Origin of the sequence: uncultured Paracoccus sp. (assembly GCF_947487305.1) — a bacterium.
Lineage (GTDB): Bacteria > Pseudomonadota > Alphaproteobacteria > Rhodobacterales > Rhodobacteraceae > Paracoccus.
The window spans coordinates 109,201-219,956 of sequence record NZ_CANKWH010000007.1 but is presented as its reverse complement, the minus strand read 5'-3'; the positions used below and the strand labels follow the sequence as shown (position 1 = coordinate 219,956).

Sequence of the window (110,756 nt, the reverse complement as noted above, 5' to 3'; positions counted from 1 at the left end):
GGTCAGCACAGCCTGGGCCCGTGCGCGCGACAGGTCGGCGTTGAAGCCTTCCGAGCCCTGCGAATCGGTGTGGCCGCCCAATTCGATCTGGAAATCGGCGCAGTCGGTCATGATCTCGGCCAGCCGGGCCAGCGTTTCGGTGGGATTGCCGGCGATGATCGACTTGTTCGGCTCGAAGCCGATGGCGGATTCCGACATGACGGTATTCAGCCCGGCCACGCATTCCTCGCCCGTGGGCAGGCCCAGAAGCGGGTCCAGCCGCTCGTCATACCGCACCGCCAGCTCATAGGCCGCGCCCGCGCCAAGCCGCTGCGACAGGGTCGCCGCCGCCTTGCCCGAGGCATGTTTGTCGCCCGAGGTGCCGGTGATGCGCACCAGATCCGGCGTCACCGTGACCGAGCCGTTCTTCAGCGAGGCCATCGCCTCCAGCGCCGCGATCACCCGCACTGTCCAGCCGCCCGGCACGGCGTCATCGGTGCGCAGCGTGCTTTCCACATCCTTGAACCGGGCGCTGGCAAAGCTGTCCACCGCCTCGCGCATGCGTTCATCGGTGATGCGCCCGCGCATGTAGAGGGTCTGTTCGGGCGAGACACTGGCCAGAAACTCTGCCGGACCCGCATCGGCCTCGACCGGCTGTTCACGCTCGGCCTGCAGCGAGAAGACGGCGGGCAGCGCCTGTTCCAACCGGCCGGCGGCGTCGTCGAATTTTTCCCGGTCCACCGTTGCCGGCGCAAACAGGGACACGTCGGCATCCGACAGCGCGACGGAGCCCTGGCCGATCTCCGCCACGGCGGCGATGGCCTGTGTGGCGGCATCGGCCCATTGCGGCGAGGGTGTGCCAAGGCCGATGGTGCAGCCGGCAGCACCGGCCACGCCGGCCTTGTGGGCGGCATCCAGAATGCGGTTGCGGGCGGCATCGTCATCGGCGGCGCAGGCATCCAGCCGCGCGCCCTCGTCGTCGATGACGAAGCGCAGGGTAAAGGGGGCGATGACCGGGCGGGGGGCCGAAATCTCGCTGACCAACACCACCTCTTCGGGCTTGGCGCGGCGCAGGTCGGTTTCCAGGCGGGCTTTTTCGGCCGGGCTGTCGGTGATGGCGCTGACCCGGACCAGACCAGGGGCGACCGAGATCTTGGCGCGGCGGGCCAGTTGCGCCGCGTCGAGGCCGAAATCCAGCGCCATGGCCCAGCCCTCGGGCACGGGGAACTCAGCGGCCTCCAGAAGGTCCGTCACCTGCGGCGCGGCGGTCTCGCTTTGCAGCAGGCGCACCACCGCCAGACGGTCGGTCTCGGCCGGGACCAGACCGATCAGCGAGATGCCCTCGTCATTGCGCAACAGCTCGACCGAGAATTTCGGCGCCTCGATGGCTTCGGCCTGCGCCACCTGCATTGCATCGACGATGCGGCTGGGGTCGACGACCGAGGCCACCTGAGTCATCGCCCGGAACCGCTGCACCTCGCTTGGCGCGGTGCCTTCCAACTGCACCTGCAGGCCGTTCGTCGTCACATTCGCCCAGGCATAGCCGCCGGTCTGCAGCGCGAGGCTGACATCCTGCAGAGAGCGTTGTTCGATGAAGCGGGCGGTGGCGGTGGCGGCCATCCAGCACAGCCCACCCGCCCCGGCAAGAACCACGATGGTGGCAAGGGCGGTCGAGGGTCGGTGCCGGGCATCGGTCATGTGCAAGCCTTCAAGCTGCTGCAGGGATTGCCTGATCTAGCCACGCGCTTCACTTTTCGCAATCAGACGAGTCCCGCCACGGCAAGAAACAGCGCAAGGATCAGCCCGGCGTCGCGGTTCGATCTGAACAGCCTTGTGCAGCCGGAATTGTCTTTCGGATCAAAGCGCGACCATTGCCACAGAAGATGTGCGGCAAATCCGGCAAGTCCGATCAACCCGATCACCAGCCCATCACCCGTCAGCACGATCGCGAGAGCCAGCAGCACCACCGCCAGCCCGGCGAAACCCAGCAGAATCATCGGGCTGTTCTCGCCGAACAGCAGCGCCGTGGATTTGACCCCGATCAGTGCGTCATCCTCGGCATCCTGATGGGCATAGATGGTGTCATAGTAGATGGTCCAGGCAATGCCACCCAGCCAGGCGACCACCGGCGCGGCATCGACCCGCCCGGTATGGGCGGCATAGGCGAGGATGACGCCCCAGTTGAAGGCGAAGCCCAGAAACAGCTGCGGCCACCAGGTAAATCGTTTTGCAAAGGGATAGATCGCCACCAGCGCCAGCGAGGCCACGCCCAGCAGGATCGCCGCGCGTCCAAGGGTCAGCAGGATCACGAAGCCCAGCAGCGCCTGCAGCACCATCCAGACATGCGCGCCCTTCAGTGTCACCTGGCCTGAGGGGATCGGGCGCGACCGGGTGCGGGCGACGCTGCCATCGATGTCGCGGTCGGTGATGTCGTTCCAGGTGCAGCCGGCGCCGCGCATCACGAAAGCGCCCAAGGCGCAGGCAATGGCGATCCACAGGTCGAACCAGCGCGGCCCGGTGGCCATCATCCCCAGCCCGATGCCCCACCAGCAGGGCAGCAGCAGCAGCCAGGTGCCGATGGGCCGGTCGGCGCGCGACAGCCGCAGCCAGGGCCGCCAGCCCGGCGGGGCATAGCGGTCGACCCAATTGCCCGCCGGGGCATCGGCCACCGCTTGTGCAACCGTGGTCGGGACTGGCGTTTCCGTCTGGCTTTGCATAGCGTCGGCCCGTCATGGCGAAGGTTCGACTGTTCATAGATCACCCGCTGGCTGCGGGACAAGCCGTCCCCTTGGAGGCGGATCAGGCCCATTACCTCTCGGGGGTGATGCGGCTTGGCGCGGGTGACGAGATTCTGGTCTTCAATGGCCGTGACGGGGAATGGCGCTGCCGCGTCGCCGATATCAGGAAGCGCGGCGGTATTCTCGAGGCCGTGGAGCAGACGGCACCGCAGCGCGATCCGCCCGATCTCTGGCTGATCTTCGCCCCGATCAAGAAGGCGCGGACCGATTTCATCGTCGAGAAGGCGGCCGAGATGGGCGCCGCGCGCATCCTGCCGGTGCAGACCGATTTCACCAATTCCGAGCGTATCCGCCAGGACCGGCTGCAGGCCCATGCGGTCGAGGCGGCCGAGCAATGCGGCGGCACCTTCGTCCCGCCGGTCGAGAATCTCGTGTCGCTCGCGAAGTTGCTGGATGGCTGGGATCCCTCGCGTCGCCTGCTCTGGGCCGACGAGGCGGCCGCGGGCGAAGTTGCACCGCTGTCGGACCTGCCCGGCGGGCCCTGGGCGATTCTGATCGGACCGGAGGGTGGTTTCTCCGAGGGTGAGCGGCAACGGCTGAGGGCCTTGCCCTTCGTCCACCGCATCAGCCTTGGCCCGCGCATCCTGCGGGCGGATACGGCGGCGGTCGCGGCGCTGACGTTGTGGCAATCAGCTTTGGGCGACTGGCAGCGACGGGATTCGTGACCCGGCGTCACTTCGGGACTCCTGCTATGCGTTAGCGATAATGCTGCATTGCAGAAAATGTAAATCGTTCAATATCAGTAATTTACGAGGTGTTCGTGAGCTCTGATGTGATGAGCGCCTGTCTGGAATTGTGCAGGTGCAGCATCTATCTTTGATCCTGTGAGACGACCCGGATGGTCCGGGTGGAACACGAGAAGGACCAAAGATATGACCGCCATGGTTTCCCATTACGCCGAAGCAGTGACCGAAAGCCCCGTTGCTGCTCTGATCGCCCGCTTCAACGCCTGGAACGCCCGCCGCGTGACCCGCAACGAACTGAACAGCCTGTCCGAGCGCCTGCTGGAAGATATCGGCCTTGTCCGTGCCGACATCGACGGCATCGTGAGCAAGATCTGAGATGCGACCGCAACCGCAAGTGTCTCAACCAGACCGAACCCCCATCGACCGTTAAGGCGATGGGGGTTTTTCTTTTCCCTTTTGGACCGCCTCACCAATCGCCGCGCAGATGAAGCCGAAACTCTCGGCCGCGCGCCGGCTCAAATGCCGCGCCCTCAGATAGCCATGAACCAGCTGCGGCTCGTTGCGCAGCACGGCGCTTCCCCCCGCAGCGACCAGCTTTTCCGCATAGACCGCCCCGTCATCCCGCACCGGGTCCAGATCGGCGGTCACGATCACCGCCGACGGCAGGTCTGAAAAATCCGTAGCAACCAGTGGTGACAGATCCGCGCGCGTGCGGATCAGCGACAGATCGGCGCCGGTGATGAGGGCGGCAAACATCTGGCAATCCGCCGTGGTCAGCATCGGCGCGTCGCGGTTCTCGACATAAGACGCCAGCGGCTCGTCGCCCCCGAGCCAGGGATAGATCAGCACCTGCGCCAGCGGCATCGCCCCGCCCTGATCGCGCTGGCAGATGCACAGCCCCGCCGCCAGATTGGCCCCGGCGCTGTCGCCCACGATCACCCCCTGCCGTCCCTCGGTCGTCAGCGCCTGCCAGACTGCCCGCGTGTCATCCTGCTGCGCCGGATAGAGATGCTCGGGCGCCAGCCGGTAATCGGCGGAGAATACGTCAGCGCCGGTCGAGGCCGCGATCTCGGCGCAGACATCGTCATGGCTGTCGAGACCACCCAGGACGAAACCGCCGCCATGCAGGTAAAGGACGAAGGGCCGCTCCCCAGCAGGATGCCCCGGATCGTAGTGCCGCACCGCCACGTCAGCGATCACGCGGTCCTCGACGGTCACGCCCTCTGGGCGTGGCGCGCGGAAGACCTTGCACATCGCATCGTAATAGGCGCGGCTTTCTGCCACCCCGACTCTGGAGGCCTCGGGCGGATAGGCGGCATCGGTTCGGGCGATGAAGGCCAGAACCTCGGGATCGGTCAGCGGCGTCATTCGCCGCCCGCCTCCATCCGCCGATGCGCGATCACATCCTCGAGCCAGCCGAGCCGCATCTCGGGGACCGAACTCAGCAGAAGATCGGTGTAATCATCGAAGGGCGGCGACAGGACATCGCTTTTCGGCCCATAGCGGACCACCTTGCCCCGATGCATGACGGCGATGGAATCGGCGATGGCGCGGACTGTGGCGAGGTCATGGGTGATGAACAGATAGGCGACCTCGGCCTCTTTCTGCAGGTTCAGCAGCAGCTTCAGGATGCCGTCGGCCACCAGCGGGTCCAGCGCACTGGTCACCTCGTCGCAGATGATGACCTTGGGATCGGCGGCCAGCGCCCGTGCGATGCAGACCCGCTGCTTCTGCCCGCCCGACAGTTCCGCCGGATAGCGGTCGAGGAACTTGGCCCCCATTTCGATCTGGTCGAGCAGCGCCACCACCCGCTTCCTCCGCTCAGCCCCCTTCAACCCGAAATAGAATTCCAGCGGCCGGCCGATGATCGTCTCGACCGTCTGGCGCGGGTTCATCGCCACATCGGCCATCTGATAGATCATCTGCAACTGCCGCAGATCCTCGCGCGGGCGGGATCGCTGGTCGGGCGTCAGGTCATGGCCGTCGAACGTCACCCGGCCCTTGTAGGGCGGCAGAAGTCCGGTGATGACCCGCGCCAGCGTCGATTTGCCCGAGCCGCTTTCGCCGACGATGGCCAGCGTCTGGCCGGGCGACAGGTCGACATTGATCCCCGACAGCACATCGCGGTCCATGCCGCGATATTGCGCGCTGACCCCCTGCACCGACAGGACCGGCGGCGGGGCGGGCGGCTGTTCCTGATGGTCGATCTCGCGGACCGAGACCAGCGCCTTGGTGTAATCCTCGCGCGGGGTGTTGATGATCTGGTCGGTGCTGCCGTATTCGACCGTTTTCCCGTGGCGCAGCACCATGATGTCATCGGCGATCTGCGCCACGACGGCGAGGTCATGGGTGATATAGATCGCCGCCACCCCGGTCAGCGCGATCACGTCCTTGATCGCCTTCAAGACGTCGATCTGGGTGGTCACATCGAGGGCCGTGGTCGGCTCGTCGAAGATGACCAGATCGGGCTGGGGGCACAAGGCCAGCGCCGTCATGCAGCGCTGCAACTGCCCGCCCGAGACCTGATGCGGATAGCGCTGACCGATATTCTCGGGATCGGGCAGGCCCAGCTTGCGGAACAGGTCCACCGCCCTTGCCTCGGCCTCGCGACGGCTGAACTTGCCATGCAGCACGGCGGCCTCGGTTACCTGCGCCAGGATGCGCCTGGCCGGGTTGAACGAGGCGGCGGCGGATTGCGAGACATAGGTGACCTCGGCCCCACGCAGCTTCCTGAGGCCCCCTTCGCGCAGCCTCAGAATGTCTCGGCCATTGACGAAGACCTCGCCCCCGGTGATCCGCACCCCGCCGCGGCCATAGGCCATGGCCGAGAGGCCGATGGTAGATTTGCCGGCACCGGATTCGCCGATCAACCCCAGCACCTTGCCGCGGGCGAGGTCGAAATCGACGCCCTTGACGATCTCGACATCCTGCGACGGCTCGCCTGGCGGATGGATGGTCGCGCCGATCTTCAGACCGCGGACGCGGACAAGCGGGTCACTCATCCCCGGCCCCCTTTCAGGCTGGTGGTGCGGTTCAGCACCCAGTCGGCGACGAGGTTCACGCTGATCGCCAGCGCGGCGATGGCGATAGCCGGCCACAGGGCCGCGCCGATGCCATAGACGATGCCGTCCTTGTTCTCTTTCACGATCCCGCCCCAGTCGGCATCGGGCGGCTGCACCCCCAGACCGAGGAAGGAGAGGGTCGAGACGAAGAGCACGGCGAAGATGAAGCGCAGGCCCATCTCGGCCACAAGGGGTGACAGGGCATTGGGCAGGATCTCGCGGAACATGATCCAGAAGCGGCCCTCGCCACGCAGGCGCGCGGCCTCGACATAATCCATCACTTCGATATCGACCGCGACGGAACGGGACAGGCGATAGACGCGAGTCGAGTCCAGAAGCCCCATCACCACGATCAGCACCGGCATGGTCACGGGCATGACCGACAGCACCACGAGGGCAAAGATCAGCGTCGGAATGGCCATGACGACATCGACAAAGCGCGACAGAAGCTGATCGAACCAGCCGCCGATGACTGCGGCGGAAAGCCCAAGAAACGCGCCGGTGATGAAGCTGATGGCGGTGGCGGCGGTGGCCACGAAGATCGTCGTGCGCCCGCCATAGATCATCCGGCTGAGAAGATCGCGGCCGATATTGTCGGTGCCCAGAAGATGCTCGGCCGAGGGCGGGTCCCAGACCCCGCCCACCACCTCGGCCACGCCATAGGGGGCGATCAGCGGGGCGAAGATCGCGGTCAGGAAGAACAGTGCGGTGATGAAAAGCCCGATCAGCGCGGACAGGGGAATGCGCCTCATTTCGGATGCCTCAGCCGCGGATTGGCCATGATCGAGACGATATCGGCGATCATGTTCAACAGGATATAGACCGAGGCAAAGATCAGCCCGCAGGCCTGCACCACCGGCACGTCACGCTTGGCGACGTGATCGACGAGGAATTGCCCCATGCCGGGATAGACAAAGACCACCTCGACCACGACCACGCCGACCACCAGATATGCGAGGTTCAGCATCACCACATTGACCACCGGCGCGATGGCGTTCGGGAAAGCGTGCTTGCGGATGATGCGGAACATGCCGAGGCCCTTCAGCTCGGCCGTCTCGATATAGGGCGATTGCATCACGTTCAGGATCGCGGCGCGGGTCATGCGCATCATATGCGCCAACACCACCAGCACCAGAACGGCGACCGGCAGGGCGATGGCGTGAAGGCGGGCGAAGAACGGCATTCCTTCGGTCACCATCGAGACCGAGGGCGCCCAGCCCAATTGCACGCCGATATAAAACATCAGGATATAGCCGATCAGGAACTCGGGCACCGAGATCGAGGCCAGCGCGATGATCGAGATCAGCTTGTCGGGCCAGCGGTTGCGATAGAGCACCGAGATCAGCCCCAGAAGGATCGCCAGCGGCACCGCGATCAGCGCCGCGCAGGAGGCGAGAAACAGCGTATTGCCGAAGCGCTGGCCGATCGCCTCGCCAATGTCGCGGCCATTGGTCAGCGAGGTGCCAAGATCACCCTGCAACAGCCCGCCGAGCCATTGGACATAGCGCAGATAGGCGGGCTGGTTCAGACCCAGCTCCTCGCGCAGGTTGGCCAGCGCCTGCGGCGTGGCCGACTGGCCGAGGATCGACTGCGCCACGTCGCCGGGCAGGATCTGGGTGCCGACGAAGATCAGTACCGAGACCATGAGCAGCATGACAAGGCTCAGCGCAATGCGCTGAGCCACGATTTTCAGGATGAGGGCGTTCACCGCGCCGGCCCGTCAGGCAAACCAGCACTTGCTGGGGGCAAGGCCGTTCATCACCTCCCACATGCCGTTCTGCTCCCAGCCCTGGACCTTGTCGCTGACGCCCTCGACGAAGTCGTTGAACATCGGCAGGATCAGGCCGCCATCCTCGCGCAGGATATCGGCCATCTGGCGGTAAAGCTGCTTGCGCTTGTCCTGGTCCAGCTCGCCCCGGGCTTCGAGCAGCAGCGCGTCGAACTGTTCGTTCTTGAAGCGGGTGTCGTTCCAGTCGGCGGTGGACAGGTAGCCGGTGGCATACATCTGGTCCTGCACCGGACGCCCGCCCCAGTAAGAGGCGCAGAACGGGGCCTTGTTCCAGACCTCGGACCAGTAGCCGTCGCCGGGCGAGCGCTCGATCTCGAGCGGGATGCCGGCAGCGGCGGCGCTTTGCTGGAACAGCTGGGCGGCGTCGATGGCACCGGGGAAGGCCACTTCCGAGACCTTCAGCACGATCGGGCTGCCGTCATGGCCGGATTTCTTGTAGAACTCGGCGGCGGCGGCCGGGTCATAGGTCCGCTGCGGAATACTGTCGTCGAACAGCGGGTAGGCCTTGTTGATCGGGATGTCATTCCCGACCGTGCCATAGCCCATCAGGATCTTCTCCAGCATCTCCTCGCGGTTGATCGCCAGTTTCAGCGCCATGCGCAGGTCGTGATTGTCGAAGGGCGCGGTGTCGCAATGCATGACGAAGACGTAATGCCCGCGGCCCGAGACGTTCTTGATCTGCAGCCCCGGCGCCCGCGCCAGAAGGCCCGCGACCTTGGGATCGACCTGGTTGATGATCTGCACCTGACCCGATTGCAGCGCGGCGTTGCGTGCGGTGGAATCGTTGATCACGCTCATCTCGATGCCGTCGAAATGGCCGCGCGAGCTGTCCCAGTAATTGGCGAACTTCTCGAAGGTATAGCGCACGCCGGGCTCGTTCGCTGTGACCTTGTAGGCGCCGGTGCCGATGCCCGCCGCCGGGTCATCCATCCCGCCATTCGGCTGGATCACCAGCTGATAGGTCGACATCAGATAGGCAAGGTCGGCATTGGGCGTGGTGGTTTCGACGATGAAATTGTCGCCGTCCACGCGCATGTCGGCGAGGCCCTGCATGACGCCGAGCGCTCCGGATTTGGTGTTCTCGTCCGAATGCCGCTTCATCGTCGCCAGCACGTCATCCGGCGTCACGGTCTTGCCGTTGTGGAACTCGACCCCCTTGCGGATCTTGAAGGTCCAGGTCTTGGCGTCGGGGCTGGCCTCGACCGCCTCCGCGATGCGGAAATCGAGGCTGCCATCGGGGTTCACATCCACCAGCGTCTCGCCCAGGGCGCGGCTGGTGTGGAAGGGCACCTGGCTCAGGGCTGCCGCCGGATCGAGCGAGTTGGTGCTTTCGCCCCCGCCCAGACCCATCTGCAGCACGCCGCCCTTGACCGGCTGCGCGGACGCCTTGCCGGCCAGAAGGGTACCAGCCATGGCGGCGCTGACGCCAAGCGCCGAGGCCCGGCCCAGAAAATCGCGTCGGGACATGGCGCCGATGCGGGTGAGGCTGGCAAGTGCCTCGAGTTCCTTGGTCATTTTTCGTTGTCTCCCCGTTGTTCTGCCTTTTGCGGCATTATGATCTAAATTCCGGTTCGGTCGAGAACCTTATCTGGCCTGCCCGACGAATCGTCCGACACCCTCGGGCTGCGGCAGCCCGGCCTGCGCGGCGGCATGGCGCGCCAGCGCTTCGGCCACGGCAGGTTCGGGCAGGCAGGTCTTGCGGGTGCCAAGATCAACATGCAGCAGGAGCGTCTCGACCGTCGCCACTTCCGTTCCGTCACTCGTGACCAGGCTGTGGAACAGGTGCATCCGCTTGCCCGCGCCATCCAGCAGCCGGGTCCGGCAGGTCAGCCGGTCGCCGGCATGGGCCTCGGCCAGGTAGCGGACATGGCTTTCGGCGGTGAAATAGCTTTTGCCGGCGGCGATGTAATCCGCATCCGCGCCGATCATCCGCATGAACTGGTCGGTCGCCTCGGCCCCGGCCTCGAGATAGCGTGCCTCGTTCATGTGGCCGTTATAATCCGCCCAGCCCTGCGGCACCTGTCGGTCCAGCGTGATCGGCAGCCCGTCCGTTTCGGGCAGCGGCAGGGCGGTTTCGTGCGCCTGCACCACGCCGCCCGCACCGCTGCCGGAATGTTTCAGCGCGCGGATGATGCCGACCAGGTTGTCGTCGCGCAGGCGTTCCAGTTCGCGGATGGTCCGGTGGCCGGATTGCGCGTCGGATTGCCCGGCGATCTGGTCCACCAGCGCCTCGTTGAACTCGGGCACGTCCATCAGCTTGGTCCAGGGCCAGGCCAGCGCCGGGCCGAACTGCTGCATGAAATGCCGCATCCCGGCCTCGCCGCCAGCGATGCGATAGGTCTCGAACAGACCCATCTGCGCCCAACGCAGGCCAAAGCCCATACGAATCGCCTCGTCGATTTCCTCGGTGGTGGCGATGCCGTCGCTGACCAACCACAGGCTTTCGCGCCAGACCGCCTCGAGCAGCCGGTCGGCGATATGGGCGTCGATTTCCTTTCGCACGATCAGGGGATACATGCCGATGCCGCGCAGGGTTTCGGCCGCCGCATCGGCGCCTTCACCCACCAGCTCGACCAGCGGCAGCAGGTAGACCGGGTTGAAGGGATGCGCGACCAGCGCGCGCGATCCCTCTGCCGTCAGTTCCGACGGCTTGAAGCCCGAGGTCGAGGAACCGATGACCGCATGGGCCGGCGCAGCAGCGTCGATCGCGGCCAGAACCCGGTGCTTCAGGTCCAGCCGCTCGGGCACGCTTTCCTGCACCCAGTCGGCATCGGCCACGGCCTCGGCCAGATCAAGGTGAAAGCTCAGATTGCCCTCGGCGGGCAGGGGCCGGTCGTAGAGCGCGGGCAGGCTGCGCCGGGCATTCGAGATCACCTCGTTGATCTTGCGCTCGGATTCTGGATCGGGATCGAAGACCGCCACGTTCCAGCCGTTTAGCAGGAAGCGCGCGGCCCAACCGCCGCCGATGACCCCGCCACCGATGATTGCCGCCTTGCAGATCATTTCGGCGCCCTCTTCACCAACCCCAGCTTGTCGCGCACCGCCTGCGGCCCGATGATCCGACCCCCCATGCCCTCGATGATCGTCACGGCGCGCTCGACCAGCTGCGCATTCGTGGCCAGCTGGCCCTTGCCAAGGAACAGGTTATCCTCGAGGCCCACGCGGACATTGCCCCCCGCCAGCACCGCCGCCGCCACATAGGGCATCTGCTCGCGGCCAAGGCTGAAGGCCGACCAGGTCCAGTCGGCGGGCACCGCGTTCACCATCGCAAGGAAGGTGTTCAGATCGTTCGGCGCGCCCCAGGGCACGCCCATGCAAAGCTGCACCAGGGCGGGTGAGGTCAGCGTGCCTTCCTCGACCAGTTGCTTGGCGAACCACAGATGGCCGGTGTCAAAGGCCTCGATCTCGGGTCTCACCCCCAGCTCGGTCATCATCCCGCCCATCGCGCGCAACATGCCGGGCGTGTTGGTCATGACGTAATCGGCCTCGGCAAAGTTCATCGTGCCGCAATCCAGCGTGCAGATCTCGGGCAGGCAGTCGGCCACATGCGCCATGCGCTCGGTCGCGCCGACCATGTCGGTGCCTTGCTGGTTCACCGGAAAGGGCGCCTCGACCCCGCCAAAGACGATATCGCCGCCCATGCCGGCGGTCAGGTTCAGCACCACGTCCACCTCGGCATCGCGAATCCGCTCGGTCACTTCGCGGTAGAGATCCCGCCGGCGCGAGGGTGCGCCGGTATCGGGATCGCGGACATGGCAATGGACCACGGCGGCACCGGCGCGGGCTGCGGCAATGGCGCTGTCGGCGATTTCCTTGGGCGAGCGGGGGACATGCGGGCTGCGATCCTGCGTGCCACCCGATCCGGTGACGGCGCAGGTGATGAAGACATCGCGATTCATGGCAAGGGGCATTCAGGCGTGGTCCGTATCTGATCCTGTTTCGGCGAAGACTAGCCTGCGGTCCGAATCCATGATTATCTGTTCCGGCCAGATTCTTGTCTTATCCTGCCAATGAGCCCGCTGACCGTTTCCGTCCTGATCCATGATGGCTTCTCCAACATGGTGCTGGCCTGCCTGCTGGAGCCTTTGCGTGCCCTTCGGGACCAGATGGCTCATCCGCTGTCATGGCAGGTGTTCAGTCCCGATGGCGCTGCGGTGGAAAGTTCCAGCGGGCTGAGGGTCAGCCCCGACGGCCCGGCGGCGCGGATCGAAGCGTGCGACCTTCTGGTGGTGATCTCGGGCTATGGCTTTCGCGCCCATGCCGAGGGGCCGGTGCGGCGGGTGCTGGCGCAGGCCGTGCGTCGCGCGCGGATGATCGTGGGCGCCGATACCGCCGCCTGGCTGTTGGCCGATCTGGGGCTGCTCGATGGCGCGCGGGCGACGATCCACTGGCAGGTGCTGGGCGATCTGGCGCAAGATTTCCCGCAGATCCGCGTCAGCCATGACCGTTTCGTCGCCGATGGCACGGTCTGGACCTGCGGCGGCGCCTCGACCGCGCTGGACCTGATCCTGCATTTCATCCAGAGCCGCTATGGCCCGACGGCGGCGTTTGACGTCTCAACCATGTTCCTGCATGACGCCTCGCGCCAGCGCGAGATGCAGCGCGGCCCGGCGCTGCTGGGCGGTCGCGGCTCGGACGCGCTGCGGGCCGTTCTGAATCTGATGGCGGGGCATGTGGAAAGCCCGCTGCCGCTGGATCGCCTCGCGCGTCAGGCCGGTCTGTCGGAACGCAGCCTCAACCGCCTCTTCCGCCACGAATTGCAGATGGCCCCTGGCCGCTACTACCGGCTCTTGCGCCTCAGCCGCGCCCGCGATCTCGCGGTCGAAACCGATCTGAGCCTGCAGGAGATCGCGCTGCGCGCCGGGTTCGAGACCGTGCCGAGCCTGTGCCGCGCCTTCAAGCAGGCCTTCGGCTACAGCATCGGCAAGGTGCGCGCGGGGTCGGTGGAGTAATCTGCCGGCACGGCAGTTGATCCAAGGACTGTTGCGCTATTGGCAGAATTTGCTAGGGCGAGGGCCTGACCATGAGGAACGACATGAGCCGGATCGACGACGAAGCCCGCCATCTTGAGACACTGGACCGTGACCTTGGCCGGTTCTCGACCCTGGAGAATGCGGCTGCCTATGCGGCGCGGCCGATGGTGGCGCCGGGCATCGCGCTGGTCTTCATCCTGCTGGCCGGGCTGATCGCCGGGCTGACCATCGGCCTGTCGGGCAATTCGCTGATCGTCATCATCGCGGCGGTGTTCGGGGCCTATATGGCGCTGAACATCGGCGCCAATGACGTGGCCAACAACATGGGTCCGGCAGTCGGTGCCAATGCCCTGACCATGGGCGGGGCCATCGCCATCGCTGCGATCTTCGAAAGCGCCGGCGCGCTGATTGCCGGGGGCGACGTGGTCTCGACCATCGCCAAGGGCATCGTCGCACCCGACGCCATGGCCACGCCGGAAACCTTCATGTGGGCGATGATGGCGGCGCTGCTGTCTTCGGCGCTGTGGGTGAACCTTGCGACCTGGATCGGCGCGCCGGTGTCGACCACGCATTCGGTCGTGGGCGGCGTGATGGGGGCGGGCATCGCCTCGGCCGGGCTTGGGGTGGTGAACTGGTCGATGATGACCACGATCGCCGCCAGCTGGGTGATATCGCCGCTGCTGGGCGGCCTGATCGCCGTAGCCTTCCTGTGGTTCATCAAGGCGCGGATCATCTATCAGCCCGACAAGATCGCCGCGGCGCGGGTCTGGGTGCCGGTGCTGGTCGGCATCATGGCCGGGGTGTTCTCGGCCTATCTCGTGCTGAAGGGGCTAAAACAACTGATCCATGTCTCGATGGGCGTCTCGCTGCTGTCCGGGCTGGTTATCGGCGTCGTGACCTGGGCGGTGATGATCCCGGTGATCCGCCGCCAGTCCGCCGGATTGGAGAACCGCAACAAGTCGCTGAAAGTGCTGTTCGGTATCCCGCTGATCGTCTCGGCGGCGCTCTTGAGCTTTGCCCACGGTGCCAATGACGTGGCGAATGCCGTGGGTCCGCTGGCGGCCATCGTTGCCACCGCGCAATCGGGCGCGCTGACCGATGCGGTGGGCATCCCGACCTGGGTGATGCTGATCGGCGCATTCGGCATCAGCTTTGGCCTGTTCCTTTTCGGGCCCAAGCTGATCCGCATGGTGGGCAACCAGATCACCAAGCTCAATCCGATGCGCGCCTATTGTGTGGCGCTGTCGGCGGCGTTGACGGTGATCGTCGCCAGTTGGCTGGGCCTGCCGGTCAGTTCGACGCATATTGCCGTGGGCGGGGTCTTTGGCGTCGGCTTCTTCCGCGAATGGGATACCGAGCGGCGATTGCGCCAAGCCCGCGAAGCGATGCCCGACAATCCGCCGCTGCCGCCCGAGGAACGCCGCCGCCGCAAGCTGGTGCGTCGCTCGCATTTCCTGACCATCATTGCGGCCTGGGTCATCACGGTGCCCGCAGCCGCGCTGCTGTCTGCGCTGCTGTTCCTGATCATCGATTTCATTGCGGGATGAGGCGTTTGGCCGGGCATCGGGACCGCACAGACCGGGCGTGCATTCCGGTCCGTGCCGTGCCATGAAAGATTCACTGATGAACGGACGAGCTTGATGCAGATTGAAAAAACCGCGATTCCCGAGGTGCTGATCCTGACGCCGGCCCGTCATGGCGATACGCGCGGCTTCTTCTCCGAAAGCTGGAACCGCAAGACGCTGCGCGAGGCCGGGGTTGAGCTACCGGATTTCGTGCAGGACAATCACTCGCTGTCCCGTCAGCAGGGTACGCTGCGGGGCCTGCACTATCAGTCGCCGCCCCGTCCCCAGGGCAAGCTGGTCCGCTGTGGCCGGGGCAGTCTGTTCGACGTGGCCGTCGATGCAAGGCGGGGAAGCCCGACCTATGGGAACTGGGTCGGCGTCGAATTGAGCTTCCAGAATGCCCGCCAGCTCTGGGTGCCCGCGGGCTTCCTGCATGGCTTTGTCACCCGCGCGCCGGATACCGAGGTCGTCTATAAATGCACCGATCACTATGACCGGGCCAGCGACGGCGCGGTGCGCTGGGACAGTCTCGGCATCGACTGGGGCGTGACTGATCCAGTGCTGTCTGACAAGGACCGGATGGCCCCCGGTTTTGCCGATTGGTCGTCACCCTTTGCCTATGGAGAGTTCTGATGAAGATTCTCGTCACCGGCGGGGCCGGGTTCATTGGTTCCGCGGTGGTGCGGCTGGCCGTTGCACGCGGCCATGAGGTCGTCAATCTGGACGCGCTGACTTATGCGGCGAACCTCGAAAATGTCGCGCCGGTCGCCGACAGCAATCTCTACAGCTTCGAAGAGGCCGATATCCGCGACCGCGCCGCGCTCGATCGCATCCTTGCGACGCATAATCCCGACGTGATCATGCATCTGGCCGCCGAAAGCCATGTCGATCGCTCGATCGACGGGCCGGGGGCCTTTATCGAAACCAACATCCTCGGCACCTATAACCTCTTGGAAGCGGCTCGGGCCAACTGGATCGCCCGGGGTCGCCCCGAAGGTTTCCGCTTTCACCATATCTCGACCGACGAGGTCTTTGGCAGTCTGGGCGAGACCGGCCAGTTCACCGAAGACACGCCCTATGACCCGCGCAGCCCCTATTCGGCCAGCAAGGCGGGGTCCGACCACCTGGTCCGTGCCTGGCACGAGACCTATGGCCTGCCGGTGGTCCTGACCAATTGCTCGAACAATTACGGCCCCTATCATTTCCCCGAGAAGCTGGTGCCGGTGGTGATCCTCAAGGCTTTGGCCGGCGAGCCGATCCCGGTTTACGGCGACGGCGGCAATGTCCGGGACTGGCTGTATGTCGAGGATCACGCCGATGCGCTGCTGCTGGTCGCCGAGAAGGGCGAGCTTGGCCGCAGCTACAATATCGGCGGCGAGAACGAGGCGAAGAACATCGATCTGGTGCGCACCATCTGCACCCATATGGACGAGATGAACCCCGCAGGCGCACCGCATGAGCGGCTGATCACCTTCGTCACCGACCGCCCCGGCCATGACCGCCGCTATGCCATCGACCCGACCCGCATCCGCGACGAGTTGGGCTGGCGCCCCTCGGTCACGGTCGAGGAGGGATTGCGCCGCACCGTCGCCTGGTATCTCGAGAACCGCGACTGGTGGGAGCCGCTGCTGACCCGTTCCGGTGTGGGCCAGCGTCTGGGAAAAGCCGGATGAGCGGCGGGCTTCTGGTCTTTGGCCGCAGCGGGCAGGTGGCGCGGGAATTGCAGCGCCGCGCGCCCGAGGCGATGTTCCTGGGCCGAGAAGCCGTTGACCTGAGCGACCCCGCCGCCTGCGCCGCCGCCATTGCGCAAAGCGATTGCGGCGCCGTCATCAATGCCGCCGCCTATACCGCCGTCGACCGCGCCGAGAGCGACATTGAAACCGCCCGGCTGGTCAATGCCGAGGCCCCCGGTGCCATGGCCCGCGCGGCTGCGGCCAAGGGCGTGCCCTTCCTGCATGTCTCGACCGACTACGTCTTCGACGGCACGGGCGAGGCCGCGCGCGACGAGACCGCGCCGACGGCGCCGCTGGGGGTCTATGGCGCCACCAAGCGCGCGGGCGAAGAGGCGATTGCGGCGACGGGCGGGCAGTGGGCGGTGATGCGCACCTCCTGGGTGTTTTCCGCCCATGGCGCGAATTTCGTCAAGACCATGCTGCGGCTCGGGGCCGAGCGCGACCGGCTGACCATTGTCGCCGACCAGATCGGAGGCCCGACGCCGGCGGGCGACATCGCCGCCGCGCTGCTGGCGATGGCCGGGCAAATGGTCACGGACCCGCAGAAGGGCGGGCTCTACCATTTCGCCGGCGCGCCCGATGCCAGCTGGGCCGATTTCGCCCGCGCGATCTTCCGGCTCTCGGGCCTGACGCCCGATGTCGTCGACATTCCCAGCAGCGACTATCCCACGCCCGCGCGCCGACCGCTGAACTCGCGGCTCGACTGCCACCGCATCACCACCGATTTCGGCATCGCGCGGCCCGACTGGCAGGCCGGTCTGGCGCAGGTGCTGGCCGAATTGAAGGAACACCCATGACCAACCGCAAGGGCATCATTCTGGCCGGTGGCTCGGGCACGCGGCTTTATCCGATCACCATGGGCGTGTCGAAGCAGTTGCTGCCGATCTATGACAAGCCGATGATCTATTACCCGATCTCGGTGCTGATGCTGGCCGGCATCCGCGAGATCGCCATCATCACCACGCCGGACGACCAGAGCCAGTTCCAGCGCCTGCTGGGGGATGGCAGTCAATGGGGTCTGCATTTCGAATGGATCATTCAGCCCTCGCCCGACGGGCTCGCGCAGGCCTATCTTCTGACCCGCGATTTCCTCGCGGGCGCGCCCTCGGCGATGGTGCTGGGGGACAATATCTTCTTCGGTCACGGGCTCAGCGAGGCGCTGGTGAATGCCGATGCCCGCGAGACTGGCGGCACTGTATTCGGTTACCAGGTGGTCGATCCCGAGCGTTATGGCGTGGTCACTTTCGATGCCGAGTGGAAAGCCACATCGATCATCGAAAAGCCGAAGGTTCCGCCATCGAACTATGCCGTCACCGGGCTCTATTTCCTCGACGGCACCGCGCCCGATCGCGCTGCCCTGATCAAACCCTCGGAGCGCAACGAGCTGGAGATCACCACGCTGCTGGAGACCTATCTCGCCGATGGCCTCCTGTCGGTCGAGCGGATGGGGCGCGGCTATGCCTGGCTCGATACCGGCACCCATGAAAGCCTGCTCGATGCCGGCAATTTCGTCCGCACGCTGGAGCGGCGGCAGGGTTTGCAGACCGGCTGTCCCGAGGAGATTGCCTTCGAAAAGGGCTGGATCGATGCCGATCAACTGGCCGAGCGCGCGAAACTGTTCGCCAAGAACGACTATGGCGCCTATCTGCTGCGCCTCTTGCCCGAGAAGCGCGACTGATCGGGCTCAGTCCGGGCGCCGCAAGCGCCCGGTCACGGCGGCAAGTCGCAACGCGACATCGCCACTGCCGGTCTGGCGATAAAGACCGAGCCGGCTGATCTCGCGCAGGGCGAGGGGACCGGACAGGGTCAACATGCGATTGAATCCGGCCAGCACGCGGCTGTTCTCGGGCGTCAGCAGATCAGGCACTGCGGCAAGCGCATCGACATTGGCCGCAAGCCACGACCCAAAGTCGCCTTGCATCAGCATGGTCAGCCGCCGCCAGCGCCCCGAGGCGGTATCGTTCCGGCCCATGACATTGGACGCGTGCTGGCGATAGAGCAGCGAGGGTTCAGGATCAAAGATCACCTCGCCCCCGGCACCGCTGACCACCTGATAGGCCCACCAGTCATGCGCCTCGACGCGGTTCTGGATGGCGGCCACCGCACTGCACTTCAGTAGCGCCGCCGCAGCCGGGGTAAAGACGCTGCTGTTCCCTGGCGTGCAGGCCTGGACCAGCGCGTTGCGGAAGCCGTGCGGCCTCGTGAAATGGCGCGAGGGGGTGCGGTTCTGCAGGTTGGCGTCGCAGATCATGGTGCGGGCGCAATAGAGGGCCGGACCCTCTCGCCCCGCCAGATGCGCGGCGGCGCGGGCCATCTTCTGCGGCAGCCAGACATCGTCCTGATCGGAAAAGGCCAGCGGCACACCCGCCGGGGCAGCCTCGATCAGGTGCAGGAAATTGCGCGTCGCGCCGCCCCCCGGCCCATCGATCAGCCGCACCCGCTCGGCCCCGTAGCGCGTCTGGAATCCCGCGCAGATGGCCCGGCTGTCATCTGTTGAGCCGTCATCCGAGATGATCAACCGCCAGTCGCCGCGCTCCTGCGCAGCGAAGCTGTCCAGCTGTTCCGACAGGTGCAGCCCGCCATTATAGACGGCCAGAAGGATGGTGACGGGTGGCTGATCGGGCATGGCTGACGACAGGAAATGACCCCTGTCCCTAGCGTGTTCGCACCGCCAATTGCAATCGCGGGTTCTGCTGCGTGAGGTCTGGTCAGTTTCCGGCGAGACCGAGATCCTCGATCAGCACCGCATGGGCCGCAGAGCCGCCAGCCTCGCGTGCGGCCCTGACCAGAGCCTCGCGCAGCCGCTCTAGCTTGGGCGTGTCGGTGTAATTGCCGCTGAAGCCGCCAGTATTGGCGTGAATGATCAGGACGCGCAGCAGAGCGTCGCGCAGTCGATGCTCTATTTTCTCGATTTCGGGCAGCTCGGCCTCCGTGGTTTCAACGGTCAGCGTCAGGACCATCATGCCATTGATTTCTCCGCGCTGGACCAGCGGCACGAAGAACTGGTTGGGAAAGCTGAACCAGGCCGGGGTCTTCTCGGGGTCGACTTCGCCGCTCTCGCCGCCTTCCCCAGATCCGCCCTCGCCGGATCCCTTTTCGACGCCGGCCTCCGCCGCCTCGCCGTCCGGGGCGCCCCGCTCGCCGCCGGCTTCCACCGCGTCCCCAGCAACAATCTTTGCATCCTCGGCCCCGTCCTCGCCCCGGGCCTTGCCCTCGACTGACCCCTCGCCCGCGCCTGCCGCAGTTAGATCGCCCCCGGTTGCGGCCTCGCCGGTTTCAGGCGCTGGCTTTGGCGCCAAAAGATCGCCGACGGCGGTACCGCCAATCAGCGCGAGAAGCGGGATGACCAGCACGATTACTTTCTTCAGCATCGTGTCAGGACCTCAATAGGGCAGCAGGATATCGGCGACCTGCTGGCCATAGCGCGGCTGCTGCACGTCGCTGATCTGGCCCCGCCCGCCATAGGAGATCCGCGCCCCGGCGATCCGGTCATAGGCGATCTCGTTGCGGCTGCTGATATCGGCGGGGCGGACGAAGCCGCTGACGGTCAGCTCGCGCAGTTCAAAGTTCACCCGCACTTCCTGGCTACCCTCGATTTGCAGCACGCCATTCGGCAGCGTGTCGAGCACCGTCGCCGCCACCCGGAGGGTCAGCTTCTCGCGGCGCGAGACATTGCCCTCGCCGGCATAGGTAGAGCTGGATTTCGCATCGACCAGGTCTTCCATTCTGGCGCCATCGGGCAGCTTGGCGTCGATCCGTTGCGGCAGACCCGCCAGCGCGGGGATATTGACCTTGTCGCCGGCCTTGCGCGAACGCTGCGAACTGTTCGAGATCTCAGCCTTGTCGTCGATCTGGATCACCACGGTCAGGATGTCGCCACGCATGGTGGCACGGCGGTCGGCGACCAGCGAGGCCGGCTGCGCGGTCCAGAGTGAGGCCGCCGCCTCGGGCCGGCCGGTGCTGGGCGGCAGCAGCAGCGGCGGCTCGGTCATGGCCATGAATTCGGTCGATTGCCGGGGTGGCGTGATGTCGGGTGCCTGTCCCATGTTGGCGACGCGGCTGCAGGCCGACAGGGACAGGAACAGAAGGAAAAGCGGCAGGGCTTTCATCGGTTGTCTTTCCTCAGCGAGAGATCTGCAGACTGCCATCGGGGGCGATCAGCGCGCTGACGGTCTGGTGCGTGTCGAGCGTCATCACCGCGATCACCTCGCCGGCGCTGCCTTCGGACAGCGCGCGCCCGCTGGTCTCGATCAGCAGTGCGCCGCTGCGATAGACCAGCGGCGCGATCTGGTTGCGGGCAATCAGCCGCGGCATCTGCAATTGCGCCGGCGTGACCGGCCGGCCGGCATAGAGGATGAAGCGGGTCTGCAAGCCGATCAGCGCCTCGGTCTCGGCGGCATCGCCGCCGGGCGCGGGCAGCAGGTCGCCCGGACCGATCACCGTGCCGGCGGGCAGGGTGCGGGCGGCGGTGACGCCCTCGGCATTGGCGGCCAGCGGGGCAAGCAGCGCGGTCAGAACCATCAGCCGTCGCATCAGCGCACCTGCACGGTTGCGCCCAGCATCTGGTCGGCGGCGGTGATGACCTTGGCATTCAACTCGTACCCGCGCTGCGCCTTGATCAGCTCGGTGATCTCGCGCACCGCATCGACCGAGCTTTCCTCGAGATAGCCCTGGCGCAGGGTGCCAAGGCCGCTTTGCCCGGGCGTCGCCACCATCGGCGCGCCCGAGGCGCCGGTTTCCAGGAACAGGTTCGAGCCGATCGCTTCCAGACCCTTCTCGTTCGAGAAGCTGGCGAGCGTCAGTTGGCCCAGCATGGTCGGCTGGACCTGATCCGCGAAATAGGCCCAGACCTCGCCCGCCGCGTTGATGCTGATCTTGCGGGCATCGTCGGGGATGGTGATCTCGGGGGTCACGGCATAGCCGTCCGAGGTGACGATCAGCCCCTCGGGCGATCGCTTCAGCCCGCCGTCGCGAGTATATCCCGAGGTTCCCGAGGGCAGCCGCACCTCGAGATAGCCGTCCCCGTCGATGGCCAGATCCAGATCGCCATTGGTTTCGGTCAGCGATCCCTGCTGCAGGTTGACGCTGACAGCGGTGGGCCGCACGCCGAGGCCCAGCTGCACCCCCGCCGGAATGACGGTGCCGTCCGAAGCGGTGATGCTGCCGGGCCGCGTCGCCTGCTGGTAATGCAGGTCGGCAAACTCGGCGCGGCGGGCGTTGTAGCCGGTGGTCGACATGTTCGCGAGGTTGTTCGAGATGACCTCGACGCGGGTCTGCTGGGCGCTCATGCCGGTGGCGGCGATCTGCAATGCTCTCATGGTCTGGCCTTTCAGCGGCTGAGGGCGGTGATGGTCGAGCGGATGCGCTGGTCCTCGCGGTCGAGGAAGGACTGGCCCAGCTCATAGGCGCGCTGGACCTCGATCATGCGGCTGATCTCGAAGACCGGATCGACGTTCGACTCCTCGAGGAATCCCTGCCGGATGCCGGTTGCCTCGGCGGGCAGAGCCGCGCCGTCAAAGGCGAACAGCGTCCCGCCCTGGTGGGTCAGCTGGGTATCGTCTGCGGTGAACAGGCCGACCTTGCCGACGGGCTGGCCATTGGCCGAGATGGTGCCATCGGCGCCGACGGCGATCTGGCCGGCACCGGGGGGAATGGTGATCGGCGCCTCGCCCTCGTCCAGCAGGCGATGGCCATCGGCATTCATCAACTCGCCCTCGGGCGACGGCATGAAGGCCCCGGCGCGGGTCAGGCGGTTGCCCTCGGGGGTCGAGACCATGAAGAAGCCTTCGCCCTCGATCCCCAGATCGAAGGTGCCCTTGGTCTGGCCGAGGACCGACTGCCGCAGGTCGACCAGCCGGCCACGCGCATCGGCCATGGACAGGCCCTCGCCCCGGCGGTCGAGCCGGGAGAGGTGTTCGGCAAAGACCACACCCTCGCGGCGAAAGCCGGTGGTGTTGGCATTGGCGATGTTGTTGGCGACCACGCGCATCTCGCGCATCAGCCCGGATTGCCGCGTCAGGGCGGCATAGATGCCGTTCTCCATTGCTCAGCTTCCGGCGATCAGCGGGATGATCTGCCCGGTGTAGAAATCGGACAGGGCGGTGGTCATGAAGCTCATGGTGACCCAGAAGACCGTCAGCATCAGCCCGACCTTGGGCACGAAGGTGATGGTCATCTCCTGCACCGAGGTCAGCGCCTGGAAAAGGCCGATGGCCACCCCCACCACCAGCGCCACCGCCAGCATCGGGGCCGAGATGCGCACGGCGAGCAGCAGCGCCTGGCGCATCATGTCAAAGAGGATCAACTCGTCCATGGCAGCGACTCAGACCGGCATCCGCAGGATTTCCTGATAGGCCTCGACCACCTTGTCGCGGATCGCCACCACGGTCTGCAGCGCCAGTTCGGCCTCGGCCAGCGACTGCACCAGCTGATGCGTGGGCGCCGTGCCGGTCATGGTGCCGGTCGCGGCGCTGTCAGCGCGGTCCATGACGCGGGTGAAGTCCTGTGCCATGGCGGCGAAATCGGGGCCGGAAGGCGCGGGTGCAGCCTTGGCGGTGCCGGTGATGGCGCTGCGCGCGGCGGAATAGGCCTGGCCGGCCTGTGCGGCGGTGATCATCTGAAATCCTTTCAGCGACGGAGAAGGTCGAGCAGCGACGCGCTCATCTGTCGGCTCTGCTCGAACATGCGAAGATTGGCCTCGTAGCTGCGGCTGGCCTCGCGCGAGTCGGCGATCTCGACCACCAGGTCGACATTTGAGCCATCGTAATAGCCCGCTTCGTCGGCCAGCGGATTGGCGGGGTCGAAGATGCGCGGCAGCGCGGTCTGGTCCAGCATCGCCCGCGAGGCCTCGACCTCGCCGGTGGGCCGGCCAAAGGCGACCGTTTCGTCAAAGCTGACCAGCTTGCGGCGATAGCCCGGCGTATCGGCATTGGCGATGTTTTCCGAGATATGGCGCAGCCGGTCGGCCTGCGCCTGCATCCCGGACGCCGCAAGGCGCAGGGCAGAGACGGGTTCGGTCATGATGCGTTTCAGCCCCGCCGGCCAATGCTGGTACGAAGCATGTCGAGCGCCGAGCGATAGACGCCAAGCGACAGATCGTATTCGCTGCGGAGTTCCGCCGTCTTCACCATCTCGGCTTCCAGCGAGACCGAGTTGCCATTGGGCGAGATCTCGCCCTCATCCGCCACGGTGCGGGCAATCGCGGCGCCCGTGAAAGGGTCGGTGAGATGGCGAGGGTTGGTGCCGCGCAGCGGGCCCGCCGTCACGGCGCGATAGCTGGCCGCGAAGGGCGCCAGATCGCGCGCCAGGTATCCGGGCGTGTCGGCATTGGCGATGTTGCGGGCCACGACGGTCTGCCGCTGTGCTGCGTGATCGGTCATGGCGCGGCTCATGCTGATCAGTTCGATTCGGTCAAACACCGAGGTTTCTCCTCTGTTCCGATAACCCGGTCTTAACCCCAAGAGGTTTAGAAACCGTTTCGGCAGGCCCGGACCGGGCGCGCGCGGAGCAACGGAAAATGGATAAAATTGCAGCAATCGTCGAGCGGATGCGGCAGGCGAGCTTTGTCACCCGCTATGGCCGTGTCACCGGCATCCGCGCCGGGATCATCGGTATCGCCGGGCTGGACGGGCTGGCCTCGGTCGGCGACCGGGTGTCGCTGGCACTGGGTGCACGGCACATCACCGGCGAGGTTGTGGCGCTGGGGTCCGGGCTGACCACCATCCTGCCCGAGGGCAGCATCGAGGGCCTGTCGATCGGGGTCGAGGCGCGGTTGATCGGCGCCCCGGTTATCGCACCCTCGGACGCCTGGATCGGGCGGATCGTCGATCCGCTGGGGAAGCCGCTGGATGGTCGCCCGCTGCCGCAGGGTCTGTTTGCGCGTACCTATCGCGCGCTTGCCCCCGCCGCCACCGAGCGCCGAAGGCTGGGGCCTCGGCTGGCGACCGGGCTTGCGGTGTTTGACACGCTGCTGCCGCTGGTGCGCGGGCAGCGGATGGGGCTTTTCGCCGGCTCTGGCGTGGGCAAGTCGACGCTGCTCTCGTCGCTGGCGCGCGGGGTCGAGGCTGATGTGGTGGTCATCGCCATGATTGGCGAGCGAGGCCGCGAACTGCGCGAATTCGTCGAGGAGACGCTGGGGGCCGAGGGCATGAGGCGGGCGGTGATCGTCACCGCGACCTCGGACCAGTCGCCGCTGATGCGGCGGCGCTGTGCCTGGGCGGCGATGTCGGTGGCCGAGCATTTCCGAGACCAGGGCAGGCACGTGCTGTTCCTGGCCGATTCGATCACCCGCTTTGCCGAGGCCCATCGCGAGATCGCGCTGTCGGCGGGCGAGCGGGCCAGTGATCGCGGCTTTCCGCCCTCGACGGCGAACATGATCATGTCGCTGGCCGAACGCGCCGGGCCGGGCGTCGAGGGGACGGGCGACATCACCGGCATCTTCAGCGTGCTGGTCGCCGGCTCGGACATGGAGGAGCCGATTGCCGATATCCTGCGCGGGGTGCTGGACGGGCATGTGGTGCTGGACCGCGCCATTGCCGAGCGCGGGCGCTTTCCGGCCATCGACGTGGTGCGCTCGGTCTCGCGCTCGCTGCCGGCAGCGGCGAGCCTGTCCGAGAACCGCCAGATCGCCCATGCCCGTGCGGCGCTTGGCGCCTATGCCGAATCCGAACTGATGATCCGCGCCGGGCTATATGCTCCCGGTTCTGACGCCAAGCTGGACGAGGCGGTGAAACTTTATCCCCGTCTCGACAGTTTCATTTCCCTGAGGCGCGACAGCGTCGCCGACAGTTTCGTGGCATTGGCCGAGGCCCTGCGCCTGCCAGCCCGAGTCGGGGTGACGCAGCGTTCGGGTTGAGTGACTGCAACCGATTTCGCGCTGTGTGCTTAATCATTGTTAGTTGTTTGGAAGCGGCCATTGCACCGGCCAGAACGATTTGCAACTGTCCGCGCGGTCCAGCAAACGAGGAGCGGAATGGCTATAACCGAGTATTTCATCCGCTATCTTCAACGGCGTGATGAGATTGGCGAAAAAGACCTGGAGCGGCTTCGGTCGATGAAGACGGAGCATGTCAGCTTTCGCCCCGGTGAGGTCATTGTGCCGGTCGACCGGATCGCCAATCGCAGCTGCATGATGCTGCAGGGAATGTCGGCGCGCTCTCACCAGCTGTCGGGCCGGCCGGACGAGCGGGTCATCACGGCCGTCCATGTTCCCGGTGATTTCGTCGATCTGCATGGCTTTGTGCTGGCCGGGCTCGAGCATTCGGTCATTTCGCTGGGGCCGACCGAGATCGAATTCGTCGATCACGAGGAACTGGTCGAGATCACCGAAAGCTATCCGCATCTGACGCGGCTTTTGTGGATGTCGACGCTGATCGATGCTGCCGTGCACCGGCAATGGCTGGTCGCCGCGGCCTCGCTGCGGTCAAGCGCGCATCTGGCGCATCTTCTGTGCGAGATCTACACGCGGCTGAGCGCGGTTGGCGCCGCCGATAACTATCGCTTCACCCTGCCGCTTCTGCAGCGGGAACTGGCGGATATCCTTGGTTACTCGCCCATCCACATCAACCGCGCCGTGCGTGATCTGCGGGATCGCGGGTTGCTGCGCTGGAACGGAAACGAGGTCGAGATCCTGGACTGGGCCGGGCTGGTCAAGCTGGCGCGCTTCGATCCGACCTATCTCGACATGGAAAAGCACCGGCGCTGAGCGGCCTCTGCTATTGGCAGAGCCGCCAGCCGCCGTTCCGGGCGGCGATGTCCAGATGCAGGTGGTCGTTGTGGCTGGCGTTGCTGCCGGGACCAAGCACGGTGGTGAATTCAAGGCAGGCCGCGCCACGCACGGCGCGTTGGAAGGATTCCACCAGGTCGCCGCTGTCCTGACGCGGTTCGACCGGCAGGGACGAGCCATCGTGGAAAGTGAAGGCGCTGATGTCGATGGCGTTGCCGAAGGCATGTTCAGAAAGCTTGGCCTCGGCCTCGTCCCCGACACGGCCGCGGCAGTCATAGGTGGTGCCGAGCTGCAACCCTGAGAGGCGCGGCGCATCGGGCAGTCGGGCAACGGCGGGGCGGACGAAATCGCGCATCCAGAAACCGAGCGACCGCGCCGTGTCGCAGCGCATCGCCGCGCCCCCTTGCAGCGCGATGCCCGGCAGGATCGCAGTCACCCGGACCGGTCGGGCGATGCCGCAATCGCGCTGATCGGGCTGACTGATCTCGGCAATCTCCTCGTAGACTGTGCCCAGATCATGCAGCGCCAGCAGGCAGGCGGCGTAATCGAAATCGCTTTCGCGCAACGTCTCGCGGACGGGCGGGCCTTTCGGCTCTGCGGGCGGTTCAGGCGCGGCGGTTTCCTCGGGCGGGATCAGCCGGCCGACGGGCTTCTGCGCGTCGGAGCCCGGGTTTCCGGTCTCGGGCTCCGGCTCGGCCTCGGCTTCGGAACTGTCGGCAGAAGGCTCTGCGGGCGTGGAGTCGGGCCGTGCGAGGGGCGGGGTGGCATCGACGGCATCATCTGCGGGCTGCTCCGCCGCCTCAGCCGGTTTCTCCGGTGGCGCGGGTGCGGGTTGGACCGCCTCGGCTTGCACCGGCTTTTCGGGCGGGCGTTCGGCACCGCCAGGGTCGGGAACGGCTTGAGCCACCGCCATGCCGGCCATCAGCGCCAGAGCCAGTCCCGCGCCTGCCGCTCGTCCCGTCACTGGCCCTCGGCCTCGGTCGGCGGCGTGACGGTGCCCTCGGCCAGCGCCTTGGCCAGCGCCGCGCTCAGCGCGTCGGTGTCCAGCAGGTCATGATCCTCGTCCTCGACCGCTGCCCCCTCGATCTCGGTCGTGTCCTCACGCACGCGTTCGGGCTGGGGCGCGGTCGCCGCCTCAGGCAGCGGCACGGTCGCCTGATCGGGCAGGGTCGTCGTGGTGACTGCCGGGGTCGTGGTGGTGGTGGTGGCGGTTGCGGGGGCCTCGGTCGGCAGGGTCAGCGGCGCGGTGGTTGCGGTCGTCGCTGCCGGATCGGTGGTTGTCGCAGGCGTCGGTGTCGTGGTCGGAGCGGTCGCCGCAACCGACGTCGTCGGGGCGACATAGCCTGTGACATCGGCGATGGTCACGCCCGGCTCGAGGAATTCCACCTTGGTGACGCCGCCCTTGACCATCCCGGCCAGTTCGCGCGCATCCCAGTTCGTAAGCCGCACGCAGCCATTCGACTGGTTGACGAACAGCTTCGAGGGCGTCGGCGTACCATGGATGCCATAGGTGGGCTTCGACAGGTCAATCCAGACATTGCCGACCGGCCCGTTCGGCCCCGGCGGCACGATCAGCACCTTGTCATTGTTGCCCTGCTTGAAGTTGATCTTCGGGTTGTAGGTATAGGTCGGGTTCAGCGCGACCGAGAGCACGGTATGATTGCCGGCGGGAGAGGGCGTCGCGTCCGAGCCCACCGTGGCCGGGTAATCCACCACCATCTTGCCCTGCGCGTCATAGGCGGCGACGCGGCGGGTGGCCTTGTCGACGATGATGCGGGTGACTTGCTTCTTGATCGGCTGCGCCGTCACCATGACCTTGATGGTCGAGCCGGGCACCAGCGCCACACCGGGATTGAGGAAGCTGATAAACTTCTCGTCCATGTGGAAACGTTCGCCCAGCTTCTCGGCGATGCTGGTATAGCCCATGGCCGACATGGCCGCCTTCTCGGCGTAATCGGTGGGGATCGCGTCGACCAGGCCCTCGGCATCGCTCTGGGTGATGGTATAGTTCATCGTCATGCCCTGCGTGGCATAGGGCTGCAACAGGTCCCAGACCTGCTGGTCCAGCACGCCGTCGATCACCAGCCCCTCGCGCCGCTCGAAAGCCTTGATCGCGCTTTCGCTCATCCCGCCCTTGAAGCCGTCGATGACCCCGGGCGAGGTGCCCGAACGGTCGAGCAGGATCTGCACCTTGGCAGTCAGGGGCGTGCGTCCGCGCGCAAGGTCCGCACCGGTGAAGGTCGCCATCTCGATATCGGCGGCGCTGAAGGGCTTGTCGGCCGGTTGCGCCATCGCGATGACCGGCAGTGCGCCGGCGACGAGGGTTGCGAGCAGGGAAACAGGGCGCATGGTCATCAGGCTCTCCGAAGTGGCGGTCCGGGCAATGTCCCTTGTTCGGCAGGATTTTGCCAGTGGTGCGGGCCGTCAAATTTTGGTCATGTCGTCGCGGTGACACGCGGAATCCCTGCGGGTCGCCCGGTCTTGAACCCGTGCATCCCTGTCGATACCCCTGATGCCGGGAACAGGCGAGGGAGAGGGAACAGCCATGCAGGACGGCATCATCCGCGACGAGACCGGCGCGCAGACGCTGATCGGCTATGTGCTGGACGTGGGGCAGGGCGATGGTCGGGCGCGCTGCCATCTCGAGATCGGGCCGCAGCATCTGAACCGGCAGAATGGTCTGCATGGCGGCATCGCCATGTCGGTGCTGGACAATGCGCTCGGCGCCACCGCCAGCCTGTCGGTCGATGACACTGGCCGCCAGCCCTTCACCACTCTTTCGCTGACAGTCAGCTTTCTGGCGCCGGGTCGTCCGGGCCGTGCCGTGGCCGAAGGCTGGATCACCGGGGGTGGCCGCAAGACCCTGTTCCTTGAAGGTACTCTGACCCACGAGGATGGCACTGTCATCGCCCGGGCGCAGGGCGTGTTCAAGAAAAGCGAGAAAGGTCCGAAGTGACGGGCCGCAGGCTCAGCCCGCCATGCGCTCAGCGGTCATAGACCAGCCGATGGCCGGGCGGGAAGGATTGGCGCGAAAAGGCGACGGGGGTGCTGTCGGACCAGTCGGTCCGCTCGATCGTCAGGACCGGGGTGCCGAGACGCAGGTTCATCGTCTCGGCGCTGCCGTCCTCGATCGGCAGGGCCATGATGGTGATACGGCCGTGGTTGGGATGGATGGCATGCTCCAGCCATTCCTCGGCCGAGCCCTCGGACAAATCGACGCCATCGAGATCGGGCAGGGCGGCGATGTTCAGCCACGTGACCTGACAGCAATAGGGCACCAGATCGGCCAGGAAAGCGGCGTTGACATATTGCACCGGGTCGCCGCTGGCGATCTGCAGGTGCCGGGCAATGCCCGAGGGCGCACCGATCCGTTCGCTGTGCAAGAGGCGATAGCTGAAGGTCGCGCCAAGCGCCTGGATATCGCTGCGGATGGCCGAGATCTCGCGGCTGGCCTTGAGGCTGGGCGAGGCTGCAACGCGGGTGCCGACCTTGCGCCGACGCTCGACGATGCCGTTCTCGGCGAGGTCGCGCAGCGCCCGGTTCACCGTCGCCCGGGCACAGCCCCATTCGGTCGCCAGTTGCTTCTCGGTGGGAATCAGCTTGCCGGCGGACCATTCCTGAGACCGGATTCGCGCCAGAACCTCGTTGCGAACCGCCTGCCAAGTCGTAGTGCTGCGTCCCGCGAGTTCGGGGCTGACACCGCGCAGGCCCGTGGCGGCCTCTGCTGGTAACCGACTCATGCTTGAACTGCTTTTCTTCATAGGCGGATGGAACCCATTGTCCTAAAACCGAACTCGGCTTGGAAGCTATCTAAAAGACTATCCGAACTGAACTGAATTGTTCGGAAAAATCGACGATTTCACGGATCGGCAGTTTGCTGCCGAATTGCAATGTTCAAGCAGGGGCGCGGCTGGTAGTAGAATTGCACAATACGCAAGTTTTTATGGACGGATTGCTCCCATGGCGATGACCCGGCAGCAAACAGGCGCTCCGGCGCAGGCAACGGCGTGGCTGGTGCTGTGGTCGATCAGCATTTGCCACATGATCAACGATGTCATGCAGTCGATGTTGTCATCGATTTATCCGCTGCTGCAGGCCGAGTTCTCGCTGGATTACACCCAGATCGGGCTGCTGACGGCGGGCTTCCAGATCACCGCCTCGCTGCTGCAACCGGTGGTCGGTTCTGTCACCGACCGCCATCCGCAGCCGCGCTCGCTGCCGCTTGGCATGGCGTCAACCTTTGTGGGCGTGATCCTGCTGGCGACGGCGCATCAGTATTCCATGCTGCTGGCGGGGGCGATGCTGATCGGCATCGGCTCGGCGGTGTTCCACCCCGAAAGCTCTCGGGTGGCGCGCATCGCCTCGGGCGGGCGATTCGGCACGGCACAATCGCTGTTCCAGCTGGGCGGCAATTTCGGCCAGTCACTGGGGCCGCTCTTGGCCGCCTTCGTGGTGGTGCCGCTGGGTCGTCCCTCGGTCGCCTGGTTCGCGGTGGCCGCGGCACTTGGCGCGGCAGTCCTGTGGCGGGTCGGTGACTGGGCCGAGGGCCGCCGCCGCGCCGCCAAGGTCATGCCCGCACCGGCGCTGACGCTGCCGCGCGCGGTGGTGATCCGGGCGATCGTCGTTCTGGCCATTCTCGTCTTCACCAAGAACATCTATACCGCTGCCATGAACAGCTATCTGACCTTCTTCGTCATCGACCGCTTTGGCCTTGGCACGCAGGGCGCGCAGATCGTGCTGTTCCTGTTCCTCGCCGGCATGGCTGCTGGCGTGATGCTGGGCGGCATCGTTGGCGACCGGATCGGGGCGCTGAAGGTGATCTGGTTCTCGATCCTCGGCGTCTTGCCCTTCACCTTGCTGCTGCCGCATGTCGGACTGGTGGCGACGGGCATCCTCTGCGTGGTGATCGGCCTGATTCTGGCCTCGGCCTTCCCGGCCATCGTGGTCTTCGCGCAGGAGCTGGTTCCGGGCCGCACCGGCACGATTGCAGGGCTGTTCTTCGGTTTCGCCTTCGGCATGGGCGGCATCGCCGCCGCCATGCTGGGCGTGCTGGCCGATGCGACCAGCATCCGTTTCGTCTTCCTGCTTTGCTCGGTGCTGCCGGTGTTGGGGGTGCTGACGATCTTCCTGCCCCGCCTCAGCCGGCTTGAACCCGGGGCGGCATGACGCCTGACGGTCCGCAATTCCTGCATATCAGTCCCGACTGGTGCGGAGAGGAGCGGCTGGCGCAGATCTTCCGCCGGAACGGGCTATCGGTGCTGCACCACGATGGGGGCGCGCTGGCCGAGACGCTGATGATGGCGCGGGCGAAGGGCCAGAAGCCCCCGCGGCCCTTGCGTGATGCGAACCTGCTGACCGGGCTGCACCGCGTCAACAACCCGGCCCGCCCGCCGCTCGAGGCGTGGCGGGCGCTGGATTATCTCGTGCAGTCGTTTCCGAAGGCGTACTTCATCCTGACCACCCGCGACCCGGATGGCTGGATCCTCGACCGGCTGACGCGGGACGCTGGTGTGATCGCCCGCTGCTATGCCCATCATCTTGACCTGCCCGAGGAGGCTTTGCCCGATCGCTGGCGACGGGACTGGCAGGAACACCTGGCTGCGATCGACGCGCTTTTCGGCGACGATCCGCGGCTGATCCGGGTCGATATGGAGCAGGAAACGCCGACTGCCTTCGGTCGAAGGCTTGGGTCGCTGCTTGCGTTGCCGTTCGACCAGTTGCCGGATGGCGACAGCTGGCAGCCCGAAGACCGGACTCCGCTGGACCAGCGCCTCGCCGCGTCGATGGATCGCCCGCGCCCCGGCCCCGAACGGGAAGATCCCGAACTGGTCGAGGACCTGGCGCGGTTCTGCCTGAAGGGGCTGGGCCCCGGCGGTGCCGGGATTGGCGATGTCTCGGGCATCTATGTCGATTGGGACGGTCGGGACGGGGTGCGCGACCGGAAAGGTGCGCCCTTGCCCTTTGCGATCGGCAAGGGCGCAGGCGGCGGCACGCCGATCATGATGACCGCGCGTGGCCATGAACGAAAATGGGCGCGGCCTGAGGGGGTCATGAACGACGTCCTGCGGCTTGGCCGCACCGATGCGCTGCGCATCGACATGCAGGACGCCCGCCGCTTCAACGAGGATTCGGGCGGCCCGCCCGGCCTGCCGATCCTCGCCTATAACCGCCGCGCAGGTGCGCGGAACATCGCGCTCTGGCCGCTGCCGGGCCAGCATGAAATCGCCGCCTCCGGCCAGCCCTGCGCCGAATCCCCGGACCGCACTCCGTTCGACGAGAAAGAGGACCGCCTGGTCTGGCGCGGTCATATCTCGGGCAGTGCCGTGCCGCGCGATGGCCTGCCCCGCCGGCCGGTGCATCAGCTTTTGAGCCAGTTGCGCGCCGTAGGCGAGAATCGCGATCAGCAAGCCGAGACATTCGCGCGCCTCTGCGATGTGCCGCGTCTGGCGTTCCTGCGCCGCTGGATCGATCATCCGGACTTTGACATCGGCATGGTCCTCGCCTGGCGCTTCCGCGATCTGGCAAGCCATCCGCTGCTGGCCCCCTATGCCCGCCCGCGTGCCGGTGGAAGTTTTTTCCAACGCTTTCGCTACCAGCTGACGCTTGCAGGCTATGACCATGGCTCGAACTTCATCGGTGCGATCAATTCCAACTCGGTGCTGCTGAAGGAGGAAGATGGCTGGGAGGTCTATTATTCCGGGCGTTTCACGCCATGGGTTCACTACATCCCGGTCAGCCTGAATTGCGTGGATCTCGAGGAAAAGTTGGCCTGGGCGCGGGCAAACCCCGCGCGCTGCAAGGAAATGTCGGCGGCCGCCCGGACCGAGGTGGCGCGGCTGGCCAATCCCGCCGCCCGCCGGCAATTCCTGACCCGCATTCTGGACGGCCTCGCCGCCCTTCGCTGAGAGGAAACCGATGACCACGATCACCGCCACGCCCATCACCGCCGAGGCCTTCGCCCCCTATGGCGAGCTTCTGACCGCCCGCCCGGCGCCCGACCGGTTCATCAATGCCGGGCGCTGCGAGCGTCATCACGCGCTGGCCACGGTCGAGCGCGGAGAGGGCGAGGCGATCATTTCCATCTTCCGCTCCGAGCCGGTCAGCCTGCCCTATGACTGCGCGCTCTTGGAGCGGCATCCGCTGGGGTCGCAGGCCTTCATGCCGCTTGGCCCCGATGCCTGGCTGTCGGTCGTGGCCCCGGACGAAGGCGGCAAGCCCGGCGCGCCGCTGGCCTTCATCGTGCCCGCCGGCATGGGGGTGAACCTGCGCGCGGGCGTCTGGCATGGCGTGCTGACGCCGCTGGACCGCGCCGCCGATTTCCTGGTGGTGGACCGCGAGGGCGGCGGGGTGAACCTTGAAGAGGTGGTGATCGCCCCGGTGACGATCACCGCATGAGCGCCCCGGATTTCAGCTTTGAGGCCGCGGCGCTGGACCGCGGGGCGCGGCGCGTCGCCGGGGTGGATGAGGTCGGGCGCGGGCCGCTGGCCGGGCCGGTGACGGCCTGCGCGGTGGTTCTGGACCCCGGTAACATTCCTGAGGGGCTGAACGACTCGAAAAAGCTGACGGCGGCACGGCGCGAGGCGCTGGCAGAATGGGTGATGCAGAACTGCGACTGGTCCGCCGCCCATGTCAGCGTCGAGGCGATCGACCGGCTGAACATCCTTCAGGCCTCGCATCTGGCGATGGTTCGGGCGGTCGCGGGACTGGCGACGGCGCCCTGCCATGTGCTGGTCGATGGCAATCGCCTGCCGCGCGATCTGACCCTGCCCGCGGAGGCAGTGGTCAAGGGCGATGCCCGATGCCTGACCATCGCCGCTGCCTCGATCGTGGCCAAGGTGTTGCGCGACCGCATCATGGAGGATTTGGCGCAACAATATCCCGGCTATGGCTGGGAGGTGAATGCAGGCTATCCCACGCCGACGCATAAACGCGCGCTCCTAGATATGGGCGTTACCCCTCATCATAGACGGTCGTTCAAGCCGGTGCACAATATCTTGTGTCGAGATGAAATCGCAACCCATTGATTCAATAAAGAAATTGACGCCGAATCGCCTCTGACTCATGATCTGAACCACACAGACCGGCACCAAATGTCGGCATTGAAGGGCAGAGCGATGACGACGACCAAAGACAAGCGCGCGGTTTCCGTGCGGCCACTTCCGCTGAACCAGATTCTGGCTGGAGACTGCATCGAGATCATGAACAGCCTGCCCGAGGGCAGCGTTGACCTGATCTTTGCCGATCCGCCCTACAACCTGCAGCTGAAGGGCGATCTGCACCGCCCCGACAATTCCAAGGTCGATGCCGTCGACGATCACTGGGACCAGTTCTCCAACTTTGCCGTCTATGACACGTTCACCCGCGACTGGCTGGCTGCCGCACGCCGGCTGTTGAAGCCGAACGGGGCGATCTGGGTCATCGGCAGCTATCACAACATCTTCCGCGTCGGCGCCGAGCTGCAGAACCAGGGCTACTGGATCATGAACGACGTGATCTGGCGCAAGTCGAACCCGATGCCGAACTTCCGTGGCAAGCGGCTGACCAATGCCCATGAGACGATGATCTGGGCCAGCAAGTCCGAGGACAGCAAGTACACCTTCAACTACGAGGCGCTGAAATCGCTGAATGAAGGCGTGCAGATGCGCTCGGACTGGGTGATCCCGATCTGCAATGGCGGCGAGCGGCTGAAGGATGCGCAGGGCGACAAGGCCCACCCGACCCAGAAGCCCGAGGCGCTGCTGCATCGCGTGCTGGTCGGCACCACCAATCCGGGCGATGTCGTGCTGGACCCGTTCTTCGGCACCGGCACCACCGGCGCGGTCGCCAAGATGCTGGGCCGCGATTTCATCGGCATCGAGCGCGAGGAAGCCTACCGCGAAGTAGCCGAGAAACGCCTGTCGCGCATCCGCAAGTTCGACAGCGAGGCCATCGCCACCATCAAGCCCAAACGCGCCGAACCGCGCGTGCCCTTCGGCCAGGTGATCGAACGCGGGATGCTGCGTCCGGGCGAGGAACTGTATTCGATCGGCAACCGTCACAAGGCCAAGGTCCGCGCCGATGGCAGCCTGATCGGCAATGACGTGAAGGGCTCGATCCACCAGGTCGGCGCCGCGCTGGAAGGCGCGCCCAGCTGCAACGGCTGGACCTATTGGCACTATCGCCGCGAGGGCAAGATGATCCCCATCGACATCTTGCGCCAGCAGATCCGGGCCGAGATGGAGGTCGACGAGACCCGTCCGCACTGACCCGTTCCACAGTTTCGCCAGCGTTCCGCCCGCATAGCCGCAGGGCCGGAACGACCTTGCCCCGCCGTCGCAAGATGGCGGGGTTTTTTCGTGGTACTGCTTGCCTATTGGTAAAGGTGCCTGGCCGCTTCATGATCCCGTAAGGGTTCGGGGCGATAGGGCCGGATCTCGCCCAGATGCGAGACCGCAGCGGCGTTCAGCCGCTGGAGGACCGACGGATGCAGGGTCGCGGTTGGTGGAACGCTTCGCGCCGCGACCGGCCAGCGGCGGCTGATCGGGCCGATGCGGAAGGCAAAGGTCTCTTCATGCTGCATCCCCAGCGGGTCCGGCGTGCGATACAGCATCGCGTCGTTGATCTGCACTCCGGGCACGCAGTCGCGCAATTCGTCGATCATCCAGGACAGGGCAATATCGCTGAGCCGCGATTCCGGTTCGGGATAGCTGCCGCCGATATCGCTGTGACAGCCGGCGAACCAGACCTGCTTCAGCCAACAGGGGCTGCGCCCGGCGGTCTTCAGCGCCTCGGCGGCCATGCCCCATTCGACGCGCGGAAAGGTCTTGCGCCGCTCGTCGATGGACAGGGCGTGGCGGGCATGGCCGACATCGGAGTCGAGCCAGCGGTCATAGTTCTGCAGGTTCCAGGTGGCGTAATGGCCGTATCGCCAGATTTGCGGCCAGTCGCCAATCCGGCGGATGCTCAGCGGGTGGTTCTCGTCAGGTGAAAAATACTTCCATTGCGACCATTTCAGCCGGACATACCAGATCGCGATCACGGCCAGAACGGTGATGAGCGGCGCGCCCACGAGCCAGTTCCAGTTCGACAGGATCAGCGCCGCCACCATCACCAGCAGCAGGAAGACGACGATCCCCACGGCCAGCGCCACCATCGGCACGCCAAGGGCGGCGACCGTGTCGAAGACGCCGATGAATGTGGGCTGAACATTGCCCTGCACATCTTCGGCGGCATCGGGATCGAAGCTACCATATTTGCGCCGGAAGCGGCGGCCCAGTTCCTCGCGCTGGCTCAGAAAAGGCTGCTGTCCGCGCGGGCGGCCATTGCCGTGGTTATAGACCTTGTTCACCGCCTCGCCGGCGATCTGGCGCAGGGCCGGACCAAAGCGCGGAATCGGCCCGCCATCCGGCATCCGGGTCGGAATGCCGCAGACATTCATCACGTTGGCGGTGGCACGGACGGTATAGGCGCCGCGCGAGAAGCCGATCAGCAGCACCCTGTCTCCCGGCTCGTACCAGGACAGGATGGCGGCATAGCAGTCGGTTACGTTCTCATCGATCCCGGTGCCGAAGGCAGCGGCAAGGATGTTCTTCAGCCGCCGCAGCGTGAAGCCTTCGGCCTCGCCCGAACCAAGCCCCGGCTCGTAGAAGCAGACCTGATCGTGCGGGCTGATCGGCGAGGACGGGTCGGGGCGCATCGCCCGGTACATCTTGTAGATATTCGACAGGCGCTGATCGGGCTTCAGCCCGCCAAGCTGCCCGGTTCCGTCGGCGAAGATCAGGATATTCTTCGGCATCGCGCGCCCCGCGTTTACCTCGCGCGGCCATTCTCGCAGGGCGCGAGTAAACGTCAATCGAACTTTTCGGTTCAAATACGCAATCCCCGGCTGTTCCGATGCCCTGACAGCCGCCGTTGTTTTGCGACCTACAGTGCCCCCCGGGGCATCGGCAATTCGCCCCGGTTATACGGCCCCCAATCCGTAACCTCGGGATAGAACTGCCGCCGCCAGGCCCGCACCCGCGGGTTCATCTGCCGCCGCCAGAGGGGCGGGATCAGCGCCATCAGCCCCATGATCGGATAGCCGATCGGCAGCTGCGGCGCCTCGTCCGGGCCATAGGTCTGCAGCAGGGGAAAGCGGCGGTCGGGCTTGTAATGGTGGTCCGAATGGCGCTGCAGGTTGATCAAGAGCCAGTTGGTCGCGCTTTGCGCGGCGTTCCAGGAATGGCGCGGCTTGATATGCTCATATCGGCCATCACCCAGATGTTTGCGGGTCAGGCCGTAATGCTCGACATAGTTGGTCAGTTCCAGCTGCCAGATCGCGATCAGCGCCTGCCAAATAAAGAGGACCAGCCCCAGCCACCCGCCGAGCGCCAACGCCAGCAGCAGCATCGCCCCCTGCAGCACAGCATAGCGCCAGAACGGATTGCGCCGGTCGGTCACGGGACGACCGGCGCGGGCCAGCAGGTTCCGCTCGGCCCGCCAGGCGCTGCCCGGGGCATCGCGCAGCACCCGGTAGAAAAAGCGGTGGAACCCCTCGTTATAGCGTGCCGAGACCGCGTCGCGGGGCGTGCCGACCCAGGCGTGGTGGACAAGCATGTGTTCGCTGCGGAAATGGGAATAGAGCGTCGAGGCCAGTAGCAGATCGCCCAGCCAGCGCTCGGTTCGGTTCCTTTGGTGCATCAGCTCATGGGCATAGACGATGCCGATGCTGCCCGACATGATGCCGATGCCGAAGAACAGGCCCGCCAGCTCCCAGCCCGACAGATCGCCGCGATGGGTCACATACCAGATCGCTCCGAAAATGGTCAGAAACTGCAGCGGGAACCAGATCAGCGTGATCGCGCGATGCCAGAACAGAGCGGATTCAGCGGTGCCGGTGTCGGGGTTGCGCTCGTTCTGGCCCAGCACCGCGTCAAGCCCGGTGGTCAGATACCACGCATAGCCCGGCAGCAAGGCCCACCACCAGCCGCCCCATGCCGTCGCCAGCGCCGCCAGCGGCACTAGCCCCAGCGACATCCAGAAGGGCAGGGCAGCGGGCAGGGACGGGGTGGTCGTCATGGTCATGCCGCCATTCTAATCCCCGCCCGGCACCTGCACCATATCCCAGACCTTGCGCATCAGCCCCGGCAGGTCCGAGGGGCGGAAATGCCGCAGCTCCGTCAGATCGCCGCGTTCGGGCGGCCCGGCCAGATCGCCCGTCATTACGGTCAGGATCAGGTTGAAATGGGTGAACACATGCCGCACCTCGCCGGCCTCGCGCCAGTTAGCGGGACCAGGGGGCGGCACGTCACTGCCATCCCACCCCGTCGAGGGAAAGGCCAGCGTGCCACCCAGAAGCCCCTTGGCGGCACGACGTTCGAGCAGCAGGCGTGGGCCGTCGCGCCCGACCCAGGCAATGCCGGTGCGCGTGGGCTTCTCGGATTTCGGTGCGCGGCGCGGCAGGTCGGCGGCGATGCCCTGTGCGCGGGCGGCGCAATGGTCGATCAGCGGGCAGATGCCGCAGGCGGGGCTGCGCGGGGTGCAGATGGTTGCGCCGAGATCCATCATCGCCTGCGCGAAATCGCCCGGCCGCCGCGCCGGCGTCAGCGTCGCCGCCAGATCGCGCAGGCGCGGCTTCACCCCCGGCATCGGCTCGGCGACGGCGAAAAGCCGGGCCACCACCCGCTCGACATTCCCGTCCACCACCGTCTCCGGCAGGTCATAGGCGATGGCCGAGATGGCGGCGGCGGTATAGGGGCCGATCCCCGGCAGGGCCTGCAGCCCCTCGCGCGTCGTCGGAAAACCCCCGGCAGCCGTCACCGCCCGCGCGCAGGCCAGCAGGTTGCGGGCGCGGGCGTAATAGCCTAGCCCCGCCCATTCGCCCATCACCTGCGCGTCATCGGCAGCCGCCAGTGCCCCGACCGTCGGCCAAAGCGCGGTGAAGCGTTCGAAATAGGCCTTCACCGCCGCCACCGTGGTCTGCTGCAGCATGATCTCTGACAGCCAGACGCGATAGGGATCGGCCACGCCCGCGCCCGGCGGCACGCGCCAGGGCAGCACCCGGGCATGGCGGTCATACCAGGCCAGAAGCAGCGGCGCGATCACCGGGACGTCACGCATAATTCAGAGATGTTTCAAGCCGCAACGCTTTCATCCGTTCGGGACCGCCCTTAAGACTGACAGGGTGATAACCAATCAGGCGGCCATGGCCCATAGGAAAGACATCGCCAAGACGCCCCGGCGCCGGATGCGCGGGTTCGAGCCGGCGGCCAAGCTGGTCGAGGCCCCGGTGCAAAGCGCATCAGAAGGGCGCGGCTTCGCGGTGACGCGGCTTCTGACCCATTGGCCCGAGGTCGCCGGCGAGCAACTGGCGGCGGTGACACGGCCGGTGAAGATCAGCCATTCGCGCGGCGGCTTTGGCGCCACGCTGACCGTGCTGACCATGGGGCCGGTCGCGCCGATGGTCGAGATGCAGCTGCCGCAGCTGAAGGACCGGGTGAATGCCTGCTATGGCTATAACGCCGTGCAACGCATTCTGTTGACCCAGACCGCGCCCGAGGGCTTTGCCGAGGGCCAGGCGCGTTTTCTCGCCAAGCCCGTGGCGGCACCGGAACCCAGTCCCGCCATGCTGAGGCAGGCGGAAGAGGTTGCAGAACGTTTTACCGATGAGGGACTGGCTGCGGCGATGCAGCTTCTGGCCCTCAACCACGCCCATCGCAAGACAAGACAGAACCGAGAGGATTTCGCATGACCCTTCGACCGACCCTGACCGCGCTGGCACTGCTGCTGGCGCTGCCGGCCTATGCCCAGACCGACAGCACCACCACGCCCGAGGCCGAGGCGACCACCGAGGCCGCCCCCGCTGACGCCGCCAAATCCACGGAGGCCCCGGCGACGGCTGAGGCTGCAACCGCCGACGCGACCTCCGAGGCCGCCCCGGCCGAGGGTGCCGCTGCCGAAACCCTGCCCGACATCGCGCTGGGGGCCGAGGATGCGCCGCTGACCATCTATGAATATGCCAGCTTTACCTGCGGCCATTGCGCCAATTTCCACGACGAGAACTGGCCGAAGCTGAAGGCCGAATATGTCGATACCGGCAAGGTCCGCTTCGTCCAACGCGACATCTACTTCGACGCCGTGGGCCTCTGGGCCGGGATCCTTGCCCGCTGCGGCGGCGATGACAAATATTACGCCGTCTCGGACATGCTGTTCGACGAGCAGAAGAAATGGCTGGCGGGCGACTCGGGCGATGCGATCGCCGCAAATTTGCGCAAGATCGGCCTGAAGGCCGGCATGTCCGAAGAACAGATGACCGCCTGCTGGAACGACACCGCCAAGGTCGAGCAGCTGGTCGCCACCTTCCAGACCAATGCCGGTGCTGACGAGATCGATGCGACGCCGACCTTCATCATCGGTGACGAGAAGGTGCAGAACCAGCCCTGGGAAGACCTGAAGAAGATCATCGACGACAAGCTGGCGGCGGCCGAGTAATCCGGCCAACAAAGCGGGCCGGCCGGCCTTCGGGCCGGCCGACTACCCCGTCCTGAGCGAGGCGACCAGCTCATGGAAGCGGTCGCCCTGAATGCGGACATGGGCGTTCATCACCTCGGCGGCGCCAGTGGCATCGCCCGCCTCGATCCGCGCGACGATGGTCGCATGTTCCTGCAGCGAGCGCATCATCCGTCCCCTGACGGTCAGCTGACGCCGGCGATAGGGTTGCAACATGGTCTGCAGCCGCTGCGCCTCGGCCTCGAGGAACCGGTTTCCCGACGCCGCATAGATGGCCAGATGGAAGGCCCGGTTCTCGTGGTAATAGGCATCGCTGTCGCCGGTGCGCGCGGCCTCGTCACAGGCGGCCTGTGCCGCATGGATGCGCGCCAGCTCCGGACCCGAGGCGCGGGTGGCGGCCAGCCGCGCGCACATCGCCTCCAACTCCGCCATCACCTCGAACCGCTCGGTCAGCTCGACTACATCCAGCTCGGTGACGAAGGTCCCGCGCTTCGGTTCGACCTTGACCAGCCCTGAGGCTTCCAACGCCTGCAGCGCCTCGCGGATCGGCGTGCGCGAACAGGCGAATTCCACCGCCAAGGCCTCGAGGTCCAGCTTTTCCCCCGGCACGAATCGGCCATCGACGATGGCGTTTTCCAGCACCTGCCGGATCTGCTGCACGGTCGGTTTGGCGGGGCTGGTCACGGCGTCATCCATCAAGCGATTGCAAAGGCACCACAAAATTACGCCATCCCGCTGAAGTGTCCAACAACAATCTTGTTATATACAACACGTATTTAGTTATGTATAACGATGGGGAGGAGGACACGTCATGGCAAGACCGAAACTGGCATTTCTGAACGATCTGGTGCAGGCGATCACCGGCAACGAGCGTCGCGGCAAGCGCGCGCCGATCACCGAGGAAGCCGCCGCCCGCAACGCCCTCTCGCGCCCTGCCTCCGAGCGTCTGACCGCCGCCTGTGACGTGCTGATGGGCCGGATCGGCGATGCCGCCCGCGTCGCCGTGGCCGAGCAGGCGCTGGCCGCCTATGCCCAACTGACCAAGCCCGAGCGTCACGACTTCTTCGTCATGCTGCGCGACCGCTTCAACTCCTCGCCCGAGGCCATCCGCGCCGCCTTCGCCGCCTATGACGCCGATCCTTCGGCCCGGACGCTGGTGCCACTGTTCAATGCCGTCGAGCCGCCGCGCCAGACCCTGCTGCGCCGGCTGAACACCGCGCCGGGGGCCACGCTGAAACTGGTCCATATGCGCGCCGACCTGCTGAAGGCCATCGCGGATGATCCCAAACTGGCGCCGCTCGACAGCGATTTCGGCCATCTCTTTGCCTCGTGGTTCAATCGCGGCTTTCTGACCATCCAGCGCATCGACTGGTCGACACCGGCCAATGTGCTGGAAAAGATCATGGGCTATGAGACGGTGCACCCGATGAAGGGCTGGCAGGATCTGCGCCGCCGTCTCGATCCCGCCGATCGCCGCTTCTATGCCTTCTTCCACCCGGCGACCGGCGACGAGCCGCTGATCTTCGTTGAGGTGGCGCTGATGCACGACACGCCCGCCGAGATCGCGCCGATCCTGAACGCCCCCGCGCTCGATCTGGCCGAGGATGCCGATACCGCCGTCTTTTACTCGATAAACAACACGCTGGCCGGGCTGAAGGGCGTGTCCTTCGGCAATTTCCTGATCAAGCAGGTGGTCGCGGAACTGGCCGCCGAACTGCCCTCGCTGACGACCTATGTTACGCTGTCACCCGCGCCGGGCTTTGCCGGCTGGTTGAGTGGAGTGAAAGAACCGGAAGCGGTGAAGCTGGCCGAGGAACTGGATCAGGGCGCGTGGCTGATGGATGCCGCCGAGGCCGAGCGGCTGAAACCACAGGTCGAGACGCTGGCCGCGCGCTATTTCACCGAAGCCCGGTCGAAATCCGGTGCGCCGCGCGATCCGGTGGCGCGTTTCCATCTGGGCAATGGTGCCGCCGCATGGCGCGTCAACTGGCCCGGCGACCGCTCGGACGGGGCGGTGAAGCGCGCCCATGGGCTGATGATCAACTATCTCTACGAACCCGCCGCGATCGAGGCCCAGCACGAGGCCTTTGTCCGCGACGGCACCATCGCCACCGGCGCGCCACTGGCCGCCATCCTGTCACGCTGACTGCATCCGGGGAGGGGACCATGCAGACCATTCATCAAAGCTTCATCGCCTCGGCCGAGGCCCGACCCGGCAAGGCGCTGTTCGAGCGTCCGGGTCAACCCGACATCACCTATGCCGAGGCCCGCGTGCTGGTCGAGCGTTTCGCCGCCGTGCTGACCGAGATCGGCGTCCGGCCCGGCGACCGGGTGGCGGTGCAGACCGACAAGAGCCCCGAGGCGATCTGCCTCTATCTCGCCACGCTGCAATTGGGCGGGGTCTACCTGCCGCTGAACACCGCCTATACCGGGGCCGAGATCGATTATTTTCTCGGCGATGCCGCGCCGCGCCTTTTTGTCTGCACACCGGCGACGCTGGCCGATCACAAGGCGCGCGAGACGGCGGGCCTGCGCGTCGAAAGCCTCGGCGCCAAGGGCGACGGCTCGCTGATGGCGCTGGCCGAGGCGGCAACGCCGCGCGCCGATCGCGTTGAGCGTGTCATGAGCGATCCGGCCGCGATCCTTTACACCTCGGGCACCACCGGGCGCTCGAAGGGTGCGGTGCTGACCCATGGCAACCTCGCCTCGAACACCGCCGCGCTGCTGAACAGCTGGCGCTATACCGCCGAGGACCGGCTGATCCATGCACTGCCGATCTTTCACACCCATGGCCTGTTCGTGGCGGCGAACATGTCCATCGTCGCCGGCGCGACGATGATCTGGCTGACCAAGTTCGATGGCGAAGAGGCGATCGACCTGATGGCCGATGCGACCGTGCTGATGGGCGTGCCGACCTTCTACACCCGGCTGCTGAAATCCGACCGGCTGAACCGCGACACCACCGCGAAGATGCGGCTTTTCGTATCCGGTTCCGCCCCGCTGCTGGCCGAAGATCACCGCGCCTTCGAGGAGCGCACCGGCCATCCGATCCTCGAACGCTATGGCATGACCGAAACCTGCATGATCACAACGAACCCCTATGACGGCGCCCGCAAGCCCGGCGCGGTCGGCATGGCCCTGCCGGGGATCGAGATCCGCATCACCGACCGCGAGAGCGGCGCGACCCTGCCCGATGGCGAGATCGGTGCGATCGAGGTGCGGGGTCCGAACGTCTTCGAGGGCTATTGGCAGATGCCGGAAAAGACCGCCTCCGAGTTCCGCGACGACGGCTTCTTCATCACCGGCGATCTGGGGCAGATCGGTGACGACGGCTACCTGCGCATCGTCGGGCGCGACAAGGATCTGGTCATCTCGGGCGGCTACAACGTCTATCCGAAGGAAATCGAGGGGCTGATCGACGACATTCCCGGCGTGCTGGAAAGCGCCGTGATCGGCCTGTCGCATCCCGATCTGGGCGAGGGCGTGACCGCCGTGGTCGTGCCGCAGGGCGGGGCGAGCCTCGACGAGACCGGGATCATCGCCGCCATCGGAGACAAGCTGGCGCGCTACAAGCAGCCGAAGAAGGTCCTGTTCGTCAAGGAATTGCCGCGCAACGTCATGGGCAAGGTCCAGAAGGCCGAGCTGCGCAAGACCTATGCCGATCTTTACAAGTGATTGACCGGCGCGCCGCGGGCCAGGAGGGGTCCCGCGCGCGCCGAACCTCAGGGAGGAGGGACGAATGATTATCTATGGAGTCGCCGTTCTGGCTGGCTGCCTTCTGGCGGGTATGGTCGTGGGCGATGCGCTTGGCGCGCTGCTGAACGTGGAATCGAATGTCGGCGGCGTGGGCTTTGCCATGCTGCTTCTGATCGTGCTGACCGACCGGATGCGCCGCAGCGGCCATTTCCCCCAGCACAGCGCCGAGGGCGTGCTGTTCTGGAGCGCCATGTATATCCCCATCGTCGTCGCCATGGCCTCGACCCAGAACGTCGTCTCGGCGGTCAAGGGCGGTCCCGTGGCGCTGCTGGCTGGTGTTGGCGCCACCGTCGTCTGCTGGGCCTTGGTGCCGGTGCTGGCGCGGATCGGCGGGGCCGAAGCGCCGCTGCCCCCGGTCGATGAAGCCGAGGAGGTCTGAACCATGGAACTGATTGCAAATGTGCTGATCAAGAACGGGCTGCTCTTCGCCTTCCTGATCGTCGGTGCGGTGATGTGGCTCAGCTATTACGCCTCGCATCACCTGACCCGTGGCCGGCTGCACGGCTCGGCCGTGGCGATCATCGTCGGGCTGCTGCTGGCCTATATCGGCGGCCATTTTACCGGCGGCAGCAAGGGCCTCTCCGATGTGCCGCTGTTTGCGGGGCTGGGGGTGATGGGCGGGGCGATGCTGCGCGATTTCGCCATCGTTTCGACCGCTTACGGCGTTGATCTGGGCGAGATCCGGCGTTCGGGGCTCGTTGGTGTTCTGTCGCTGGCGCTGGGGATCTTCCTCTCCTTCATCGTCGGTGCGGCTGTTGCGCTGATGTTCGGCTATAGCGATGCGGTCAGCATGACGACGCTTGGCGCGGGGGCTGCGACCTATATCGTCGGCCCGGTCACCGGCTCGGCCCTTGGCGCCTCGAGCGAGGTCATCGCGCTGTCGGTCGCTGCCGGGCTGATCAAATCGGTGCTGGTCATGGTCGGCACGCCCTTCATCGCGCCGCTGATCGGGCTGAACAATCCCAAGGCGGCGATGGCCTATGGCGGGCTGATGGGCACGACCAGCGGTGTCGCGGGTGGCTTGGCCGCGACCGACAAGCGGCTGGTGCCCTATGGCGCGATGACCGCGACCTTCTACACGGGGCTTGGATGCCTGCTCGGGCCTTCGCTGATCTACTTCCTGATCCGCGGGGTGATGGGCGGCTGAGCCCCGACGATCCGAAAAAGAATGCGCGGCGGCCCATGGGACCGCCGCGCGTTTGTCATTTAGTCGTTTCGGGAATGGGTGGCTGGTTCCAGCCGCGCTGGACCGCCGGGCGCGCCTCGAACCGGTCGACCCAGGCGGTGACATTGGTGAAATCGGCCAGCCCCACCTCCTTGTCGGCCTCGTAGAACCGCGTCAGCGTCCGCACCCAAGGTGCCGTGGCGATATCTGCCACCGAATAGTCCCCGGTGATCCAGTCGCGCCCCTGCAACTGCCGGTCGAGCACGCCCAGAAGCCGCCGGGCCTCGTTATAGTAACGTTCGCGCGGGCGCGGGTCCTCGATCTCTTTCCCCTTGTAGCGGTGGAAAAAGCCGACCTGCCCGAACATCGGGCCGATGCCGCCCATCTGGAAGAACAGCCATTGCAGCGTGTGCCAGCGCGCCGCCCCGGATTGCGGCAGGAAGCGGCCGTACTTGTCGCCCAGATAGGTCAGGATCGCGCCCGATTCCCACAACCCGATAGGCGCGCCATCCGGGCCGTTCGGGTCGATCAGGGCAGGGATCTTGTTGTTCGGGTTCAGGCTGAGAAATTCGGGTGTCAGCTGATCGGCCGGGTCGCCGATGCTGACCCGATGCACGTCATACTCGACGCCCAGTTCCTCGAGCATGATCGAGACCTTGACCCCGTTCGGCGTCCCCAGCGAATAGAGCTGGATCACGTCTTCGCGCCGTGGCGGCCAGCGATGGGTGATGGGGAAATCTGCCAATTTCGACATGTTCGCACCTTACTATTTGTTGCGGGGCATGAGTTTGTGGTAAACGCCCCGTTAGCGCGCAACAAAGCGCGGCGTTTTAGCGAGGTAAAGACGTGATCAAAGAATTCAAGGAGTTTATCGCCCGCGGCAATGTCATGGACATGGCGGTCGGTATCATCATCGGTGCGGCCTTTACGGCCATCGTCACCTCTCTGGTGGGGGACCTGATCAACCCGATCATCGGCATCATCACCGGCGGGACCGACTTCAGCAGCAAGTATTTCGTGCTGTCGGGCACCGCGCCCGAAGGCGCTGGCCTGCAGGCTGCGCGCGATGCTGGCGCGAACGTTTTTGCCTATGGTTCCTTCCTGTCCGCCGTGATCAACTTCCTGATCATCGCCTTCGTCGTGTTCCTGCTGGTCAAGGGCGTGAACCGCATCAAGGACGCGACCACCGCCAAGGCGGAAGTCGTGGAAGAAGCCCCCGCCGGCCCGACCCAGGAAGAGCTGCTGGCCCAGATCCGCGATCTGCTGGCCACCCGCGCGGCCTGATCCGACCCGAGCGAGATGCGTTGAGGGCGTGCCAGACCGGCACGCCCTTTTTGCATGGCGCAACAGCTGCGTGCGCTGCTGCGGTGAAGATCGCAACAGGTGTAGGGTTCGGTCAGCAAATGCTGGGTTTGGAGCCGCACTGGGCGCGCACAGCGGGTGCACAGGGTTTGCACAGGCCGTGCACCGGGGAGGCGCTGTTGCGGGGTGGGGCAGCTGTTTCCTCTGGCCGTCCGCATGACCGGTTCTTGCGCAGGGCTGAGCAAAGGCGGATGCTGCCGTCATGTCGACAGAGATCGAGTTCGCTTTCAAAGACTTGACGGAGACGGCGCGACGCCACATCCGGGTGTTTCAGATCCACCAGTTTTTCGACCGTTTTGCCATGGGCCTCACCGTCGCCGTGGTGGCGCTGGCGCTGACGGATCGTGGCATGGACCTGTTCCAGATTTCGCTGCTCTTCGGGGTCTACTCGCTGACGACCATGGCGATGGAACTGCCCTTCGGCGGTTTGGCCGACAATATCGGTCGCAAGCCGGTTTTCCTCGCGGCGGTGATTGCCAGCCTGATTTCGCTGGCACTGTTTCTGTCATCCAGCGACTTCGGGGTGCTGGCGCTTTCCTTCGCCTTCATTGGCTTTGGACGCGCGCTGCGGTCGGGCACGCTTGATGCGTGGTTTGTCGAAACCTTTAAAGCCGCTGCGCCAAATGTGGATGTCCAACCCGCTCTGGCGAAAGCGCAATGGGCCAATGCGATGGGCCTGGCTGTCGGTGCGGTTCTGGGGGGTCTGCTGCCAGATGCGTTCGGCGCGATGACCTTCCAGCATGGGGTCAGCATCTATGATGTGTCCTACGCCGCAAGCTTCGTCGTGATGGTCGGCGTGCTGGTTTACACCCTGCTCGCCATCGCGGACGAGCCACGCCCGCTGAACCCCAAGGCACTCGGACAAGGCTTCGCAAGGGTCCCGTCGGTGATCGCCGAGGCTGGCGTTCTGGCGTTGAGACATCCGACGCTGTCCCTGCTTCTGGTCGCGCTGGCGCTGTTCCTGATGGCGACCAATCCGGTCGAGGTGATCTGGCCGACCTATGCCAAGCCAATGCTGGACGACGGTTACGCCAACACCGCCATCGGTGCGCTGACGGCGGGATATTTCTTCGCCATCGCTTTCGGTGCGTGGCTGTCGCCCCATATCAGCCGGATGTTCAGGCGTCGCAACGCCGTCACGCTTGCGGCTATCTTTGCCTGTCTGGCGCTCGTTCAACTGGCCTTGGCCATGGTGGGCGGCATTGCCGGGTTTGTCGGCGTCTTTGTGCTCTATTCCATCCTTCTCGGAGCAAGCGAGACGCCTGCGAGCAGCATCCTGCATCGCTGCGTGGAGGATCGGCAGAGGTCCACCATGCTGTCGCTTCGATCGCTGATCCAGCAACTCGGGGCAGCGATCGGGCTGGTCATGGCCGGAGCCCTGGCCGAGATCTATTCGACGCCCCTTGCCTGGAGTGTCGGTGCCGTCTTTCTGCTGACGGCCATGATCCTGAGTCTGGTATTAGCCAGACGACTGGCGGCCGGAGCCGAATAGCGTTTGCCCGGAGCGCCGGGCAAACGCTCGTCGCGTGATGCCCCTTACGCCGCCAGCACCTGTTCCGGTGTCACTGCGTCCAGATGCAGCGCCTCGCCCACGGGCAGCGAGGTCAGCCTGCCCTGATGGGTCGAGAGGCCGGCGCGCAGGTGCGGATCGTCCAGCACGGCCTGCCGCCAGCCCTTGTCGGCGAGGGCGAGAAGGAAGGGCATGGTGGCATTGCCAAGCGCGATGGTCGAGGTGCGCGCCACCGCGCCGGGCATGTTCGCCACGCAGTAATGCATAATGCCGTCGACCTCGTAGATCGGGTCCTGATGGGTGGTGGCGTGGCTGGTCTCGAAACAGCCGCCCTGATCGATGGCGACATCGACCAGAACCGCGCCGGGCTTCATGGTTGAGAGCTGCGCGCGCGAGATCAGCTTGGGCGCGGCGGCGCCGGGGATCAGCACCGCGCCGACGACCATATCGGCCAGGGCGATCTGTTCGGCGATATTGGCGCCGCTGGCGAACTGGGTCTTGAAGCTGTCACCGAAGGTATCGTCGAGATAGCGCATGCGGGGCAGCGAGCGGTCCATGACCACCACATCCGCGCCCATGCCCGCCGCGACCCGCGCCGCATGGGTGCCAACGACGCCGCCGCCGATCACCACCACGCGGGCCGGCCCGACGCCCGGCACCCCGCCCATCAGCACGCCGCGCCCGCCATTGGCCTTCTGCAGCGTCCAGGCGCCGACCTGCGGCGCCAGCTTGCCGGCCACCTCGGACATCGGCGCCAGAAGCGGCAGCCCGCCGGCGCGGTCGGTCACGGTTTCATAGGCGATGGCGGTGACGCCCGAATTCAGGAGGTCGCGGGTTTGCTCGGGATCGGGGGCGAGATGCAGATAGGTGAACAGCACCTGCCCCTCGCGCAGCATGGCACGTTCGACCGCCTGCGGCTCTTTCACCTTCACGATCATCTCGGCGGCATCGAAGACGGCCCGCGCATCCGGGGCGATCTCGGCCCCGGCGGCCAGATAGTCGGCATCGGTGAAGCCCGAGCCGATGCCGGCCCCGGTCTGGACCAGCAGCCGGTGGCCATGGGCCACGGCCTCGGCCGCGGCGGCGGGGGTGACGCCGACGCGGAATTCCTGGGGTTTGATCTCTTTCGGGCAGCCGATCAGCATGGGGTCCTCCGCTGGGTGTCGTTTTGAGCGGATTCTCTCATGGAAACAGTGAAATGTGTGACGAAAGGACAGGATCGGCGCAGGCCGGTATGGTGGATTCTGTCTTGAAATTGACACAATTTGGAAGAAACTGCGGCCATGGACGATATTGACGCAATAGACCGCCGCATCCTCGACCTGCTTCAGCGGGACGGGCGAATCAGCAATGCAGACCTTGCCGCCAAGGTGAACCTCTCGGCCAGCGCCTGTCATCGCCGGGTGCGGCGGCTGGAGGAGGAGGGGTTCATCCGCGATTACGTGGCGCTGCTGGACCGCCGCAAGGTCGGGCGGCAGACCATGGTTTTCGTCGAGATCACCCTGTCGGGGCAGGCCGATGAGGTGCTGGAGGCCTTTGAGCGCGCGGTGCGCGAGATCCCCGATGTGCTGGAATGCCACCTGATGTCGGGGGCGGCGGATTACCTGCTGAAGGTGGTCGCCAATGACACCGAGGATTTCGCCCGCATTCACCGCCAGCATCTGGCGAAGCTGCCGGGCGTCCAGCAGATGCATTCCTCTTTCGCGCTGCGCACGGTGTTTCGCACGACGGCGCTGCCGATCTAGGCTGCGCCGATCCGCTGAACCCGGGCGATGAGGTCGGTGCAGAGCGCGAGAGAGCGGGCCGTGGCCTGCAACATGCGCGGCAAAGCCAGCCATTCCAGCACCCAGGCCGCGCCCGAGCGTTCCTGTTCGTGCAGCAATGCCTGATGCATCAGTGAGAGTTGCCCGGCATTGTCGCGGGCCAGCGTCACCAGCGTTTCGGCGCCGACCGGATTCTGCTTGTGCGGCATGGCTGAACTGGTGCCGCCGCCCGAAAGGCCGATCTCGCCCATCTGCGCCATCAGCGCGATGTCCTGTCCGATCTTGCCGGTGGCCCCCGTGACCAGCGACAGCCAGCCGGCATATTCGGCGATCCCGTCCCTTGCGCTGTGCCATGGCGAGGGCGCGCGGTGCAGCCCCAGCCGGTCGGCCAGTGCATTGGCGATGGCATCGCCCTCGGCACGTTTTTCCGGCCCGCCGCGCAGACCGACGGGGCCGCCATATTGCACCAGTTCCAGACGGGGCCGCAGCTGGGCCAGACGCTCAAGGTGCCGGGGCAGGGGCGCGCGCCATGCGGCCAGACGGTCGCCGGCGGTGATCGGCAGTGCCGCCTGCATCCGGGTGCGGCCCATCAGCGGTTCTGTCCCTTGCCGCGCCGAGAGGTCGTCGAGCGCGGCGATCAGGGCGGTGATCTCGGGGCCGAAGCGGTCGTTCAGCCCCCTGAGGACCAGAACCGTCGCGGTGTCGAGAATGTCCTGACTGGTGGCGCCGACATGCAAAGCCGGGCGCAGGGCCGGGGCGGCGGCGGCTTTCAGTTGTCGCACATAGTCGGGCACCGGCAGGCCGTCCTGAACCATGGCGGCGCGAAGGGCCTCCATGTCGGGCTGGAAGCCGTCGATGAAGGCTGCCGCCTGTTGGGCGAGATCGGTCGAAACCACGCCCGCATCGCCTGCGGCCAGCGACAGCGCCGCCTCGACCTGCCCGATCCGGGCCAGCCAGGCCGCGTCGGTGAAGAGCGCCGCGATGGCGGCATCGCCGGTCAGCAGGGTCATCAGGTCGGGTTCGGGCATGGCGGTCTCCCTTCGGTCGTCCTGTTGTGCGGCGCGGGGCAGGCCGGCGCAACCCGGTTTACCCTCGCCCGAGGCTTGGATAACGTGGCTGCCGGGGCGGTGGTGAAAATGAAGTGGGGTTGCCTTACCGATGGTTGATGTTCTGGATCTGGGCCATGTGCGCCTGCATGTCGCCGATGAAGGCCCGCGCGATGCGCCGGCGGTGATCTTTGCCAATTCGCTCGGCACCGATTTCCGGCTCTGGGACGCCATCCTGCCGCATCTGCCGCCGGGGCTGCGGATCGTGCGCGCCGACAAGCGCGGGCACGGGCTGTCGCAGACCACCGGGCCGGTCAGCATCGACGATCTGGCCGATGACGTGGCGGGCATCATCGCGGCGCTGGAGCTGGATCGGCCGGTCTATGTCGGTCTGTCCATCGGCGGGCTGATCGGGCAGTCGCTGGCGCTGCGCCACGGCGATGCCATCGGCGGGTTGGTTCTGTCGAACACCGCCGCCAAGATCGGCGAAAGCGCGATCTGGACCGACCGCATCGCCGCCATCGAGGCCGGGGGCATCGGTGTCATTGCCGAGCCGACCATGGAACGCTGGTTCTCGCCCGCCTTCCGCGCCACGCCCGACTGCGGGGCGTGGCGGCTGATGCTGGAACGGCAGGATCAGGCGGGCTATCTGGCGTGCTGCCGCGCCATCGCCGAGGCCGATTTCCGCGAGAAGCTGGCCGGGGTTCAGGGACCGGTCCTCTGTATCGGAGGCAGTCTCGACGGCTCGACCCCGCCCGAGGCGATGCGCGACCTCACCGACCGCATCAGCGGTGCGCGGCTGGAGATCATCGAGGGGGTGGGCCATCTGCCCTGCGTCGAGGCACCGGCCCTCTATGCCGACCTGCTGGCCGGGCACCTGCGCGATATCGGGCATATCTGAGCGAGAGGGGTGGGGTTATCCGGCCCCGTCCACCAGCCAGCGGCCATGCACCCAACCCTTGCGGCGGGGCTGGCCATAGGTGATGCCGATCCAGTCGCCGCTGCGGGCGCAGGTTCGCACCAGATCGCCGTTGTGCAACTCGTCGATGCGGGTGAAATCGGTGCCCGGCCCGGAACGCACGGCCAGGAAGCCGTCGCCCTTCGGATCAAGCCCGGCGACGATGCTGCCGGCGCAGCCCGCCGCCTGTCCGTCCTCGAAGACCTTGAACTCCACATCCAGTTGCTGCGCCATGGACGCGCTTGCAAGCAGCGATAGAAGCAGCGCGAGACCCTTGATCGACATGCTGTGATCCCCTCCGCCGCCGGCGAGTCGGCCAGACCGAGGATACAGCAGTTGCTGTGATGGTCATACGAAAGTTGAACCGGGGCCGCAGGATGCTGCGCCCCCGGTCATGTCGTCAGACCGGGCAGGCCGCGCCAGTGTCGATCCAGGCGCGGGTCAGCGCACCGAAGATCTCCTGATTGCCCGGCGCGGGGGTGCGGCCCTCGCCCGGCTGCCAGGCCCAGCCCACCAGACCGTCCTCGGCCATATGCTCGTGCAGCGCCTCGAGATCGCGGCCGCCATTCCTTTCGGGGTCCTTGATCTGGGTGCAGATATCGGCCAGCGACTGCCCGGCCCAGCCCATGCTTTCCGGCGCGAGCTGCCAGGGCGAATGGCCCGGGATCGAGCCGCTTTCGACCGAATAGGCGACATTCTCGGACCCATGGCAGGTGGTGCAGGCGAGGCCGTCCGGGCCGAAATCGGCTGAACCGCGCACCATCGGCGGGCTGTGCGGGTGCATGTCATCGCCCTGCGTCGGGCCACCAGTGACGGGATGGCAGTTCAGGCAGCGCGGATGGGTGATGACCTTGCCCATTTCCTCGAAGAGCGCCACCGAGCGGGCGGCGTCATCCGCCCCCTCGATCGCCTCGGGCGATTGCAGGCCGGCGGCTTCGGCGGGTGCGGCTTCGGCCGGAGCGGCTTCGGCAGGTGCTTCTGCCGCCGGTGCCTCAGCCGCAGGGGCCTCAGCCGCCGGGGCTTCGGTCGTTGCAGCCTCCTGCGCCCAAGCCGGCGCAGCCATCATCAGCGCCAGCGCCGAGGCGGCGGCGGTCAGTGTCAGTCGCGTCATGGTTACACCACCCCTCGTTGAACCATCGGAAGTTTGCGTGTCTGGGTTCCGGTCAGCGCCCGCCAGGCATTGGCGACCGCCGGTCCGATCGGCGGCACCCCCGGCTCGCCGATGCCGGTGGGATCGGCGGTGCTGGCGATGATCTCGACCTGCACATCCGGCATCTCGCCGATCCTGAGCATCCGGTAGCTGTCGTAATTGCTTTCCTGCACACGACCGCCGGCGCCGAAGGTGATCTGGCTGAACAGCGCGGCGCTGAGGCCGAAGCCAATGCCACCCTCGACCTGCGCGCGGATGATGTTGGGGTTCACCGCCACGCCGCAATCGACCGCGCACCAGACGCGGGTGACATGGGGCGCGCCGTCCCGATCCTCGACCTCGGCGATCTGGGCGACATAGGTGCCGAAGCTTTTCGCATAGGCCATGCCATAGCCCTTGCCCTCGGTCCCGCTCGGACCTTTCCAGCCGGCCATCTCGGCCACCTTCTCGATCACCGCGCGCGGGCGCGGGTCCTCGGGCTTCAAGAGGTCAAGCCGCCCCTGCACCGGGTCCTTGCCGGCACCCACCAGCACCTCGTCGAGGAACATCTCGACGGCGAAGGCGGTATGGGTCGAGCCGACCGAGCGCCACCAGAGGACCGGCACGCCGGTCTTGGTCTGCTCGAATCCCACCCGGCGCGCGCCGAGGTCATAGGGCAGTTCGACCGAGCCTTCGAAGGCGGTGGCATCGGGTGCGCCCTGCAACATCGGCTCCATCGGCGTCCCGGCCAGCAGCGACTGGCCCGAAACCACGTTTTCCCAAGCGATGATCTTGCCGTCAGCGTCGGTGGCGGCGCGGAAGCGATGGGCGGTCATCGGGCGGTAATAGCCGCCCTTGATGTCATCCTCGCGCGTCCACATCAGCTTGTATGTGCCATCGCCCGCCGCCTTGGCGACCTCGGCCAGTTCGGCGGCCAGATGGGCGTCACCCGTTGCCCGGCGACCGAAAGAGCCACCGGCCAGCATCACGTCCAGCGTCACCTTCGCCGGGTCCAGACCCAGAATGCCGGCAATGGTCGGCTGGTCGAGACCGGGGAACTGGCTGCCATAGGAGGCATGTGCGGTGTCGCCCGAGAGGGTCAGCAGCCCGTCCAGCGCCTCGAGCGGCGCATGGGCGAGGAAGGGGAATTGATACTCTGCCTCGTGCAGGGTCGATCCTTCGGCGGCAAAGGCCGCGGCCAGATCGCCGCCCTCTTCCTCGACCGTCAGCCCCGGCTGCCGCGCCGCCGCCAGCGTCATCGCGGCCAGTTCGGCATCGTCGCGGGTCTCGGCATTGGCCTCGTCCCAGGTGACGGTCAGCGCGTCGCGGCCCTTGAGCGCGGCGAAGGTGTTGTCGGCATAGACGGCGACGCCCTGCGGGATCTGATGCACGGCGCGCACCCCCGGCACGGCCAGCGCGGCGGCGTCATCGACGGAAGCCACCGTGGCGCCAAAGGCCGGCGGATGGGCGACCACCACGACCTGCACCCCCTCGGGATACTGGTCCAGCGTGAACATCGCCTTGCCGTCGGTCTTCTCGTCGGTGTCGAGCTTGTGCAGGTCGGTGCCGATGAGCGTCCATTGTTCAGGGGTCTTAAGCACCGGATCACTGGGCGGGGTCAGGGCGCCCGCCGCCTCGGCCAGCGCGCCTAAGCCCGATTGCTTGCCGGAACCGGCATGGGCGATCACGCCTTTCGAAACGGTGATCTCGGCTGCCGGCACGCCCCATTCGGCGGCGGCGGCCTCGACCAGCATGGCGCGCATGGCGGCGCCGGCCCGGCGCATGATCATGAAGCTGCTGGGCAAAGCGGTCGAGCCGCCGGTGCCCTGCAACCCGCCAAGGACGGCATTGCCATACCAGGCGGCATTGGCCGGGGCCAAGGCGCCGCGCATCTGCGACCAGTCGGCGTCAAGCTCTTCGGCCACCAGCGTCGCAAGCCCGGTCATCGGGCCCTGGCCGAATTCGATATGCTTGATCATCACCGTCACCGTGTCATCACCGGCGATGCGGACAAAGGCATTGGGCGGGATGGCGGCGGCGGCCGGTGCGGCGGCCTCCTGCGCCAGAAGCCGGCGACCGGGGACCGGCAAGGTCAGCGCCAGAACCAGCCCGGTGCCACCGGACAGGAAGGCACGGCGTGAGGTGCGGATGGTCATGGCTCAGCCCTCCAGCGTCTTGGCCGCGTCATGGATGGCGGCGCGGATGCGGTGATAGGTGGCGCAGCGGCAGATATTGCCGGCCATCGCCTGATCGATCTGTTCGTCGGTCGGTGCCGGCACCATTTGCAGCAGACCGGTGGCCTGCATGATCTGGCCCGACTGGCACCAACCGCATTGCGGCACGTCGATGGCGCGCCAGGCGGTCTGGATGGCATCAAACTCGGCCCCCGCCATGCCCTCGATGGTGGTCACTTCCGAGCCTTCGATCGATCCGATCGGCGTCACGCAGGCCCGGCGCGGCGCGCCGTCCAGCATGACTGTGCAGGCACCGCATTGCGCCACGCCGCAGCCGAATTTCGTTCCGGTCAGCCGCAGCTCATCGCGCAGCGCCCAGAGCAGGGGCGTCTCGGGGTCAAGCTCCAGCGTGACCTCTTGCCCGTTTATGGTGAGTTTCGTCATCTTCTCTGGCCCCCCAATGGCTGGATAGATTCCTTCAGGATAGACCTGTGGTTGCATTGACTGCAAGCGGTGGTGATGCCGGCAGAGGCCCGCCCCGTGGCCCGAGGGGTTTCCGCCTGCGCCTGCCCGATCCCTGTGCAGAACGGCGATGCGGGCGGACTTGCGGGTGGTTTCGCAATATCAGAGGCTTGCGATCACCGCGCCGGGGCTGCTACCGGGCAGGGCAGGCAGTTCAGGGAGAGACCGCATGGCCGGGCCGGATGCAAAAGGCGACGCAAAGGGATTTGTCTCGCTGGTCTCCTCGGGGCCGGGTGATCCCGAACTCCTGACCCTGCGCGCCGCCGCGCGGCTGCGCGAGGCCGAGGTGGTGCTTTATGACGATCTGTCCTCGGGCCCGATTCTCGAGCTTGCCAATGCCGAGGCCGAACTGGTCCCGGTCGGCAAGCGCGCCGGGCGGCCGTCGGCCAAGCAGGAACATGTGAATGCGCTCTTGGTCGAATATGCGCTGGCCGGGCAGCGGGTGGTGCGGCTGAAATCCGGCGATGCCGGAATCTTCGGGCGTCTGGAAGAGGAAATCATCGCGCTGAACGAAGCCGGGATCGCCTTCGAGATCGTGCCGGGCGTGCCCTCGGCCGTGGCGGCGGCGGCGGCGGCGCAGATTCCGCTGACCCGGCGGCTGACCGCGCGGCGGCTGCAATTCCTGACCGGCGCCGATGTGACCGGGGCGCTGCCCAGGGACATCAACTGGGCCGCCATTGCCGATCCGGCCACCACCACGGTTGTCTTCATGGGCCAGCGCAGCTTTCCCGATCTGGCGCGCGGGTTGCAGGAACATGGCCTCTCGGGCGAGACGCCGGCGCTGTTCGCCGAAGCCGTCAGCCATCCGCATCAGCGGCTGATCCGCACCACCATCGCCGGGCTGGCCGAGATGCTGGCCGATGCGCCGGTGACGCAGCCGGCGCTGATCCTCTATGGGCCACTGGCCCAAGGGCCGGATCAGGGCTGAGCGCGGAAAACGCGGCAAATTCAACCGATCCTCTTCCGTTTGGACGGGGATCAGGCACCTTGGTAGAGCCTCGCAGGGGCAGTTTGTGAGTGACCGTTTTCCCGGGGTTGGGCCGGAATGGACTATGTTGCGACGCTTCGGGTCGACCAGAACCGGTTTCTGACCCGCATCACCGATCTGGTCATCGCAGAAGTCGCAGGTCGCCCGGTTCTGATCAGTGCCACCTATCTGGGTGGCGGGCTGGCCAGCTTTGCCATCACCGATGCCGACCTTCCGGCCAGCGCGGGCGATCTGTGGTCCTATCCGATCGGCTTCGAGCATTGGGGCGATCCCTGTTTGCAGCTGCTCGAGTTGGGCGGACAGCCCTGGCTGACCTTGACCGGACTGGGGAACGGCCCGAACACGCGCCTTCCCTTGCTCGCGGGTGGGGATCTCGGGCCGGTTGCTGCCCTCGTCGGCGCCACGCCGCTGCCGCGCGACCTGACCCAGCTGGGCCAGATCGAGATCGGCGGCGACAGCTATGTTTATGCCGCGCGGCAGGGCGATGTGGAATTCACGCTCTACCGCGAGGCGGATGATGGCAGCCTGACCCGCGTCACCCGCTCGCTGATGCCCTTGGCCGCGACCATGCCCGACGCCTCGCTGGACAAGATCATCGCCCTGCAGATGGGAGGCCAGCCGGTGCTGGTGGCGATCTCGGGTCTTGGAAATTTCCTCTCCAGCCACCGGCTTGACCCGCAGGGGGGTATCATCCGCGCCGACTACCTGACGTCCGGCGATGGCACTGGCTTCAACGTCCCGAATGACGTGGCTGCGGTCACTGTTGACGGGCTGGTCTATCTGATCATGACCTCGGCGCGGTCATCCTCGATCACCACCGTGCGACTTTTGCCCGATGGCAGCATGATCCCGGTCGATCATGTCGTCGACGAGCTGTCGACCCGGTTCCAGCGTGCCTCGGCGCTGGCGACGGTCGAGGTCGATGGCCGCGCCTATGTCTTCGTCGGTGGCATGGATGACGGCCTCTCGGTCTTCACCCTGCAGCCGGATGGCAAGCTTCTGCATCTTGAAACGCTGATTGATGACGCGGCGATGACCCTGGCCGATGTCAGCGCCATTGCGGCCGAGGAGGTGGGTGGCAAGATCGTCCTCTTTGTCTCGAGTTCGCGCGAGACCGGCATCACCCAGTTGTCCCTCGATCCGGGCCAGTTGGGCCTGACGCGAAGGGCGGGGGCCGGCATCGTTTCAGGCGGTTCGGGCAATGACCTGCTGAGCGCGGGGCGCGGCACCGCGCAGCTGAAGGGCGGCGATGGCGATGATGTACTGATCGCCGGGCGCGAGGATATCTCGATCTGGGGCGGCGCGGGGCACGACATTTTCGTTGCTAGCCCGGTTGCCGGCCGCATCCTGATCCGCGATTTCGAACCCGGCGAGGATCTTCTGGACCTGTCGCAACTGGGCATGGTGCGCAGCATCGGCCAGTTGACCCTGACTCCCTTTTCCAAAGGAATCCGCATCCGCATTGGCGAGACGCTGATCGAGATCCATTCGGCGCGTGGCACCACGTTGGCAGCAGATCTCTTCACCAACGCCATGTTTCCGGTGGCTCATTATACGCCCCCGGATGTCGAGACGATCATCGTCGGCTCGACGGGCAGTGATCGCCTGATCGCGGCGCGCGGCGGGTCCGAGATCCACGGCCTTGCCGGGGCAGACCTGATCGTCGGCAGTGAGGTCGAGGATCTGCTGATCGGCGATGACGGCAACGATACCATCTCGGCCGGAGCGTCGCAGGACACGGTTCAAGGCGGCGCGGGCGATGACCGGCTTCGCGGCGGCGAAGGTGCTGACCAGATCTCCGGTGACGCGGGAAATGATGTCGTGATCGCCGATGCCGGCAACGACCTGCTCGACGCAGGTGAGGGCGGCGATACGCTGTTCGGCGGGACGGGCAAGGATTCGCTGCTTGGCGGATCGGGACATGATTTCCTGTCCGGTGATGACGGGGACGACGATCTACAGGGCGGCGCGGGAAACGATTCCCTGTCGGGTGGCGCGGGCAATGACCGGATCGATGCCGGCGATGGCGACAACATCCTGGCAGGGGATGCGGGCGATGATGCGCTGACCGCCGGCGGTGGCTTTGACCGGCTGCGCGGTGGTGCCGGGGCGGACGTGATCCGCTCGGGCGGTGGCAATGACGTGATCGAGGCCGGCGAGGGGGAAGACCGCGCCAATGGCGAGGCAGGCGACGACCGCATTCTGGCCGAAGCCGGAAATGACACGGCCGAGGGCGGCACGGGTAATGACACCCTGCATGGCGGGCTGGGTGACGACTTGCTGCAGGGTGATGATGGCGATGACCTGATCTTCGCGGGCGGCGGCGATGACCTGCTTCTCGGCGGCAGTGGCGATGACAGTTTGATCGGTGGGTCGGGTGCAAGCCGCCTGGAGGGCGGGGAGGGGAACGATCTTCTGGTCGGGGACCGGCTGGCCGAGACCCTGCTGGGTGGCGGCGGTGACGATACCGCCTTTGGTCACGGCGGCACCGACCGGATCGAGGGCGGTGCCGGCCGCGATCTGCTGTTCGGCGGTGGCGATGATGACGGGGTCTGGGGCGAGGCAGGTCCTGACATGATCTTTGGTGATGCCGGGGATGATCAGCTTTATGGTGGCGAAGGGCAGGACAACATGCGGGGAGGCGATGGCAACGACCTGCTCGAGGGCGGGGCAGGGACCGACAACCTGCTCGGCGGCGCAGGGATGGATCGCTTTGTCTTCCGGACGGCGCTCGATTCGACCATCGCCCTGCCGGACCGCATCGAAGATTTCGCCTCCGGTAGCGACCTGATCGACCTGACGGCCTTGCATCTGCAGTTCATCGGCGCGCAGGCGTTCTCGGCCGCGGGTCAGATGCGCCTGACCATGGCCGTCGATCATCAGCTGCTGCAGGCCGATCTGGATGGCGACGGCCAGCCCGATCTGGTCATTCGCATCGACGGCACGCTGCCGATCACCGGCGATGACCTGCTGCTGTGAGCCGGCTCAGCCCTGCGGGGTCATCGCCTTGCGCTGGCGGCTGCGCTCCAGCCCCAGCCGGTGCTCGCGCCAGATGATCAGGAAGCCGGCGGTGATGACGATGGCGGCACCGATCAGCATGGTCAGGGTCGGTACCTCGCCAAAGACGCCATAACCGATGGCCAGCGCAAACAGCATCGCGGCATAGTCGAAGGGCGCAACCAGCGAGGCATCGGCAAAGCGATAGGCCGAGGTCAGAAGGATCTGCCCGACCCCGCCCATCAGCCCGGCCAGAATCAGCAGCGCAGCGGTGCCGGGGCTGGGCATGACCCAGCCAAAGGGCAGCGTCACCAGCGACAGCATCGTCGCGGTGATCGAGAACCAGAAGACGATGGCCGAGGTGCTTTCCTCCTGCACCAGCTTGCGGATGAAGATCTGCGCCAGTGCCGCACACATCGCCCCCATGAGCGTGATGACCGCGCCAAGCGTCTGCGCGGTCGACAGCCCGTCGCCCACCTGCCCCAGACGCGGCGACAAGACCACCAGCACCCCGATCAGCCCCAGCGCCACCGTGGCCAAGCGGAAGGCGCGCACATCCTCGCCCAGAAACATCGCCGCGAAGATGACTGTCAGCAGCGGCGCGGCAAAGCCGATGGCGGTGACCTCGGGCAAAGGCAGAAGGCCGAGGCCGGCAAAGCCCAGCCCCATCGCCGCCGTGCCCATCAGCCCGCGAAACACATGGCCCATCGGGCGCGCGGTGCGCAGGCCCGAAGACAGCTCGCCCCGCCGCATCAGCCAGACCAGGATGACCGGGATGGCGAAAAGCGAGCGGAAGAACACCTGCTCGCCCGGCGGCACCTCATGCGCCGTCGCCTTGATCAGCGCCGCCATGAGGACGAAGATCGTCACGCTGCCCAGCTTCAGCAGGATGCCGCGCAGCGGGTTCACGCGGGAAACTCCAGCCGCCCGGCGGCCCATCTTGCCGCATCGGCGACGGTCGGGTCGGCATCCCCCGTCAAGCCCTGCGCCACCCCGCGCAGATGTGGCAGGCCGGAATTGCCGATGGCATAGAGCACATTGCGGACAAAGCGGTCCCGTCCGATCCGCTTTATCGGGCTGCCGGAAAACCGCGCGCGGAAGCCCGCATCATCCAGCATCGCCAGTTCGGCCAGAGGCGGCGCGTCGATCACGCCACGATAGCGCAGCTCGCTGGCCTCGCGGGCGAACTTGTTCCACGGGCAGACGGCAAGGCAGTCGTCGCAGCCATAGATGCGGTTGCCCATCAGCACCCGCAACTCGGGATCGACCGGCCCCTTATGTTCGATGGTCAGGTAGGAAATGCAGCGCCGCGCATCGAGTTGGAAGGGGGCCGGGAACGCGCCGGTGGGGCAGATGTCCAGACAGGCCCGGCAACTGCCGCAATGCTCGGCCTCGGGCGGGTCGGGCGGCAGGTCGAGCGTGGTGAAGATGGCGCCAAGGAAGAACCAGCTGCCCAGATCGCGGGCCAGAAGATTCGTATGTTTGCCCTGCCAGCCCAGCCCCGCCGCCTGTGCCAGCGGCTTTTCCATCACCGGGGCGGTGTCGACAAAGACCTTGATCTCGCCGCCATGGGTCTCGATCAGCCAGCGCCCCAGCCGCTTAAGCCGCTTCTTGACCAGGTCGTGGTAATCCTTGCCCTGGGCATAGACGCTGACCGCCGCGCGGTCGGGCTGGCCCAGCACCGCCAGAGGATCGTGATCCGGCGAATAGACCTCTGCCAGCATCACCACCGAACGCGCCTCGGGCCAGAGCGCGGCGGGATTTCCGCGCCAGCCGGTTCGCTCGCCCATCCAGCCCATCTGCCCCTGCCGGCCAGCCTGCAGAAATGCGGCCAGCCGACCGGGCAACTCAGGCACCGCATCGGGGCGGCAGACGCCCATCTTGGCGAAACCCTCGACCTTGGCCTGTGCGGCCAGATCTGCTTTCATCTTGGCAGAAATATCCCGGGGGGTGCGGGGGGCTGGCCCCCCGGTCTCAGCCGAAGTCAAGCTCGGCATAATGCGGGGCAGGGTGGATGCCCGGGATCTGGTCGGCCAGAATGCCCCGGAAGGCTGGGCGCGACTTGATCGTCGCATACCAGCTGGTCAGGATCTCTGACCGGTCCCAATCGACATCCGAAATATAGTCGAGGCAGGAGAAATGCGCGGCGGCGGTGAAATCGGCAAGGCTCAGCGCGCTGCCCGCCAGCCAGCGCCGGGTCTCCAGGAGGCTGGTCAGATAGTCGATGTGATCCTTGATTGCCTTCAGCCCGGCCTTGACCGCGCGCGAGTCGGGATAGCCCGAGCGGGTGATCTTCTTCCAGACCCGCTCTTCAAGGATCGGGCGCGTCACTTCGCGGTTGAACTTGTCGTCGAACCAGGCGCAGAGCCGGCGCACCTCGTAGCGTTCGGCGGGGCTTTTCGGCATCAGCGCGGGCTGCGGCACGGTCTCGTCAAGGTATTCGCAGATCGCCTGGCTTTCCGACAAGAGCCGCCCGTCATGGCGCAGCACCGGCACCATGCCCGCCGGGTTGCGGCGCAGCAGCTCGGAATTGTTTTCCCAGTACCGCTCTTCGACGAGTTCGACCTCGATCTTCTTCTCGGCCAGAACCAGACGGACCTTGCGCGAGAAGGGGGAAAGAGGGGTGTGGTAGAGGCGGGTGGTCTGCTGGCTGGAGGTATTCATCTGTCGCTCGTGTCGCATGGCAGCCGTGATACGCTTGGCCCCGTCATGTTTCAACCGCAAGCCGGGGCGCGGGTGGCGAAAGCCGGCCTATTCGAAACAGGCGGCGCGGCCGTCGCGCCGGATCGTCTCGGCCCCGTCGGCGATGGCGCGGCTGCGGCGGCTGCCCTGCGCCGTGCCACGGGTCTTGGGCGCGGGCAGGATCGCCGCCAGCCGCGCCGCCTGCGTGGGGCTCAGCGCATCGGGCGTGGTGCCGAAGTGATAGGCCGCCGCCGCATGAACGCCGAACACGCCCGGCCCGAATTCCGCCACGTTCAGATAGACCTCGAGAATACGCCGCTTGGTCCAGAGCGCCTCGATCATCGGCGTATAGGCGGTTTCCAGAAGCTTCCGCACCCAGCTGCGCCCCTGCCACAGGTAGACGTTCTTGGCGGTCTGCTGGGTCAGGGTCGAGGCCCCGCGCGAGCTGTTCGAGGCGATGACCTTGCGGATCTCGGCCATGTCGAAACCCCAGTGCAGGCAGAAATTCGCATCCTCCGCCGCCACGACTGCGCGCGGCAGGGCCGGCGTCATCTCCTCGAGATCGGTCCATTCGCGGGGAAAGGTCGCCTCGCGGGCGATGGTCCAGGTCGTCGGCGGGTTGATGAGGCCATAGAAGCCGACCAGCGCCAGCATCAGAAGCAGCACCCGCAGCCCGAACCAGCGCAACCCGCGCCAGATCGACAGGCGCTGGAAGGGCGCGCGACGACGTCGGGCGCGTGTCTGGGTTTCCTCGGGCGCGGACGCTTTTTCGGCCATGACCCGCATCTGTCACGCGGGTCGGGATTGCGTCAAGCCGATGCAGCGCCCTGCCCGCATCTCTCAGGCCGAGGGCGGCGGCGGGGCCACGCTGCTGTCATCCCCTGCCAGCGCATCGCGCAGCTTCTGTTCCTGCTCGTTCGACAGCGAAGTGCGCAGCACCCGCCCGCCATGCCCGACCTGCGACAGGCGCTCCAGCACCTTGTCGGCGGTCATCTTGCGGATCAGCACGAAGACGGCCGAACCGCCGGGCGGCACGGCATGGGCGACCTCTTTCATGAACTCGTCATTGATGCCCACATCGGTGAAGCGCCCGGCGAGCGCACCCGAGGCCGCACCCACCGCCGCACCCAGAAGCGGGTTGAGGAACAGCAGGCCAACCAGCGTGCCCCAGAAACCACCGCCCACTGCGCCGGCAGCGGTCAGGTTCACCGCCTGATGCAGCTTGATGTCAGCCTCGGAACTGCGGGTGACGACGACCACATCCTCCATCTCGATGAGGTAATCCTTCTGCATCTTGACCAGTTCGGTCCGCAGATCGAAGCCGGCGGCCTCGGTGTCGAAGGCAATGACGATCAGTTCCGACATGGGTAATCTCCTGCTTGATGAAAATGGGGATGCGGCTTCGGGATCAGAGCGAGATGGTCCGAACGGTCTCGTCCTCGCGCATGATCTCGACATAGCCGGGCAGCACGACCCGCGCCCGGTTGCCATCGCGATAGACCGAGACCGTCCCCAGACGCACATCGGTGCCGCCCCGGCAGCGCGCCCGGAAGGCCATGGCCCCATCAACCGGCTGCTCCGCGTAGTCGACGATATTGCCGCGAATGGCGCAGGCTTCGCCCAGGGCCTTCTGCACCTCGTGCGGCTGGAAGCCCGCCGGATCATAGCGCCCGCTGAAGCCGGTCTGGCTCAACTGGGCAGAGAAGGCATTCGAGGCCGGCGGGTTAGTCGCCCCGGTCGTCATGGTGCAAGCGGCAAGCGCGAGGACCGAGGCCGACAGCAGGCCGGGCAGCAGGGCGCGGAGAAAAAGGGGAGTGAACATGGGCGCTGGCTCCTTCTCGGAAAACGGACCGGCAGATACGGGTACAAGCCTTGCCGACAGTCAACGCCCGTGCGGCGGGATTGTCAATTTGCCGGGGCTGCGCCGGGTCGTCTCGGGAGCGGCAAACGAAGACGGGCGGGACACTGCTGCCCCGCCCGCATCAATCATTGATGCCCAGCCTATTCCGCCGGCACCGCTTCCAGATCGCCGGTCTCGGTCAGCGGGTGCTTCAGATGGGCCAGCATCTCCTTGGGCGTGACCTGCAGGAAGTTCGGCAGTTCCTCGTCCCAGTTCTGCAGGATCTCGTCGGCCCGGCGCGAATTGGTCTCTTTCAGATGCCGCTCGACCAGTTCCCGCAACTCTGCTTCCCAATGCGGGTGGCTGACGGCGTTCAGCACCAGCGATTCCGGGTTGATATAGTCGCGCGCCACGCCCTCGGGATCGTAGAGATAGGCCATGCCGCCGGTCATGCCGGCACCGAAGTTGGCCCCGATCCGGCCAAGGATCACCGCGACGCCGCCGGTCATGTATTCGCAACCGTTGCTGCCGCAGCCCTCGATCACCACCTTCGCGCCCGAGTTGCGGACGCCGAAACGCTCGCCCGCGCGACCCGCCGCGAAGAGGTAGCCATCGGTGGCACCATAGAGAACCGTGTTGCCGATGATGACGTTATCCGCCGCCGTCAGCGGGCTGATCATCGGCGGGCGCACGGTGATGGTGCCGCCCGACAGGCCCTTGCCGACATAGTCATTGGCATCGCCGCTGACCTCCAGCTTCAGGCCCGGCGCGGCGAAGGCGCCAAGCGATTGCCCGGCGCTGCCGGTCAGGCGCACGGTCAGGTGGTCGGGCTGCAGCTTGTTGCGCATGCCGAAGGTCTGCACGATCATCGAGCTGGTGCGGGTGCCGATGGTCCGGTGCGTGTTCCGGACGGCATAGCTCAGCTGCATCTTCTCGCCATCGCTGAAGAAGCGTTCGGCATCGCGGATGATCTCGGCATCCAGCGTGTCGGGAACGGCATTCCGCGGCTTCGAGCGGTCATAGACGATCTTCTCGCTGCCATCGACGGTGATGAGAAGCGGGTTCAGGTCCAGATCGTCCAGATGCGCGGCCCCACGGCTGACCTGCGTCAGCAGATCGGCCCGTCCGATCACCTCGTCCACCGAACGCGCGCCGATCGAGGCAAGGATCTCGCGAACCTCCTGCGCATAGAAGGTGATCAGGTTCACCACCTTGTCGGCCGAGCCGGTGAACATCGCGCGCAGGCGTTCGTCCTGCGTGCAGACGCCCACCGGGCAGGTGTTCGACTGGCACTGACGGACCATGATGCAGCCCATGGCGATCAGCGCGGCGGTGCCGATGCCGTATTCCTCGGCCCCCATCATCGCCGCCATGACCACGTCGCGCCCGGTGCGCAGGCCGCCATCGGTGCGCAGCGTGATGCGGTCGCGCAGCCGGTTCATCGCCAGCACCTGATGCGCCTCGGTCAGTCCCATCTCCCAAGGAAGACCGGCGAACTTGATCGAGGTCGCGGGCGAGGCCCCGGTGCCGCCGTTATGGCCCGAGATCAGGATCACGTCGGCCTTGGCCTTGGCGACGCCCGCCGCGATGGTGCCGACGCCCGACGAGGCCACCAGCTTTACCGTGATCTTGGCGCGCGGGTTGATCTGCTTCAGGTCATAGATCAGCTGCGCCAGATCCTCGATCGAGTAGATGTCGTGATGCGGCGGCGGCGAGATCAGCGTCACGCCCGGCGTCGAATGCCGCAGCCGCGCGATCAGCTTGGTCACCTTCATGCCGGGCAGCTGGCCACCCTCGCCGGGTTTCGCCCCCTGCGCGACCTTGATCTCCAACTCTTCGCAGGCGTTCAGGTATTCGGCGGTGACGCCGAAGCGGCCCGAAGCCACCTGCTTGATCTTGGCCGAAGGGTTGTCGCCATTCGGCAGCGGCATGTGATGCGCCGGGTCCTCGCCACCCTCGCCCGAGTCGGATTTCGCCCCGATCCGGTTCATGGCGATGTTCAGCGTCATATGCGCCTCGGGCGACAGCGCCCCCAGCGACATGCCCGGCGTGACGAAGCGCTTGCGGATCGAGGTGATCGATTCGACCTCGTCCAGCGGCACCGGCTTGCCAAGCGGCTTGATGTCCAGAAGATCGCGGATATGGATCGGCGGGTTTGCCCGCATGGTGGCGCTGAACTGCTTCCAGGTGTCATAGGACGCCCGCTCGCAGGCGACCTGCAGCAGCTTCATCGTATTGGCTTCCCAGGCATGCTTCTCGCCCGAGCGGCGCAGCTTGTAGAAGCCGCCGACCGGCAAGAGGTCCACGTTCTCGGTGTGGAAGCCCTTCTGGTGGATCTCCTCCAGCTTGTCCTGAAGCCCGTGCAGACCGATGCCCGAGATGCGCGAATGCATCCCCGGGAAATACTCGGCCACCATGGCGCGGGACAGACCCACCGCCTCGAAGTTCAACCCGCCGCGATAGGACGAGAGGACCGAGATTCCCATCTTTGCCATGATCTTCAGCAGGCCCTGATCGATCGCGTCACGATAGCGGCGCATATTGTCGATCAGGCTGCCGTCCAGCAACCCGCGCTGAATCCGGTCGTCGATCGAATCCTGTGCCAGATAGGGGTTCACCGTGGTCGCGCCGCAGCCGACCAGCACCGCAAAGTAATGCGGGTCGATGCATTCCGCCGAGCGCACGTTGATCGAGCAGAAGGTGCGCAGACCCTTGCGCGTCAGCCAGCTGTGCACCGCACTGGTCGCGAGGATCATCGGCATGCCGATCCGATCCGGCCCCTGATGCTCGTCGGTCAGCACCAGATGGCCGGCACCACTGCGCACGGCATCCTCGGCCTCGGCCCGGATACGCGCCAGACCCTCGCCAAGCGCGTCCTGACCGGCGCCATCGGGGAAGGTGCAGTCGATCACCGTGACCGAAGCATCGAACATCTTCATCATCTCGGCGAATTCGCCATTGGCGACGAAGGGGCTTTCCAAGAGCAGGATCTCGGTCTGGCTGCTCGATTCGTCCAGCACGTTCTTGAGGTTGCCGAACCGCGTCTTCAGGCTCATCACCCGCGCTTCGCGCAAGCTGTCGATCGGCGGGTTAGTGACCTGGCTGAAGTTCTGGCGGAAGAAATGCGACAGCGGCCGATACTGGTTCGACAGCACCGCGGCGGGCGTGTCATCGCCCATCGAGGCCAGCGCCTCTTTCCCGTCCTCGGCCATCGGGGCGAGAACGTTTTCCAGCTCTTCCAGCGTATAGCCGGCAGCAGTCTGGCGGCGGCGCAACTCGTCACCCTTGAAGCTGGTGTTCTCGGGCAGCTCGCGCATGATCACGTTCAGCTCGACGACCTTCTCGATCCACTCGCCGAAGGGCTGCGAGCCTGCCAGCCGGTCCTTGATCTGGCTGTCGGTGTAGAGACGGCCATCCCACATATCGACGGCGATCATCTGGCCCGGCCCCAGCGCGCCCTTTTCGCGCACCGTCGCCTCGTCCGAGGGCACCATGCCCACTTCCGAGCCCGCGATCAGCAGGTTGTCCCCGGTGATGACATAGCGCATCGGGCGCAGACCATTGCGGTCCAACCCGCCGCAGACCCAGCGGCCATCGGTCATGGCCAGCGCCGCCGGCCCGTCCCAGGGCTCCATCACCGCGTTGCAATAGGCATACATATCCGCCCATGCCTTCGGCATGTCGGTCGTGGCCTTGGACCAGCTTTCCGGCACCAGCATGGTCTTGGTCATCGGCGCCGAACGGCCCGAGCGCACCATCACCTCGAAGACCGCATCCAGCGCGGCGCTGTCCGACGACCCCGCCGGCACGATCGGCTTGATGTCCTCGGCCATTTCGCCAAAGGCGCCCGAGGCCATGCGGATCTCGTGACTGCGCATCCAGTTCAGGTTGCCCTTCAGCGTGTTGATCTCGCCGTTATGGGCGAGCATACGGAAGGGCTGGGCCAGCCACCATTGCGGGAAGGTGTTGGTGGAATAGCGCTGGTGATAGATGGCGAAGGCCGATTCGAACCGCTCGTCCTTCAGGTCGGGATAGAATTCGGCCACCTGTTCGGCCAGCATCATGCCCTTGTAGATGATCGAGCGGCATGACAGCGAGGCGAAATAGAGCCCGGCGATCTGCGCGGCGATGGCCGCCTTCTCGATGCGGCGACGGATGATATAGAGCTCGCGCTCGAACTGGACCTGATCGATGTCCTTGTCGCAGCGGATCAGGATCTGCTCGATCTCTGGGCGGGTGGCATTGGCCTTCTCGCCCAGAACGGCGGTGTTCACCGGCACATGCCGCCAGCCATAGATGTAATGGCCCATGCGCAGCACTTCGGATTCCACGATGGTCCGGCAACGTTCCTGCGCGCCGAAATCGGTGCGCGGCAGGAAGACCTGACCGACGGCGATCAGCTTCTTCGGGTCGGGCTCGTGGCCGGTGCGGCGGATCTGGTCATAGAAGAAGGGCACCGGGATCTGCACATGGATGCCCGCGCCATCGCCGGTCTTGCCATCGGCGTCGACGGCACCGCGATGCCAGACGGCCTTCAGCGCGTCGATGCCGTTCTGCACCACCTTGCGGCTGGCCTTGCCGTCGATCGACACCACCAGACCCACGCCGCAGGACGAATGCTCGTCCTCTTCGCGGTAGAGGCTGTGTTCGGCCATCCAGTCGCGGCGGGCCTGTTCGTCTGCTTGCCAGTTGTTGCTCATTGCATGGCCCTTTCCTGAAGAAGCTGCGCCACCATCATGTCGCAGTCGTATTGGGGTTCGGTCTCGCCATAGCCGGGCTGACCGGGGAAGCTGAAATCGACCGGGCTGTCATTGCTTTCGCCCGACGCACCGGTCCAGTCGCTGTAGGTCTCGATGCCGCCATAGAAACGGCCATTGGCGCGGCTGATGAACTGCTGGCCCTCGCGCTGGATCAGCACCTGCCCGTCCGAGCCGGTGGTGGTCAGCTGGAAGCGGGTCTTTTCCAGCGTGATCCCGTCGATGGTGACGGTCTCGCCGGTCAGCTCGTCATAACCGACATGGTGCAGCTTCTCACCGGTATTCGACTCGGTCCAGAAATCGAAATCGTCGCGGCCGGTCGCCTTCAGCGTCGAGAAGCTGGCATGATCCTCGGCCGCCTCGACCAGACGATCGACCAGCCCGGTTTCCGGATCAGTGCTTTCGATCCAGCGGGTCTCGGCATCGATGGTGGACAGATGGGTCATCCCGTCCTGTCCGAAGATGGCGACATGCTGATAGCCCGAAGGATCAGCCGAGCAGCGATAGATCTGGCTGACCGTGCAGCCGCGATTCTGGATGGTCATTTCCAGATTGCAGCCCTGCGGCGCGCGGAAGGTCGCGGCGCTCGCAGGTTGCGGGGCGGCCAGAAGGGTCAGCAAAGCTGCCCCAGCCAGAATAAACTCGTTGCGCCCTGCGCCGCGCAACGCGCGCAGCCGGTGTACAGGCTGTGTACGCGCGGTGTACGGGCTGTGCATCATCGGCACCGCCCTCACTCCGCCGCGATGCGGGCTTCGCCCGTCAGCCAGTCCTCGATCGCATCGGCAGCCTCGCGCCCGTCACGGATCGCCCAGACCACCAGGCTTGCGCCGCGCACGATGTCGCCCACGGCATAGACGCCGGGCAGGCTGGTGCGATGGGTGGTGAAATCGGCCTTGACCGTGCCCCAGCGGGTCACTTCGAGCCCGTCGGTGCCCCAGAGCTTCGGCAGATCCTCTGGCTCGAAACCAAGCGCCTTGATGACCAGTTCCGCCGGCTCGTCGTAATCGGCACCCTCGATCAGTTCGGGCGACTGGCGGCCGCTGACATCGGGCGCGCCAAGGCGCATCCGCTGCACCCGGACCGCGCCGATCTGGGCGACCTCGTCCACGTCACGCTCCTGCGCCTCGGCGGCAAAGCCGGTGACATGGCCGACGAACTCGCCGGGGGCCGAGAGCCAGACGAATTCGACGCCCTCTTCCTCGGCATTCTGCACCTCGCGCTGCGAGCCCGGCATGTTCGCGCGGTCGCGGCGATAGAGACATTTGACCGACAGCGCGCCCTGGCGGATGGCGGTGCGCACGCAATCCATCGCCGTGTCGCCGCCGCCGATGACGACGACGCGCTTGCCCGCGGCGTTCAGCTCGCCATCGGCAAAATCGGGAACCTCGTCGCCAAAGTCGATCTTGTTGCTGGCAGTGAGGTAGTCGATGGCGCGCACCACGCCGCCGGCATTGGCATTGTCCATGTCGAGATCGCGGGTCTTGTAGACGCCCGTGGCGATCAGCACAGCGTCATGCTTGCCGCGGATCGCGTCAAAGCTGATATCCTCGCCGACATTGCAGTTCAGCACGAATTCGACGCCGCCATCCGCCAGCAGGGCATTGCGGCGCAGGACGATGTCCTTTTCCAGCTTGAAGCCGGGGATACCATAGGTAAGCAGCCCGCCGGCGCGGTCGTAACGGTCATAGACGGTGACTTGAAAACCCTTGCGGCGCAGCGCATCCGCCGCCGCCAGCCCGCCCGGACCGGCGCCGATAATGCCGATGCTTTCCGCACGCTCCTGCGCGGGGGCGGCGGCACTGACCCAGCCTTCTTCAAAGGCGGTGTCGGTGATGTATTTTTCGATCGCGCCGATGGTGACGGTGCCGTGGCCCGACTGCTCGATGACGCAATTGCCTTCACAAAGGCGATCCTGCGGGCAGATGCGGCCACAGATTTCCGGGAAGGTATTGGTCGCCTGGCTGACGCGATAGGCTTCCTCGAGCCGCCCCTCGGCGGTCAGGCGCAGCCAGTCGGGGATATTGTTGTGCAGCGGGCAATGGCTCTGGCAATAGGGCACGCCGCACTGGCTGCAGCGGCTGGCCTGCTCGGCCGCCTTGATCGCGGCGAATTCCTGGTAGATCTCGCGGAAATCCTCGCTGCGCGTGGCCGCATCCCGCTTTTCCGGCATTTCGCGCGGAGTCGAGACAAACTTCAGCATTTTTTGCGTGGCCATCGCTGCGCACCTTCTTATCGGAAAATCCCCTCGCGTGGAAATAAACCAGACGCTTTCCGATGAAAAGTCAGCAATATTGACCTATTGCCAAGATTTATGGCGTGGAGTGCAAAAACTTCACGCTGCAATCGTAAAAATAGGTCAGTATATGTTACATACCTGCCGCAAGGGCCAGCAATGCAAGGCTGCCGACGATGATTCGCCACCAGGCAAACAGCCCGTAACCGTGCTGCGAGACATAGCCGAGCAGCCAGCGCACCACCAAAATCGCCATGATGAAGGCGCAGACGAAGCCGATGGCGATGTTTTCCAGTGCCGCTGCGTCCAGCAGGTCACGGTTCTTGTAGAAATCATAGACGAAGGCACCCAGCATCGTCGGCATCGACAGGAAGAACGAGAACTCGGCCGCCGAGCGCTTGTCGGCCCCGAGCGCCAGCGCGCCGACAATGGTCGCGCCCGAGCGCGAGACGCCGGGGATCAGCGCAAGGCACTGGATGAACCCGATCTTCAGCGCCATGGGTAGCGGGAAATCCTCGGCCCGATGATAGAGCGGGCGTTTCGCCATGCGGTCGACGAACAACAAGACGAACCCGCCGATGATCAGGTTGATGGCGATCAGCAGCGGGGTTTCGAACAGCACCCGCTTGATGAAGCCATGCGCCAGAACACCAATGACCGCCGCCGGCAGGAATGCCAGCAAGACTGCAAGGATGAAGCGGCGGGCGGCCGGATCACGCGGCGCGCTGCTGAAGATGCGCCACAATTGCTGCGCATAGACGCCAAGGATCGCGAGGATGGCACCCAGCTGGATCATCACCTCGAAGGCGTTGCCGGGCGAGTCAAAGCCCAGGAAATGCCCGGCCAGCAGAACATGGCCGGTGGAGGAGACCGGAATGAACTCGGTCAGCCCCTCGAGCAGGCCGAGGACGGCGGCAACGATCGTGTCATGGGTCATCAGTTGTGACGCAGGTTCTTCGCCGAGGCCTTGATCGCGTCATATTGCCCCGAGGGGCGGAAGCGCCACAGATAGCTGTCGATGACGGCCTCGGGAGCGGTCGGCTCGATCCCCAGATCGGCGAAGCCCTTCGCCCCCTCGCTGACCACATTATCGGTGCGCAGCAGGTGCAACTGGTCCCGGGTGATCATCTTGTTGCCGATCAGCCCGCCGGAAATAGTCTGCACCAGGTCCAGCACCCCGGCACCGATGCCGGCCAGCCAGAAGGGCAGGTTGATGACGGCACGGCGGCGGTCGACGGCCTTCAGCGTCATCTGCACCAACTCGCGCAGGGTCAGGATGTCGGGGCCGCCGAGTTCGTAGATCCCGGCAGCGGCGGTACCGTCCAGTCCCTTGGTCGCGGCCACCGCCACGTCCTCGACAAAGACCGGCTGCATCCGGCTGTTGCCGCCGGCGATCATCATCACCGGGCCTAACCGGCTCATCCCGGCAAAGCGGTTGAACAGCTGGTCCTCGGTCCCGAAGATCACCGAGGGGCGCAGGATCACCGCATCGGGGCGGTGTTCCACCACGGCGGCCTCGCCGCGGGCCTTGGCCGATACGTATTTGCTGGGGGATTCGGCATCGACGCCGATGCCCGAGATATGCACGATGTTCTGAACGCCCAGTTCGGCGGAAATGCGGGCGATGTTCGCCGCGCCCTCGACCAGCACGGTCTCGAAGGTGCTCTTGCCCTCTTTCCCGGTCAGGTTGACGCAATTGATGACCGCATCGGCATCCTGCATGGCGAGCTTCACCGAGGCTGCGTCGCGGATGTTGCAGAGGACCGGCACGACCTGGCCCACCGCGCCATAGGTGCGGGTGAACAGCGCCTCGTCCGGGCGGCGGACGGCGATGCGCACGCGCCAGCCGTCCTGCGCCATCATCCGCGCGACATAACGTCCGACAAAGCCAGACCCGCCATAGATGGTCACCAGTTTCGCCATGCCCTCGCCCCTTCGCTTCGTGCGGTGCTTTTGCGTTCAATACCGAAGCCCGCCCGGCACGACAAGCCGGGCGCGCGGTCAAAGGGTGCGGTATCGTCGCAGGCAGGCCGCCAATCCATCCGACGGCCGGGGCGAAGCCTTCTCTCCGGAATGATGATTTTTTCGATTTCGGCCCATTGACACCCCCCGCGACTGCCCGTAATCAGCCGCTCACCACCTGCCCAGGTGGCGGAATTGGTAGACGCGCACGGTTCAGGTCCGTGTGCCGCAAGGCGTGGAGGTTCGAGTCCTCTCCTGGGCACCAAAAAACCCCGCAGCGCATTGTCGCTGCGGGGTTTTTTCTTGTTCGCGCGGATGATCTCACGAGTCGCGCGCGGGCAGGGGGTGCAGGATGCAGGGCACGTCGATGCGGGTTGGCTGATCCGTGCCGCCGGCAATCGCGTCAAAGACCTGCTGCAGCATTGCCGGCACGTCCTGCTCGGCCATGCCGACATTCTGCGGCAGAAGCGCGGCGAAGGGGTCCCAGTCAAAGCACCCCAGCCGGACCCGGTCCATGGCGAGATTGTCGCCCAGCCAGCGCACCACGCCTTCCATGGTGATGGTCGAATTGACGAAAATCCCGAAACGCGGGGGGAGGTCCTGTCCAGCCAGTGCCTCGGCGGCCTTGTCGGGGGAATAGCCGGGCATGATCACCTTGGCTTCCGGCGCGGGCAGCCCGGCCTCGACATGCGCCGCCCGAAAGCCGCGCAGGCGTTCCACGGTATTGTGATCGTGCGGCCGGCCGCCGATGAACCACAGCGGCGCGGCCTCGCCGAAATCATCCCGCAGCCGTGACAGGATCAGGCGCGTGAGATCGCGCGCGCCGCCGAAATTGTCCGAGACGACCGAGGGCGCCTTGCTGCCCGGCAGGTCCAGATTGATCGTCCGGACGCCGGCGGCGGCGCAGAAATCGGCGATCCGGTCCGGGTCGGTCGCGCCGGTGATGACCAAAGTTTCGGCCTGATAGGAGACCATCTCGCGCGCCGCCTCGAATTCCAGATCGGGATCGCGCTGCGTGCAGGTGATGACCGGAAACAGGCCGCGCGCACGGGCCATCGCCTCGAACCGCTCGGCGATCGCACCGAAATAGCGGTTGTCATATTTGGGGACGATCATGCCGATGATATGCGACCGCTCGCGGCGTAGCAGGCTGGCCTGCAGGTTCACCGCATAGCCCTGTTCGGTGGCGATCCGGGTGACACGCTCGGCCGTAGCCGCGCTGATTCGGCGTTTTCTCCAGGTGCCGTTCAGGATTGAACTCACCGCGCTGGGGCTGGCCCCGGCGATCTGCGCCAAATCGTAGATCGTTGGCCGCCTTGCAGAATTTTCGCTGTTCTCGGTCATTTTCCTCCGCGCGCTGGGGCGCGGAACCTGCGCCTCGCCAGCTTCATCTTGACAGGATGAGGTGGTTAAGACAATCTTGCTACATCGATTGAGCACACATGCTGCATCGGTTGCGCTGTTGGGAGGCGACGGTAGGAAAGCCAGAAGTGGACGGGCAAAACGACCGCTTTGGCGGTGCGATCCGTCATGGCTTTCATTCGGGTGAGGCCTGCCGCCGGCGCGTGTCACAGAGGGAGGAGACACGAGATGAAGACCAGAACTTCCATTGCCGCCGCTTCGGCCCTGATCGCCGGACTGCTGGGTGGCGCCGCCATGGCGCAGGAGGCCGCAACCGTGGCCTTCCTGATGCCCGACCAGGCCTCGACCCGTTACGAGGAACATGACTTCCCGGGTTTCGAAGCGGCGATGAAGGAGCTTTGTGCCGAGTGCACGGTGATCTATCAGAACGCCAATGCCGATGTCTCGCTGCAGCAGCAGCAGGTGAATTCGGTCATCGCGCAGGGTGCCAAGGTGATCGTGCTGGATCCGGTGGACAGTGCCGCTGCCGCAGGTCTGGTGCAGATGGCACAAAGCCAGGGCATCAAGATCATCGCCTATGACCGGCCCATCCCGGATGTGCCGGCGGATTATTATGTCTCCTTCGACAATGAAGGCATCGGCGCGGCCATCGCGCAATCGCTGGTCGATCACCTGAAGGCTTCGGGCGTGGCGGCGGGCGCGGGCGTGCTGCAGATCAACGGCTCGCCCACCGATGCGGCGGCCGGTCTGATCCGCGACGGGATCGACAGTTCGCTGGACGGCTCGGAATACAAGACGCTGGCCGAATATGACACGCCGGACTGGGCGCCGCCCAAGGCGCAGGAATGGACCGCCGGCCAGATCACCCGCTTCGGGGCCGAGATCACCGGCATCGTCGCCGCCAATGACGGCACGGCGGGTGGCGCCATCGCGGCGCTGAAGGCGGCGGGCGTTGACCCGGTTCCGCCGGTGACTGGCAATGACGCGACCATCGCGGCGCTGCAGCTGATTATCGCGGGCGATCAGTACAACACCATCTCGAAACCGTCCGAGATCGTCGCCCGCGCTGCCGCCGAAGTGGCCGTGACCTTCCTCAAGGGCGAGACGCCCGAACCGAAGACCACGCTCTACAACACGCCGTCCGAGCTGTTCGTGCCGGCCGTGGTCACGCGCGAGAACATCAAGGCCGAGATCTTCGACAAGGGCATTCAGACGGCCGAGCAGATCTGCACCGCCGATTATGCCGATGCCTGCAAGGAATTGGGCATCACCCAATAATCACGCCAACCGGCGCGCGGCCACTGTCGCGCGCCGCCATTTACGGGGAAGGAGACAGCCCATGGCCACAGGCCAAAATCCTGCCGAGCCGATCCTGAAGTTGCGCGGCGTATCCAAGCAGTTCGGTGCGGTCTCGGCCCTGACCGAAATCGATCTGGACATTCATGCGGGCGAGGTCGTGGCCCTTGTGGGCGATAACGGCGCCGGCAAGTCCACATTGGTCAAGGTTCTGGCCGGTGTGCACCAGCCGACGGCGGGCAGCATCGAATTCATGGGCAAGCCGGTAGACTTGGACAGCCCCGGCAAGGCGCTGGAAATGGGCATCGCCACGGTGTTTCAGGATCTCGCGCTCTGCGAAAACCTTGATGTGGTGGCCAACCTGTTCCTCGGTCACGAGCTGAACCCCTGGGCGCTGGACGAGGTGCAGATGGAGGTTCGTGCCTGGACCCTGCTGCGCGAGCTGGCTGCGCGCATCCCCTCGGTCCGTGAACCGATCGCCTCGCTGTCGGGCGGGCAGCGCCAGACCGTCGCCATCGCCCGCTCGCTGCTCTTGGATCCCAAGATCATCATGCTGGACGAACCGACCGCCGCGCTTGGCGTGGCCCAGACCGCCGAGGTGCTGAACCTGATCGAGCGGGTGCGCGATCGCGGTCACGGGGTCGTCCTCATCTCGCATAACATGGAGGATGTGCGCGCCGTCGCCGACCGCATCGTCGTCCTGCGGCTGGGGCGCAACAACGGCATCTTCACCGCCGAAACCTCGAATGCCGAACTGGTCGCCGCCATCACCGGCGCGACCGAGAACGCGGTATCGCGCCGCCGCGCCCGCAAGGAAGAAGTGGAGCATCACGCATGAGCGATCAGAACAAACCCGCCGCGCTGGACCGCTCGGACAGCCGCGTGCGCCATGACGAGGGCATTTCCGGCGCCATCCGCGCCTTCATCGACCGCGTCCGTTCGGGCGATCTGGGCATGCTGCCCGTCGCTGTGGGGCTGGTGCTGATCTCGGTCGTCTTCGCCTCGCTGAACCCGGTCTTTCTGGCGCCGAACAACCTGGTGAACCTGCTGTTCGACGCCGCCGCCGTGGGCTGCATCTCGCTTGGCATCGTCTGCGTGCTGATTCTGGGCGAGATCGACCTGTCGGTCGGCTCGATGAGCGGCCTTGCCTCGGCGTTGGTCGGGGTTATCTGGGCGAACATGGGGATGCCGGTCGTTCTGGCGATCCTCGCGGCGCTGGCCGCCGGGGCGGTCATGGGCATGATCTATGCCACGCTTCTGAACAAGTTCGGCATGCCCAGCTTTGTCTCGACCCTCTCGGGCCTTTTGGCGCTGCTGGGAATGCAGCTCTACATCCTCGGGCCGACCGGCTCGATCAATCTCAGCTACAACTCGGCGCTGGTGAAGTTCGGGCAGATCCTCATCATGCCGCATTGGCTCAGCTATCTGCTGGCGATCCTGCCGGGGGTGGTGATGGTGGTCACGGGCCTTGGCACCATGCGCCGCCGGGCCGAGGCGAACCTGTCCAGCCCCGGACTCAGCGTGCTGATCGCCAAGGCGGCGATCCTGACGGGGGCGCTGCTGGTCGCGGTGATCTATCTCAATCAGGGACGCGGCGTGCCCTACATGTTCGGGCTGTTCGTCCTCTTGGTCGTGGCGATGAACTACCTGCTGACCCGCACCCAATGGGGCCGCTCGATGTTCGCCGTCGGTGGCAACCGCGAGGCCGCCCGCCGCTCGGGCATCAATGTGAACCGCATCCGCATGACCGCCTTCATGCTGTGTTCGTCGCTGGCGGCACTGGGGGGCGTTCTGGCCTCGGCACGGCTCGCGACCTCGAGCCAGCAGGCAGGGGCTGGAGACGTGAACCTGAACGCCATCGCGGCGGCGGTGATCGGGGGCACCTCGCTCTTCGGCGGGCGCGGCTCGGCCTGGTCGGCGCTGCTCGGCATCCTCGTCATTCAGGCGATCTCGAACGGCCTGACGCTGCTGAATCTCAGCTCATCGCTGCGCTACATGATCACCGGCGCGGTTCTGGCCATTGCGGTCATCGTTGACAGCCTCGCACGCCAGTCCCGCGCCAGCCATGGCCGCGGTTGAGACAGAAGGAGATCGGATATGGCTGAACTGATGAAGGGCAAGGTCGCGGCGGTCACCGGCGCGGCCTCGGGGATCGGGCTTGAATGCGCCAAGACCCTGCTGGCCGAAGGTGCGACCGTGGTGCTGGTGGACCGCGCGGCAGACCGCCTCAACACGCTCTGCGCCGAGCTGGGGCCGATGGCCAAGCCGCTGGTCGTCGACCTGATGGACGGGGCGCAGGTGGACGGCATGGCGGCCGCGATCGAGGGGCTGGCCGGCGCGCCGCTGGATATCCTGCACGCGAATGCCGGGGCCTATATCGGCGGCCCGGCGGCCGAGGGCGATCCGGATGCCTGGGACCGGATGCTGCATCTGAACATCAATGCCGCCTTCCGCTCGGTCCGGGCGGTTCTGCCCGGCATGATCGAGCGCAAGACCGGCGACATCATCTTCACCTCTTCGGTCGCTGGCGTCGTTCCGGTGGTGTGGGAGCCGATCTATACCGCCTCGAAATTCGCGGTTCAGGCCTTTCTGCACGCCACCCGCCGGCAGGTCAGTCCGCACGGCATCCGCATGGGCGCGGTGCTGCCCGGCCCGGTGGTGACGGCGCTGCTGGACGACTGGCCCAAGGCCAAGATGGAGGAGGCGCTGGCCAATGGCTCGCTGATGCAGCCGAAGGAAGTGGCCGAGGCGGTGCTGTTCATGCTGTCGCGCCCGCGCAATGTGGTGATCCGCGATCTGGTGATCCTGCCGAACAGCGTCGATCTGTGACGCTTCTCACGGAGGAACAAGACCATGAGTGACGCCGTGTTTCTGGGCGTGGATGTCGGCACCGGCAGCGCCCGGGCGGGACTGTTCGATGCCTCGGGCGCCATGCTGGCCTCGGCCAAGCGCGATATCCGCATGTGGCGCGAGGCGGGCGACATCGTCGAGCAGTCGAGCGAGGATATCTGGTCGGCCATCTGCGCCTCGGTGCGCGAGGCGATGGCCGATTCCGGCATCGATCCCGCTCGGGTGGCGGGGATCGGCTTTGACGCCACCTGTTCGCTGGTTGTGCTGGGCGAGGGCGGGGCGCCGCTGACCGTCAGCCCCTCGGGCGATCCGGCCCGCAATATCATCGTCTGGATGGATCACCGCGCCATCGATCAGGCCGAGCGCATCAACGCGGCGGGCCACGATGTCCTGCGCTATGTCGGCGGCGTCATCTCGCCCGAGATGGAGACGCCGAAGCTGCTCTGGCTCAGCGAGAATATGCCGCAGAGCTATGGCGCGGCCTGGCAGTTCTTTGACCTCGCCGATTACCTCAGCTGGCGGGCGACGGGCAGTCTGGTCCGCTCGACCTGCACCGTCACCTGCAAATGGACCTATCTTGCCCATGAGAGCCGTTGGGACCCGGATTATTTCCGCAGCATCGGTCTGGGCGATCTGGCCGATCAGGATTTCGCCCGCATCGGTCAGACGGTTGTTGCCCCCGGCACGCCGCTTGGCAGCGGCCTGACGCCCGAGGCCGCCGAGGATCTGGGGCTGAAACCCGGCACGCCGGTCGCCGCCGGGCTGATCGACGCCCATGCCGGCGGAATCGGCACGGTCGGGGCCGAGGGCAGCCCGCAATCGAACCTCGCCTATGTCTTCGGCACGTCGTCCTGCACCATGACCTCGACCAGCGATCCGGTCTTTGTGCCGGGGGTCTGGGGGCCCTATTATCAGGCGATGGTGCCGGGGCTCTGGCTGAACGAAGGCGGGCAATCCGCCGCCGGTGCCGCCATCGATCAGTTGCTGTCCTTCCATCCCGCCGCAGCCGAGGCGCGCGAGACGGCGCAGGCTGCGGGGCAATCCCTGCCGGTCTGGCTGGCGAAGCGCGCCGAGGCACTGTCCGGGGCCGAGGGCGTGGTGGCGCTGGCCAAGGGCCTGCATGTTGTGCCCGAGTTTCTGGGCAACCGCGCGCCCTTCGCCGATCCCCATGCCCGCGCGATTATTGCCGGTCTCGGCATGGCGCAGGACGCCGACAGCCTTGTCGCGCTCTACATAGCCGGGCTGTCGGGCATCGGCTATGGCCTTCGCCAGATCATCGAGACGCAGGACTGCGCCGGGGCCTCGGTGGATCGCATCGTCATCTCGGGCGGGGCCGGGCAATTGCCGCTGGTCCGCCAGCTTCTGGCGGATGCGGCGGGGCGACCGGTCTTGGCGGTGGGGGCAGAGGAGCCGGTCTTGCTGGGCTCGGCCATCCTTGGCGCGGTGGCGGCGGGCAGATACGGCTCGATGCCCGAGGCGATGGGGCAGATGACCCACAGATCCTCGACCTATGACCCCCATCCCGAAGCCGTGGCGGCGCATGACCGGCGCTACGATGCCTTCTGCCGCTTGCAGGATCTCGGCCGCAGCTTGCGCGACTGAGCCACGGACGCCAGGCGGGCTTGTGCCTGCGCCGCAGCCGGGTAACGTCATCCTGACGCAAAACCTGCCGAGGCGTGATGAGTAACCTTGCCTACAAGATCGATATCCTCGTCATCGGCGGCGGGCAGGCCGGGCTGTCGGCCGCCTATCACCTGCACCGGCTGGGGCTGAGGGGCGGCAAGGAATTCCTGCTTCTGGACAAATCCCCCGAACCCGGCGGCGCCTGGCAGTTCCGCTGGCCCTCGCTGACCATGAAGACGATCAACCGGCTGCACGACCTGCCCGGCATGGGCTTTGCCGAGGTGCTGGACCCGGGCCAGACCGAGGTGCGCGCAGCCGAGGCGGTGCCGGCCTATTTCCGCGCCTACGAGGAGCGGTTTCAGTTGCCGGTCTATCGCCCGGTAACGGTGCGGCTGGTCTGTGGCCGGGGCGAGCGGCTGCGGATCGAGACCGATCGCGAGACCTTCTCGGCGCGCGGCATCATCAATGCGACCGGAACATGGGACGCACCGCAGATCCCCTATTACCCGGGGCGCGAGCTGTTCCAGGGCCGGCAGATGCACACCCATGACTACCAGCGTCCCGAGGAGTTTGCCGGCAAGCGCGTGGTCATCGTCGGCGCCGGCATCTCGGCGCTGCAGTTTCTGGACGAGATCTCACGCGTGGCGGCTCGCACCATCTGGGTCACACGCCGACCGCCTGAATTTCACGAGGGCGATTTCACCCCCGAGGATGGACGTGCCGCCGTCGCGCGGGTCGAGGAGCGGGTGCGGCAGGGGCTGATCCCCGGCTCGGTCGTCTCAGTCACCGGCATCCCGATGACCCCAGCCATCCGCGCCATGCAGGACCGCGGTGTGTTGAACCGCCGGCCGATGTTCTCCGAGATCACCCCCACCGGCATCCGCTGGCCCGACGGGCGCGAGGAGACGGTGGATGTGATCCTCTGGGCCACGGGGTTCCGCAGCGCGCTGGACCATCTGGCCCCTCTGCAACTGCGCGAGGAGAATGGCGGCATCGTCATGACCGGCCGTCTTGCCACGCAGGCCGCCCGCGATCCACGTGTGCATCTGGTGGGCTACGGCCCCTCGGCCTCGACCATCGGCGCCAATCGCGCGGGCGGGGCGGCGGCGGGAGAGTTGGTCCAGTTTCTGGGGCTTGCGGGCGCCATGAGCGAAAGGGACATTCATGCCAAGTGAGGTGATCGAGAACCCGGCCGAGCATCGGTTCGAACTGGCGCTGGAGCGTGAGGACATCGCCGCCGCCTATTACCAGGTCGACGAGAACGGCAATGTCGTGCTGACTCATACCGAGGTGCCCTTCGCCTATGGCGGGCAGGGCATCGGCACGCGGCTGGCGACCGGGGTCTTCGACCAGATCCGCGCCTCGGGGCGCAAGGCGGTGCTGAAATGCAGCTTCATGGGCCACTTCTTTGCGACCCACCCGGAGTATCGCGATATCGTGGCAGGCTGAACCGGGTCTACGAGAACTCGGGGTCCTGCCGAGCGCGTTCGAGGATCAGCGGAATGACCAGATCCTCCTCATCGGCCAGATGCTGACGCAGCAGCGGTGCAAAGCGGTTCACCACGTCAGCCAGCGCATCGACGGCAAACCGCTGGTCGCTGGACATCACCCCCTCGGCCTGACCCAGCCTTTGCAGGCTGTCGCGGGTCGTGGCCGCCAGCTCGTCGATGCTGTCGTGGATCAGGTGGTGGTCGGCATCGAGGATCTCGAATCCCCGCAGCAGACGCGGTTCGGCGCGCTGGAAGGCGGGGAAGTAATGGTGATCCTCGACCCGGTGATGCCCGTCGAGACCGCCGAGCAACCCGTTGATGTGGCGCTGCAGGGCCGGGCTGCTGTCTAAGCCGGTTTCGCCACTGTCCCGCAAGGCCGACAGCTCGCCCGCGATCCGCTGGATCATGCCGCGGAAATAGTCGTGATTGGCCAGCCAGAACTCGCCCGTCCCGGCAAGGCCGGGCTGTCCACGCCAGTTGCCGCGCGGGTGCTGGCGCGCGAGGAACAGCAGTTCCTCGGGCAGGCCCGCGCGGGTTCCCAGTTTCAGCACCTCGTCATCCATGGCCTTACTCCTGAATCGGTCGGTCACATCCGCCCGAAGCGACCCGACTGGAAATCGCTCATCGCCTTGCGGATCTCGGCCTCGCTGTTCATCACGAAGGGACCGTAAGCCGCCACCGGCTCGTCGATCGGCTGGCCGGCAAGGATCAGCACCTTGGCCTCGCTGCCGGCCTCGAGCAGGATTTCCCCGCCCTTGCGCGACAGCCGCGCCGAGGAGGGGCCGCCGAGCCGGGTTTCGCCGTTCAGCACGACATCGCCGCTCAGCACCACGACGATGACGTTGTGGCCCTCGACCGGCGTCAGGGTGACGGGCTTGCCGATGTTGAGCCGCAGATCCCAGACGTCCATCGGCGTAAAGGTCCGCGCCGGCCCCTTCTTGCCACCATAGGCACCCGCGATCACCCGCAACTGGCCCGCGCCATCCGGCAATTCGACCGCAGGCACCTGCGCATCGGTGATGCCCTGATAGCCCGGCTTGGCCGATTTGTGCTTCTTGGGCAGGTTCACCCACAACTGCACCATCTCGAAACGGCCGCCCTTGGCGGTGAAATCGCGGCTGTGGAATTCCTTGTGCAGGATGCCGCTGCCGGCGGTCATCCATTGCACGTCGCCCTTGCGGATCACCCCGCCCTTGCCGGTGCTGTCGCCATGCTCGACCTCGCCCTCATAAACGATGGTGACGGTCTCGAAGCCCTTGTGGGGATGCACATCGACGCCGCGCGGTTTCTTGGCCGGGGTAAAATCATGCGGGCCGCCATAGTCCAGCATCAGGAAGGGGGTGTTATCGTTGTCGCCCGACGTGTGCGAAAAAAGCGAGCGGACGGGAAAGCCGTCGCCGACCCAATGACCGCGCGGCGCGGAGGATTTTGACAGGATTTTACGCATTTCTGACCTCAGTTGGGTGATGCGGCCGCGCCGCCCTTGGGGGTCAGATGGGTCTTGAGCCTGCCGACAGGAAGATGTCTTATGTTCGATAAGCCAGAACGCAGTATTTTGGCATTGTCATCTGGCATCGCACGATTGCAGGCGCGACCTGCTGCTGCGGAGGGGCGGCGGATTGTGGCCGCGCCGGGGAAACGAGGAGCGAGTGATGCGGGACAATCTTTCCAGAACGCCGTTGTTTCTGCCGTTCATGGCAGGGTTCTATGACAGCTTTGCCAAACCGCTGGCCTATCTTGGGCTGCGGCTGACCGTCGGTGCGCTGCTGATCGTCGAGGGCTGGCCCAAGATTCTCGCGCCTTTCGCCATGGCTGGCTTTACCGAGAACCTTGGTCTCTATCCCGGCTGGCTGTGGTCCGCCGTACTGGCGGCACTGCAATTCGTCGGCGGTGTGCTGATCGTTCTCGGCTTACTGACCCGTCCGGCGGCGCTGGCAAATGGCGTGATGCTGGCTGTGACCTATTGGTTCCATCTCAGCCATCCCTATGGCGCGGCGATCCTGACGCCCGAGGGTATGGCGCAGCTAGCCCAGCAGGCGAGCCTCTTCACCGAGGACGGGCTGCGCAATCTGGCGGCAGATGGCGGCGCGGTCTTCCTGCATCAGGTGCAGTTCAAGGCCGAGGGGCTGTCGGCCATGTGGACCGTCGCGGCGCTGTTCCTGGCGGCATGGGGCGCGGGTCCGCTGTCGGTTGACCGCAGCCTGTTGAAGCGCGAATTTTGAGCCAAGACTGGAAGGAAGAAGGAGGACCCAATGGCCAAGACCCAACCCGAACCGATCCGCGACCCGAAGACGGATCACCTGCTGACGCCGCAGAATTGCGCGGTGGTGCTGATCGACTATCAACCCGAGCAGTACCGCACGATCACCTCATCGACGCGGGATGAGATCGACCTGAACGTGATCGCGCTCTGCAAGCTGGCGCGGGCCTACGAGATCCCGGTGATCGTCTCGACGGTCGGCGTGGACATGGGGGTGAATACCGGAACCGCCGAGGCGATCATGGCGGAACTGCCGGGTGTAACCGAAATCGACCGCAGCGGCGTCAATGCGTGGGAGGACGAGGAATTCCGCAAGGCCGTCGAGGCGACGGGGCGCAAGAACATCGTCATGGCGGGTCTGTGGACCGAGGTCTGCCTGACCTTCCCGACGCTTGACATGCAGGCCGAGGGTTATCACGTCTACCCGGTCGCCGATGCCGTGGGGGGGATCTCCCCGGTTGCCCACGATCAGGCGCTGGAGCGGATGCGGGCGGCGGGCGCCACGCCGATCACGGCGATCCAGTTCGGGTCCGAGCTGATGCGGAACTGGGCGCGCGACAGCTCTCAGCGTTTCCGCGAAGTGCTGCAATGGTATTTCCCGAAACGATTTGGTTTGGTGAAAGAGGGCAAGATCTGACGCCCGCTCAGGCGTTCCACATCACCTTGCCGGCCTCGCTGACATCGTAGCCGCCATAGCCTTCCGCCCGCTGGCGGAAGGCGTCGGTCTGGCAGAAGGCGATCAGCTTCTGGAAGCAGGGATCGAACCAGGCCTTGCGATCGACCAGCAGCGCATACTGTTCCTCGATCAGCGGGACGAAGCGCAGGCCAAAGCTGCGGGCGACGGATTCAAGGCCGAAGGTCACATCGGATTCGCCGCGCCGCACGCTTTCGACGGCATCATCCTCGGTTCGTGCCACGGGTTGCAGCGCCACCTGCGCAAGGTCCAGCCCGGCCTCGGCGGCCAGTTCGCGGAACAGGATGGCGGTCCCGGAGTCCTCTTGCCGCGGGGTGACGCGCAGGCCCGCCAGATCGGCGATGCCCTTGGGCTCGGGCAAGCCATCCCCGATCACCAGCCCCCTGCGGCGGCTCGCAAATGCGACCAGAACCGCGTTCAGATCGCGCGCCATCATCGAAGCGGCAACGATGTTCCAGCTGCGGCTGCGGGCGTCGTGGATATGCAGTCCCGCCGCGATGCCTTCTCCCCGGGCAAAGCGCGCCAGCCCGTCCATCGAGCCGTCGAAGAAGGTGGCAAGCCCCGATTGCGACTGACGCATGGTCCAGTCGAGCAGTGGGTCATGGCTGCCCAGCACGATCGGCGGGCGCGCCGCCACCTCGACCTTGCCACCCGTACGGGCGCGCTCGATCCAGTCGCGCACCTCGCGGGCGGGAAACAGCAGCTTTCCCGTGGCGCGCGAAACCGGAACCTCGCCCGAGGCGGCAAGGTCATAGACCTTGCGCTCCTTGATGCGCAAAAGCTCGGCCAGCTCGCGCACGGTCAGGAATTCGGGGCTGTCGACGGTCTCGCTCATCATCATCTTGTCATGCGGGGCCGGTCACCCGGTCTGCGAAAGGTATCACTGTTTCGGCGCATTCGGGAAGAACAGCTGCTGATCGTTGATCTTGTAACCCGCGATCGCGGCCTGTCCTGCCTCCGAGACCAGCCAGTCGGCAAAGACCTGCGCCTCGGCGCTCTTGACCGAGGGGCATTTCGCCGGATTGACCGGGATCACGCCATACTGGTTGTAAAGATCCTGATCGCCCTCGACGACGATCAGGTAGTCCTGCTTGTTCTCGAAGCTGATCCAGGTGGCGCGGTCGGTCAGCACATAGGCGCCCATGCCAAGACCGGTATTCAGCGTCGCCCCCATGCCCGAGCCGGTTTCACGATACCAGTCGCCCGAGGCGGCCTTGGGATCGGCACCGGAGTCCGACCAGAGTTCCATTTCCTTCTGATGGGTGCCGGAATCATCCCCGCGCGAGGCGAAAGGGGCTTTCGTCTCGGCGATCTTTGCCAGCGCCGGCTGCACGTCGGTCATGCCCTTGATGCCAGCCGGATCGGAGGGCGGGCCGACGATGATGAAGTCATTATACATCAGGTCGCTGCGCGTGGTGCCGAAGCCGTCGGCCACGAACTTCTCTTCGGCCGGCTTGGCATGGACCAGCAGCACGTCGCCATCGCAATTCTCGGCATTCTTGATCGCCTGCCCGGTGCCGACGGCCACGACATTGACGATGATGCCGCTTTCAGTGGTGAAGATCGGCAGCAGGTAATCGTAAAGCCCCGAATTGGCCGTCGAGGTGGTGGATTGCACGAGGATCGATTGCTCCTGCGCAAGTGCCGGCGTCGCAAGGGCGAGGAGGGCAATCGTCACAGTCTTTGCGGTCATGAAAGCACGCTCCATTGCGAAAGGGGTCAAAGCACCAGGTTGCCCTGCAGGAAATCCCGTGCGGCCTCGGTGTCGGGACGGGCAAAGAAGCCCGGGGCTTCCCGGTGTTCAGTGATGCGCCCGCGATGCAGGAAGACGACATCATCCGCCATGCGCCGGGCCTGACCGACATCGTGGGTGACGAGGATGACCCGGATGCCGCTGTCGCGTGCCTCGGCCATGATGGTCTCGATGGCCAGCGTCGAGGCGGGATCGAGGCTGGCGGTCGGCTCGTCCATCAACAGCACATCAGGATCGGTGGCCAGCGCCCGCGCCATCGCCAGCCGCTGTGCCTCGCCCCCCGACAATTGCCGGGCCGGCTGATCAGACTTGTGCCGCAGCCCGACATGATCCAGCAGCGCGTCGCGCCGCCCGCGATCCTTGCCGCGTGCTTGCAGGACGAAATCCAGATTGGCCGCGACCGAGCGGCGCAGCAGCATCGGTTTCTGGAAGACGAGCGACTGCCGGGCCGTGACCTCTGCAGGGGACAGCGCGCCCCAGCGGATCTGGCCCGATGTCGGCAGGATCAACCCGTGCAGCAGCTTCAAAAGCAGGCTTTTCCCCGTGCCATTCGGTCCCATGATGACGGTGCAGCCGCGCGTGCCGAGATCCAGATCCAGCCCGTCGAGGATGGTCTGTCCGGCCAGTTGAAGCGTGACGCCGCGCAAGGTCAGCGGCAGGACCGGCGCGCGCGCGGGCCGCGCCACCGCCGGGATGTCACGGCCGCGAAGGACTGTCCTGTCGGCCAGATCAGACATAGGCCTGCCGCGTCGCCGTCAGCCGCACCGATTGCACCGCCGCATTCACCCCCAGCGCCAGTACCAGCAGGATGATGCCGAGCGCGAGTGCCAGCGGCAGATCCCCCTTGGAGGTTTCCAGCGCGATGGCCGTGGTCATCACCCGGGTCAGGTGATCGATATTGCCGCCGACGATCATCACCGCGCCCACCTCGGCCACGGCGCGGCCAAAGCCCGCCAGCCCCACGGTCAGCAGCGAATAGCGCGCATCCCAGATCAGCGCCCGCATGGTCTGGCCCCGGCTGAGGCAGAGCGAGCGGAATTGTTCGTCATATTCGACATGCAGATCCTCGATCACCTGCCGCGACAGCGCCGCGACGATAGGGGTGATCAGGATCGTCTGTGCCAGAATCATCGCCGCCGGTGTATAAAGCAGTCCCAGGAACCCCAGCGGACCCGAACGCGACAGGTAGAGATAGACCAGAAGGCCAATGACGACAGGCGGCAGTCCCATCAGCGCATTCATCAGGATCAGCACCGCCTCGCGGCCACGAAAGCGCAGGGTCGCAACGATGGCCCCGAGGGGCAGGCCGATGAGGCAGGCGAGAGCGGTTGCGGTCAGGCTGACCTGCAGCGACAGGGCGACGATCTCGACCAGCGCCGCATCGCCTGTCAGGACCAGCTGCCAGGCCAGCCCGAATGCCTCACCGATGCCTTGCAAATTCTCCACCTGACGGGAAATTGTGCTGACCATGACGGTAGCGCGTGAAAGCAGGACAATTCAAGTCTGGAAAAGGGAAACGACTCGGGCGAATAAGAGCATGTGCCGGGCGCGGACCAGCATGGATATGCAAAATTTACGGGGTGCGCGGTGAGCGATCAGAAACCAGCCAGGGTCAATGAGGCGGTGGTTGATCTGCGTCCGGCCGCCGATGCGCAGCTGCGCTTCATCGGCGTGATCCGCACGCCATGGGCCACGCGCGACCTTTGCCCGCGTCAGGGAGCCGAGGACGGGCCGGAATGCCGGCTGGTTCTGGACCCTGTCTGGCAGCCGGCGCTGGCGGGGCTTGAAGACTATGATCGGATCGAGGTGCTTTACTGGCTCGACCGCAGCCGCCGCGATCTGGTCACGCAAAGCCCCAAGGGCGATGGCAAGACGCTTGGCACCTTTGCCCTGCGCTCGCCGGTGCGGCCCAATCCCATCGGCACCTCGGTTGTGCGGCTGGTCGGGATCGAGGGGGCCGAGGTGATCGTGCGCGGGCTCGACTGCCTCGACGGCACCCCGCTTCTGGACCTCAAGCCCGAGCGCGGCAGCTTTACCCCCAAGGCGCCGCCGAAGCCCGGTGTGGCCTGACCGCGCGGGTCAGTCCGGCATCGGAATCGGCCCGACATCCTTCGGCACCTGATAGCCCCGCTGCACCGCCGGACGCTCGGCCAGCGCGCGATACCAGCGCAGGACGTTGGGGAAATCGCGCAGATCGACCTGGTGCCAGTCATGCCGTGCGACCCACGGGAAGATCGCCATATCCGCAATCGAATAATCCCCGGCCACGAACTCGCTGTCCGCAAGCTGCCGGTCCAGCACGCCGTAAAGCCGCTGTGCCTCCTTGCGGAAGCGTTCTTCGGCGGCGGGGGCGAGGCCGGGGTTGTTCTTGAGATAGACATGCGCCTGACCCAGCATCGGGCCAAAGCCGCCCATCTGCCACATCAGCCATTGCAGCACATCGGCCCGCGCTTTCGGCTCGGTGGGCAGGAATCGCCCGGCGCGTTCGGCCAGATGGATCAGGATCGCGCCCGATTCAAACACGGCAAATCCGGCATCATGGTCGAAGATCGCCGGGATCTTGTTATTGGGCGAGATCTTCAGGAAGGCCGGATCGAACTGTTGATCCTTGCCGATATCGACCGCATGGACGGTATAGGGCTGGCCTAGCTCCTCCAGCAGGATCGAGATCTTGCGGCCATTGGGCGTGCTCCAGGTATAGAGGTCGATCATGGTTGTCCTTTCTGGGGGCCGGAGGCGTTTGCAAGCACCTTGCCCGGGTTCATCAGGTTCTGCGGGTCGATGGCGGCCTTGAGGCTGGCCATCAGCGCCAGCGCTACCGGATCCTTGTAACGCGGCAGCTCGTCGCGCTTGGCCAGGCCGATGCCATGCTCGGCCGAGATCGAGCCGCCCATCGAGGCCACCAGATCATGCACGATGCGATTGAACCGGGGGTAATGCGACAGGAACTCGGCATCGGTCATGTCGGCGGGTCGGGTCAGGTTGAAATGGATGTTGCCGTCGCCGAAATGCCCGAAGGGGCAGGGGCGCACCGTCGGCATGTAGTCACGACACAGCGCCACCCCGCGGGTGATCAGCTCGGCCACGCGGGCGACCGGCACGGCCACGTCATGCTTGATCGACGCGCCGTAATGCTTCTGCATCTCGGACATGCTTTCGCGCAGCGACCACAGCGCCGCATTCTGCGCCTCGGAACTGCCGATAACGGCATCGGCGACCAGTCCTGCCTCGACCGCCTCGGCCAGCGCGTTTTCCATCCGCGTCTCGAGATTGGCATCGGGATCGGGCGAGCTGAGCTCGATCAGGCAATAGGCCGGATGCGGCTCGGCCATCGGGTCGCGTGCGCCGGGCAGATGGGCCAGCACCATCTCGACCCCGAAGCGTTCCAGATATTCGAAGGCCGTCAGGCTGTCCCCGGCACGCGCCCGCAGGATGTCGAAGATCGCCAGCGCGGCTTGCGGCCCGGCGCAGCCGGCGAAGGCGGTGACTTTCATGGCGGGTTTCGGGAACAGCTTCAGCACGGCCGTGGTGATGATCCCCAGCGTGCCCTCGGCCCCGATGAACAGGTCGCGCAGGTCGTAACCCGTGTTGTCCTTCCGCAGCGCCGACAGCGCGTTCAGGATGCGGCCATCGGGCAACACCACCTCGACCCCAAGGCACAGCTCGCGGGTATTGCCGTAATGCAGGACGCCGGTGCCGCCGGCATTGGTCGAAAGATTGCCGCCGATCTGGCAGGTCCCTTCTGAGGCCAGCGACAGCGGAAACAGCCGTCCGGCCTCTGCCGCCGCCTGTTGCACCGAGGCCAGCGTGCATCCGGCCTCGACCGTAATGGTGGCGTTCAGCGGATCGACCGAACGGACGCGGTTCATCCGCCCGGTGGCGATGACCACGCCCCCCTGCGGCACACCGCCGCCAACCAGCCCGGTATTGCCCCCTTGCGGCACCATCGCCACGCCGGTCTCCGCGCAGGCGCGGACACAGGCGGCGACCTCCTCGGTCGAGCCGGGATGGACGACCGCGATCGCCTCGCCGGTCCAGCGGCGGCGATCCTCGCGCAGGTGCGGGGCGATTTGGTCCGGTTCGGTCCAGACATGACGCTCGCCCACGGCGGCGCGCAGGGCGGCGATCAGCGCTGCACTCACACCCGCGCCTCCGCCTGCTCGCGCAGCCGCGTGATGGTGGTGCGGCTGGAAATCTGTTCGGGATCGGTGACCAGCTCGATCACCGCCGGCTTGCCCGACGCGCGGGCGCGGGCGAGCGCCGGCGCGAACTCCTCGGTCCGGGTCACGCGCTCGGCATGGCAGCCCAGCCCCTCGGCCATCTTGCCGAAATCATGCCCGGCCATGGTCGTGCCCGAGACGCGGCGCGGATGCTCGCGCTCCTGATGCATCCGGATGGTGCCGTAGATGCCGTTGTTGAACAGGAGCACGATGGGCGTCGCGCCATATTGGGCGGCGGTCGCCAGTTCCATGCCGCTCATCATGAAGCCGCCATCGCCGACCATCGCCAGCACAAGGCTCTCGGGCCGGGTCAGTGCTGCAGCCACCGCCGCCGGCACCGCATAGCCCATCGAGCCGCAGGTCGAGCCGACCTCGCGCCCCGGTCGGCCAAATCGCAGATAGCGTTGCCCCCAGCCGGTATGGTTGCCGGCATCCAGCGTCACGATCAGGTCGGCAGGTAGCTCGTCACGGATGGCGCAGAAGGCCTTGCCCATGTCCAGCTGCCACTGGTTGTCGCCCGGCGGTTCGGTGTCGGCGATATATTCGTCGCGCAGGGTGTTGGCCCAATCGGCCCAATCCGCCCGCCGCCCCAGATCGCGCCCGGCCAGCCCGGCGACGACGCCCGGCATGTCGGCGGCGATCCCCAGATCGGGGCCATAGACCCGGCCGATCTCGTCGGCATCCTGATGCACATGGATCAGCCGCTGGCGCGATTGCGGCGGCGTCAGCGTGGTATAGCCGCGCGTGGTCATTTCCCCCAGCCGCGCGCCGAGGACCAGAAGGAGATCGGCCTCGGCGATGCGCTTGACGATGGTCGGGCTGACGGCGGTGCCGAATTCGCCGACATAGGCCGACGAATGGTTGTCGATGGCGTCCTGACGGCGGAACGAGGTGCAGACGGGCAGGGCGTTGGCCTCGGCAAAGGTCTGGATGTCCAATGCCGCTTGCTCGGTCCAGCCCGATCCGCCCAGCATCACCAGGGGCCGCTTTGCCGTCGCCAGCAAGGCGCAGATGCGGTCGATGTCCCCCGCATTCACTTCGGCGCGGGTCGGCTGATAGGGTTCGGCATCTGCCACGGTGACGGTCTCGGTCAGCATGTCCTCGGGCAAGGCCAGCACCACCGGGCCGGGGCGGCCCGAGGTCGCCATGCGAAAGGCCCGGGCCATGTATTCCGGCACCCGCTCGGCGCAGTCGATCTGCGCCACCCATTTCGCCAGCCCGCCGAACATCTGGCGGTAATCGACCTCCTGGAAGGCCTCGCGGTCCATCATGTCGCGACCGACCTGCCCGATCAGCAGGATCATCGGCGTGCTGTCCTGCTGCGCGATATGGACGCCGATTGCGGCATGGCAGGCGCCGGGGCCGCGCGTCACCATGCAGATGCCGGGCTTGCCGGTCAGCTTGCCATAGGCCTCGGCCATATCCGCCGCGCCGGCCTCGTGCCTTGCATTGTAGAGGGTGAAGCGGTCGGCGACGTCATGCAGCGCGTCGAGCACCTCGAGATAGCTTTCGCCCGGCACGCAGAAGGCGCGATCGGCGCCATGGATCAGCAATTGATCGACCAGAACCTGACCCGCCGTGCGGGGCTTCAATTGGCTGCCATCGGGCATCGCGCGACTCCTTCAAGACTGCCCCTGTCTTGTCCCATGCTGGACAGGGTTGTCAACGAAGCTTACAAGTATGCCATGCCCCTCTGGTCGGATTTCAGGACACTGGCATGAACGACGCGCCGGCGAGCCAAGACCCGCTGCTGATCCAGCCGATCCGCAAGCGCGAGACGCTGGCCGACCAGATCTATGGCCGGGTGCTGGAACTGATCGCCGCCGGCCAGATCGCCGAAGGGGCGAAGTTGCCGTCGGAACATCAGATCAGCGAGCGGTTTTCGGTCTCGCGCCCGGTGGTTCGCGAGGCGCTGGCGCGGCTGCGCGACGACGGGATCATCGTGGCGCGCCATGGCATCGGCAGCTTCGTGCGCCGCCGCCCGCCGCAGGGGTTGATCGACTATGCCGGGGCCGATGATGTGGCCGGGCTGATGCGCTGCATGGAGGCGCGGCTGGCGGTCGAACCCGCCGCCGCCCGCCTTGCTGCCCTGCGCGCCGCGCTCGATGACCTGTCCCGGATCGACTCGGCGCTGGTGGTGCTGGAGCAGGTGATGCGGAGTCGCGAGCCGGTGATCGAACTGGATTTCGCCTTCCACATGGCCATAGCCCGCGCCAGCGGCAACGAGATCTTTGCGCGGATGCTGGACACCACGCGCGCGCAGATGCAGGCCGCGATCGGCGTGGCGCAAAGCCTGACGCGCATCGGCACCGACCAGCGGATCGAGGCGGTCATCACCGAGCACCGCCAGATCGCCGAGGCGATCCGCGCCCGCGACGGCGAGGGCGCGGCGCTGCTCATGAGCTATCACCTGACGCAGGCGCGCCAGCGGGTGACGGACCAGCGGCGCAAGGTCTGAGCGGCGCCTCAGTTCTCGCCGGTCTTCAGGTCGCTCATCTTCACATGGGTCTCGCCTTCCAGATCGGCCTCGGCAGTGTGTTCCGGGTTCGGTTCGCGCCGGTTCAGAAGCGCACCCAGCAACCCCAGCCCCAGCCCGATGGCATCGGTCATCAGCCCCGGCTTGATCAGCGTGAAGGCGGCGGCGATCAGCAGGATGCGGACCAGCCAGCCCGCCGGGCGGAACAGATAGCCGGCCAGCCCCGCCGAGAGGAAGGTCACGCCAAGCGTCGCGGTGATGACCGTCAGCACCACCTTGGGCCATTCCCCGATGAGCAGCAGAGAGGGGCCGAAGACGAACATGAAGGGGATGATATAGCCCGTCAGCCCCAGCCGCACGGCGGTCATCGAGGTGCTGACCACCGGAGATCGCCCGATGCCGCAGGCGGCATAGACGGCGATGGCGACAGGGGGCGTGATGGCCGAGAGGATGGCGAAGTAGAAGACGAACATATGCGCTGCCGGGATCGAGACCCCCAGCTTGACCAGTGCCGGCACCAGAAGTGCCACCTGCACGATATAGGCCGGCGTCGTCGGCATGCCCATGCCCAGCACAATCCCCGCCATCATCGTCAGGATCAGTGCCGGCAGCAGCATGTCCTGCGCCGCCGCCCGGACCAGCCCGGTGAAGGTCAGCCCCAGCCCGGTCTGCGCGATGACGCCGATGACGATGCCCGCCGTGGCGCAAGCCAGCGCCACCACCACCGAATTGACCGCGCCCGATTGCAGCGCCTCGATCAGTTTCGGGATGCTGAACTCTTTCCGCGTGGTCTTGCGCAGAAGCACCACCGGCACGATCGACAGGATCCCCGCAAGGGCCGAGAAGGGCGCGGAATAGCCCGACATCAGCGTGGCGATGATGATGACCAGCGGCAGGAACAGATGCCCCTCGTCGCGCAGCACCTTGCCCACGCGCGGCAGGTCGGCGCGGGGCAGGCCCTTCATGCCGCGCTTGCGGGCCTCGAAATGCACCGCAAGAAAGACCGCGAGATAGTAGAGCAGCGCTGGCAGCAGCGCATAGGCGGCGACGGTCAGGTAACTGACGCCCATGAACTCGGCCATGACGAAGGCGGCGGCGCCCATGATCGGCGGCATGATCTGCCCGCCGGTCGAGGCCACCGCCTCGACCGCGCCGGCGAAATGCGCCGGATAGCCGATGCGCTTCATCAAGGGGATGGTGAAGGTTCCGGTAGTCATCACGTTGGCCACAGCGGACCCCGAGACGGAGCCGAAGAGGCCCGAGGTGACGACGGCGACCTTGGCCGGCCCGCCCGCCGTATGGCCGGTCAGGGCCAGCGCGAAATCCATGAACAGCTTGCCGATGCCGAACCGCTCGGCCATGGCCCCGAAGATCACGAACAGCACCACATAGGTGGCCGAGACCTGCGCCGGCACACCGAAGAGGGCATCGGTGGTCATGTATTGATATTCCAAGAGCCGCGTCAGGTCGGCCCCGGTGAAGAAGATCTGGTAGCCCAGAAAGACCAGCGCAGTGATCGGCAGGATCGGCCCAACGGCGCGGCGCGTGGCCTCGAGTACGGTGACGATCATCACCGTCGCCATCACCTGATCCATCACCGAGACCGGCCCGACATAGGCCATGCGGGTGTTGAAATAGGTCTGGTTGACGATCGGATAGGCCGAGGCCGCCAGCGCCGCCGCCATCAGGATCAGGTCCATGATCCCCGGCGATTTATCGGCCCGCGAAGGCGTGAAGGGCAGCGTCAGATAGGCCAGCACCAGCGCGAAGCCGAAATGCGTGGCGCGCAGGGTAAAGGCATTGGGCGGCCCGAACCACGCCACGTAGAGGTGAAAGAGGCTCATGGTCACGGCGACCAGCGTCACCACGCGCCGCATCCAGATTGAGTTTGCCAGCATGTCCGTTCCCTTCCGCACCGCGAGGGGGCGAGGCCCGGTCGGGCCCCGCTGTTGGTCAGGGATCAGCCGCCGGCCTGTTCGGCATAGAATTCCTTGGCGCCCTCGTGCAGCGGCACGCCGGTATCGGCCTGCATGCTTTCCAGCGTGGTATCTTTCATCGCCGCGCTGATGGCGATCAGGTCGTCGCGGCCTTCCCACATCCGGGTCAGCAGTGTCTTCACCACGTCCTTGTCCAGGTCGCAGCGGGCGATGACCTGGGTGGCATAGCCCACCGCCAGCACATCCTCGTCCTGACCGGGATAGCTGCCGGCGGGAATGTTCAGGCTGGCATAGCCCGGGTTCAGATTGGCCTTCATGTCATCGATGAAGCTCTGCTCCAGCGGCACCATCTTGATGGCGGTGGAATTGGCCAGATCCATCACCGCCGAAGCCGGAACGGTGGTGCCGAGGGTGAAGTAATCGGCATTGCCATCCTGCAACAGCGCCACCCCGTCGGAATAAGAGACGTAATCGACGCTGCGCATTGCCTCGTAATCCGTGCCGGCGGTTTTCAGCACCGCACGAGTGACCTCTTCGGCGGTATTGCCGACGGGCTGTGTGACCAGCCGCTTGCCGGCGATGTCGGCGACGGTCTGGATGCCGCTCGCCTCGGTGGCGACGATGTGGAAATATTGCGGATAGAGGGTGGCCACATTGCAGACATTGTCGGCCTTGCCCTCGAAGGGCGGCCGCCCCTCGATCGCATCGACGACCGAGATCGAGTTGCCAAAGCCCAGATCGGCCTGACCACCCTGCACCCCCTGCACATTGGCGACGCCGCCGCCCGGCAGCACCTGAATGCCGATGCCGTCATCGGACACCATCGACTGCATGGCACCCCCAAGCGGATACCAGGATCCGCCCTGCGGCCCGGTCATCAGTTTCAGTTGCTGGGCCTCGGCCATGCCGCCGGTCGCGGCAAAGGCGATAAATCCGGTTGCGATCAATACGCGCATTCTATCCTCCCTGTCATATGCTCTTGAAGCCCGGCCACCAATGCCCGCCGCCTTGTCTGGCGGTCGCGGCTGGCTGGGCAAGCTGGTCCTCCCACGGCGTCCGTTGGTCCCCGAAAGGAGACGCCGACCGCCAAAGGTTCAACCGAACAGCCCTCACTTGTCAACTTAGTTGACAAGGGAAGCGCCAAGTGGGGGTGGCTCTAGTCTGGCGTCTCGGCCCGGCGGCGCAGGGATTGCCGGGCGGCATGGTCGCCGGCTTGGGCCAGATCATCCATCTCGGCCTTGATGATCTGACCGCCAAGCGGAAGCTGCCGGGTCTTGGTGCCGATCTCGCGGCCGTCGATCTGCACCGGCTGCGCGTCGCGGGGCAGCAGCATCCGCCGCTCGTCCCGCAGGCGCAAGCCGATGGTGGTGGTCTCGGCGAAACAGGCGCGGGCCACATCCTCCATCGCCGCGTGACGGCAGATGACCTCGATCCGGCTCATCATCCGGCCCTTCTTGCCGAAGGCCGGCAGTTGCAGAACATCCAGCACATCCTCGCGCGCCCGCAGTCGCGCCAGCCCGACCGCCAGATCCTCGCCGGTCTGGTCGTCGATATGGAAGCTGATGACGCCAACCCTATCCCGATCCTGCGCCGCCTCCCGCTGCCACAGCCCCACGCGCAGCAGGTTCGCAACCCCCTGCATCCGCCGCGTGCCAAGGCCGTTGCCGCTGCGATCCAGCACCATGGTGCCAGCGGGCAGGGCGGGGGCAGGCTGCAGATGCGCCATGATCGCCGCGCCGGTCGGCGTGACCCGCTCGCCCGGAATGCCGTCATCGATCACCGGCAGGCCCTGCATCAGGATCTGCGTGGCCGGCGCCGGCACCGGCATCTGGCCGTGTTCGGTCTCGACCCGCCCACCCCCAAGCGGCAGGGCCGAGGTGCTGGCGGAACTCACCCCCAGCCGTTCGAGGCAGAGCGCAGCCAGCAGCACATCGGCGATGGAATCCCAGTCCGAGATCTCGTGGAAATGCACCTGCGCCAGGGTGACCCCATGCACCGCCGCCTCGGCCTCGCCCAAGCGGCGCAAAATGTCCTCGGCCCGCCGCGCCACGCCCGCATCGGGGGCCAGTTCCGCCAGCAGCGCCTGATATTCGCCGTAATGGCGCGGACCCCGGCGGCTTTCGGGCAGGGTGACGGCAAGGTGCCGCCCGCGCATCCCGTGATCGCGCTGCTCCACCGCGTCGATGCCGACACCCGGCCCGATCCGTGCGGCCAGCGCCTGCGCCTCGGGCAAAAGCTCCGGCGCGGCATCCAGCATCGCGGCCACGAACATGTCGCCGGCAATGCCGCCAAGCGGGTCGAGATGCAGATGGGTGTGTTGCGGCATGGGCGTCTCCTTCGCCGCCCGATGATCCCCAGCCGCGCCGGGATGGCAAGGGGCATGGTCAGGGCGGAATGCTCTGCTAGGTTGGGGACATGAATGACAGGACGATGCCCCCACAAGATGATCCGACCGCGCGGTTGCGCGCTGTCCTTGCGGGCCAGCCGCAGCTGGCGCTGGCGGTCAGCGGCGGCGTCGACAGCCTGACGCTGGCCCATGCGACCCTGCGGCTGGCGGGGCAGGTGCCGCGCGTGTTTCACGCCGTCTCGCCCGCCGTGCCCGACGAGGCGACGGCCCGCGTTCGCCGCCATGCCGAGGCGAATGGCTGGCGGCTCACGGTGATCGAAGCAGGCGAATTCGCCGATCCCGACTACCTCAGGAATCCGGTCAATCGCTGCTATTTCTGCAAGTCGAACCTTTACGCGCGGATCAGCACGGTCTGGGACGGCGCCATCGCCTCGGGCGCCAATCTCGACGATCTGGGCGATTACCGCCCCGGCCTGACCGCTGCGGCCGAGCGGCAGGTGATCCATCCCTTCGTGCTGGCCGGCATGGGCAAGGCCGAGATCCGGCGCATGGCGGCGGGATTCGGCCTCACCGATGTGCAGGACCTGCCGGCGCAACCCTGCCTTGCCAGCCGCATCGAAACCGGCCTGCCGGTGCGCGCCGATGATCTCGCGTTCGTCGCGCGGGTCGAGGCCGCGCTGACCACCCTCGCCGGTCCCGGCGATCATCGCTGCCGGATCACCGCTGAGGGCGTGCGGATCGAATTGCCGCCCGACCTCCTCGAGAATGCGACCCTGATGGCACACCTGACCGCCGAGGCCACCCGCCTCTGCGGTGCCGATCACCGTATCCTCGCCGCCATCGCCCCCTATCGCCGCGGATCGGCCTTCATCCTTGACCACTGACCCCGGCGATATCCGCTTCGACTGGCAGCGCCGCGCCCGCACCGGCATCCCCGAGGCGGTGCTGGCCGAAGGCAAAAGCCCCGATCAACTTGCCCGCATCCTCAAGGAAGCACGCGAGCGGGACGCCGCCCTGCTGCTGACCCGCCTCGCCCCCGAGGTGGCGGCAAACCTAGGCGATCTCGACTACGACCCCGTCTCACGCACCGCCATCCTCGGCACCCCCACGCGTCGGCCTGAATCGGACGGAAAAATCGCCGTGGTCTGCGCCGGCAGCAGCGATCTGCCTGTGGCTGCCGAGGCCCGACGCGCCCTGCAGGTCTTCGGCACCGAGGCCCCGCTCTACGCCGATGTCGGTGTGGCCGGCCTCTGGCGGCTGATGGAAGTGGCCGACGAGTTACGCCAGTTCCGCGTGGTGATCGCCGTCGCCGGGATGGAGGGGGCGCTGTTTTCCGTCCTCGCCGGGTTGGTGCCGGGGCTGGTGATCGCCGTGCCCTCGCCGGTGGGCTATGGCGTCTCGGCGGGCGGGCAGGCGGCGCTGAGCGCGGCGCTGGCCAGCTGCGCCCCCGGCGTCGTCACCACCAATATCGGCAATGGATTCGGCGCAGCAGCAGCAGCCTGGAAGGCCATCGGCGCGGGTTAGGCGCGATTGCCCGCCGCGTCGAAACGCGGCGACTCGGCCTCGCCCAGAATCTCGATCGCCGGATTCTCGCGCGCCTCGGGCAGCAGCGCCGAGGAAATACGGATCGTTTCCAGGTGCAGCGTATCGGTCAGCCAGACCATGCGCGGGGCCTCGGGATCTGCGGCATTGCTGGTCTTCAGCGCCACCTGCACCGCCGCCTTCTCGCTGTCCATGATGACCGGCAGGCGGGCGCTGGCCAGCACGGTCGAGGTGATGCAATTGGCATAGGTTGCGGGATAGTCGATCTTCTCGACCAGCCGCCGGGTGCAGATATCGGCCAGCCCGATGCCGGTGGCGTTGCCGCCGCTCTTGGTGCTGAGGTCCAGCACCGCCAGCTTGCCGACCGTCTGCGCGGTGCGCACATAGGGTGTGCCGGCGCGGCCGGTGATGTTCGGGTCCATGCCGGTGCCGGAGAACTCCTTGCCCATGCGGTCGACCACCAACACGTCCAGCGGATCAAAGAGAATGCGCGGCATCCGGGCGCGGGCCATCTGCAACAGCCCAGGCTCGCGGGCGATGATCTGCGCGCCCGGCACCAGCTCCAGATGACAGACCCGGTCATAGGCATTCTCGACCGAAGCGATGCCGAACAGGATCGGCAGGGTGCCAAGGTTCAGCGCCGCCATGTCGCGCACGTTCTGGCCCATCAGGCCAAAGCCCATGGCGTGACAGCTTTCGGCGCCCTTCTGCTTGCCCAGCCCGATCGTCACCATCTTCGCCAGCCCGCTCTCGATCTCGGCGGAAAAGCTGGTATGCGGCTTCACCCGGTTGATGACCACGATCCCGTCCGCCTGCAGCGCCAGCCGGTCCAGATAGATCGGCAGGCCATTGGGCAGGCTGCCGATCTGGTTCACCTCCATCGACGAGCGGATCTCGCAGCCGGCGCTGTCGGGCGTGACCCCCAGCCCGGCCAGCAATGCGCGCTGACCCTCGGCGCTGGCACCGCCATGGCTGCCCATGGCCGGCACGATGAAGGGTTCCGCTCCCTCGGCCCGGATAGTCTCGATGGTGGCGCGCACGATCACCGGCAGATCGGCAAGCCCGCGACTGCCCACGCCCACGGCGACGCTCATGCCGGGCCGCAACCCATGTGCGCCGGCCATGCGGGCAAATTCGGCGCGGATCGCAGCGGGAATATCGGTGATGCGGCTGTCGTCAAAGACCTGCCGCACCGGGGTCATGGCCGGAATCGCAACCTCGCCGATCAGCGTCTCGATGATGCCCATGTCACGCTCCCTTGGTCCGCTTCGGGGTCACACTGACCCCTCGAAGGGTGATTGTCCAACCCGGTCCGGCAGTGCGGAGATGGTGCATTCGAGCTCGTCCCCGGGATGATTCTTGCCCTGTCGCAGCTTGGCGCGTGGTCAACGGATCCCGAGGGCAGCGGATCACCGAGCTGCGACAACGCACCACCTCGCATCAGGGGATCGGGCGGTTCGCCTGAAAGTCAGGCATTGTGTGTGGATCAGCCTGCGATTTGCCAGTCACTCCGCCCGCCCTATGCGGCAGCGCAGCATCAAGAAAACGTCAACAATATTGGGGTTTTATGCAGTGTCTGCATATCAGCCCTGCATTCTTGTGGATGGTTTTCTGCATCTGCAAAATCTATTTGCATCGGTATACCGAAACAGCCCGATACGCGGGCAGATGAACTGAAAAAGGTGACACGATGTCCGCGATTGACATGAACCGCATGGCCACTGCCTCGCACTCCACCGGCATTTTCGCCTGGGTGCTCGAGCGCCTGACCGCCTGGAACGACACGCGCGTGACGCGCAACTCGCTGAGCCGCCTGTCGGATCACGAACTGAACGATATCGGCCTCTGCCGTGGCGATATCGAGCGGATCGCGCGCCGCTTCTGAGCCGTGCAGTCCCGCCCGGTCCCGGGGTAAACGGGCCAATGAAAAACCCCCGATGCGGTGGCAACGGGGGTTTTTGCATGTCTGAAGCGGGCCTAATCAGCCGCGCCGCATGGTCAGCGTGGTCCACTCTCCCAGCTCATCGCGGCGCTCGAGCGTGAAGGCCTGCCCCTCATAGGCCGCGATCACCTCGTCACCCTGTTCGTTCAGGATGCCCGACAGGATGATCCTGCCGCCATGCGCCACATGCCTGTGCATATGCGGCGCAAGGTCGATCAGCGGCTGTTTCAGGATATTGGCAAAGACCAGATCGAAGGGTTCGCCCTCGTCCAGCATCGGGTGATCGAAGCCCACGGCCTCGATGCAGACGACCCGGCCGTCCAGCCCGTTGGCGATGACATTGGCGGCGGCGGTATCAACCGCGATCGGATCGATATCGCTGGCCAACACCGTCACCGGCCAAAGCCGCGCTGCCCCCATGGCCAGCACCGCCGTGCCGCAGCCGATATCGGCGATGCGCTTGGGGTCAAAGCCCGCGACCTGCAACCGGTCTGCGGCTTCAAGGCAGCCCTTGGTCGTGCCGTGATGGCCGGTACCGAAGGCCATGGCAGCCTCGATCCACAGCGGCTCGACCCCCTCGGGGATGGTGTCCGCATCATGGCTGCCATGGACCCAGAAGCGCCCGGCATGAACCGGTGACAGCTCGCGCTTGACTTTGGCGACCCAGTCGACCTCGGGCAGTTCCGAGATGACGAAAGGCTCGGCCTCATGCGCGGCGGCCAGCAGCGCCAGCGCCACCTCGTCGGGGGCCTCGGTGAAATAGACACCGACCTCCCACCGGTCCTTGCCGTCCTCGATCTCGAAGACGCCGGAGCCGACGGGTTCGGGCTCCAGCACCTCCTCGCAGGCCTCGGCCAGTGCCGCCGCGCGCGCGTGACCCGCCGTATGGGTCAGGGCCGTCCAGGTCGGCATCAGAGACCTGCCGGATTCGGCAGGGCGCAGGCGACGCCGGTGCCCTTCATCGCGCAATACCCGTTCGGGTTCTTGTGCAGATATTGCTGATGCGCCTCTTCGGCGGGCCAGAAGGGCACCTTGTCGATGACCTGGGTTGTGACCTTGCCATAACCCTCGACCGCCAGCCGGTTGCCATAATCTATCATCGAGGCCTCGGCGGCGGTGCGCTGACTGGGGTTCATGGCGACGATCAGGCTGCGATACTGGCTGCCCACATCGTTGCCCTGCCGGTTGCCCTGCGTGGGATCGTGGTTTTCCCAGAAGAGCTGCAGCAGATGCTCATAGCTGATGCGCGAACTGTCATAGACCACGCGCACGACCTCGGCATGGCCGGTATTGCCCGCGCAGACCTGCCGATAGGTTGGATTCTCGACCTGACCGCCGGAAAAGCCCACTTCGGTCAGCCAGACACCGTCCTGCTTCCAGAATAGCCGCTCGATCCCCCAATAGCAGCCCATGCCGAAAATGGCCTCGTCATAGCCCGCGGGGATCGGGGCATCCATGGGTCGGTTGAAGATGGCGTGATTGCTCATCGCGCGTCCTTTCCTGAGTTTGACCCACTATGTGGGCGGTTGACCGGGAAAATGCCAGAGGGTGCTGTCAGTTCCCGCCCCGCCGCTATCCCCGTGGATGCGCCGCGTGATAAACCGCCAGCAGATGCGCGTCATCGACACCGGTATAGACCTGCGTCGTGGACAGGCTGGCGTGACCAAGCAGTTCCTGAATGGTGCGAAGATCGCCCCCCGCCGCCAGCAGATGCGTGGCGAAGGAATGGCGCAGCGCATGAGGGGTGGCGCTCGGTGGCAGGCCCATCGCCTGGCGCGCGCGGCGCATGGTGGTTTCCACGATCCCCGCGTTCAGCCGCCCGCCGCGCGCGCCGCGGAATAGCGGCTGGTCGGCCTCGAGTGGCCAGGGGCAGAGCCGCAGGTAATCCGCCACCGCCTGATGCGCCACCGGCAGCACCGGCACCTGCCGCTCGCGCCCGCCCTTGCCGCGAATGGTCAGCGCCTCGCGGAAGGGCCAGTCGCGGCCATCGAGGCCAAGCCCCTCGGAAATCCGCAGCCCGCAGCCGTAGAGAAGCGTCAGCACGGCGGCATCGCGGGCGGCGAGCCACGGCGTCTCATTCGCCTCGCCCGCCATGTCCAGCATCTGCCGCGCCTGATCGGGCGCGAGGGGCCGGGGCAGCGAGCGGCGGTATTTCGGGCTGCGGGTCGACAGCGCCGCCGAGAGATCGACCCCCTCGCGGTCGGCGATCCAGCGCAGGAAGGACCGCACCGCCGATTGCCGCCGCGCCAGCGAGCGTGCGCCGAGACCGCGCCCCCGCTCGGCGGCGGCAAAGGCGCGCATGTCGGTCTGCTTCAACCCCGCCAGCCCACCGGGCAGGGCCGGATTGCCGTGGTAATCGCCAAGGAAGCGCAGGAAGCTGACCAGATCGTCCCGATAGGCCTTGATCGTATGGGGCGAGCGGTCGCGGGTGCCGGCCTCGACCTCCAGCCAGCGGGCCAGCGCGTCCGACATGGCGGGCGCGAGGGCAAGCTGGCCCGGTTCGGTCATTCGCGCAGCCAGCCCATCAGCGTCAGCCGGAACACCTGCCCGAAGAAGCGCAGAAGGTCGGTGCCATGCGCGGGCGAGAACCGCCCCGGCTCGGCGCTGCCCATCAGCAGGAGCGCCGGGGGATGATCCGGGCCCAGATCCAGCGGGATCAGTGCCTCGGACGCCACGTCCATGCCGTGCACCGTCTGGCTGATGGCGGCGGCCTTGCGCAGGATTATGTCGTCGCCGCGCGGATTGCGACGTCCCCCGGCGATCAGCCGCGCCACCGCGCCCTTGGGGGCAAGGATGATCTGGTCCGGCAGGCCGGGCTGCGGTTCGTCGCTTTCAAAGACCAGCCGCAACGTGTCGACGCGCAACAGCGGCGCGACCTCGGCCTGCAGGTTCTCGACGAAGCCGGCGGCATCCTGCGGCTCCAGCAGCGCCAGAACCGCGCGGTGGATCACCGCCATGCCCGACTGGTTGTCGAAGGCGGCCGAGATCACGCTTTCATGAGCGACCTCAAGCCGGTCGAGGCGCGTCTCCAGCGCCTCCATCGCGCGGCCGCGAATGTCGATCACATTGTGACCGACCTCCGCCTCGCGCGCCGCCACCAGCGCCCGCATGAGATCGCGGTCGCCCAGCAGGACCGACGGATCGGCCAACAGTTTTTCGCGCGTCACGTCGTCCAGAACTGCACTCATGCTTCTGCCCTCGTTTGCCGCGCTTCCTGCGCGGTCTCAGCCGATCTTCTGACCGGTCTTTGCCCAGTCCTCATTGAACTGTGCGAGGCCCTTGTCGGTCAAGGGATGGTTGATCATCGCCTTGATTACGCTCGGAGGTGCGGTAATTACGTCAGTCCCGATCTTGCCCACCTCGATGATGTGGTTGACTGAACGGATCGAGGCGGCAAGGATCTGCGTCTCGTAGCCGTAATTGTCATAGATCTCGCGGATATCGGCGATCAGGTCGACGCCGTCCAGATGGATGTCGTCCAGCCGGCCGATGAACGGGCTGATGAAGGTGGCGCCGGCCTTGGCGGCCAGGATCGCCTGCGCCGGACTGAAGCACAGGGTCACGTTGACCATGTGACCGGCATCCGAGAAATGGCGGCAGGCCTTCAGCCCGTCCCAGGTCAGCGGCACCTTGATGGCGATGTTCGGCGCGATCGCGGCCAGCTTGGTGCCCTCGCGGATCATGTCCTCGGCCTTCTCGGCGACCACTTCGGCCGAGACCGGGCCCTCGACCATGTCGCAGATTTCCTTGGTCACTTCGATGATGTCGCGGCCGGATTTCAGGATCAGCGAGGGGTTGGTGGTCACACCATCGACCATGCCCAGATCGTTCAGTTCCTTGATGGCGGCAACATCGGCGGTATCGACGAAGAATTTCATGGCGGCGCTCCTCATGCTTGGGGTTGGGGCGGTGATACCGCAAAGGCAGGGCGGCGGAAAGGGTGGCTGACCCTTGGCCCGTGCGACCAGCACGGGCCGCGCCCGACCCGCCGATCTTACAGTCCCGGCCCGGAGCAAGGCACGCAGTGCCGCCGGGCCAGCGGACGACCGCCCCCCGGGCGTCCGCTTTCTTGCCGTCCCGCGCCGAACAACCGTTCGATATACTGGCACCATAAACCGCGTCCACGAAACGCCGGCAGCGGATGCCCGCGGTCGTCCGCCGGCCCTTCCCTCGGCTCTTGAACTCGCCCCCGCTCATCGCCTTTATAGCGCGTCATGACGCTGCTTCCCGAACCCCGCTTCTTCCCTGTCGGCCACCGCATCGCGGTGCTGACGACCGAGCCCGTGGGCGTGCTCGACTATCTCGCGCCCGAGGGGGGCGTGGCGACCGGGCAGCTGGTCCTCTGCCCGCTGGGTCCGCGCCGGGTGCTGGGCGTGGTCTGGGGCGAGGGGCTGGGCGGCTTCGATGCCGCCAAGCTGCGCCCGGTGATCCGCGGGCTCGAGGCCGAGCCGCTGGCGCCAGACTTTCTCGAATTTCTCGCCCGCGCCGGCGATTACACCCTGACGCCCTTGCCCTTGATGCTGCGCATGGCGACCCGCGCCCCCGATCTTGACCGTCCGACCGCCGAGCGGCGGGTGATCACGCTGGCCGGCGATCCGCCCGAGCGGATGACCGAGGCGCGGGCGCGGGTGATGCAGGTGCTGGCCGATTACGGCGGGGCGAGCTTCGCGCCCTCGGAACTGGCGCAACTGGCCGGGGTCGGCACCTCGGTCGTCAAGGGGTTGGTGGCTGCGGGCACGCTGGCCGAGATGGCCGCCCCGCGCGATCTGCCCTATCCGCGCCTCGATCCCGACCGGCTCGGCAAGCCCCTGGCCACGGACCAGCAGGCGGCGGCGGATGTGCTGCGCCGGGCCATTGCCGGCGGGCGCTATGGCACCACGCTGCTACGCGGCGTCACCGGATCGGGCAAGACCGAGGTTTATCTGGAAGCGGTGGCCGAATGCCTGAAGGCCGGGCGTCAGGCGCTGGTGCTTCTGCCCGAGATCGCGCTGTCGGCCGTGTTTCTCGACCGGGTCGAAGCCCGTTTTGGCGCCCGCCCCGGCGAATGGCACAGCGGCATCACCCGCACCGAACGCCGCCGGCTCTGGCACATGGCCGGGCGGGGCGAGGTCGGGCTGGTGGTCGGCGCGCGCTCGGCCCTGTTCCTGCCCTTCCGCGATCTCGGGTTGATCGTCGTCGATGAGGAACATGACAGCAGCTACAAGCAGGAAGACGTGGTCTTCTACAGCGCCCGCGACATGGCGGTGCTGCGCGCCTCGCTCAGCGATGCGCAGGTGGTGCTGGCCTCGGCCACGCCCAGCCTTGAAAGCTGGGTGAACGCGGCCAGCGGGAAATACCAGCGCCTCGACCTGCGCTCGCGCTATGGCGAGGCGGAACTGCCTGACATGGCCGCCATCGATCTACGCGGCGAAGAGATGCCGGGCAGCCGCTGGATTTCGCCGACGCTCGCCCGCGCGGTCGAGGCGCGGCTGGCCAAGGGCGAACAGTCGCTGCTGTTTATCAATCGCCGCGGCTATGCGCCGGTGACGGTCTGCCGCGCCTGCGGCCAGCAGGTCGGCTGCGACCAATGCGATGCGCGGATGGTGGAACACCGCTTCCAGAACCGCCTCGTCTGCCACCAATGCGGCGAGACGAAGCCCATCCCCACCGCCTGCCCCAGTTGCAAGGTCGAGGGCCGCATGGCCCCGGTCGGCCCGGGCGTCGAGCGTCTGGCCGAAGAGGTCGCCGCCCGCTTTCCCGACGCCACCGCCACGGTCCTCTCCTCGGACCTGTTCCATTCAGCCCGGGCGCTGAAAGAGACCATTGCGGAAATATCCAACGGCAAGACCGATATCATCATCGGCACCCAGATCGTCGCCAAGGGCCACAACTTCCCGCGCCTGACGCTGGTCGGCGTCATCGATGCCGATCTGGGCCTGCAGGGTGCCGACCTGCGCGCGGCCGAACGGTCGTTCCAGCTGATGCGGCAGGTGGCGGGCCGGGCCGGGCGGCAGCCGGGCGATGCGCCGGGGCTGGCGCTCTTGCAGACCCATCAGCCCGACCACCCGGTCATCCGCGCCATCCTGTCGGGCGAGGATGAACGATTCTGGGATGCCGAGGCGCTTGGCCGGCAGGGCGCCGGGATGCCGCCATATGGCCGGCTGGCGGGGGTCATCCTCTCGCATCCCGATCCGGGCGTGGTCGCCGATTTCGCCCAGCACCTCGCCCGCCATGCCGCGCCCCTGCGCGATGCAGGTTGTGAGCTTTGGGGGCCAGCCCCCGCGCCCATCGCCCGCATCCGTGGCCGCCACCGCATGCGCATGCTGATCCGCGCCGCGCGGCAGGCGCCGATCCAGATGGCGATCAGCGACTGGCTGGCCCCGCACAAGCCGCCGACCAACCTGCGGCTCTCGGTGGACATCGATCCGCAGAGTTTCTTCTAGGGCTCAGTTCTTCAGCACGATGCAGCGTCCGCCGACCTGCTTCAGCATGACACAGAAGGCGTTGGCCTCGGCCCGGCTGTCATAGCCTACCTGCGCCGTATAGACGGCGCGCGACGATCCGGTCATGCGCTTCCTGACATAGCCGATCTGCTTGCCCTGCAGGATCGGCCGCAGGCTGCGGTTCAGCCGCGTGACCTGCTGCTGCGCGCCCGAGCGGCTGGGGTGGCTGGCCAGAATCACGCCCCAGGGAAAGGCCCGCTGCTCGGGGGTGAACTCGCGCAGGGAACGATTGCCGGCCAGCTCGACGCAGGCCTCGCGGAAGGGCTGGTCCTTGTTCAGCGCCAGCTGCAATTCCTCGGCGCCCGGCGGGTTGTCGCGCCAGCGCCAGGCGTTGTGGCCGGTGATCGACTCGACGTAATCCTGCGTCTCATAGGGCAGCACGGTCTTGCTGTTGATGAACCGCGCCGCCCGGTTCTCGCCGCCATTATAGGCCACTGCCGCCAGTCCGATATTGCCGAACATGTTGGTCAGATGGCGCAGATACCAGGCCGATTTCGAGATCGCCTGAGCCGGGTTGAACGGGTCGTCCAGATCGTAAAGCTCGGCGGTCGAGGGGATGAACTGGGCGATGCCGATGGCCCCGGCGGGGCTGACCGCGCTGGGTTCGAACCGGCTTTCCTTCCACAGGAGGCGGGCCAGGAAACTCGGGTCCAGCTGGTTCTGCGCGGCATTGCGCTCGATCAGCTTGCAGACATCATCGACATAGTGTTCCAGCCGCACGCAGTCGCGGCCGTCATCGGTGCAGCGCTGGTTCTCGCGCTCTCTGGGCGGCGGATAGCCCACGATGGCATCCACCGCCGGGCGCGCCGCCGCAGTTGTCACCGCAAGCAGCAGCACGGCACAGATCAACGCAAACTGACGCATCAGACCCCTGACAGAAAACCCCTTGCCTGATTAGCATTGCCGGGCGCCATTGCAAACGCCCGGATTTCCGATCGGCAGGCGGAACGCGGGGTCAGGCCTTGTCCTTGGCCTTCTTCTTTTTCTTCTTCTCGTCCGATTTTGCTGCGTCTGATTTCGCCTTGCCGCCCTTGGCCTTCTCCGCCTGCCGCTCGGCCTTTTTCGCGGCCTTCCGGGCGGCCTTGCGCTCGGCTTTCAGCTTGGCCTTCTCGGCTTCCTTCTCGGCTTTGCGGGCCGCCTTCTCCGCCTGCTTCTCGGCCTTCTTCGCTGCCTTGCGCTCAGCCTTCGCCGCCTCCTTGGCGGCAGCGGCTTGCTCGAGTTCGGCGACGGTCGGCGTCACCTTGGCGGGCTTGGCGGTTGTCGTCGCGGCCTTCGGCTTGCGCGGCTGCGCCGGGCGCGCACGGGTGGGTTTTGCCGCTGCGGACGTTTCGGCGGCGGTCGCTGCGCTCGCGGCGGTCTCGGGCTTTGGCCTCGCCTTGACCACGCGCCGTGGCGTGGTGCGGGTGTCGGGCTTGCTCGAGGCAGGTTTGCGACCCGCCGGGCGACGCTTGCCGGGCCCTGCCGGGGCCTTGGCCGCCGGCTTCTTTGGCGTTGCGGTCGCCGCACGTGGCGCGCCAGCGGGCGCTTTGCCGGCGGATCGCGCCCCGCCATCGGTGGTTAGCCCCCGGCGCCGGCGGTCGGCATGGGCGCGCCTGAGGGCGGCATTCAGGATGTCGGCTTTGGACGGCCCGTCGGGGGTCGCACCTGCGGTCGCTGCAGCGGTTTCCGCCCCGGCCAAGCGCCCCGTTAGATCGGCGATCAGCGCCATCAGGCTGGCATCGTCCAGTGCGGTGATGGCGGGCTTGCTGGCGCGGTCCGTCAGCGCAAGCTCTTCCTCGGACAGCAATTCCTTGGCCAGTTTGGCAAAGTTCGGCATCGGGTCCTCGCGATGCAGGGTGAGGTCATGGCGCATCTTTGCCGCAGAAAAGCCGCACACGCAAATGAATAGGCCCCGGCGCTGTGCCGGGGCCTTGGATCATGTCGACGCTCTCTGCGTCAGGATCAGTTCCCGGGAACGGCGCTTTCGACCGGCGAGACGAAGGATACGGTCTGCGCGGCCGGTGCGGCGGTGGCAGCAGCCGGAGCTGCGGTGCCGGTCGCAGCCTGCATCTCGCGGGCCGGGACCACGTAGCCCTCGGGCGTGTTGACCATCGGGCCTTCCAGCCGCAGGCTTTCGGCCTGCGAACGGACCTTCACCGGATCGCCCAAGCGCGATTCGTCGAACAGGTCCATGATGTCCTGGTTGAACAGGCGGATGCAGCCGGCCGAGGTCGCCTTGCCGATGGACGAGGGGTCCATGGTGCCGTGGATGCGGTAATAGGTGTCCTTGCCGCCACGGTAGAGGTACAGCGCCCGCGACCCCAGCGGGTTCTCCGGGCCACCGGCCACCCCGCCGGCGAATTGCGCATAAAGCTCGGGTTCGGTGCGGACCATGTTGGCGGTCGGCGTCCAGCTGGGCCAGGCCTGCTTGCGCTGGATCGTGGCATTGCCGGCAAAGCCCTTGCCCTCGCGGCCGACCGCGATGCCAAAGCGCATGGCCTCGCCACCCGGCAACACGTCGTAGAGGACGCGCGCATAGGGATCGACGACCAGCGTGCCGGGCGCTTCGGGGCCATTATAGGGCACGCGCTGGCGGCGGTTGCGCTCGGTCAGATAGGCGGGACGCACGGCCGGGATGACGAAGGGCTTGCCACCGGGCAACATGTCGTTGCGGGCGGCATAGATCTGCGCCTCGTTGGCCGGGGTTGCGCCGACGGGCAGCGTGGCCAACTCGCGGGGATCGTTGGGATCGGACTGTTGGACAGCGGTTTCAGGGGCACAACCGGCCAGCCCAAGGGCCAGCACGGCGGCGGTGACAGCGAGACGCATAGCGATTTCCTTCGTAACGGCAGGCGCCTCAAGCGCGCCTGTGACAGCGGATACC

109 protein-coding genes and 1 tRNA gene (1 of these 110 running past the window's edge) are annotated in these 110,756 nt (G+C 66.2%); 44 read left to right on the top strand and 66 right to left on the bottom strand.

Translation table 11 applies throughout. The annotated features are described in order from the left end of the window. Both Q1A36_RS11120 and ubiA read right to left on the bottom strand, forming a co-directional pair. On the bottom strand, window positions 1–1,677 hold the 5' portion of the coding sequence (locus tag Q1A36_RS11120) for an OmpA family protein (protein WP_299843595.1). The gene continues 540 nt to the left of window position 1, outside the view; the window shows 1,677 of its 2,217 coding nt (coding positions 1–1,677); it begins with the start codon at window positions 1,675–1,677; its stop codon lies beyond the left edge, outside the window. A 62-nt stretch (window positions 1,678–1,739) separates the two neighbouring features. After that, window positions 1,740–2,696 carry a 4-hydroxybenzoate octaprenyltransferase gene (gene ubiA / locus Q1A36_RS11115; RefSeq protein ID WP_299843592.1) on the bottom strand — a complete coding sequence of 319 codons (957 nt, stop codon included), beginning with the start codon at window positions 2,694–2,696 and terminating at the stop codon, window positions 1,740–1,742. Window positions 2,697–2,710: 14 nt separating this feature from the next. Between ubiA and Q1A36_RS11110 the strand changes: the two genes are divergently transcribed. Continuing rightward, complete coding sequence (locus Q1A36_RS11110; protein WP_299843589.1) at window positions 2,711–3,442, top strand: 16S rRNA (uracil(1498)-N(3))-methyltransferase; 732 nt, start codon at window positions 2,711–2,713, stop codon at window positions 3,440–3,442. A 207-nt stretch (window positions 3,443–3,649) separates the two neighbouring features. Beyond that, window positions 3,650–3,838: a DUF1127 domain-containing protein gene (locus Q1A36_RS11105; protein ID WP_299843586.1), complete on the top strand. Its 189-nt coding sequence runs from the start codon at window positions 3,650–3,652 to the stop codon at window positions 3,836–3,838. 51 nt (window positions 3,839–3,889) lie between these two features. On the opposite strand, the gene Q1A36_RS11100 is transcribed toward Q1A36_RS11105, so the two are convergent. The 7 genes from Q1A36_RS11100 to Q1A36_RS11070 all read right to left on the bottom strand — a co-directional run bounded on the left by Q1A36_RS11100 (window position 3,890) and on the right by Q1A36_RS11070 (window position 12,225). Next, a complete protein-coding gene (locus Q1A36_RS11100; protein ID WP_299843583.1) occupies window positions 3,890–4,831 on the bottom strand; it encodes an alpha/beta hydrolase in 942 nt (313 codons plus the stop codon). Continuing rightward, complete coding sequence (locus tag Q1A36_RS11095) at window positions 4,828–6,465, bottom strand: ABC transporter ATP-binding protein (protein ID WP_299843579.1); 1,638 nt, start codon at window positions 6,463–6,465, stop codon at window positions 4,828–4,830. Before Q1A36_RS11095 ends, Q1A36_RS11100 begins: the two co-directional genes overlap by 4 nt. After that, the gene (locus Q1A36_RS11090) at window positions 6,462–7,277 is read right to left on the bottom strand and encodes an ABC transporter permease (RefSeq protein WP_299843577.1); all 816 of its coding nucleotides are present in this window, start codon (window positions 7,275–7,277) and stop codon (window positions 6,462–6,464) included. Before Q1A36_RS11090 ends, Q1A36_RS11095 begins: the two co-directional genes overlap by 4 nt. Continuing rightward, entirely contained in the window at window positions 7,274–8,233 is a 960-nt protein-coding gene (locus tag Q1A36_RS11085; RefSeq protein ID WP_299843574.1) for an ABC transporter permease, read from the bottom strand. The genes Q1A36_RS11090 and Q1A36_RS11085 overlap by 4 nt, the downstream gene beginning before the upstream one ends. Window positions 8,234–8,245: 12 nt before the next feature. Continuing rightward, the gene (locus tag Q1A36_RS11080) at window positions 8,246–9,829 is read right to left on the bottom strand and encodes an ABC transporter substrate-binding protein (protein WP_299843571.1); all 1,584 of its coding nucleotides are present in this window, start codon (window positions 9,827–9,829) and stop codon (window positions 8,246–8,248) included. A 69-nt stretch (window positions 9,830–9,898) separates the two neighbouring features. After that, window positions 9,899–11,317 carry a carnitine 3-dehydrogenase gene (locus Q1A36_RS11075; protein ID WP_299843568.1) on the bottom strand — a complete coding sequence of 473 codons (1,419 nt, stop codon included), beginning with the start codon at window positions 11,315–11,317 and terminating at the stop codon, window positions 9,899–9,901. Beyond that, window positions 11,314–12,225 carry a 3-keto-5-aminohexanoate cleavage protein gene (locus Q1A36_RS11070; RefSeq protein ID WP_299843566.1) on the bottom strand — a complete coding sequence of 304 codons (912 nt, stop codon included), beginning with the start codon at window positions 12,223–12,225 and terminating at the stop codon, window positions 11,314–11,316. The genes Q1A36_RS11075 and Q1A36_RS11070 overlap by 4 nt, the downstream gene beginning before the upstream one ends. Before the next feature lie 99 nt (window positions 12,226–12,324). On the opposite strand from Q1A36_RS11070, the gene Q1A36_RS11065 reads away from it, so the two are divergent. From Q1A36_RS11065 to rfbA, 6 genes are all read left to right on the top strand, one after another. After that, complete coding sequence (locus Q1A36_RS11065) at window positions 12,325–13,266, top strand: helix-turn-helix domain-containing protein (protein ID WP_299843563.1); 942 nt, start codon at window positions 12,325–12,327, stop codon at window positions 13,264–13,266. Between the two features lie 83 nt (window positions 13,267–13,349). Beyond that, complete coding sequence (locus tag Q1A36_RS11060; protein WP_299843560.1) at window positions 13,350–14,834, top strand: inorganic phosphate transporter; 1,485 nt, start codon at window positions 13,350–13,352, stop codon at window positions 14,832–14,834. Between the two features lie 93 nt (window positions 14,835–14,927). Beyond that, window positions 14,928–15,485, top strand: a complete 558-nt coding sequence (gene rfbC / locus Q1A36_RS11055) for a dTDP-4-dehydrorhamnose 3,5-epimerase (protein WP_299843557.1) — start codon at window positions 14,928–14,930, stop codon at window positions 15,483–15,485. Next, complete coding sequence (gene rfbB, locus Q1A36_RS11050; protein ID WP_299843554.1) at window positions 15,485–16,525, top strand: dTDP-glucose 4,6-dehydratase; 1,041 nt, start codon at window positions 15,485–15,487, stop codon at window positions 16,523–16,525. Before rfbC ends, rfbB begins: the two co-directional genes overlap by 1 nt. Beyond that, window positions 16,522–17,382 carry a dTDP-4-dehydrorhamnose reductase gene (gene rfbD, locus Q1A36_RS11045; RefSeq protein ID WP_299843551.1) on the top strand — a complete coding sequence of 287 codons (861 nt, stop codon included), beginning with the start codon at window positions 16,522–16,524 and terminating at the stop codon, window positions 17,380–17,382. Before rfbB ends, rfbD begins: the two co-directional genes overlap by 4 nt. Continuing rightward, on the top strand, window positions 17,379–18,263 hold the full coding sequence (gene rfbA / locus Q1A36_RS11040; RefSeq protein WP_299843548.1) for a glucose-1-phosphate thymidylyltransferase RfbA: 885 nt from the start codon (window positions 17,379–17,381) through the stop codon (window positions 18,261–18,263). The genes rfbD and rfbA overlap by 4 nt, the downstream gene beginning before the upstream one ends. 6 nt (window positions 18,264–18,269) lie before the next feature. On the opposite strand, the gene Q1A36_RS11035 is transcribed toward rfbA, so the two are convergent. The 10 genes from Q1A36_RS11035 to Q1A36_RS10990 all read right to left on the bottom strand — a co-directional run bounded on the left by Q1A36_RS11035 (window position 18,270) and on the right by Q1A36_RS10990 (window position 24,003). Next, window positions 18,270–19,211: a glycosyltransferase gene (locus Q1A36_RS11035; protein WP_299843545.1), complete on the bottom strand. Its 942-nt coding sequence runs from the start codon at window positions 19,209–19,211 to the stop codon at window positions 18,270–18,272. Between the two features lie 82 nt (window positions 19,212–19,293). After that, window positions 19,294–19,956, bottom strand: coding sequence for a flagellar basal body-associated FliL family protein (locus Q1A36_RS11030; RefSeq protein WP_299843541.1), 663 nt, complete (start codon window positions 19,954–19,956; stop codon window positions 19,294–19,296). A 12-nt stretch (window positions 19,957–19,968) separates the two neighbouring features. After that, window positions 19,969–20,694 (bottom strand): flagellar basal body L-ring protein FlgH, encoded by a 726-nt coding sequence (gene flgH, locus Q1A36_RS11025; protein WP_299843538.1) that lies wholly within the window; start codon window positions 20,692–20,694, stop codon window positions 19,969–19,971. A 13-nt stretch (window positions 20,695–20,707) separates the two neighbouring features. Further along, window positions 20,708–21,118 (bottom strand): flagellar basal body P-ring formation chaperone FlgA, encoded by a 411-nt coding sequence (gene flgA / locus Q1A36_RS11020; RefSeq protein ID WP_299843536.1) that lies wholly within the window; start codon window positions 21,116–21,118, stop codon window positions 20,708–20,710. Beyond that, a complete protein-coding gene (gene flgG, locus Q1A36_RS11015; RefSeq protein WP_299843534.1) occupies window positions 21,118–21,903 on the bottom strand; it encodes a flagellar basal-body rod protein FlgG in 786 nt (261 codons plus the stop codon). Before flgG ends, flgA begins: the two co-directional genes overlap by 1 nt. Window positions 21,904–21,914: 11 nt before the next feature. Continuing rightward, a complete protein-coding gene (locus Q1A36_RS11010) occupies window positions 21,915–22,628 on the bottom strand; it encodes a flagellar hook-basal body complex protein (protein ID WP_299843532.1) in 714 nt (237 codons plus the stop codon). A 3-nt stretch (window positions 22,629–22,631) separates the two neighbouring features. Next, on the bottom strand, window positions 22,632–22,898 hold the full coding sequence (locus Q1A36_RS11005) for a flagellar biosynthetic protein FliQ (RefSeq protein WP_299843529.1): 267 nt from the start codon (window positions 22,896–22,898) through the stop codon (window positions 22,632–22,634). 9 nt (window positions 22,899–22,907) lie between these two features. Further along, window positions 22,908–23,201, bottom strand: coding sequence for a flagellar hook-basal body complex protein FliE (locus Q1A36_RS11000; protein WP_299843527.1), 294 nt, complete (start codon window positions 23,199–23,201; stop codon window positions 22,908–22,910). 11 nt (window positions 23,202–23,212) lie between these two features. Further along, entirely contained in the window at window positions 23,213–23,605 is a 393-nt protein-coding gene (flgC, locus tag Q1A36_RS10995) for a flagellar basal body rod protein FlgC (RefSeq protein WP_101753665.1), read from the bottom strand. A gap of 8 nt (window positions 23,606–23,613) precedes the next feature. Continuing rightward, entirely contained in the window at window positions 23,614–24,003 is a 390-nt protein-coding gene (locus Q1A36_RS10990; protein ID WP_299843521.1) for a FlgB family protein, read from the bottom strand. A 98-nt stretch (window positions 24,004–24,101) separates the two neighbouring features. Between Q1A36_RS10990 and Q1A36_RS10985 the strand changes: the two genes are divergently transcribed. Together Q1A36_RS10985 and Q1A36_RS10980 are read left to right on the top strand one after the other, a co-directional pair. Beyond that, the gene (locus Q1A36_RS10985; RefSeq protein ID WP_299843519.1) at window positions 24,102–25,439 is read left to right on the top strand and encodes a FliI/YscN family ATPase; all 1,338 of its coding nucleotides are present in this window, start codon (window positions 24,102–24,104) and stop codon (window positions 25,437–25,439) included. A gap of 117 nt (window positions 25,440–25,556) precedes the next feature. Continuing rightward, window positions 25,557–26,288, top strand: coding sequence for a Crp/Fnr family transcriptional regulator (locus Q1A36_RS10980; RefSeq protein ID WP_101753668.1), 732 nt, complete (start codon window positions 25,557–25,559; stop codon window positions 26,286–26,288). A 10-nt stretch (window positions 26,289–26,298) separates the two neighbouring features. On the opposite strand, the gene Q1A36_RS10975 is transcribed toward Q1A36_RS10980, so the two are convergent. Together Q1A36_RS10975 and Q1A36_RS10970 are read right to left on the bottom strand one after the other, a co-directional pair. Beyond that, the gene (locus tag Q1A36_RS10975) at window positions 26,299–27,273 is read right to left on the bottom strand and encodes an extensin family protein (protein ID WP_299843514.1); all 975 of its coding nucleotides are present in this window, start codon (window positions 27,271–27,273) and stop codon (window positions 26,299–26,301) included. Then, a complete protein-coding gene (locus Q1A36_RS10970) occupies window positions 27,270–28,658 on the bottom strand; it encodes a L,D-transpeptidase (protein WP_299843511.1) in 1,389 nt (462 codons plus the stop codon). The genes Q1A36_RS10975 and Q1A36_RS10970 overlap by 4 nt, the downstream gene beginning before the upstream one ends. 196 nt (window positions 28,659–28,854) lie before the next feature. On the opposite strand from Q1A36_RS10970, the gene Q1A36_RS10965 reads away from it, so the two are divergent. Beyond that, complete coding sequence (locus Q1A36_RS10965) at window positions 28,855–29,265, top strand: PaaI family thioesterase (RefSeq protein WP_299843509.1); 411 nt, start codon at window positions 28,855–28,857, stop codon at window positions 29,263–29,265. 28 nt (window positions 29,266–29,293) lie between these two features. Here Q1A36_RS10965 and Q1A36_RS10960 read toward each other — a convergent pair whose 3' ends face one another. After that, window positions 29,294–30,049 carry a GntR family transcriptional regulator gene (locus Q1A36_RS10960; RefSeq protein ID WP_299843506.1) on the bottom strand — a complete coding sequence of 252 codons (756 nt, stop codon included), beginning with the start codon at window positions 30,047–30,049 and terminating at the stop codon, window positions 29,294–29,296. A 220-nt stretch (window positions 30,050–30,269) separates the two neighbouring features. Between Q1A36_RS10960 and Q1A36_RS10955 the strand changes: the two genes are divergently transcribed. The 5 genes from Q1A36_RS10955 (at window position 30,270) to Q1A36_RS10935 (ending at window position 35,554) form a co-directional block, all read left to right on the top strand. Then, window positions 30,270–31,475 (top strand): MFS transporter, encoded by a 1,206-nt coding sequence (locus tag Q1A36_RS10955; RefSeq protein ID WP_299843503.1) that lies wholly within the window; start codon window positions 30,270–30,272, stop codon window positions 31,473–31,475. Further along, window positions 31,472–33,214: a glycosyl transferase family 90 gene (locus tag Q1A36_RS10950; RefSeq protein ID WP_299843499.1), complete on the top strand. Its 1,743-nt coding sequence runs from the start codon at window positions 31,472–31,474 to the stop codon at window positions 33,212–33,214. The genes Q1A36_RS10955 and Q1A36_RS10950 overlap by 4 nt, the downstream gene beginning before the upstream one ends. A gap of 10 nt (window positions 33,215–33,224) precedes the next feature. Next, on the top strand, window positions 33,225–33,704 hold the full coding sequence (locus Q1A36_RS10945) for an ureidoglycolate lyase (protein ID WP_299843496.1): 480 nt from the start codon (window positions 33,225–33,227) through the stop codon (window positions 33,702–33,704). Beyond that, on the top strand, window positions 33,701–34,333 hold the full coding sequence (locus tag Q1A36_RS10940; protein ID WP_299843493.1) for a ribonuclease HII: 633 nt from the start codon (window positions 33,701–33,703) through the stop codon (window positions 34,331–34,333). The genes Q1A36_RS10945 and Q1A36_RS10940 overlap by 4 nt, the downstream gene beginning before the upstream one ends. Window positions 34,334–34,423: 90 nt before the next feature. Beyond that, entirely contained in the window at window positions 34,424–35,554 is a 1,131-nt protein-coding gene (locus Q1A36_RS10935) for a site-specific DNA-methyltransferase (protein WP_299843490.1), read from the top strand. Window positions 35,555–35,658: 104 nt separating this feature from the next. Here Q1A36_RS10935 and Q1A36_RS10930 read toward each other — a convergent pair whose 3' ends face one another. The 3 genes from Q1A36_RS10930 to Q1A36_RS10920 form a co-directional block, all read right to left on the bottom strand. Continuing rightward, window positions 35,659–37,083 (bottom strand): DUF2235 domain-containing protein, encoded by a 1,425-nt coding sequence (locus Q1A36_RS10930; protein WP_299843488.1) that lies wholly within the window; start codon window positions 37,081–37,083, stop codon window positions 35,659–35,661. Between the two features lie 128 nt (window positions 37,084–37,211). Beyond that, the gene (locus Q1A36_RS10925; RefSeq protein WP_299843486.1) at window positions 37,212–38,351 is read right to left on the bottom strand and encodes an alkane 1-monooxygenase; all 1,140 of its coding nucleotides are present in this window, start codon (window positions 38,349–38,351) and stop codon (window positions 37,212–37,214) included. Between the two features lie 9 nt (window positions 38,352–38,360). Further along, window positions 38,361–39,386, bottom strand: a complete 1,026-nt coding sequence (locus Q1A36_RS10920) for an A/G-specific adenine glycosylase (RefSeq protein WP_299843483.1) — start codon at window positions 39,384–39,386, stop codon at window positions 38,361–38,363. Window positions 39,387–39,471: 85 nt separating this feature from the next. Between Q1A36_RS10920 and Q1A36_RS10915 the strand changes: the two genes are divergently transcribed. Continuing rightward, window positions 39,472–40,017, top strand: a complete 546-nt coding sequence (locus tag Q1A36_RS10915; protein ID WP_299843480.1) for a DUF721 domain-containing protein — start codon at window positions 39,472–39,474, stop codon at window positions 40,015–40,017. Beyond that, window positions 40,014–40,757 carry a DsbA family protein gene (locus Q1A36_RS10910; protein WP_299843477.1) on the top strand — a complete coding sequence of 248 codons (744 nt, stop codon included), beginning with the start codon at window positions 40,014–40,016 and terminating at the stop codon, window positions 40,755–40,757. The genes Q1A36_RS10915 and Q1A36_RS10910 overlap by 4 nt, the downstream gene beginning before the upstream one ends. 42 nt (window positions 40,758–40,799) lie before the next feature. Here the strand turns inward: Q1A36_RS10910 and Q1A36_RS10905 are convergent, their stop codons facing one another. Beyond that, complete coding sequence (locus tag Q1A36_RS10905) at window positions 40,800–41,471, bottom strand: GntR family transcriptional regulator (protein WP_299843474.1); 672 nt, start codon at window positions 41,469–41,471, stop codon at window positions 40,800–40,802. 115 nt (window positions 41,472–41,586) lie between these two features. On the opposite strand from Q1A36_RS10905, the gene Q1A36_RS10900 reads away from it, so the two are divergent. From Q1A36_RS10900 to madM, 4 genes are all read left to right on the top strand, one after another. Further along, window positions 41,587–42,921, top strand: a complete 1,335-nt coding sequence (locus tag Q1A36_RS10900; RefSeq protein WP_299843469.1) for a malonyl-CoA decarboxylase — start codon at window positions 41,587–41,589, stop codon at window positions 42,919–42,921. A 20-nt stretch (window positions 42,922–42,941) separates the two neighbouring features. Next, complete coding sequence (locus tag Q1A36_RS10895; protein ID WP_299843466.1) at window positions 42,942–44,450, top strand: malonyl-CoA synthase; 1,509 nt, start codon at window positions 42,942–42,944, stop codon at window positions 44,448–44,450. Window positions 44,451–44,514: 64 nt separating this feature from the next. After that, entirely contained in the window at window positions 44,515–44,910 is a 396-nt protein-coding gene (gene madL / locus Q1A36_RS10890) for a malonate transporter subunit MadL (RefSeq protein ID WP_101753684.1), read from the top strand. Window positions 44,911–44,913: 3 nt separating this feature from the next. Continuing rightward, complete coding sequence (gene madM / locus Q1A36_RS10885) at window positions 44,914–45,678, top strand: malonate transporter subunit MadM (RefSeq protein ID WP_299843462.1); 765 nt, start codon at window positions 44,914–44,916, stop codon at window positions 45,676–45,678. Between the two features lie 55 nt (window positions 45,679–45,733). On the opposite strand, the gene Q1A36_RS10880 is transcribed toward madM, so the two are convergent. Then, a complete protein-coding gene (locus Q1A36_RS10880; RefSeq protein WP_299843460.1) occupies window positions 45,734–46,450 on the bottom strand; it encodes a glutathione S-transferase N-terminal domain-containing protein in 717 nt (238 codons plus the stop codon). Between the two features lie 92 nt (window positions 46,451–46,542). On the opposite strand from Q1A36_RS10880, the gene mscL reads away from it, so the two are divergent. Together mscL and Q1A36_RS10870 are read left to right on the top strand one after the other, a co-directional pair. Then, window positions 46,543–46,980 (top strand): large conductance mechanosensitive channel protein MscL, encoded by a 438-nt coding sequence (mscL, locus tag Q1A36_RS10875; protein ID WP_101753687.1) that lies wholly within the window; start codon window positions 46,543–46,545, stop codon window positions 46,978–46,980. Between the two features lie 280 nt (window positions 46,981–47,260). After that, window positions 47,261–48,550 (top strand): MFS transporter, encoded by a 1,290-nt coding sequence (locus Q1A36_RS10870; protein WP_299843455.1) that lies wholly within the window; start codon window positions 47,261–47,263, stop codon window positions 48,548–48,550. Window positions 48,551–48,594: 44 nt separating this feature from the next. On the opposite strand, the gene ald is transcribed toward Q1A36_RS10870, so the two are convergent. After that, window positions 48,595–49,713, bottom strand: coding sequence for an alanine dehydrogenase (gene ald / locus Q1A36_RS10865; protein ID WP_299843452.1), 1,119 nt, complete (start codon window positions 49,711–49,713; stop codon window positions 48,595–48,597). Between the two features lie 138 nt (window positions 49,714–49,851). On the opposite strand from ald, the gene Q1A36_RS10860 reads away from it, so the two are divergent. Next, window positions 49,852–50,313, top strand: coding sequence for an Lrp/AsnC family transcriptional regulator (locus Q1A36_RS10860; protein WP_101753690.1), 462 nt, complete (start codon window positions 49,852–49,854; stop codon window positions 50,311–50,313). Here the strand turns inward: Q1A36_RS10860 and Q1A36_RS10855 are convergent. Beyond that, entirely contained in the window at window positions 50,310–51,359 is a 1,050-nt protein-coding gene (locus Q1A36_RS10855; protein WP_299843448.1) for a 3-carboxy-cis,cis-muconate cycloisomerase, read from the bottom strand. The two genes, Q1A36_RS10860 and Q1A36_RS10855, sit on opposite strands and share 4 nt — an antisense overlap. 130 nt (window positions 51,360–51,489) lie before the next feature. Between Q1A36_RS10855 and pcaD the strand changes: the two genes are divergently transcribed. After that, a complete protein-coding gene (gene pcaD / locus Q1A36_RS10850) occupies window positions 51,490–52,278 on the top strand; it encodes a 3-oxoadipate enol-lactonase (RefSeq protein WP_299843445.1) in 789 nt (262 codons plus the stop codon). Between the two features lie 15 nt (window positions 52,279–52,293). Here pcaD and Q1A36_RS10845 read toward each other — a convergent pair whose 3' ends face one another. From Q1A36_RS10845 to Q1A36_RS10830, 4 genes are all read right to left on the bottom strand, one after another. Then, window positions 52,294–52,620: an SH3 domain-containing protein gene (locus Q1A36_RS10845; RefSeq protein ID WP_299843442.1), complete on the bottom strand. Its 327-nt coding sequence runs from the start codon at window positions 52,618–52,620 to the stop codon at window positions 52,294–52,296. A 115-nt stretch (window positions 52,621–52,735) separates the two neighbouring features. Then, a complete protein-coding gene (locus Q1A36_RS10840; RefSeq protein ID WP_299843439.1) occupies window positions 52,736–53,446 on the bottom strand; it encodes an Isoquinoline 1-oxidoreductase subunit in 711 nt (236 codons plus the stop codon). Window positions 53,447–53,448: 2 nt separating this feature from the next. Next, window positions 53,449–55,620, bottom strand: a complete 2,172-nt coding sequence (locus tag Q1A36_RS10835) for a xanthine dehydrogenase family protein molybdopterin-binding subunit (RefSeq protein WP_299843436.1) — start codon at window positions 55,618–55,620, stop codon at window positions 53,449–53,451. Window positions 55,621–55,623: 3 nt separating this feature from the next. After that, on the bottom strand, window positions 55,624–56,082 hold the full coding sequence (locus Q1A36_RS10830; RefSeq protein WP_299843433.1) for a (2Fe-2S)-binding protein: 459 nt from the start codon (window positions 56,080–56,082) through the stop codon (window positions 55,624–55,626). A 247-nt stretch (window positions 56,083–56,329) separates the two neighbouring features. Here Q1A36_RS10830 and cobA point away from each other — a divergent pair, with 247 nt between their 5' ends. Beyond that, on the top strand, window positions 56,330–57,088 hold the full coding sequence (gene cobA, locus Q1A36_RS10825) for a uroporphyrinogen-III C-methyltransferase (protein ID WP_299843430.1): 759 nt from the start codon (window positions 56,330–56,332) through the stop codon (window positions 57,086–57,088). Between the two features lie 117 nt (window positions 57,089–57,205). Continuing rightward, window positions 57,206–60,127 carry a calcium-binding protein gene (locus Q1A36_RS10820; RefSeq protein ID WP_299843427.1) on the top strand — a complete coding sequence of 974 codons (2,922 nt, stop codon included), beginning with the start codon at window positions 57,206–57,208 and terminating at the stop codon, window positions 60,125–60,127. Window positions 60,128–60,133: 6 nt separating this feature from the next. On the opposite strand, the gene Q1A36_RS10815 is transcribed toward Q1A36_RS10820, so the two are convergent. The 11 genes from Q1A36_RS10815 to Q1A36_RS10765 all read right to left on the bottom strand — a co-directional run bounded on the left by Q1A36_RS10815 (window position 60,134) and on the right by Q1A36_RS10765 (window position 73,580). Then, window positions 60,134–61,084 (bottom strand): DMT family transporter, encoded by a 951-nt coding sequence (locus tag Q1A36_RS10815; RefSeq protein ID WP_299843424.1) that lies wholly within the window; start codon window positions 61,082–61,084, stop codon window positions 60,134–60,136. Further along, a complete protein-coding gene (queG, locus tag Q1A36_RS10810; protein ID WP_299843421.1) occupies window positions 61,051–62,073 on the bottom strand; it encodes a tRNA epoxyqueuosine(34) reductase QueG in 1,023 nt (340 codons plus the stop codon). The genes Q1A36_RS10815 and queG overlap by 34 nt, the downstream gene beginning before the upstream one ends. Before the next feature lie 46 nt (window positions 62,074–62,119). Next, the gene (locus tag Q1A36_RS10805; protein ID WP_299843419.1) at window positions 62,120–62,827 is read right to left on the bottom strand and encodes a glutathione S-transferase family protein; all 708 of its coding nucleotides are present in this window, start codon (window positions 62,825–62,827) and stop codon (window positions 62,120–62,122) included. A 69-nt stretch (window positions 62,828–62,896) separates the two neighbouring features. Continuing rightward, the gene (gene mtgA / locus Q1A36_RS10800; RefSeq protein ID WP_299843417.1) at window positions 62,897–63,604 is read right to left on the bottom strand and encodes a monofunctional biosynthetic peptidoglycan transglycosylase; all 708 of its coding nucleotides are present in this window, start codon (window positions 63,602–63,604) and stop codon (window positions 62,897–62,899) included. A 63-nt stretch (window positions 63,605–63,667) separates the two neighbouring features. After that, a complete protein-coding gene (locus tag Q1A36_RS10795; protein ID WP_299843414.1) occupies window positions 63,668–64,192 on the bottom strand; it encodes a DUF1269 domain-containing protein in 525 nt (174 codons plus the stop codon). Between the two features lie 43 nt (window positions 64,193–64,235). Continuing rightward, window positions 64,236–64,649 carry a hypothetical protein gene (locus tag Q1A36_RS10790; protein ID WP_299843411.1) on the bottom strand — a complete coding sequence of 138 codons (414 nt, stop codon included), beginning with the start codon at window positions 64,647–64,649 and terminating at the stop codon, window positions 64,236–64,238. Between the two features lie 179 nt (window positions 64,650–64,828). Continuing rightward, window positions 64,829–69,367 carry a glutamate synthase large subunit gene (gene gltB, locus Q1A36_RS10785; protein WP_299843408.1) on the bottom strand — a complete coding sequence of 1,513 codons (4,539 nt, stop codon included), beginning with the start codon at window positions 69,365–69,367 and terminating at the stop codon, window positions 64,829–64,831. Continuing rightward, window positions 69,364–70,044, bottom strand: a complete 681-nt coding sequence (locus Q1A36_RS10780) for a hypothetical protein (RefSeq protein WP_299843406.1) — start codon at window positions 70,042–70,044, stop codon at window positions 69,364–69,366. Before Q1A36_RS10780 ends, gltB begins: the two co-directional genes overlap by 4 nt. A gap of 110 nt (window positions 70,045–70,154) precedes the next feature. Next, the gene (locus Q1A36_RS10775) at window positions 70,155–71,639 is read right to left on the bottom strand and encodes an NAD(P)-dependent oxidoreductase (RefSeq protein ID WP_101753705.1); all 1,485 of its coding nucleotides are present in this window, start codon (window positions 71,637–71,639) and stop codon (window positions 70,155–70,157) included. Between the two features lie 151 nt (window positions 71,640–71,790). Beyond that, a complete protein-coding gene (locus Q1A36_RS10770) occupies window positions 71,791–72,597 on the bottom strand; it encodes an undecaprenyl-diphosphate phosphatase (RefSeq protein WP_299843619.1) in 807 nt (268 codons plus the stop codon). Next, window positions 72,594–73,580, bottom strand: coding sequence for a complex I NDUFA9 subunit family protein (locus tag Q1A36_RS10765; RefSeq protein ID WP_299843399.1), 987 nt, complete (start codon window positions 73,578–73,580; stop codon window positions 72,594–72,596). The genes Q1A36_RS10770 and Q1A36_RS10765 overlap by 4 nt, the downstream gene beginning before the upstream one ends. Before the next feature lie 219 nt (window positions 73,581–73,799). Between Q1A36_RS10765 and Q1A36_RS10760 the strand changes: the two genes are divergently transcribed. After that, a tRNA-Leu gene (locus Q1A36_RS10760) sits at window positions 73,800–73,884 on the top strand. 56 nt (window positions 73,885–73,940) lie between these two features. Here Q1A36_RS10760 and Q1A36_RS10755 read toward each other — a convergent pair. Next, entirely contained in the window at window positions 73,941–74,963 is a 1,023-nt protein-coding gene (locus Q1A36_RS10755) for a LacI family DNA-binding transcriptional regulator (protein WP_299843396.1), read from the bottom strand. Window positions 74,964–75,209: 246 nt separating this feature from the next. On the opposite strand from Q1A36_RS10755, the gene Q1A36_RS10750 reads away from it, so the two are divergent. The 7 genes from Q1A36_RS10750 to Q1A36_RS10720 all read left to right on the top strand — a co-directional run bounded on the left by Q1A36_RS10750 (window position 75,210) and on the right by Q1A36_RS10720 (window position 82,199). Further along, the gene (locus Q1A36_RS10750; RefSeq protein WP_299843393.1) at window positions 75,210–76,259 is read left to right on the top strand and encodes a sugar ABC transporter substrate-binding protein; all 1,050 of its coding nucleotides are present in this window, start codon (window positions 75,210–75,212) and stop codon (window positions 76,257–76,259) included. 61 nt (window positions 76,260–76,320) lie between these two features. Then, entirely contained in the window at window positions 76,321–77,115 is a 795-nt protein-coding gene (locus tag Q1A36_RS10745; protein WP_101753710.1) for an ATP-binding cassette domain-containing protein, read from the top strand. Continuing rightward, window positions 77,112–78,356, top strand: coding sequence for a sugar ABC transporter permease (locus Q1A36_RS10740; protein WP_299843388.1), 1,245 nt, complete (start codon window positions 77,112–77,114; stop codon window positions 78,354–78,356). Before Q1A36_RS10745 ends, Q1A36_RS10740 begins: the two co-directional genes overlap by 4 nt. A gap of 18 nt (window positions 78,357–78,374) precedes the next feature. Continuing rightward, window positions 78,375–79,106 carry an SDR family oxidoreductase gene (locus Q1A36_RS10735; protein ID WP_299843385.1) on the top strand — a complete coding sequence of 244 codons (732 nt, stop codon included), beginning with the start codon at window positions 78,375–78,377 and terminating at the stop codon, window positions 79,104–79,106. Window positions 79,107–79,130: 24 nt separating this feature from the next. Next, entirely contained in the window at window positions 79,131–80,729 is a 1,599-nt protein-coding gene (locus Q1A36_RS10730; protein WP_299843383.1) for an FGGY-family carbohydrate kinase, read from the top strand. A gap of 77 nt (window positions 80,730–80,806) precedes the next feature. Further along, entirely contained in the window at window positions 80,807–81,925 is a 1,119-nt protein-coding gene (locus Q1A36_RS10725; RefSeq protein ID WP_299843380.1) for an NAD(P)-binding domain-containing protein, read from the top strand. Then, window positions 81,915–82,199, top strand: a complete 285-nt coding sequence (locus Q1A36_RS10720) for a GNAT family N-acetyltransferase (RefSeq protein WP_299843377.1) — start codon at window positions 81,915–81,917, stop codon at window positions 82,197–82,199. The genes Q1A36_RS10725 and Q1A36_RS10720 overlap by 11 nt, the downstream gene beginning before the upstream one ends. Before the next feature lie 7 nt (window positions 82,200–82,206). Here the strand turns inward: Q1A36_RS10720 and Q1A36_RS10715 are convergent, their stop codons facing one another. Both Q1A36_RS10715 and Q1A36_RS10710 read right to left on the bottom strand, forming a co-directional pair. Beyond that, entirely contained in the window at window positions 82,207–82,803 is a 597-nt protein-coding gene (locus Q1A36_RS10715) for a hemerythrin domain-containing protein (protein ID WP_299843374.1), read from the bottom strand. A gap of 23 nt (window positions 82,804–82,826) precedes the next feature. Continuing rightward, window positions 82,827–83,687 (bottom strand): pirin family protein, encoded by an 861-nt coding sequence (locus Q1A36_RS10710; protein WP_299843371.1) that lies wholly within the window; start codon window positions 83,685–83,687, stop codon window positions 82,827–82,829. A 205-nt stretch (window positions 83,688–83,892) separates the two neighbouring features. Here Q1A36_RS10710 and Q1A36_RS10705 point away from each other — a divergent pair, with 205 nt between their 5' ends. Together Q1A36_RS10705 and Q1A36_RS10700 are read left to right on the top strand one after the other, a co-directional pair. Then, window positions 83,893–84,462, top strand: coding sequence for a DoxX family protein (locus tag Q1A36_RS10705; RefSeq protein WP_299843368.1), 570 nt, complete (start codon window positions 83,893–83,895; stop codon window positions 84,460–84,462). Between the two features lie 30 nt (window positions 84,463–84,492). Further along, a complete protein-coding gene (locus Q1A36_RS10700) occupies window positions 84,493–85,137 on the top strand; it encodes an isochorismatase family protein (protein ID WP_101753719.1) in 645 nt (214 codons plus the stop codon). Window positions 85,138–85,144: 7 nt separating this feature from the next. Here Q1A36_RS10700 and Q1A36_RS10695 read toward each other — a convergent pair whose 3' ends face one another. The 4 genes from Q1A36_RS10695 to Q1A36_RS10680 are packed head-to-tail and all read right to left on the bottom strand — an operon-like array spanning window position 85,145 to window position 88,384. Continuing rightward, complete coding sequence (locus tag Q1A36_RS10695) at window positions 85,145–86,029, bottom strand: helix-turn-helix transcriptional regulator (RefSeq protein ID WP_299843364.1); 885 nt, start codon at window positions 86,027–86,029, stop codon at window positions 85,145–85,147. Window positions 86,030–86,074: 45 nt separating this feature from the next. Then, a complete protein-coding gene (locus tag Q1A36_RS10690) occupies window positions 86,075–86,887 on the bottom strand; it encodes a substrate-binding domain-containing protein (protein WP_299843361.1) in 813 nt (270 codons plus the stop codon). A 26-nt stretch (window positions 86,888–86,913) separates the two neighbouring features. Continuing rightward, entirely contained in the window at window positions 86,914–87,684 is a 771-nt protein-coding gene (locus Q1A36_RS10685) for an ATP-binding cassette domain-containing protein (protein ID WP_299843358.1), read from the bottom strand. Further along, window positions 87,677–88,384 (bottom strand): ABC transporter permease, encoded by a 708-nt coding sequence (locus tag Q1A36_RS10680; RefSeq protein WP_299843616.1) that lies wholly within the window; start codon window positions 88,382–88,384, stop codon window positions 87,677–87,679. Before Q1A36_RS10680 ends, Q1A36_RS10685 begins: the two co-directional genes overlap by 8 nt. Before the next feature lie 150 nt (window positions 88,385–88,534). On the opposite strand from Q1A36_RS10680, the gene tsaA reads away from it, so the two are divergent. Next, window positions 88,535–89,017 carry a tRNA (N6-threonylcarbamoyladenosine(37)-N6)-methyltransferase TrmO gene (gene tsaA / locus Q1A36_RS10675; protein ID WP_299843355.1) on the top strand — a complete coding sequence of 161 codons (483 nt, stop codon included), beginning with the start codon at window positions 88,535–88,537 and terminating at the stop codon, window positions 89,015–89,017. A gap of 9 nt (window positions 89,018–89,026) precedes the next feature. Here tsaA and Q1A36_RS10670 read toward each other — a convergent pair whose 3' ends face one another. From Q1A36_RS10670 to Q1A36_RS10660, 3 genes are read right to left on the bottom strand one after another with little or no spacing between them, the layout of a single operon-like run. Further along, a complete protein-coding gene (locus tag Q1A36_RS10670) occupies window positions 89,027–89,659 on the bottom strand; it encodes a glutathione S-transferase N-terminal domain-containing protein (RefSeq protein WP_299843352.1) in 633 nt (210 codons plus the stop codon). Then, entirely contained in the window at window positions 89,656–91,089 is a 1,434-nt protein-coding gene (locus Q1A36_RS10665) for an FAD-binding oxidoreductase (RefSeq protein WP_299843349.1), read from the bottom strand. Before Q1A36_RS10665 ends, Q1A36_RS10670 begins: the two co-directional genes overlap by 4 nt. Then, window positions 91,086–92,777: a thiamine pyrophosphate-binding protein gene (locus Q1A36_RS10660; protein ID WP_299843346.1), complete on the bottom strand. Its 1,692-nt coding sequence runs from the start codon at window positions 92,775–92,777 to the stop codon at window positions 91,086–91,088. Before Q1A36_RS10660 ends, Q1A36_RS10665 begins: the two co-directional genes overlap by 4 nt. 107 nt (window positions 92,778–92,884) lie before the next feature. On the opposite strand from Q1A36_RS10660, the gene Q1A36_RS10655 reads away from it, so the two are divergent. Then, window positions 92,885–93,625: a FadR/GntR family transcriptional regulator gene (locus tag Q1A36_RS10655; protein WP_299843343.1), complete on the top strand. Its 741-nt coding sequence runs from the start codon at window positions 92,885–92,887 to the stop codon at window positions 93,623–93,625. An 8-nt stretch (window positions 93,626–93,633) separates the two neighbouring features. On the opposite strand, the gene Q1A36_RS10650 is transcribed toward Q1A36_RS10655, so the two are convergent. The 3 genes from Q1A36_RS10650 to Q1A36_RS10640 all read right to left on the bottom strand — a co-directional run bounded on the left by Q1A36_RS10650 (window position 93,634) and on the right by Q1A36_RS10640 (window position 97,906). Continuing rightward, window positions 93,634–95,541 carry a TRAP transporter permease gene (locus Q1A36_RS10650; RefSeq protein ID WP_299843340.1) on the bottom strand — a complete coding sequence of 636 codons (1,908 nt, stop codon included), beginning with the start codon at window positions 95,539–95,541 and terminating at the stop codon, window positions 93,634–93,636. A gap of 62 nt (window positions 95,542–95,603) precedes the next feature. Further along, window positions 95,604–96,536 (bottom strand): TAXI family TRAP transporter solute-binding subunit, encoded by a 933-nt coding sequence (locus Q1A36_RS10645; RefSeq protein ID WP_299843337.1) that lies wholly within the window; start codon window positions 96,534–96,536, stop codon window positions 95,604–95,606. 200 nt (window positions 96,537–96,736) lie between these two features. After that, window positions 96,737–97,906 (bottom strand): LarC family nickel insertion protein, encoded by a 1,170-nt coding sequence (locus Q1A36_RS10640; protein ID WP_299843334.1) that lies wholly within the window; start codon window positions 97,904–97,906, stop codon window positions 96,737–96,739. A 104-nt stretch (window positions 97,907–98,010) separates the two neighbouring features. Between Q1A36_RS10640 and Q1A36_RS10635 the strand changes: the two genes are divergently transcribed. Further along, window positions 98,011–98,811, top strand: a complete 801-nt coding sequence (locus Q1A36_RS10635; protein WP_299843331.1) for an adenine nucleotide alpha hydrolase — start codon at window positions 98,011–98,013, stop codon at window positions 98,809–98,811. Next, window positions 98,801–99,451 carry a nickel pincer cofactor biosynthesis protein LarB gene (larB, locus tag Q1A36_RS10630; RefSeq protein ID WP_299843328.1) on the top strand — a complete coding sequence of 217 codons (651 nt, stop codon included), beginning with the start codon at window positions 98,801–98,803 and terminating at the stop codon, window positions 99,449–99,451. Before Q1A36_RS10635 ends, larB begins: the two co-directional genes overlap by 11 nt. On the opposite strand, the gene Q1A36_RS10625 is transcribed toward larB, so the two are convergent. Further along, a complete protein-coding gene (locus tag Q1A36_RS10625; protein ID WP_299843325.1) occupies window positions 99,448–100,716 on the bottom strand; it encodes a lactate racemase domain-containing protein in 1,269 nt (422 codons plus the stop codon). The genes larB and Q1A36_RS10625 overlap by 4 nt on opposite strands. Before the next feature lie 443 nt (window positions 100,717–101,159). Between Q1A36_RS10625 and Q1A36_RS10620 the strand changes: the two genes are divergently transcribed. Next, window positions 101,160–101,354 carry a DUF1127 domain-containing protein gene (locus tag Q1A36_RS10620; protein WP_299843322.1) on the top strand — a complete coding sequence of 65 codons (195 nt, stop codon included), beginning with the start codon at window positions 101,160–101,162 and terminating at the stop codon, window positions 101,352–101,354. 96 nt (window positions 101,355–101,450) lie between these two features. Here Q1A36_RS10620 and Q1A36_RS10615 read toward each other — a convergent pair whose 3' ends face one another. From Q1A36_RS10615 to fsa, 5 genes are all read right to left on the bottom strand, one after another. Then, complete coding sequence (locus Q1A36_RS10615; RefSeq protein ID WP_299843319.1) at window positions 101,451–102,323, bottom strand: 50S ribosomal protein L11 methyltransferase; 873 nt, start codon at window positions 102,321–102,323, stop codon at window positions 101,451–101,453. Next, window positions 102,323–102,898, bottom strand: a complete 576-nt coding sequence (gene msrA / locus Q1A36_RS10610; RefSeq protein WP_299843316.1) for a peptide-methionine (S)-S-oxide reductase MsrA — start codon at window positions 102,896–102,898, stop codon at window positions 102,323–102,325. Before msrA ends, Q1A36_RS10615 begins: the two co-directional genes overlap by 1 nt. A gap of 85 nt (window positions 102,899–102,983) precedes the next feature. After that, window positions 102,984–103,919 carry a tyrosine recombinase XerC gene (locus tag Q1A36_RS10605; RefSeq protein WP_299843313.1) on the bottom strand — a complete coding sequence of 312 codons (936 nt, stop codon included), beginning with the start codon at window positions 103,917–103,919 and terminating at the stop codon, window positions 102,984–102,986. Further along, complete coding sequence (locus Q1A36_RS10600) at window positions 103,916–104,599, bottom strand: DUF484 family protein (RefSeq protein WP_299843311.1); 684 nt, start codon at window positions 104,597–104,599, stop codon at window positions 103,916–103,918. The genes Q1A36_RS10605 and Q1A36_RS10600 overlap by 4 nt, the downstream gene beginning before the upstream one ends. A 36-nt stretch (window positions 104,600–104,635) precedes the next feature. Then, complete coding sequence (gene fsa, locus Q1A36_RS10595) at window positions 104,636–105,289, bottom strand: fructose-6-phosphate aldolase (protein ID WP_299843308.1); 654 nt, start codon at window positions 105,287–105,289, stop codon at window positions 104,636–104,638. A 336-nt stretch (window positions 105,290–105,625) separates the two neighbouring features. Here fsa and Q1A36_RS10590 point away from each other — a divergent pair, with 336 nt between their 5' ends. After that, window positions 105,626–107,833: a primosomal protein N' gene (locus Q1A36_RS10590; RefSeq protein ID WP_299843307.1), complete on the top strand. Its 2,208-nt coding sequence runs from the start codon at window positions 105,626–105,628 to the stop codon at window positions 107,831–107,833. Window positions 107,834–107,836: 3 nt separating this feature from the next. Here Q1A36_RS10590 and Q1A36_RS10585 read toward each other — a convergent pair whose 3' ends face one another. The 3 genes from Q1A36_RS10585 to Q1A36_RS10575 all read right to left on the bottom strand — a co-directional run bounded on the left by Q1A36_RS10585 (window position 107,837) and on the right by Q1A36_RS10575 (window position 110,701). Further along, entirely contained in the window at window positions 107,837–108,757 is a 921-nt protein-coding gene (locus Q1A36_RS10585) for a lytic transglycosylase domain-containing protein (RefSeq protein WP_299843305.1), read from the bottom strand. Window positions 108,758–108,848: 91 nt separating this feature from the next. After that, window positions 108,849–109,745, bottom strand: coding sequence for a hypothetical protein (locus Q1A36_RS10580; protein WP_299843302.1), 897 nt, complete (start codon window positions 109,743–109,745; stop codon window positions 108,849–108,851). A gap of 89 nt (window positions 109,746–109,834) precedes the next feature. Next, window positions 109,835–110,701, bottom strand: coding sequence for a L,D-transpeptidase (locus tag Q1A36_RS10575; RefSeq protein ID WP_299843300.1), 867 nt, complete (start codon window positions 110,699–110,701; stop codon window positions 109,835–109,837). Between the last annotated feature and the right edge of the window lie 55 nt (window positions 110,702–110,756).

Coding starts and splice junctions, on each gene's coding strand:
- Q1A36_RS10920 (WP_299843483.1), bottom strand. CDS start 39,386: ATGCGTGACGTCCCGGTGATCGCGCCGCTGCTTCTGGCCTGGTATGAC.
- Q1A36_RS10580 (WP_299843302.1), bottom strand. CDS start 109,745: ATGCGCCATGACCTCACCCTGCATCGCGAGGACCCGATGCCGAACTTT.
- Q1A36_RS10715 (WP_299843374.1), bottom strand. CDS start 82,803: ATGGATGACGAGGTGCTGAAACTGGGAACCCGCGCGGGCCTGCCCGAG.
- Q1A36_RS10735 (WP_299843385.1), top strand. CDS start 78,375: ATGGCTGAACTGATGAAGGGCAAGGTCGCGGCGGTCACCGGCGCGGCC.
- Q1A36_RS10650 (WP_299843340.1), bottom strand. CDS start 95,541: ATGCTGGCAAACTCAATCTGGATGCGGCGCGTGGTGACGCTGGTCGCC.
- Q1A36_RS10635 (WP_299843331.1), top strand. CDS start 98,011: ATGCCCCCACAAGATGATCCGACCGCGCGGTTGCGCGCTGTCCTTGCG.
- Q1A36_RS10980 (WP_101753668.1), top strand. CDS start 25,557: ATGGCTATAACCGAGTATTTCATCCGCTATCTTCAACGGCGTGATGAG.
- Q1A36_RS10830 (WP_299843433.1), bottom strand. CDS start 56,082: ATGACGAAACTCACCATAAACGGGCAAGAGGTCACGCTGGAGCTTGAC.
- pcaD (WP_299843445.1), top strand. CDS start 51,490: ATGGTTGATGTTCTGGATCTGGGCCATGTGCGCCTGCATGTCGCCGAT.
- Q1A36_RS11105 (WP_299843586.1), top strand. CDS start 3,650: ATGACCGCCATGGTTTCCCATTACGCCGAAGCAGTGACCGAAAGCCCC.
- Q1A36_RS10685 (WP_299843358.1), bottom strand. CDS start 87,684: ATGTCTGATCTGGCCGACAGGACAGTCCTTCGCGGCCGTGACATCCCG.
- Q1A36_RS10670 (WP_299843352.1), bottom strand. CDS start 89,659: ATGATCGACCTCTATACCTGGAGCACGCCCAATGGCCGCAAGATCTCG.
- Q1A36_RS10620 (WP_299843322.1), top strand. CDS start 101,160: ATGTCCGCGATTGACATGAACCGCATGGCCACTGCCTCGCACTCCACC.
- Q1A36_RS10725 (WP_299843380.1), top strand. CDS start 80,807: ATGAGTAACCTTGCCTACAAGATCGATATCCTCGTCATCGGCGGCGGG.
- Q1A36_RS10720 (WP_299843377.1), top strand. CDS start 81,915: ATGCCAAGTGAGGTGATCGAGAACCCGGCCGAGCATCGGTTCGAACTG.
- flgA (WP_299843536.1), bottom strand. CDS start 21,118: ATGCGACGGCTGATGGTTCTGACCGCGCTGCTTGCCCCGCTGGCCGCC.
- Q1A36_RS10645 (WP_299843337.1), bottom strand. CDS start 96,536: ATGCGCGTATTGATCGCAACCGGATTTATCGCCTTTGCCGCGACCGGC.
- Q1A36_RS11030 (WP_299843541.1), bottom strand. CDS start 19,956: ATGCTGAAGAAAGTAATCGTGCTGGTCATCCCGCTTCTCGCGCTGATT.
- Q1A36_RS10775 (WP_101753705.1), bottom strand. CDS start 71,639: ATGGCCACGCAAAAAATGCTGAAGTTTGTCTCGACTCCGCGCGAAATG.
- Q1A36_RS10640 (WP_299843334.1), bottom strand. CDS start 97,906: ATGCCGCAACACACCCATCTGCATCTCGACCCGCTTGGCGGCATTGCC.
- Q1A36_RS10655 (WP_299843343.1), top strand. CDS start 92,885: ATGAACGACGCGCCGGCGAGCCAAGACCCGCTGCTGATCCAGCCGATC.
- mtgA (WP_299843417.1), bottom strand. CDS start 63,604: ATGGCCGAAAAAGCGTCCGCGCCCGAGGAAACCCAGACACGCGCCCGA.
- Q1A36_RS10915 (WP_299843480.1), top strand. CDS start 39,472: ATGGCCCATAGGAAAGACATCGCCAAGACGCCCCGGCGCCGGATGCGC.
- Q1A36_RS10905 (WP_299843474.1), bottom strand. CDS start 41,471: ATGGATGACGCCGTGACCAGCCCCGCCAAACCGACCGTGCAGCAGATC.
- Q1A36_RS11060 (WP_299843560.1), top strand. CDS start 13,350: ATGAGCCGGATCGACGACGAAGCCCGCCATCTTGAGACACTGGACCGT.
- Q1A36_RS11000 (WP_299843527.1), bottom strand. CDS start 23,201: ATGATCACCGCCGCACAGGCCGGCCAGGCCTATTCCGCCGCGCGCAGC.
- Q1A36_RS10590 (WP_299843307.1), top strand. CDS start 105,626: ATGACGCTGCTTCCCGAACCCCGCTTCTTCCCTGTCGGCCACCGCATC.
- Q1A36_RS10945 (WP_299843496.1), top strand. CDS start 33,225: ATGACCACGATCACCGCCACGCCCATCACCGCCGAGGCCTTCGCCCCC.
- Q1A36_RS10705 (WP_299843368.1), top strand. CDS start 83,893: ATGCGGGACAATCTTTCCAGAACGCCGTTGTTTCTGCCGTTCATGGCA.
- Q1A36_RS10965 (WP_299843509.1), top strand. CDS start 28,855: ATGCAGGACGGCATCATCCGCGACGAGACCGGCGCGCAGACGCTGATC.
- Q1A36_RS10935 (WP_299843490.1), top strand. CDS start 34,424: ATGACGACGACCAAAGACAAGCGCGCGGTTTCCGTGCGGCCACTTCCG.
- flgC (WP_101753665.1), bottom strand. CDS start 23,605: ATGACCGAACCCGTCTCTGCCCTGCGCCTTGCGGCGTCCGGGATGCAG.
- Q1A36_RS10755 (WP_299843396.1), bottom strand. CDS start 74,963: ATGACCGAGAACAGCGAAAATTCTGCAAGGCGGCCAACGATCTACGAT.
- madM (WP_299843462.1), top strand. CDS start 44,914: ATGGAACTGATTGCAAATGTGCTGATCAAGAACGGGCTGCTCTTCGCC.
- Q1A36_RS11080 (WP_299843571.1), bottom strand. CDS start 9,829: ATGACCAAGGAACTCGAGGCACTTGCCAGCCTCACCCGCATCGGCGCC.
- Q1A36_RS11070 (WP_299843566.1), bottom strand. CDS start 12,225: ATGCCCCTTGCCATGAATCGCGATGTCTTCATCACCTGCGCCGTCACC.
- Q1A36_RS10700 (WP_101753719.1), top strand. CDS start 84,493: ATGGCCAAGACCCAACCCGAACCGATCCGCGACCCGAAGACGGATCAC.
- ald (WP_299843452.1), bottom strand. CDS start 49,713: ATGCTGATCGGCTGCCCGAAAGAGATCAAACCCCAGGAATTCCGCGTC.
- Q1A36_RS10910 (WP_299843477.1), top strand. CDS start 40,014: ATGACCCTTCGACCGACCCTGACCGCGCTGGCACTGCTGCTGGCGCTG.
- Q1A36_RS11035 (WP_299843545.1), bottom strand. CDS start 19,211: ATGCCCGATCAGCCACCCGTCACCATCCTTCTGGCCGTCTATAATGGC.
- rfbC (WP_299843557.1), top strand. CDS start 14,928: ATGCAGATTGAAAAAACCGCGATTCCCGAGGTGCTGATCCTGACGCCG.
- Q1A36_RS10730 (WP_299843383.1), top strand. CDS start 79,131: ATGAGTGACGCCGTGTTTCTGGGCGTGGATGTCGGCACCGGCAGCGCC.
- Q1A36_RS10605 (WP_299843313.1), bottom strand. CDS start 103,919: ATGACCGAACCGGGCCAGCTTGCCCTCGCGCCCGCCATGTCGGACGCG.
- Q1A36_RS10615 (WP_299843319.1), bottom strand. CDS start 102,323: ATGCCGACCTGGACGGCCCTGACCCATACGGCGGGTCACGCGCGCGCG.
- Q1A36_RS11075 (WP_299843568.1), bottom strand. CDS start 11,317: ATGATCTGCAAGGCGGCAATCATCGGTGGCGGGGTCATCGGCGGCGGT.
- Q1A36_RS10985 (WP_299843519.1), top strand. CDS start 24,102: ATGGATAAAATTGCAGCAATCGTCGAGCGGATGCGGCAGGCGAGCTTT.
- Q1A36_RS10625 (WP_299843325.1), bottom strand. CDS start 100,716: ATGGGCATCATCGAGACGCTGATCGGCGAGGTTGCGATTCCGGCCATG.
- Q1A36_RS10795 (WP_299843414.1), bottom strand. CDS start 64,192: ATGTCGGAACTGATCGTCATTGCCTTCGACACCGAGGCCGCCGGCTTC.
- Q1A36_RS10880 (WP_299843460.1), bottom strand. CDS start 46,450: ATGTCGAAATTGGCAGATTTCCCCATCACCCATCGCTGGCCGCCACGG.
- Q1A36_RS10695 (WP_299843364.1), bottom strand. CDS start 86,029: ATGAGCGAGACCGTCGACAGCCCCGAATTCCTGACCGTGCGCGAGCTG.
- Q1A36_RS11090 (WP_299843577.1), bottom strand. CDS start 7,277: ATGAGGCGCATTCCCCTGTCCGCGCTGATCGGGCTTTTCATCACCGCA.
- Q1A36_RS10940 (WP_299843493.1), top strand. CDS start 33,701: ATGAGCGCCCCGGATTTCAGCTTTGAGGCCGCGGCGCTGGACCGCGGG.
- fsa (WP_299843308.1), bottom strand. CDS start 105,289: ATGAAATTCTTCGTCGATACCGCCGATGTTGCCGCCATCAAGGAACTG.
- rfbD (WP_299843551.1), top strand. CDS start 16,522: ATGAGCGGCGGGCTTCTGGTCTTTGGCCGCAGCGGGCAGGTGGCGCGG.
- Q1A36_RS10740 (WP_299843388.1), top strand. CDS start 77,112: ATGAGCGATCAGAACAAACCCGCCGCGCTGGACCGCTCGGACAGCCGC.
- Q1A36_RS10860 (WP_101753690.1), top strand. CDS start 49,852: ATGGACGATATTGACGCAATAGACCGCCGCATCCTCGACCTGCTTCAG.
- Q1A36_RS10745 (WP_101753710.1), top strand. CDS start 76,321: ATGGCCACAGGCCAAAATCCTGCCGAGCCGATCCTGAAGTTGCGCGGC.
- Q1A36_RS10930 (WP_299843488.1), bottom strand. CDS start 37,083: ATGCCGAAGAATATCCTGATCTTCGCCGACGGAACCGGGCAGCTTGGC.
- Q1A36_RS11110 (WP_299843589.1), top strand. CDS start 2,711: ATGGCGAAGGTTCGACTGTTCATAGATCACCCGCTGGCTGCGGGACAA.
- Q1A36_RS10900 (WP_299843469.1), top strand. CDS start 41,587: ATGGCAAGACCGAAACTGGCATTTCTGAACGATCTGGTGCAGGCGATC.
- flgH (WP_299843538.1), bottom strand. CDS start 20,694: ATGAAAGCCCTGCCGCTTTTCCTTCTGTTCCTGTCCCTGTCGGCCTGC.
- Q1A36_RS10815 (WP_299843424.1), bottom strand. CDS start 61,084: ATGGGCCGCCGGGCGGCTGGAGTTTCCCGCGTGAACCCGCTGCGCGGC.
- Q1A36_RS10925 (WP_299843486.1), bottom strand. CDS start 38,351: ATGACCATGACGACCACCCCGTCCCTGCCCGCTGCCCTGCCCTTCTGG.
- Q1A36_RS10970 (WP_299843511.1), bottom strand. CDS start 28,658: ATGCGCCCTGTTTCCCTGCTCGCAACCCTCGTCGCCGGCGCACTGCCG.
- rfbA (WP_299843548.1), top strand. CDS start 17,379: ATGACCAACCGCAAGGGCATCATTCTGGCCGGTGGCTCGGGCACGCGG.
- Q1A36_RS10710 (WP_299843371.1), bottom strand. CDS start 83,687: ATGCGTAAAATCCTGTCAAAATCCTCCGCGCCGCGCGGTCATTGGGTC.
- Q1A36_RS10895 (WP_299843466.1), top strand. CDS start 42,942: ATGCAGACCATTCATCAAAGCTTCATCGCCTCGGCCGAGGCCCGACCC.
- msrA (WP_299843316.1), bottom strand. CDS start 102,898: ATGAGCAATCACGCCATCTTCAACCGACCCATGGATGCCCCGATCCCC.
- madL (WP_101753684.1), top strand. CDS start 44,515: ATGATTATCTATGGAGTCGCCGTTCTGGCTGGCTGCCTTCTGGCGGGT.
- Q1A36_RS11005 (WP_299843529.1), bottom strand. CDS start 22,898: ATGGACGAGTTGATCCTCTTTGACATGATGCGCCAGGCGCTGCTGCTC.
- Q1A36_RS10835 (WP_299843436.1), bottom strand. CDS start 55,620: ATGACCATCCGCACCTCACGCCGTGCCTTCCTGTCCGGTGGCACCGGG.
- Q1A36_RS10950 (WP_299843499.1), top strand. CDS start 31,472: ATGACGCCTGACGGTCCGCAATTCCTGCATATCAGTCCCGACTGGTGC.
- Q1A36_RS11010 (WP_299843532.1), bottom strand. CDS start 22,628: ATGGAGAACGGCATCTATGCCGCCCTGACGCGGCAATCCGGGCTGATG.
- Q1A36_RS10820 (WP_299843427.1), top strand. CDS start 57,206: ATGGACTATGTTGCGACGCTTCGGGTCGACCAGAACCGGTTTCTGACC.
- queG (WP_299843421.1), bottom strand. CDS start 62,073: ATGAAAGCAGATCTGGCCGCACAGGCCAAGGTCGAGGGTTTCGCCAAG.
- Q1A36_RS10585 (WP_299843305.1), bottom strand. CDS start 108,757: ATGCGTCAGTTTGCGTTGATCTGTGCCGTGCTGCTGCTTGCGGTGACA.
- Q1A36_RS10840 (WP_299843439.1), bottom strand. CDS start 53,446: ATGACGCGACTGACACTGACCGCCGCCGCCTCGGCGCTGGCGCTGATG.
- ubiA (WP_299843592.1), bottom strand. CDS start 2,696: ATGCAAAGCCAGACGGAAACGCCAGTCCCGACCACGGTTGCACAAGCG.
- Q1A36_RS11065 (WP_299843563.1), top strand. CDS start 12,325: ATGAGCCCGCTGACCGTTTCCGTCCTGATCCATGATGGCTTCTCCAAC.
- Q1A36_RS10690 (WP_299843361.1), bottom strand. CDS start 86,887: ATGACCGCAAAGACTGTGACGATTGCCCTCCTCGCCCTTGCGACGCCG.
- Q1A36_RS10960 (WP_299843506.1), bottom strand. CDS start 30,049: ATGAGTCGGTTACCAGCAGAGGCCGCCACGGGCCTGCGCGGTGTCAGC.
- Q1A36_RS10790 (WP_299843411.1), bottom strand. CDS start 64,649: ATGTTCACTCCCCTTTTTCTCCGCGCCCTGCTGCCCGGCCTGCTGTCG.
- Q1A36_RS10805 (WP_299843419.1), bottom strand. CDS start 62,827: ATGCGACACGAGCGACAGATGAATACCTCCAGCCAGCAGACCACCCGC.
- rfbB (WP_299843554.1), top strand. CDS start 15,485: ATGAAGATTCTCGTCACCGGCGGGGCCGGGTTCATTGGTTCCGCGGTG.
- Q1A36_RS10575 (WP_299843300.1), bottom strand. CDS start 110,701: ATGCGTCTCGCTGTCACCGCCGCCGTGCTGGCCCTTGGGCTGGCCGGT.
- Q1A36_RS10870 (WP_299843455.1), top strand. CDS start 47,261: ATGTCGACAGAGATCGAGTTCGCTTTCAAAGACTTGACGGAGACGGCG.
- Q1A36_RS10750 (WP_299843393.1), top strand. CDS start 75,210: ATGAAGACCAGAACTTCCATTGCCGCCGCTTCGGCCCTGATCGCCGGA.
- gltB (WP_299843408.1), bottom strand. CDS start 69,367: ATGAGCAACAACTGGCAAGCAGACGAACAGGCCCGCCGCGACTGGATG.
- Q1A36_RS10855 (WP_299843448.1), bottom strand. CDS start 51,359: ATGCCCGAACCCGACCTGATGACCCTGCTGACCGGCGATGCCGCCATC.
- Q1A36_RS11100 (WP_299843583.1), bottom strand. CDS start 4,831: ATGACGCCGCTGACCGATCCCGAGGTTCTGGCCTTCATCGCCCGAACC.
- flgG (WP_299843534.1), bottom strand. CDS start 21,903: ATGAGAGCATTGCAGATCGCCGCCACCGGCATGAGCGCCCAGCAGACC.
- Q1A36_RS10765 (WP_299843399.1), bottom strand. CDS start 73,580: ATGGCGAAACTGGTGACCATCTATGGCGGGTCTGGCTTTGTCGGACGT.
- Q1A36_RS10845 (WP_299843442.1), bottom strand. CDS start 52,620: ATGTCGATCAAGGGTCTCGCGCTGCTTCTATCGCTGCTTGCAAGCGCG.
- cobA (WP_299843430.1), top strand. CDS start 56,330: ATGGCCGGGCCGGATGCAAAAGGCGACGCAAAGGGATTTGTCTCGCTG.
- Q1A36_RS10660 (WP_299843346.1), bottom strand. CDS start 92,777: ATGCCCGATGGCAGCCAATTGAAGCCCCGCACGGCGGGTCAGGTTCTG.
- Q1A36_RS10955 (WP_299843503.1), top strand. CDS start 30,270: ATGGCGATGACCCGGCAGCAAACAGGCGCTCCGGCGCAGGCAACGGCG.
- Q1A36_RS11095 (WP_299843579.1), bottom strand. CDS start 6,465: ATGAGTGACCCGCTTGTCCGCGTCCGCGGTCTGAAGATCGGCGCGACC.
- Q1A36_RS10600 (WP_299843311.1), bottom strand. CDS start 104,599: ATGAGTGCAGTTCTGGACGACGTGACGCGCGAAAAACTGTTGGCCGAT.